We start from the raw sequence: 115,343 nt of genomic DNA, 5'->3' as shown, positions 1-115,343 counted from the left end.
AAATGGATGCAACGAACATTTGCGGTGTCGACGGCTCTTGCGCGGCAGGGCTGGTCATTGGCGTAGCGATTCGTCCGATAATCAGCGGAATATTCAGCGCTAGCCAATAAATTGATTTGTTGCGGTCATGCCAACGCTTGGTGGTGATCGCCAAATCAGGGATTAACAAAATCACCAAGAAAATAGGGAGAAGTAAATAGGAGAAAGTAGGAAATAGCTTACTGATTCCAGCACCAAAACCTAGAATAGAGACATAGTAAATGACGTTCCAAATCCAGTAGGTTTTACGGTTTATACGTCCTTGAAAAGAAAACAGTAACTCTTTAGTCGACATCAAATTTTACCCCAAAATAGAAAGGTTATAGATTAGCCGAGTCGATATGGTTTGGAAAGTACACCTGCAGTGTAAGCGCCAACAACGCCGTTATAACAAGCAGAACGAGCAACGATAAACGCTCGATAAGGCCTATTAGCTTTCAGTACCCTTGCATCTAACGATGCTTAACCCTGCTCACTGCTCTCAAGAAACTCGGTTCAACCTAATTCACTACCTTCTGGAAGCTTTCTACGTCCATGTCTCGGATGTTGACCGTTAAGCTGTGCACGTGACTGGCTTGCTCTTGAAGTGTCGCCATCAAGGCTCGTGACAGTTCTCGCTTCTGCTCTTGGGAACGGCCAGATAGCAAATCAAAGTTGATATGGATAAAGTCGAGGCTATCGCCCTCTTCCCCAATTAACCAATTGTGGCACCTGAGCGTTCTAGATTTCACTGACGCGAGTTCAAAAAGGCCACTCTCTAACGCCGTTTTATGTAAATCCTCCAGCAACCCCTGAACATTGACGCGTTCTTCCACCGAGTTTGAATACTCTAAAACGAGATTTGGCATTTTGATTCCTTTCTACAACAATTAACTCCAGCGCGTAGTAATACCAATCTCAGCAGCAATTTCCGAGGAATGAACTATCATTCTGTCTACGTGATCACCAATCGATTGCTTTTGACAAAAATAACAGGATCGATGCTTGGTCGAATCAGTAAAGAAAGCCGGACAAGACATGACGCCAATCATGATCTGTTCACATTATTCTGTTATATTCCTACGTAGATTTTTTACATTAATTGACTATTTACATTAAAGATAAGGGAGATATTCCTATGCGTCGTCCTGTAGTGATGGGTAACTGGAAACTAAACGGCAGCAAAGCAATGGTAACTGAGCTGCTAACTGGTCTTAACGCTGAGCTTGAAGGCGTTGAAGGTGTTGACGTAGCAGTCGCTCCACCAGCACTTTACATCGACCTAGCAGAGCGCGTAATCGCTGAAGGCGGTAACAAGATCATCCTAGGTGCTCAAAACACTGACCTAAACAACAGCGGTGCGTTCACTGGCGATATGTCTCCAGAAATGCTGAAAGATTTCGGTGCTACTCACATCATCATCGGTCACTCAGAGCGTCGTGAATACCACAACGAATCTGACGAGTTTATCGCTAAGAAATTCAACTTCCTAAAAGAAAACGGCCTAACACCTGTTTTCTGTATCGGTGAATCTGAAGCGCAAAACGAAGCTGGCGAAACTGAAGCTGTATGTGCACGTCAAATCAACGCAGTTATCGACACTTACGGTGTTGAAGCTCTAAACGGCGCAATCATCGCTTACGAACCAATCTGGGCTATCGGTACTGGTAAAGCAGCAACCGCTGAAGATGCACAACGCATCCACGCTTCTATCCGCGCACTTATCGCTGCGAAAGACGAAGCAGTTGCAGCACAAGTAATCATCCAATACGGTGGTTCTGTTAAGCCAGAAAACGCTGAAGCTTACTTCTCACAACCAGACATCGACGGTGCTCTAGTTGGCGGCGCTTCTCTAGACGCGAAAAGCTTCGCGGCAATCGCTAAAGCAGCGGCAAAAGCAAAAGCTTAATCTCGTTTTTACTCAGAGTCGAAATAACAAAGGGATGCATCATGCATCCCTTTTTGTTTGCGTGTTATCCACTCGGAGTACACCGATAGGAAGTTCTGAATTATGCTGGCTCGGCAATTTTCACGGTTGGTTTTTTCGCGAGCTCCGCACTGGAATCCTTCTTATAAAGGTTCTCGTAGCAGTAATTTGTTGCTTCAATATAGCCTTCTACACTACCGCAATCAAAGCGCTGACCTTTAAATTTGTATGCCAAAACACAACCAGATTGAGCTTGTTGCATCAGCGCATCGGTGATTTGAATCTCGCCACCTTTGCCCGGCTCTGTATTTTCAATCAGTTCAAAGATATCAGGTGCCAGAATGTAGCGACCAATAATCGCTAGATTGCTAGGTGCAGTGCCTGGCTCTGGCTTTTCAACCATGTTATCAATGCGGAAGATATCATCTTTGATCATCTCGCCAGCAATCACACCGTATTTATGCGTTTCTGATTCCGGCACTTCTTGCACCGCAACGATTGAACAGCGGAACTGTTTGTACAGCTCAACCATTTGCGCTAGAACGCCTTTGTCTTCATTCACACAAAGGTCATCCGCGAGCACTACAGCAAACGGTTCATCACCGACCAGTTCACGTCCCGTAAGAATAGCGTGACCTAAGCCTTTCATTTCACGCTGACGGATGTAAGTGTAACTCGCAGAATCAATCAAAGAACGAATATCATCAAGCAGCGCTTCTTTACTTGTACCGCTAATTTGATGCTCTAGCTCGTAGTTTTTATCAAAGTGATCCATTAACGAGTGCTTACCACGACCAGTGACGATGCACATACCGTCCATACCGGCTTCAATCGCTTCTTCAACACCGTATTCAATCAATGGCTTGTTCACCACTGGCATCATTTCTTTCGGCATCGACTTAGTTGCAGGAAGGAAACGTGTACCGTAACCCGCAGCAGGGAATAAACATTTTTTAATCATAACCATTACCAACTAAAAGAAAGGCTCCCTTAAGGGAGCCTATTATATTATTTGAATATAAAGACTAATTAATCACTACCGAACAGGTCGCGGGTGTAAACTTTATTAGCCACATCAGCTAGTTCTTCCACCATGCGGTTAGAAACAATGACATCAGACATTTGTTTGAATTCTTCAATATCGCGGATAACAGCAGAGTGGAAGAACTCATCTTCCTTAAGTACTGGCTCATACACCACGACTTCGATGCCTTTTGCCTTAATGCGCTTCATAATGCCTTGAATAGACGAAGCGCGGAAGTTATCTGAACCAGCTTTCATAATTAAGCGGTAAATACCCACGACTTTTGGTTCTCGCTTGAGAATAGACTCTGCGACAAAATCTTTACGAGTGCGGTTCGCATCAACGATTGCACCAATAATGTTATTAGGAACTTCTTGGTAGTTTGCTAACAATTGCTTTGTATCTTTTGGTAAGCAGTAACCACCATAACCGAATGACGGATTGTTGTAGTGATTGCCAATACGAGGGTCTAAGCCAACACCTTCAATAATTTGGCGAGCATCAAGATTGTGTGCTTCAGCATACGAATCTAGCTCATTAAAATAGGCTACGCGCATCGCAAGATATGTGTTTGAGAACAACTTAACCGCTTCTGCTTCTGTAGAGTCAGTAAACAGAACCGAGATGTCTTCTTTTACCGCGCCTTCAACTAAAAGGTTAGCGAACTTCTCTGCACGTTCGCTGCGCTCACCAACGATGATGCGAGACGGGTGGAGGTTATCGTAAAGTGCTTTGCCTTCACGAAGAAACTCTGGAGAGAACATAACATTCTGACAACCGAGCTCCTCTTTAATACGCGCAGTATAACCCACAGGTACAGTCGACTTAATCACCATAACCGCATCTGGATTAATTGCCATCACATCTTTAATCACTGCTTCAACTGAAGAAGTATTAAAGTAGTTCGTTTGAGGGTCATAATCCGTTGGTGTGGCAATAACAACAAACTCTGCGCCTTTGTAAGCCAGCTCTTTATCTAGCGTCGCGACAAAGTTGAGCTCTTTGTTTGCAAGAAAATGTTCGATTTCCGCATCAACAATTGGAGACTTCTTGTCGTTCAACAAGTCCACTTTTTCTTGGATAATATCAACCGCCACTACCTCATGGTTTTGTGACAATAACATGGCATTGGACAAACCGACGTAGCCCGTGCCTGCTACAGCAATTTTCATTTTTATTTCCTATCATTTAACTGACGCTAGCATATCAAAACACCTACACTCTCGGTAGAGTACAGTGATTAACTCAAAGCCTAACTAGCAGCACAACTTAATTCAATTGAGTACCCAAGTAGCGCAAATAAGCGTTGCGGATGCGCTGCCTGTTCTGCTCAAAGTACTCTTGACCATAACGGCCTCGGTTAAAGTAGCGACGAAGCATGCTATTATCCATCACAAGTTCATCCCCTTGGCCTGCCACTAAGTAATTATAATCATTGCCAACTCGTGTCGTAACGTTGAAATCATAAGCCTCGTTACCACGAACTTGTATCACACTCGGCGACATATCACGCCATGGCGTTAATGGCAGCTTTACCGACACAGTGACAAACTGCTCTTCGTCTGTATCGTTAAACTTCGTCACCTGATAACTTGCGGATACTTCTATATCTTCAAACCAATGTGATGTCGTGAATTTTGCGCCAACATCCCCTTTCCAAAACTCGCCAGCAGTTGCGTTAAACTGCCAATCCCACTCTGGCATAGAGAATGTGTAACGAGTTAAAAAGGTTTGGCGATCTGGGTTCGCATAACCATTTTTGTCTTTTTCGTCTTGATGTTGGAAATAGCTCATCTCTAATCCCAACCAATGGTTGCCCGATTGAGAGAACCAAGCTGATTCACTACGCGCACCGATATAGTCCGATTTAACCAAGCCTAGAGATACTTGGTTGGCTATATCGACATATGGCAAACGGAAGAACTGATGTACCATTGCACGCTCAATCTCGTTCTCGTATACGCTGTCTTCGAAATACCCACCCTCTTCAAAATCATCACTTTCTGCTAAAGGTAAAATATGACGAACATCTATTGCCGCGCCAGACCATAGGTAGGTGTATAAGTTGCTGGACATGGCAAAAGAGTAATCATACACACCGTACTCGGTTGCTACGCCATGCCTTACCATAGGGGAAAATACGATCTGCGAATCTAAAGTGCCTGAATTGACTCGTTCCGTTTTCCAATCAACCATGTCTAATCTTTCCGACAAGTCGCGCGTGATAAACTGAATGTCATCACAAGATGCGCTACCATTGACAAAACTTTGATAACAGTTTGAGTTAGACAAAACGCTGACCACTGGTTTTTGGTTGGCAAGCATCACAAGTTCAAATTGATCCGATGCTGCGCCAATATCTTGCGCTGCATTTTGACCTAAATGGCTCGAAATAATACCCAGAGCTACACCTAGCCCGTCAACTTGATTATGGTTGTATCGACGGTTTTCAAGCGAGACTACAACCGACCTATTTAATGTACCAACTTGAATATTAACAAAGCCTTCATTACGCAACGCAGTTATCAAAGCAGAAATTGATGCGTTGTTGGCTTTACCCTGCTCTAGAGCTAGCCTTTCCATCAGTGACCCATTGCCACGCGCATAATCTCGAGAGCGGGTGTAATTCGTAATAAGTGGAACAGATAAAGCGGCATTCCAAATGGCCTGTTCATGCGTATCATGATCAGAATAGACTTGATAGCTCAACGAGGCGGTCATATCGTATGGAAGAAGAGACTCTGGCGTAAAGAATTTAACCGACGAGTTAAACTCGGCAGAATCGTACTCACCCGTAAATTGAACAAAATCAAAGGGCTGGTATTCAATACTACCGAATGACCCGTCTAATACCCCTAATACATTATCGGATTTACCATAGCCTATAGATAAACGTAAAGGAATATCCTCTAAAGTATAATCAGCCACTCCATAGTACGCGTCAAAGTAACTCAACTCACCGCCGAAATCTTCCACACCAACCGCAATATTAAAGTTATCAATAGACCAGTAGTTGGGAATTTGATATTTAAAAGACATTGAAAGATCGCGTATTCCACAACCATCTACAAAGCAATTAGCACTATAGTTTGTTGTGATGATTCGTCCATGAGCCTCCAATCCTTCAAGTAAGCCCAAAGAAAAATTAAGAGAGTCAGAAGTCTGAACTACACCTTCGGCGGGCAGTCCTTGTGCAAAAGTAAACCTAAATAGCCCATACTCCAATGTCTGTGCATTAGGTGTGTAAATAACACCAGTAAAACTTTGATTTGAAGGTAAATCTTGCAGATTAGATACATCAGCAAAGGCAATTGCAGAAAGAGGCAGCGAACATGCTACCGTCCCTAGTATTTTTATTTTTTTGTCCATTTTTATTAAGCTTGATCGTAATAGTTGGAAGAAGGTCGTCAGTCAAAAACACCTTTTTGATTGGTCGTCATCAATTTATCAAACATCAATTATAGACTCGAGCTATACGGCCAATAGATGTCATTCTGTAATTTTTAGAATATGCCGGTATAAACGCCGACTCCCCTTTTTTTAGTCGTAGTAACTCTCCAGAGGGATGCATGATGTGAACCTCCGCATCAATAGCAAAAATAATTTCAGCGCTCTTAACCTCAAATATATCATTCTCAGCTAACTCAATACATTCAAAGCAAAAGTCTGGAGTAGGCACATTATAAATATTTTTTTTCTCAACTTTCCTAGGCTTAAAAATTAGCTCTTCTTGAGATTTAGGCTCAAATAGTGTGCACTTGGAGAGTTCTTTCACATTCACATTTTTTGAAGTCAATCCAGCGCGAAGTACATTATCAGAGCTAGCCATAACCTCCAACCCTGTACCTTTTATATATGCATGAGGAGTTCTCGCCTCCAAAAACATTGCCTCTCCAGGCTTTAGTGTTATTACATTTAAAAAAAAAGGAGCAAAAAGACCAACATCATTAGGGTAGGATTCAGCAAGTTCCAAAATCAAAGAAAATAAATCATCTTCATTTTCTTGCTTTCTTTGTGTCGAAAATGTTAATAAAACATCTAGGGCTTTGTTTTTATCCTCACCCGATAGAGAGAGTAATTCAATAAAAAAATACTTAAGACCGTCAGTGTTTCTATTGTTTTTAAAAAACAAAATTAACTCTAAAAGCTTTGACTCCCTCATACCGCTCGATAACTCTAAGAATAAAGCTACTATTTCTTTTAAATCTCTGAAGCCATTCATCGCTTTATAAGGTGTCAACGCATAAACTAGCTCCGGCTTATGATTAGTATCCTTAAAGTTCCGATTAGGGTCTTCTAAATCAATACCGAGTTCGTTCTCTTTCAAAAAGCCTCTTACAGCCTCCTCTTTGCTGGGATGAACTTGAACTGAAAGTGCGGTATCTGCTGCTAACACTTTAAATAAGTAAGGTAAATCACCAAAATGCTCAACTGTATATTTAGATAAATAACCCACTTTATTTGTATTGATCAGATCAGATAACAACACAGTTTTATTATCCACCCAAGCTTTTGAGCACCCGTTAGGATGTGCTCCCATCCACATTTCTGCTTGTGGCTCTTTGTTTATATTGCTGATTCCAAATAAATTATAAAATGATGTTTTACTACCCCAAGCATAATTATGAATCACGTTGTCTAGTTTAAATAAGAATTTTGCCATAATTAAAACCTAAAAAGCTTGACTTAACGTCAAGCTTTATTTTTGCCAAAAATCTCTACGCGAGATACTGTACTCTTTCTAAAACTTGGTCGACTATCATTTTCGCTTTTTGGATTGAATCAGCTTCAGCATAACATCTAAGTTCTGGAGCATTACCTGATGGGCGAAGATGACAAATGTCTGCCCCACTTAACGTCAGCCTTAAACCATCAGTCTGATCTATATGTTCAATAAATGAATTAAAACCGAGGTTTGATATGAGCTCCTCTGGGTTTTGCACTCCTTTTTCTAGAATTGCGCGGCTTTTTTCAACAGCGAAGCTTTGTATACGATCACTATGAGTAAAACGCTTTGGTAAGCCTCCAACAAGCTGAGAAATCGATGACCGCTTAGAGGTAGCAAGTAACATAAGAGCGGGCAAAACAGCGTCTCTTGTTGGTAATGCTTTAATTCTTCTTCCATTAACAAAGACATCAGAACCTAGCAAAAAGCCTCCATTTGCTTCAAATCCTGCAACCGTGGAATAACGTTTATTCAGTGAAGCGAATTCAGCAATAACGTAAGGAGAGCCAATCTTGGTCTTGACTATCTCTTTAAAGCCTCGATAAGAAGAAATAATTGTGTTACAGCTTACAGGTATAGCTAGTGCTTCAATGTTCATTTCTCTAGCACAAAGCAAACCTAAAATATCACCACGAAGCCAATCACCATTTTCATCAGCGACTAGAGGCCTATCCCCATCTCCATCTGTTGAGAAGATAAAGTCTAGAGAATATTCTTTAGACCAACATTGCGCTTTCAACTTATCTGACTCGGCAACGGCTTCTGTATCAATAGGTACAAAGTTATCACTCCTCTCTAAGGAAACAACAATAGCACCTAATCTTTCAAATAGAGGTCGATATAAGTCACGCCCAGCACTTGAATGCTCGTATACTCCGATTCTCTTCCCAGAAAGAAAATCATTTGGAAACAACCCTGTGTATCTTTCCACATATTGTTCTGATGCTTCCGGATCTACAACTAACTCAGGCAATGTCTTTGGCAAAGCAAAATGACACTCTTTGGTTAATATGGATTGCTCATCTTCCTTTGTAATCTCGCCATCTGGGCTATAAAACTTAATCCCGTTTCTATCAAAAGGAATATGACTTCCTGTAACCATAATACTAGGAATCGTATTAGACATCGCAGAATAAGCAAGAGCAGGAGTTGGTATCACACCATAAAAACTAACTTGTAAATTCATGCTCTCCAAAGCAGCAGCAATTGCGCGAGCCATGGTCGAACTGCTTGGGCGATTATCTATAGCAATAGCTACTCGTTTAAACTGAAAGTTCGGTTTTAAACATTCGATAAAGGACACCGCAAACGCAGCACACACTTCCGGAGTAAAATCTTCAACGAGCCCTCTTGCCCCACTCGTACCAAACTGAACGCCAGACATTTCTATAACATGTTTCGAGCTAAGCATTATTTTTCCCCATCAACTTCGCACGGTAGAGGTCAAACAAAAAAATGGGAGCAGAAACAAAGGTCCTCTTCCATAAACGCTTGGGCTCCCCCAAAAGCCGAACAAACCACTCAAGGTGCATGTCCAACCAAATCTGCTTTGGTCTATTTACGCTGCCCGCATAAAAGTCGAACACTGCACCTATTCCTGAAACCATTTGACCTTGTATCTTGGCTGATATGTCATGAATTAATTTTTCTTGCTTCGGTGCGGTTAATCCAACAAATATCACATCTGAAGATGAACGGTTTATAGAGTCAATAAAGCTCTGTTTGTCTTCGTCAGAAAACTCTGGCTTGTACGGCGGAGAAAGCACCTCTACAGCCACATTAGGAAACTCAATTGCAGCTCGATTCTTTATTTTTTCTAGTACTTCATCAGTACTTCCTAAAAAGAATACTTTTCCCGATTTTGAATTCAACGAGGTCATAGTTTCAAAAAACAAGTCTGCTCCTGCAACCTTTCTTAGATTAACTCCATGCAGTTTTTTGGCAGCTAAGACTATACCGCTTCCATCAGGAATAATTACGTCAGAGCGTTTTAATGCTGTTCTGAAAATTTTATCTTTTTTTGCTTCTACATATGAGTGAGGGTTAATTGTATTAACTATAGATAATTTACTACCTGTAAGCGCTTCAGATACAATTGACTCTATACTTTTACTTGAAACGTTATAACCAAGAATATTTATATTTTCAGACATTTAATACCCCACTCCATATTCTTCTAAACGCACAATATCATCTTCTTCAAGATAACTACCCGATCGAACTTCAATTAAATGTAAATCGACCTTACCAGGATTCTCAATACGGTGGGCCGCACCTAAAGGGATATAAGTTGATTCGTTCTCAGTCAATAAATAACTTCTATCTCCATTTGTAACTTTGGCAGTTCCTTCAACTACAATCCAATGTTCTGCACGGTGATAATGCAGTTGTAATGCAGTTTCTTCTCCTGGCTTTACTCGCAAATGTTTAACGTGGTACCGGTTACCTTGAGCAATTTCATCGTGAGAACCCCACGGACGAAATACTTCACGATGCTGTAGTGCCTCACCTCTTTTCTGATTTTTGAGCGCATTAACAATGTTCTTAACATCTTGCACTTTATCTTTATCTGCAACCAAAACTGCATCTTTGGTCTCTATAACGACTAAATTGCTAACACCAACAGTCGAAACTAGTTTACTCTGCGAATAAATATAACTGCCATATGTTTGCTCCGTTAAGACATCACCTGTGGTGACATTACCTTGCTCGTCTTTTTCTGATACTTCCCATAACGCACTAAATGAACCGACATCACTCCATCCTGCATCCAGAGGAACGACAAGTGCACTATTCGTTGTTTCCATAACTGCATAGTCGATTGACTCATCGGGACAAGATAAAAAAGCATTTTCATCAAGCCGGATAAAGTCAAGATCATTCCGAGCACCTAAAAATGCTTTGTCGCATGCTTCAAAAATATCAGGACGATGTGTCTTAAGCTCCTCTAGATATCGAGAAGCTTTAAACAAAAACATTCCACTATTCCAGTAATACTCACCACTCTCAAAATACCCTTGAGCTCGAGCTATATCTGGTTTTTCAACAAACTGTTCTACTTGATATACACCACTAAAAGACTGACCTTTCTTGATATAGCCATAGCCTGTTTCAGGCTTATTCGGAACAATACCAAAGGTTAAGAGATATCCTTCATTAGCAGGGGGAACCGCTTGCTTTACTGAATCTATGAATGCGCAAGGATCACTTATTACATGATCTGCCGCCAATACCAAAAGTAATGGGTCATGTCCATCTTGAATAGCTTTCATTGCAGCAAGAGCAATTGCTGGGGCGGTATTCCGCCCAGTGGGCTCCAAGATTATTCCATCACACTTTAGCGATTGTTGACGAATCTGTTCAGCAACAAGGAAGCGATGCTCCTCATTGCAAATTACGATTGGCTCTGAGTGTTCAATGCTTTTGAGACGCATCATCGTCTCTTGAAGCATTGTTAAATCACTGGCCAAGCTAATAAATTGTTTTGGGAACAAACTGCGTGAAAGTGGCCACAAACGACTACCTGTGCCACCAGCCATAATTACGGGAAGTATCATTTTTTACCTTTTGGGGTATTAGCCATGTGCCAATATTAGGCACTTTTCTGACGCGAAAAAGTTATAAAATAAGAAGTTTAGGAACGAGAGGAGTTCAAATATAAGCTCGTCCCTCGCTCCTTAAGAGCGCTTAGGCTTAAGAATTATTGGAAAAATATGCCTTCGAATTGCAATGAACATCTTTAGAAGTCAAAAGCTCATTTACATCCCACCACTGATACCGACTGTGCTGTTCGAGCGGTAGGTCAGACAACTCTCCTTTCCAAATCAATTCGTAACCGAGAACAATGTAATGTGTAGAAAAAGGCTCCCCACTAAAGTTATCCTCATACAAATGCTCATATACACCAATAAAGTCTGCCTTGGATAATGCAAAAGCCTCGCCTAGCTCAGAACGAGTTAGGCGTTGAAATGCAACGTCAAGCTTTTCGTCTTTGAGAATACGGCCACCAGGTACGAACCAAAACCCTTTTGCTGGACGGTTTTTTCTACTTCCAAGTAGAACTTTCCCTTCGCTACTCTTAACAACTAAATCTATAGAAATAAGCGGAGTTGATGCAACCACCGTTTTAAATATGTTGATATCTAGCATCGTTATTTTCGGAAGTTATCTTGGTTAGCAAGAAACCATTGATATGTGCTTCTTAATCCATCTTTCAGCTCTATCGAGTAAGTCCACCCCAACTCTCTTAAACGAGAGACATTCATCAATTTGCGAGGAGCGCCATCAGGTTTACTTGTATCGAATATGATCGAACCTTGGTAGTCGACCACTTCTGCAACCGTTTCAACCAATTCTCTAATAGTACAATCAATGCCGGTACCTACATTAATATGACTAAGCATCGATTCAGTATTAGCTTTATATACCGTTTCATTCAGGTTCATCACAAATATGGAAGCAGCTGCCATATCATCGACATGTAAGAACTCCCGCATTGGATTCCCGCTACCCCATGCAACAACTTCTTTATCTCCATTGATTTTGGCTTCGTGGAAACGACGTAATAATGCTGGGATAACGTGAGAGTTCTCTGGGTGAAAATTATCGTTCTCACCATATAAATTCGTAGGCATCACACTGCGATAGTTTCGACCATACTGGCGGTTATAACTTTCACACATCTTGATACCAGCGATTTTTGCGATCGCATAAGGTTCATTTGTTGGCTCTAGCGTACCAGTCAACAGTGCGTTTTCACTCATTGGCTGTTCCGCAAACTTAGGATAAATGCATGATGACCCCAAAAATAACAAGTCTTGAACTCCTGCAAGATGAGCACCATGGATTACATTGTTTTGTATCATCAAATTTTGATAAATAAAGTCAGCAGGGTACGTATTATTACCAACAATCCCACCTACTTTAGCTGCAGCAAGGTAAACTTGATCAATATGTTGTTCCTGAAAAAAACGAATTACTTCTGATTGTTCAAGCAAGTCAAGCTCAGAGCGGTTTCGGGTAATAACGTTATAGTTTTTGGACTTTTCTAGCAATCTAACAATTGCACTACCGACCATACCATTGTGGCCAGCAACGAATACATTAGTAATCACGCTTACACCCTAGTTTTCAAGAGAAAGTGAAACATCAAACCCATGCTCTTTTAACAGTACATGCTGTTTTGCTTTACTGATATCGGCTTGAACCATTTCGGCACACATCGCTTCAACAGTAATTTCAGGAACCCACCCTAACTTCTCTTTCGCTTTGGTCGGGTCACCTAATAGAGTTTCAACTTCAGCAGGGCGATAGAACTTAGGGTTCACACGAACGATAACATCACCAACCGTTACGCCAGGTGCTTTTTCAGAATCTGCTTGTATAACTGTCGCAATTTCATTTACACCTTCGCCAGAAAACTCAATATCGATCCCTGCCTCTTTAGCTGACATACGAACGAACTCACGAACAGAAATTTGCTTGCCCGTGGCGATTACAAAGTCGTCAGCAACATCTTGCTGGAGCATCATCCACTGCATGCGCACGTAGTCTTTTGCGTGTCCCCAATCTCTCAGCGCATCCATATTGCCAAGCTCGAGTACGCTCTCTAATCCTTGAGAGATATTTGCTATTGCACGGGTAATCTTACGAGTAACAAACGTTTCACCTCGGCGAGGGGATTCATGATTAAACAGAATTCCGTTACATGCATACATCCCGTAAGACTCGCGATAGTTTACCGTAATCCAATAAGCGTACATTTTAGCGACTGCATAAGGAGAACGAGGATGGAATGGCGTAGTTTCTCGTTGAGGGATTTCTTGTACTTCACCATATAACTCAGACGTTGATGCTTGATAAAAGCGAGTCTTGTTTTCTAAACCATTAATACGAATAGCTTCTAATAAGCGGATGGTTCCCATCGCATCAACATCCGCAGCATATTCAGGAGACTCGAATGAAACTGCAACATGAGACATTGCTCCGAGGTTATAAACTTCATCCGGTTGAATTTCTTTAATTAGACGAATGAGATTAGATGAATCTGTCAAATCACCATAATGGAGTTGAATATTCGAATTTGAGTTGCAAAGTTCATCAACACGCTCTGTGTTATATGAAGAAGCACGACGGATCAAACCGTGAACCTCATATCCTTTCTCTATCAGAAGTTCTGCTAAGTAAGAGCCATCTTGACCAGTAACACCAGTAATAAACGCTATTTTTTTTGACATTTTTAATTCGCCTTGAAAATATTTAAACATTCAGAGATAAATTTCGACTCACTAAAACAACGACTGTATTTATCCAAACAACGTTGTTCGAAGCTTCCTTTTCCTAAGCCTAAGACTTCAATTATCGCAGATTCAAAATTGTCAAACTCTACACATCTCCCGGTCGAGTTATCCAACATGTCTACGACACCTCCGGTACGAGTCGCTACTACAGGTAACCCACATGAAAAAGCTTCAATAATGGTTAGGGGTTGGGCTTCTGAGAAACTAGGAAGAGCGAGTAAGTCTGCAGAATTGAACAACCTGACCTTTTGTTCACCGGAAACTGGACCATGATAGTAAACAAGCCCTTCAGGAAGGTGTTCAATCAGATTAAAAAACTTTTCTTTATCATCTGCCCCACCAAATTCCCCGGCAAAATGAAAAGTAATATTCTTAGAGGAAAATTTTTGAGCCAAAGCTAACAACCTAATAGCGCCCTTAGACTCCATGATGTGACCGATATATAAAATTGACTGTCGATCTTTCAGCGATTCATTCTTATCATGTTTGACTTGTGAGGTATTTGATAAAAGATGCAACTTTTTAGGATTAAATTTTTTCGAAAAATCATAGCGCAAGCTTTTAGATAGAAGAATAACCTCAAATCTTCTTGACAAAAAACACCACGCTGTCATAAATACCGAATTCCCCATAAGAAATAGTGGTCTCATATGGACATGGCAAATAATTCGAGATTTTGAAAAAAATAAATAAATATAGAACAATACAAGTAAAGGTAAATCCCTTAAAAAAGCAAAACCACTTAAACTTGGTGTAAAATAAATAATTTTTGGGCGCTTCAATGTAAGATAAAAAAATGTTTTAAGATAAAGTGTTAGAATAAAAATCAAATTACTTAAAGATCCTCCCTTTCCCATGCTGCTAATCGATTTTGAGTTGCTCAATCGTAACAACTGACAGTCATAAATTTTAGATAAGATTGACAATACCCGCTCACCAACAATTGCTGCTCCGTGGTTAGGAGGGGGAACGTGACCGATAAATAAAAGTTTTTCTTCTACTTTAAGCTTCATTTATTCAAACCCAACTTGAAGCGCAATTTATATAAATTACTATGATAATAGTTGACCATAGATATACTTTTCACGTCATATTCTATATCACTTAAAAATAAAAAATCCTTATTTCCACTTTTGTCAAGATTAGTAGGAAAAGGGTTTCTTCCCTTACAGTGGGTAGCATCATCTCCAAAACCAACATTCTTAACTTTTGATTTATAAGGGTATATCACTGATAAGTTATTCCTAAGATGATGAATAGTCCAACGGATAGCCCAGCTATTTATTTTTCCAGTTAATTGGTGTTGATACATACGATATACATCTTGACCTGCCTTCCTCGAAATTTTTCTCAATTTCAGTCTATCTATATAATTTTTAGGACTATATTCCCAGTCACATGACTTCCAACGATCTTTCCAAGTTCCCCATCCCCAAGAACAAGGCCTAGGGTGACAATAGACATCTACATTGCTTTTTTTATCTATTGGAGTTGAAAAGCCAGAGATTGAACCAACTTTTGGTTCACTCTGATAAAATGCAAGCGAAGAATTCATATAAACAAGAAAGTTATCCGTAAAAATCAAATCATCTTCAAGAACAATTACTCGATCATACTTATCAAACAACGTTGATATCCCTGAAATTAATGAACTAGCTAGTCCAGCATTTACATCTTTTGAGTAAATAGATAACTTTCTAAATTTACACTCAAAATTTTCAGCTATTTTTTTTACTTTGATACATTTTTCCTTGTCATTCTGATTCCTTGGACCATCAATAAACAAATAGACATTTGAGTCTTTAGAAAGCACACACTTTGATAGGCTATCCAGCATACGACTTATATTATCTGTTCGATTAAATGCAAATACAGCAATTGGAGCTAACATTGAAACCTACTTTCTATTTAACAAATTAACACTGGAGAAATATATCAAAAATATAGGAATAAAGAAGAATGAATAGATATAAGCATTATCTGTAAACATTACTATATAAAAAGAGCACAATAGTGAGATAACCAAAACAAATTCATCTTTAAGATCATCAACTCTAAGAACATTCAGGATACATCGAAAAGTTATAAACAAAAGAATAAAAGAAAACATACATAACCCAATAAGCCCTAAGTCATGCAATATTCTTATATAATCATTATGAGGTTGTATACCAACTCCAACAGCTTTATTCTGCAATATTGAAATTGAACTCCCGGCTCCCATTCCAAAATAGTAGTTATCGATATTTTCAAAAATAACATCCCAAATAAACCTTCTTCCATTAAAGTTTATAGAATCTATCGAGTAAACCAAGGCGCCATCAAAAAACAACCTCGATAGAATTTTTTCCCAAATTAAATATAGGACAACAGGAATAATCGATATTGCATAAAAATATTTATATTTGTTTTCACTCATAAAAATCATGACTAATGATGATATTACACACGATAACAAACTTATCCTAGTTCCTGCTAAAAAAACACAAACAATAGAAAAAAACACTAAAATATAATATACTCTTATTTTTTTAAGATAAGCCAAATAAAAAGATAACACATAGACTAGTGTATTTAATATTGAAGATGCAGATACCCCTAATGAGCCACTAAGCCGATTGATCCCCAAATCATTGAACCATATACTTTGTCCTAAGATAAAGAAACCAAAAATAGAAAAAACTAGCCAAGAAGAAAAGAGAGTAATTGCAACCTTAGAAACAAAATCTTCAATACTTCTATTTATCATTACAGGATAATAGCTAGAAGACAGCGCTATAAAAAACAAGGCTATTGGAAACTGAATAGAAACAAGAAAGGTTATTATATCATAATCACCCCAAACAAATGATAATAAATTATATATTAAAAATAGAACGGATAGGATCAACTCATATTTGATACATTTTTTAACCCTTAGGCTCTCTTTATTTAAAACAACCCAAGAAAGACCAAAAAGAAACATTACTGTGATAATTTTATTAAAAATAGGAATATTAAAAAATTGCACCGTACTGGTAGATAAAATTATCAGGAACAAATATATCATTTACATTAATTTCCATATGACATTAACGTTAACTTTTATCAATTGTTTTTTTTAGGCATTCAAAAGACATCTCAGCCCTATTTTTAAGAAGGTTGTTTTTCGCTTTAATCTCTTCATTAAAGAAGTTATTACTAGTCAATTCATTAACTGCATCTAGTACACTTTCTGATAAAGTACCTCCATAATTTAAATTCAAGTGCTTACAATTGTAGAGATCCATAAACTCTTGATATTTATGGCTCCAACCAATAGATATTGAAGGTGTATTACAACTGAATGAACCGACGACAACATGGTATCTTGACGTTAATGAAAATAGCGAACCATTTAATATTTGCTTAAGTTGAGCAGGGCTAAGTTCTTCATTTTTCAATATCCCTTTAACCCCCTTATTTTCACATAATTTAAATAGTTTAGACGTAACTTCTTTGTCGGATGTTTCACCATTACTAGTAAAATTATGAACAAGAAAGACAGGAACAATACTTTTAGCGTTAATATCTACTATCGAATCAGCAAGTTTACTTAGATATTCATAGCCATACTCATTGTACATAATTGCACTTGGTGAAACGACAAAGTAATCTTCTTCTATAATTCTTGAATTTTCTTCAGGTTTCATCAAAAGAGTACAATCAGGATATGGGCCATAGATATGATTACTTCTAATGGTTTGTGTTAATAACTCTCTAGATTTCTTACTTCTCATGAAGATAGCTTCAGCTTTCCTATATATCAGTTTTGCGAAGATTTTTGTTGTAAGCTTCTCGCAAGGACCAAAATCTTGAGTGAAAAATATCAGCCTGGCTCGGTTTCTGATAAAGAATGAATGTCTAATATAGTTTCTTAAGTTAGCCTTTATTGACTTATCGTGATAATTGATACCACCGATATCTATTGCAATATCAACATCACTTACTGTCACTTCATAAGGACTAAGAAAGTTTTTTGGAGAAAACCTTATAAATTCTATATCAAAATTTGTTCTATTTTTAAAAGCTTCATATGCTGGAGAATCATTTAATGATTCAACAAGAATTTTATAATTCTGAAAATTTTCAGTTAAAAAATGCAAAACGGTCTCTAGCATCGCTTCTGCACCTTTATTTCCACCTGGCTGTGCGTTAAGAACAAAGATTTTTTTAGTTACGTTAGACATAGGTTAATAACTCAGATACTTTTTTACGTTTAGAATATGGTACATATTGGTCTTCAGATGCATAACCAATAGAAATAGATAAGATAACTTTTTCATTTTCTGTTAGCTGTAATTTAGAAGACATTAACTTTTCTTTCCTAGGTTCGTCAGCCCAGTTGATAATGCAAGAAGAGAGGCCTTGTGATTCTAAACTCAAAACAAATGGCATTACAGATAGTGTCGCGTCAACATAAATAGAATGTCTGTTTGCGGTATTTGAGAATGCACTTTGATCGGCAACAAGAACTGCTATACAAGGAACATTATGAGACCAACCTACAGTACCAGCAGGAATTGCTGCGATATCAGGAGCTCGAGTTGGATCATCGACAATGACATATCGAAACGGTTGCCTATTACAGCTAGAAGGAGACTTGCTAGCCATCAAAAGAGCATGTTCAATCTTATCTTTAGGAACCCTCTGAGGCTTATACCATCTAACTGACTTTCTTTGTTTTATTATTTTCTCATAACCATCACGCAACGTGCCATCTATTATATTTTCATACAAAACAGGAATTTCTTCTCTGTTCACATGCTCGGCGTTAATCAACTTAAGAAAAATCTCTTTAGATTTTGTATATCTTTTATCTATTGAGTTGGTCACATTGAAATATTCGAAGAGTACTTCAAGACACCACGTATATTCACTTGACTCTACAAAAGTCTTGCTAACGCAGGCTGCTTCGAAGGCTACTACAGTTTCTTGAATAAAACGAAGAGCAAAAACATCTTTCCTTGGTTTCATTATTAAGCCCTTTTCTAATCGATGCACATTTCTTCTCAAAAAGTATTTATTCTCTTTATTTGATTTTAAACTCTTTTCATATTTATAAGCGCCCTGCAAAAAGCTATAATGTTCATTCAAATACCTTCGATCAAAGATCATTGATACAAATGCGGTTAACTTGTTTCGACGTTCAATACTTAACTTAAAATATTTAGCCTTATCCCTAACATTAATAAGATTTAAAAAAAATCTTTCAGATACTATACTTTTTATTAGATTCTTCATTGCTTTTTCTCATAAAACTGTAAAAAAACCTACCTTTAGATGATACAACAGAAAAAATGATCACAGCAAATAAATAACCTATAAAAGAGGCCATGGCTGCTCCTGATATACCATATTTAGGAATTAATATAATATTAAGTGTAACATTAACACTTAATCCTAAGACGTGCCTCTTTAGAGATAGTATTATATTATCCGTTGTAATAATCCAACGACTAAAAAGATCTCCCAAATAAACAATGGGTATGGATAAACAATACCACTTTAATACATTTATAGATTCTTTATATTCATCACCATAAATAAAAACTATTATAAAGTCAGAAAAAAACCATATGAACAACGCAATTAAAGAACCGAACAGAAGAAACAAACAAATAAACTTACCAATAAAATTATCAAATTTATTTATATTATTTTTGTACAAAGAAACCATATTAGGGAATATTGATGGAACAATTATAGCTGAAATAATAAAAACTCCTTCACATAATCTTACAGCTGCAGAATAGTATCCAGCACTTTCTTTACCCAACATATTAACAATAAACACCTGGTCTATCTTCATATATAATATTGCAGCAACACTAGAAAAGGTAAGAGGGATACCTTTTTTAATAAGTTCAAATGCATATTTCTTATCTAGATTATCGATAGAAAACCAAGGTTTGTATTTTAGTTCCTTACTTATCTCAACGAGAGAAAAAATTAAGATGATAACCAATTCAATAAGGTGGGCTATGATTAGCAACAGTATGGAATCGGAATAGTAAACACTTGTACACTTCAAAAAAAACCCAATTAAATAACCAAATATCTTATATTTGGCAACTGTATGGCTTTTTAATCTAGATTCGAAAAACAAGTCTACTATTTGAGTGGCGCACAATAATATAATCAATGAAGACAGTATCGCAACCTTTATGTTGACACCTACAAGAAATATAATTACAGGTATAGAGACACTAAAAAAAAATAAGGATGATATGATTCTTATCGCAAGAGAATTTGCTAATGACTTCTCACTTTCCTCTATCGAATTTATAAACTCTTTTGCCAAAAGAGAATTCAAGCCTAGGGCTGATATTGCTGTTAGTATCACAGTAACAGAAAGAATACTTGTGTATGTACCAAATAAAATTGCACCACCTAGTCTAGCTATTAAAATACTCGAAAGAAAATATGTAAATATTTTCATTAATTTTTCTAATAGAATAAAAGATGAATTTAGTGATACTTTTTTTTTTGAATGTAATTGAATCAATGTTATTCCACTCTTAAAATTATAATCTCATAGACTATAATTGAAAATTATTGTTTCTCTTGTAGTAGGAATTTCTTATTAAGAAGTCGATTAAAAAACGTCGAAATTTTCCAGATATAGCTGACTATAAGAAAATAGATAGTAAATAATATTAGGAATATTAAGAACATCACCGACTCATCACTACCGTTTAAATCTGCCCATACGCCCAAAAATGCACATATAGCGGACATCGAACAAATAACGATTAGGGTTGAATAAGACGATAGACCCAGTCGCTGACAAATATGATGCAAGTGCTCTCTGTCTGGTTGGAATGGTGACTGACCTTTACGAATACGACGGATCATAATGGTTGCCATGTCCATCAATGGTAAAGCAATTATCCACAGTGCAGTGACTGGCTTGAAGGCAACAGCTCCTGGCTCTTGCGTGCCACGAATCAGCATCCAGACCACGGTAAAGCCGATAAACATACTGCCTGCATCACCCATAAAGATCTTAAAGCGACGACCTAGTGGGAAACCTAAGTTCAGGAAGATGTAAGGAAGCATCGCAGTCACGATCAATAAACAGATTGTGGCTAAATATTCGTTTCCGTTGTAGGCAAAGACCATACCCAGTGCAGTGAAGGTAACCGAGGCTAATCCGCCCAGCAAGCCGTCTATACCATCAACCATATTAAATGCGTTAATGGCGCCTATTACCGCAATAACGGTGATCACTGTGCCAGCAACTTCATTTAGGGCAATGGTTTCGCTTCCCATTAAGTAGCCTAAATCGTGTAAGCTGTGGCCTCCGATGTAAATCATCGCAAGGGATATTCCTGCTTGAATAATAAGGCGAATTTTGAAACTTACATCGTAATAGTCATCTAATGCACCGAGCACGATGAGTACGGCCGAACAAGATAAGTAGAGTGATAGGTTGTCATTCATTGGTAAGAACAGAAGGAACCCCACCAGTATAGTAGAGAAAATGGAGATCCCTCCTACAAGTGGCACCACACCTTGGTGAAGCTTTCTTGCATTGGGTTTATCTACTAGACCTACGCGCTTAGCGACCTTGCGCATAACAAAAAGTAGAACGAACGACAAAATAAATACAAATAAATATGCATTATTCATGATAGCCAACTGTGTTATTAAATAAGTTTGAAATAAATCTATAACGCATCCGACTGATTCCCTTTACGGATTCCATTGCATCACAGGTCCGATACTGCTGATTCTTTTTCGCTCATATCTGAATAAGCCGAACCTAAGAAAAAGCAGGTGATTTTTTGGCGTGACAAAACCACATTAGACAACATGGGTTGTAACGCACAGCAAACGCTAATTTTTAATATTGAATATGTAAGTAACTGAATCACCCCGATACTCGCTCATGACGGTCACGGGTTCACAGCTTTTTATAGGCAGGCCAAATACAAAGCTTGTATATGCTAACTGACGATTTGAGTCGATAGTTAACTACTTCTACACGCTTAGTGCTTGGTTTTGATAGGTATGAGAAATGGAGATTAAAATTGTAACCTATGCCTAACCAACATTCGCTCGCCACTTTGTTAGCTTTGAGCATCCCTCTGACAAAAGGGAATTACATAAATTTGTAATAGTTCTCGTTTTTTATAAATCAATCTTGCCAGAAATGCACTTAGGTGCTTATTATTATTGCAAATTCTTTAGTTTGACCTCTTTCTTTTATTAGGAAGGAGGCTTCACCGATGATTTGGGCACGCTACCGCCCCTAGGTCTGGCTCCTAGAAGCAAGTTTTTGCACGTAATGTTAACGGTTGCATTTCCAAACAGGAGACGAATTGTATAGTAAACACGTTGCAACTAAAAGTAGAACGTGTAAAAAGCTTACAAAAAAATGTCTTTTTTCTGACACTTATGCCGTCATAAATGTGGCGTGTTTTATAAAATTATAATTATCAGACACCCATTTACGCAGCGAGCACTAAACAGCCAGTGACGCTGATTCCAAAAGCTTAAATGAAAATAGTTGCAATAATATGAATTGCATCACAAGCGGTTGCAATGAAACGTAGTCAAATTTATGACGAATATCTAAGTCTCTCTAAACTTTCAGTTTTGCCATTTTCTTTCTCCTATTTTGCTTGCCTACAATACGCTCACTTATTCACTATCTGCCCGCTTACCCTAGCTACTGAGCGATTTACCGAATCGCTGCCAAATAGTGAGGTTTGGCTATGTGTAAAATAGATACTCACAAGTGTAAGCTAGCAAAGGTAAAAGCGTCGTTTTGTTATGAAAGTACTGCACCACGGTGGGAAAAATACGGTTACTGGCTCTTGCCACGAGCTCGTGTTACAAAATGGAAGTGTGCTGATCGACTGTGGTTTGCTACAAGGCCAAGACAATACTCAGCAGCAGAGTTTGGGTATCGACTTTTCTATCGCTCATCTCAAAGCGGTAGTGCTAACTCATTCTCATATCGATCATATTGGTAGGCTGCCTTGGCTATTAGCAGCTGGCTATAAGGGCCCTATCTACTGTACGGAAGCCACCGCAGAGCTCGTGCCGCTTATGTTAGAAGATGGTTTAAAGCTCCAATTGGGTATGCGACGTCATCAAAGAGAGAAAGTGCTCGATTTTATTCGAGCGCTTATTCGTCCTTGTCCTTACTCAGTGTGGGTAGAAATAGAAGAGAGTACTTCTCTTCGCTTTCAACCTGCTGGGCACATTTTAGGCTCAGCATATGTTGAATTTAATTTATCAAACCAAGAGGTTGTTGTTTTCTCCGGGGATTTGGGACCTCGCAACACACCTCTCCTACCGGATCCCTTATCACCGGAAAAAGCTGACTACCTGTTTATCGAGTCGACTTACGGCAATAAAACTCACGAGGATGTAGAGTCTCGCAGCAGGCGATTACTTTCTATTATTGAGCACGCACTTAGGGATGGTGGCGTAATTGTGATACCAGCTTTTAGTGTCGGGAGAACCCAAGAGTTACTCTTTGATATAGAGCAGCTTATACATGAGCACGCTTTGCAAGATTCACTGCCTATTATTCTCGACTCTCCTTTGGCTAAAAAGGTAACCAATACCTATCGCCAATTTAAAAAACTTTGGGGATCTGAAGCGAAAGAGCGACTCGATCATCATCGACACCCTCTCGCGTTTGACCAATGTATTACAATCGAAAGCCACGCAGACCATTTACAGCTCGTTAACCGTCTCGCAAGTACATCAGAAGCCGCTATCGTGGTTGCAGCCTCCGGAATGTGTGAAGGTGGCCGTGTCGTCAATTATTTGGAAGCTTTACTGCCTGATGAAAGAAATGATGTTCTATTTGCTGGCTATCAAGCGGAAGGGACTTTAGGTCGGCGTATCCAGGATGGAGAAGAAAGTGTATTGATTGAAGGTAAGCGCGTGAAAGTGAAAGCTCAAGTTCATACGATGTCAGGCTACTCTGCGCATGCCGATATGAACGACTTAATACAATTTGTAACTGCCATTCCTACTCCTCCTAAAGAGGTTCACCTTATACATGGTGAGGGAGATTCGAAAAAAGCGCTTTATCAAAAACTAATCAACCTCGGATATAACTGCGTAATATAGTGAATTAGATAATCATTTAATTTCGAGGCAACATAATATATCGCAAACATAGTTTGTCGAATTCATTGATATAGTTACGTCAAGATTCAAAAACAAGCCATAAGTAAGGACTCAGGTTCAAGAAAATTAACAAAGTTACAAGCATGTTCTGGATTAAAGGATATAATTTCTATACGAATTAAATTATAATCGCCGACTTGTAAGCAATTGGCTAGTCGAAAACAACTTATTCCATTCCTATGACAGACAGTATGAGCGACACGCTTCAAGAACGAGAAGCTTCTGAATTAACTAAAAATAATTCTATCAGCATAACATCAGCATTGGACGAGTTATCCGCAAGCGAAACAGACGCTTGCCTTTATATCTACTGTCCGAAAGAAGACGAAGCAAAGATTGCTCAAGTACTTAAGAGACATCCTGAGATTAACGCACAAGTTAATAACTATGCCCTTAGGGATTTCAAGAGTAAAACGCTTTGCCACTTCAAAAGCTCACATCTAAACCCTGAGCAGCAAGCGTTTCTTGTAGCTGCGACAGAACTAGGTGCTTGGGTTGAGCCTTTAGTGAGTTACTTTGATCGTTCACTTGGCTACACTGAAACTGAGCTCTTGCATAGCGGCTACTTCTTACACCAAAAAGCTTTTTCTATCCTCTCTAATCGTAAGAACAGCTGGCAAAAGCGCTTCATCGATCTCTTGTTTGTTTTTATGCTGTCGTGGGTTGCTATCCCAGTAGGGCTTATTACGGCACTGCTCATTAAGCTTGAGTCACCAGGCCCGGTATTCTTTAAGCAGCGTCGTACTGGCCAATATAATGAAGAGTTTGAAGTGATCAAGTTTCGCTCGATGCGAAACGATGCGGAAAAGAACGGTGCCCAATGGGCAACCAAGAACGACGCTCGCGTAACGAAAGTCGGCTGTTTTATTCGTAAAACTCGCATAGATGAACTCCCTCAGTTAATCAATGTACTAAAGGGAGAGATGTCGATGGTTGGTCCTCGTCCAGAACGCGAGGTGTTCATCTCTGAATTGGAAAAAGCCATTCCTTACTACCGCTTTCGTCACGCAGTGAAACCTGGGGTAACTGGCCTAGCCCAAGTAAAATACCCTTATGGTGCATCAGTAGAAGATGCCATTTGGAAGCATAAATACGATATTTACTACATCAAACATCAAAACTGGATGATGGAAGTGAAGATTCTTTTCCTTACGGTTAAAACGGTGTTGTTTGGGATGGGCAGGTAAATTGTCACATTCTAAAGAAGAGGGGGATTACAATAGCGCGATTTAGCACTATTGTAATTATCACTAGTTCTTACACAAAAACTGTACTATATCTACTAATGCTGTTTAACTCCTTAAAAATCAAAAGAAGATTCTGCTGACAAAAACTAGCGAAGGAGAATCACCTACTAAAATAGGTGGTTGAGACTGAAAATAAAAAGCCACCTTAACTAATATGGCTTTTTATTTATATTGACCAGTTCTAAAAAATTGACAATTTTCAACTATAGAGTTGGTGAGTATTACGAAGTCAATGAGTAAAGAAAACTTAATAGCAAACCTTTAAGAGGCAACCATAATATGTTTGACTAACACTAAGTTTACAAATCTATAGAGAGTCTTTATAACATCACCTAAGTACTAACACTTTTACACTTAAAAACTAATGTTCTCGAGATTAGCTTTTTAAAAACCACTGTAGTGAGCATAGCCATATCTATTTAGAGAGTGTTGATGATTTAAGATGCCGTTTGAAACCCTCTCAAGCCCACCACCACCCACAAAACAGAGGGACTTGCGCAGCAACTATGCTATAGAGAAAATAGTGAACAGATATGTACATTGAGTTCTTATCAACAAAACCGAGAGGTTACGTATAAACAAGAGTGGTGGTTATAGATCTCTTGTATATAGGCTTGTAATCAAGAGTCCCGACATGCGTATTTAATAGTCAATATACCTAATGTGGTACATCGAGCGCTGTAAGTAAAACGACTACCCCACTCTTGGAAGGATCATTTTTTTAGAATACCGACAAGCATTCCCTCATCTTCAACTAACAATGACGTAATTCTCTTATGCTCCATCATTTCTAGGGCAAGTTGAATGTTTGCATTCGCGGACACTACAGCTGGGCTCTTAGAAGATATATCAGAAGCAGTTAGATCAAAAACATCTTTACGTTTTGATTCCATGGCTCGCCTTACATCTCCATCAGTAATAATTTCCCAAGCACTACCAGTCTGTATTAATGCTAAACCTAAAGCCCCTTCAGTGATAGCAGAAACAACATCAGTGAAACTTGCATCAGTAGAAACTATAGGTAATTTACAGTGCATTTCATCTCGAACTTTAGACAGCAAGCGACGACCGAGACTTCCTCCAGGATGAAACTTGGCAAAACTTTCGGGAGAGAAACCTGAAGCTGCCATCAAAGAAACTGTCAAGGCGTCTCCCATCACTAATGTAGCCGTTGTTGATGCAGTCGGTGCCAATTGATGAGGGCAAGCCTCCTTCGGTACTGCAATATCCAAATGACAATGAGCATTTTTAGCTAACGTTGACTCTCTTTTTCCTGTAATTGCAATAATGTAGTTCTGGTTGTCTTTGAGGAATGGGAGGAGTTTAAGAACTTCATCTGTCTCGCCGGAGTTTGAGATAGCAACAAAGATATCTTCTGGCTTTACCATACCCAAATCACCATGGAACGCCTCTCCCGGATGCATGAAGAAACTCGGAGTTCCTGTACTAGCAAAAGAAGCTGCTATTTTTTTACCAATAATTCCAGATTTCCCCATACCACATATGATCACTCGACCCGTTGTCTCTTGGATTTTACTAACAGCGAGCTCAAATTCGTTTCCAATTCTGTCCTTCATATAAAGAAGACCATTAACTTCGATATCAATGACTTCTTGTGCAACGTTGACGGCATTCATTGTATTTTTCCATTTTAGGTACTTAGGTGAATTATTTTCTATTTCAGGTCATCTTTTATATGATGACAACTATACGTTATCAGTCATAGTAAATATTACATACTAGATGTTAGATAGCCTTAGGATTTTATTTGCTGTATACTCTAAATCTTCACCCGTATAGTTGAAGATCGAGCCAGGTACTTGATAGTTATCAAGCACAAAGTATTTGTAATTCTTTGCACAACGCTGTTCGAAGTTGGAATCAATGGCATTCATATGCTTATCGACATAGCCAACAAAGCCGTGTTCTGTATAAAATGACCTTCCCAGACAGAGAACTCTCTTTTTAAATAAAGCTTCAAAACCAACCGTTGAATTTATCGTTATACAGAATTCGCAATGCTCAATAAGCTGTTCAGTAGGCAAACTGCTCACAAGAACATCATTAGGGAAATCATAGAGAGAAGTATCTAAAGGGTGTTGCTTAAAGACAAGCTCAGCCTCACCATATAATTTTGAAGCGCGAAAGTCCTTTATAATTTTATTGATAAACTCTTGCGTACTAGAAAAATCAGAATTTATTAATGTTTGGGTATCGTTTGAAAGTTGCAGTGGAACAAATACATAGGTTATGTCTGATAAATCAAGTATTAGATCATTTTTATTTTTAGATTTCGCCTTACTGCTAGAGAGTTGTAACTTAATATAATCTTTTAAAGTTTTTCGGTAACGACTTTTAGCGACTGCCTTCACACTTTTTGGTTGTAGCGCTGCTGCAAACTTTGACGCAATAAAATATTTTGCGAAGTCAAGCTTGACAGTTCTCTCAACCCTATTTTTGAAAAATACGCCATCCAAAATTTCAGACTTTTCTGAGCAAACCTCTGTCACACGAGTATTTCTCAACTTTGAATTCGCGTTTACACCTATTGCATCCATTGTCGTAGAATATGGCCTAAAAACACCTCTTTCAAAAACGAAAAATGTACAGTTATTTCTCTTCAAAATATCTATAGCAAAAGCGTGATTCCAGCGTAAATCATTGTAAATAAGATAAATCGCGCTGAGGTTATTTTTTATGTATTTCTCAATCGAAATATATACTTCGATATGCTTGCGAGCGAGTTCATTACAAGTAACTTCACCATTAACATTACTCAAGCTTGGAATCTTTGTAACAAAATCATAGAGATAAAGATCCTTATCACTAGCTTTACCAAGTTTTGGTTTAAACAGTGAAAAGTTAGGCAAGTATAATTTATTTGCACTATTGAATGTGACACATTCTTTTTCTAAACGCTGTTCCAAGCACTTTTCAATGGACAATGTTAAGTCGTTAAAATACTGACTATAAGGAGGGTCAAAACAAACTATCTTTCGCATCTTTAATCTCAATTAAAACTAATTAGATTGGCTTAACCAATTTGTTTGCACTAATGATCGTGTTTTCAGGCAAAGTTACACTTCCGACAATCACTGCACCTTTATATATGATTGAATTACTGCCAATAATAGGCATGCAGCTGTCATCAACGTTAAGTTGTCCTATGCTTACATCATTATAAATAATTACATCGTTGCCAATCACCGCATTTTTTCCAATCACTATACCAAAATGGTGTCTAATACTAAGTCCTTTTCCAATTTTCGATGCAGGATGGATATCTGAAGAATACACAATACGAACAATCATATAGAGTAAATATGATAAAGGTCGTGTAACTCTCGTATTATAAAGCCAAGAATATAAACGATAAAAGAATACTAATTGCTCTGAGGGATTAATTACTTTGTAGATTAATTTTATCACTTTCTTTTCCCCCTTTGGCAAAATGTTTTAAACAGTCTTTTAGATACTAACAACACGATAAGTGCGAAAAATTTCTTTTTATGAAACTTATACATTAGGCTCAGACTAGAAATGGTTAATACGTTAAAGTTAATTCTGTCGAAGAGGTTTGAGATGTCTTTTTTGTAATTTTTTGAATAAATGGCAATCTGATGACTACCTGCTACAATCACATTTAAAATATAACACACATTGAGATAATCTAAGTTATCCTTAAGTAAATTTCTCTTCTCTAATTCAGAAACTATTGAATCGTGAACAACAAACCTATCTATGACGCTCTTTTCAGAAAGACCTTTCATAATAGATCCTTCTCGCTGCAGGTAATAAAACAAGGGCTTGTTAATCAAGCATACTTTAGAAGAGTCCAGAAACATCTTATATGTTGTCGCGCGATCTTCATAATATAGACCTAGCGGATATGGATAGTTAATGATATGCTCGCGTTTGTATATTTTGTTTTGTGCACCAGACGCAATTGTATGCATTAAAAGATTGTTACGGAACGCCTCGAAACCCGTGATGACTTCATTTTCTCTTGGGCCTCTAACCTCCAGTTCGTCATAACACTCATCAACTAGTGACATTGCGCATACAGAAATATCAGCGTCATTATCCATTAATGTATTAATCATTACTTCTAGGAACGTTTCGTCGAAGTAATCGTCACTATCTAAAAATGAAATATACTCACCCTTTGAATGTTTAACTCCAAAGTTTCTGGCACAACTTAAACCACCATTGATCTTACTTACAAATATAAATCTAGAATCTTCGGAGAATGCTGCTTTTGCAATTTTAATCGAATCATCGGGACTTTCATCATCTACAACTATGACTTCAAAGTTACTATACGTTTGATTTACAAGAGAGTTTAAACATTTAATAATATATTTTTCTACATTATAAACAGGGACGATAACCGAGATTAAAGGCTCTTTTGAATTCATGTTATTTCCATAGATTTTCTGATATTACGATCGGACATACTGAATCCGAAAAAATACAATAATTTAGTGTGTAATGGCTATATGATATATCACTTGAAGAACGATATATATATATAGCTGAAGAAAAGGTCAGAAGCATAAAGAAGAACGCACTTAATGCCATTCTTTTGTATATATACTTATTAAATAACTCCAAAACTAATATTGAAAACATAACGAAAACAAATGGTTTAAAATAATTCGCTATCCTATTTATTTGTTCGAAGTCAAAAGCCATCAATCTAAAAATAATATAAAGAACAATCGCATTCTTAAAAACAGTTTCCATTCTTTTGTTAGGTATATTAAGAAAACTCAACATTGTAACAATAACGATAGAACTAATATAGGTGCTCAATCTTCCAACCATTGAGGTTTCATTAGCAAACTCAACATATGCCAAATATCCATAATATGGTAACTTCAAGTCAATATATATTGATTTAACTAGATTGATAGGTTCAATAAAAGCTATAGAAACCAGCAAAACAATTAGTGCTTTATGACTCATTTTTATTGTCATAAATGGTAGCAACCCAAGTAAAAGTAAGGCGCTAACATGAAATGAAGAAGCGAAGAGAATGAGAATAACCGATAAGAAAATCTTCTTATTTACAAAGCAGAGTAAGGCAAAAAGTGACACAGCGATTGCAGCAAATTGCCTAATTTGGTTCATCGATTGGAAATAATAAAATGCTATAAAGAAGAGCAACATAAGATACTTATATTCGTACCTTGAATTTACCTCAAAAAAACAAGAGCTTCGTGAAATGAAAAGATAAAAAAATGTAGATATAGTTATCGAGAATATAATAAATACAGTTTGAGCATTACCACCGATAAAGTCACTGAACATCACTATAAAGTAATAGCCAACCTCTTTTGCGGTTGTACCACCACTTGTCAATGTTGAATAAATATATTCATACTGGATAAAATCTGGACCTACATGATATCTAAGTGCAGAAAATAGAGTCAAAATAACCCAAGATATAACTAAGAGATAGTTTTCTCTTCTTAAGATTGGTATAAACGTCGTAAATAATATTAATACAAGCCAAAAAAGCATAGTTATTTAGAATTCCAAAGCAGCAAGTATTCTTGCGCTATCTTCTCCGGTTCATGATTTTGAATTATAAACTCAACTGCATTAATTTTTATATTTCTTAATTTCCCTGGGTTTAGTATTAGTTCATTTATCGATGTATATAATTCTGACTCATCAGGAACTGCGTTAATTCCTATTGGCTTATCGAAGTTTTTTTCGTTTTCAAATCCAGAGACGACCACTTTTCCGTTAGCCATACCCAATATAGCATTTACACCACGATCATAGCTATATACTTGATCAAGAAATATATCAGCTTTATCAAAACAACGCACATATTCATTGTATGGTACATTTTGAATTACATTGTATTCGATTTCTCGAACATGATCTTCTTTAATTTTTTTAACGACTCTATCAAGAACATCATTTCCCTTTCTTAAATCCTTTCCCATTTGCCATCCATGAAAGACATTTATCATTTCTTTATCTTTATTGGAGCTGTTCTCTAATTCCTTTTTAACATCATATGCGTTTAAATGTTGTTCTTTAGATATTGGTATCCTAATAATATTAGATACTTTTTTACAATCTGAGTAAGCGTTATAATAATCTAATAGTCCAGGAATGATCGCTTCTGACTTTTCAATCACATACTGATCCAATTTCTTATATCCAATCGCATATAAGTATTTGAGAGAAAATAGATAACTCTTAATATTATTTATTTTTAGCCTGTCAAAGTAGCTATATTTGTTCTTTTTTCTAAGGCAATAACGAACCCAAGCACGATCGTCTCCTAACGCACACAGAAATACTTTCGCTTTTGGATTTGAAGAGATAATCGTTTTTAGTACGAGATAATTAGCTAGTGATGAATAACTACAAATTGAAGCTGTATTTATACATTGAATAACATCAATATCATTTAATTTAGATAGTACTTTTCTACGTTTGAAAAAATGTGCAGTTCCTTTAAGCCCTAGCCAATCTAAGATAATTGAGATGCCTAATTTTTTATACCAAGGTGAAAATGAAAGGTCTACATCGCGTGGAAATGACTTGAAGCCATCACCATCAGAAACGGTTATAACATCATGCCCTAGCTCTTTAAGAACCATTGCTAAGTTTGTATGAACACCTGAGTATTCACCCAATAAAAGAACTCTCATTCTAACAATCCAAATTTCCTGTAAATTGTATTAAAAACAAAAAAAGGGCTTACGGAATTTCCGCATGCCCCATCTTTAGTTTTACACCTCAAAGCTGTTGACTGCTTTGATAACTGCTGAAATTTCTTCTTCTGTCATAACAGGGCTTATTGGTAGACTTAGTACCTGTTCATGCAACTCTTCAGTTAGAGGTAAGCTCAACATCTCCATGCTCTTATATGCCATTTGTTTATGAGGTGGGATTGGATAATGAACAAGTGTCATCACACCTTCACTTTCTAGGTGCTTCTGGAATTTTTCTCGGTAAGCAGTTTTAATTACAAATAAGTGCCAAACATGAGACTGGTCACGTTCTACTTTCGGCAATGAAATAAATACATTCGATATTTCTGTAAGATAACGTTTCGCAACTGCTCTTCTCTGGGTTGTTTCTTCTTTCAAGTGACGAAGTTTCACTCGCAACATAGCTGCTTGAATTTCATCAAGACGACTATTGACTCCTTGGTACTTATTTTCGTACTTTTTGTGTGAGCCATAATTTCTTAAAGCACTAACAGCTTCAAATAACTCATCATCATCTGTTAGAATTGCACCGGCATCTCCCATAGCACCTAAGTTTTTTCCTGGATAAAAGCTAAATGCAGAAGCATGTCCCCAAATACCAGCTTTTTTACCATTAAGTTCTGCATCATGTGATTGAGCACAGTCTTCAAGTACTAGTAGATTGTGAGATTGTGCTATCTCATTGATTTCATCCATTGGCGAGATTTGACCATATAAATGGACAGGCAAAATTGCTTTCGTTTTTAATGTGAGAGCACTTTCAATCGCTTTAGCCGTCAAATTAAAAGTATCAGCATCAGGCTCGACCATGACTGGAACTAGGTCGTTTTCTGTGATTGCCAATATTGAAGCAATGTAAGTGTTTGCAGGTACAATAACTTCGTCGCCCGCACTCAATTTGCCTATCTCTTTCCATGCTCTCAACACCAGAGTCAACGCATCCAAGCCGTTTGCGACACCGATACAATGCTTTGCACCACAATGTTCAGCAAACTCTTCTTCAAATTGCTTAAGCTCTTGACCCATGATGTACCACCCTGAATCAATAACTTTCGCGCAAGCTTCAACAAGCTCATCTCTATAGTTTGAGTTGATTTTTTTCAGATCTAGAAAAGGAATCATATTAACTTACTCTTTAGCCTATTTTTCATTTGCTCGACGGCTTGTTTTTGAATTATATATTGGAAGCTATCATCAGACTCTCCAACTTTTACCGCTCCCATTTTCTCATGAAATGAAACTACTTTTCTGTTTTCTTTCATTACGTCAAAATGAGATTGGTCGAACCCTAGAACGGAAAAGCCAAAGTCATATACAAGGAATGCACTTTCTAACGCAGCATATTTTGTTTTGCTTTCATTCAGAATCCAACTACCCCAACAGAAAGAGTCTGGCTTTATGTCGTACACACGAACGGTACCACATGGGGTCCCATCAATTCTTTCAATAATGAAATAGTACTCTTTTCCTTCCTTTTCCAGACGCTTATAAGATTCAATCCATGCTTTTTGTTGCTCTACATCACTTTCAACTTTAGAAAGATACTTATTGTATTTGTCGTCCGTTCTCAACGATAGAATAAACTCGGCATCTGAGACCTCAACAAAACGAATTCTGATAGTTTTAGATTCAAGATTAATTGTTGACATTCTGAATCTCCTTTAAGAATTCATCATAATTGCGAATATAGTCACTTTCTTTATACACTTCGTTTGCCATTACCATTAATATGCAGTTTTCTGAAAAGTTATACATTTCGTGCCATTGCATCACATCAATGAGGAGACCTTGAGAAGGAGAGTTTAACGTGATTATTTCCTTGGTTATTCCATCATCCATCAAAATCTCACAACTTCCGTTCAAACAAACCGCCACTTGCACAGTATCTTTATGTGCATGGAAACCTCGAGGAACGCTGCTCTGCATACCATACAGATAGTAAACTCTCTTGATATCAAAAGGGATATCGTTGTTCTGCTCTAAAGCTACTAGGCTACCTCGAGCATCGCCAATAACATTAAAGTTTATTAACTTTATCAAACTCATCTTATTCATCCAAAAGTTCTGATAAGTATCTACCATAGTCATTCTTAGACAGTTGTTGACTTGCTTCTTTTAGTTTTTCTTTCGACAACCAACCATTACGAAAAGCGATTTCTTCAAGGCAAGCGACTTTTAAGCCTTGAACATTCTCAATAGTTTCTACAAACGAAGAAGCTTCGTGAAGACTTGCGTGGGTGCCAGTATCCAACCATGCAAACCCCCTTCCGAGCAATTCAACATTTAACTTACCTTGGTCTAAATACATTTGGTTCAAACTAGAAATCTCTAGCTCGCCTCGCTCAGAGGGTTCCACTTTCTTCGCTAATTCAACAACATCATTGTCGTAAAAATACAATCCAGTAACTGCAAAATTTGACTTTGGTTTTAGCGGCTTTTCTTCAATTGAGACAGCTTTCATATTTTCATCAAATTCAACAACACCAAATCGCTCAGGATCTTTTACTTGATAACCAAAAACGGTAGCTCCAACATCTCTATTTGCTGCTTGTCTCAATATTGGCGTAAATCCTTGACCATAAAAAATGTTGTCGCCAAGAACTAAACACACAGATTCGTCACCAATAAAGTGCTCACCGATAATAAAAGCTTGAGCAAGACCATCAGGGTTAGGTTGTACCTCGAACTCTAATGAAAGCCCAAAATCAGCTCCGTTCCCCAATAAGCGTTTAAAGCCATCTTGATCTTCTGGCGTTGTTATGATGAGAATTTCACGAATTCCCGCTAACATCAGCACTGAAAGTGGATAATAAATCATGGGCTTGTCATATACCGGCAATAACTGCTTAGACACACCTCGAGTTATTGGATAAAGGCGAGTCCCTGACCCACCAGCTAGAATAATTCCTTTCATTATTTTCTCTATTATGTAATTAAAATTCAATTATTGGAGATGCTAGAACCTTTAATGAAAATATATTTATTCATTATAAAAACCATAGCAATTAGATAACAACAATAGTTTGTAGCAAATGCGTAACTCATTCCAATCAAACCATGAGAGTTAACAAAATAAATGCTAAACAAAATGAATGTTATTGCAAAAAATATTTCCGTTAACACATAGACTTTAGTCATAGCTTTTGCCAACATTAAATATGCTAACAACCATGAACTAATTTTCAAAAAATCCCCCACTAATTGCCATTTAAATAGCGAAAGCATTGGATAAAAGTCTTCGGAGAATAACAACCAAACTATGAAATCTTTAAGAAGATATATGGATACACAAAGAATAGCTAAGATGGGAAGAATAACTTTATAACCATTTAGGAGTTCCTTCCTTAGTTCAAATCTATCTTTTATTTCTGAAAGACGAGGAAGGTAATAAGTTCCTAATGCTGTTGTAATTACCATTAAGTACATTGTTGATATGTAGTACATACCTTGCCAATAACCAGCTTCATCCCATGATAAGTTTTCGCCCAAGTAGTTCCTAATATACATCATTGACAAAGGAACGGCTGCAGTTGATACTAATGTCATTAGAGTGTATTTACTGAGTTTTATACAAACCTCTGAACTAATCGGTAAGATGAAATTCTTAAAACAAATCTCTTTATGGCCTCTCAGCATCCACAATAGTATAAGAAATATTACCGACTGGTTGGTTACCATGGCAATTAACGCCCCATCCAACTGGAAGAAAACAATCAAAACAGTGGTAAAAATAAGGCTATATATGCTTTGAATTACATTTATAGATATGAATCTTCTAATTTCTTTCAAACCATTAATAATTGATAACAACAATTGATTTATTGAATACATGATCATTGTAATAGAAAATACAACGAACACATACTGATAATCATAACTGTCAAATATCAAATGAGACCAATAACTAGAAAAGAACAATAATAGCAAGCTAACTATAAAACTAAAAAATACAGTTATCTTTAACGATGAACTCCATAGTTCATGTTTTTTTTCTCCATATTCATGAAGTTCAGCTGTATATTTAGTAACGCCCGAGTTAATACCTCCTTGAGCTAAAGTTCGTACAATACCTTGAGCATTTTGAAACTGGCCAATAACTGCTAACCCAGACGGACCTATAAAAATTGATACTGCTTTATTTATTATTAGTCCGGAAAGTAATTTAACTGCTGTCGCCATAAAGCTCAATAAAGAAGTCTTAATCAAATTCATAATATATAGCCATAAACTAATAATTATCTTGATTTATTTCACTGCTTTCAGAACGATTCTTTACAACAGCATAGCGGATAAGAACTAACGCTAAGCCAAACATAAAGCCCATAAATGTCCCAACAATAACTATTAATGAACGCTTCGGTTTACTTTTAAGCTCAGGAACTACTGCAGGATCGACCACTTTGAACACAAACTCTTCTTGAGCCTCAGCAAGCATCAAGCTTTTCGTCTGTTCTTCTATAAGCTTATAAAATGTACTCTGCATTTCGGTAATTGGTGTTTTAACTAACTGATCACTCAGGTACTTCAAATTCTTAGTCGTTTCTTCAATTGTTCGGTTTCGCATCACTTCATTGATATCGGCCACCAACCAATCAACCCACTCTTTAGCTACATAAGGGGAGTAGTAATTTACAGTGATACGATAAAGTCCACTATCTTTGTCTTGAGCCACTTGAAAAATATCTTTAATAAAGATTTCATAAGCTTCAAGAGTACTAGGCTTCGCTGCTCTCAGTCCTTTCGAGTCTCGCAACCATTCTTTAGTATCTTCATTATAAATGTCAGCGTCTATATTAAGAGAACCACTACCTATATGCCAATTATTCACTGCCATTATTGGGATTAACAAATCATGCTTACTAATAAAAGACTCGATAAATTTCCTCGATTGCATTACCTGTACTGCAAGCTCAGTTTGAGAAGATTCGCCTGCATTTAAGTTGACCCCAGCAAGAGCGGCGATACCGCCAAATTGACCAGCCATCTGGGATAAACCACTGCTACTCGAGTTTTCAGCTGGAGATAGGAGAGCATCTGCTTGATATATATCTGGGCGACTCAACGCAAAAAAAACAGACAGTATACAAAAAGCTATCGTCACAAACGTAATATATAGTTTGCCACTGTAAATAGCTTTTAATATTTCTCTAATATCAACTGATTGATTTAGATCATCACTTAGATCAAACCGCGAGCTTGGTGAAGCTACTTGAGGATGTTTATCTTGATTCATGTTCATTTCTAATTCTGGATTAATAATTTCACCGATACGAAATCGTGTTACTCACCCTGAGATTGGCGAAAAGGCTCTAATACAATGTACTAGAGCCTTGTTCAGGTTATTTCAATGCATTTATTGCTACACCCGTTTGATACAGTATTTGCGTAGCTGCTGTCCACGTACTCAAAGCGTCACGATAATCCGTATCAATAGGTACAACTATCGTATCACCTGCTTTTAGTTCTTCTTTATTATTTCCAAACCAGTAGCCAGATGAAGGCTTATAAACAGAACCATCTGCACGTACTACAAAAATACGGTCTTCGTCCGCTTGCTTTTTAGCACCACCAGCTTTATTCAGATAATCATCAACATCGAGTTTGTTATCCAACAAGTAGGTAATTGGAACCTGAACTTCTCCCATGATTGAGACTGTGTTGCGGAAGGTCGGCACAAAGAGGAAGTCTCCATCTTCTAGCATAAAATCTGCTGAACGCTCACCCTTTAAGATACGGTTTAACTGTACCACCATACGGCCAAGTGCTTTGCTGCGACTTGCCTCCTCAACAAATGCTAACGTTTTTTCTGGGTCTGAAATTACAGAGCCTATATTACTATCTGCTCGAAACGTTTTCTTCGCGGTTTCTTTACGCATATCCGCTGCATATTGATTTAAGAGCTTCTGCTCTTGTAAGCGTAATGCTTCACGCGTAAATATTGCTCCTTGAGGGTGAGCAAACTCGGTTAGACCACCCGCTCGCTCCAATAACTCATTCAGAGTTTCACCTTGACGCACGGTATAGGTTCCAGGGAAACGAACTTCACCCTGTAAAGTGACTGTACTTTGTAGCTTCACATTTGGCTTTTCTAGGATGTTCAAACGATCTCGGCCTACGATAATTGCATCGTCCGAAGCACTGCCTTGGATTGCTTTACGCAAATCAATACGTTCAACATCAATATACGCACGCTCATCCGCACTATTAATCGCGGTTCGCGCTAGTTCTGCATTAATTGTGAATGCGTTGTAAGTCAAACCACCAGCAGCTTCAATAAGCGTTGATACCGTCATTCTTGGAGTGATCGGGTAGCGCCCTGGGTGCTTCACTTCACCAAAGACTTCAGCAATTTGAGGGGCTAGCCCCAAACGAGACTGTTGCTGAAGTTGTAACAACACTGGGGCAAGTAAAGTGCGACGAGTATTTTGCTTCAGCTTTTCAAAGTCTTCCTCTGTAATCTCTTTACCACGGAAAATGATTTTAGCTGGTTTCGCCTGCTCTGTGGCGTTCTGGTTGTTCAGCATACCGTTTTCTGAATGCGAAACGGCAACAGAAGAGCTCATCACTTCTTGCTCTTTCTGTTGTTCCAGCTCAGCTTGCTCTTGCGCTTGCTCCAATGTTTTTGCTTTTGAAACAGCCTCTTGTGTTGCCAATGTATCCAAATCTTCGTTATTAAAGCGGTTGAAAACCAATATACGATCTCGTGATTGTAACTGGAGGTTGTCTCGGCTACCTGGTGATAGAATTGCGTTAGCTAAACTTAGTTGGAACACTTCAATATCACGCTGTGGATTAATCTCTCTTACCACAACGGCATAGTTAACATCAGCTGTAGAATTAAAAGCGGAGTCAACAGATTTGAAAAGATCGGCAACACGAAGGCCATTGCGCCATTCCACATAGCCAGGATGACGAACATCCCCCTCTATCTGCACGTAACGAGTAAGCTCTTCGCTTTTTTTCAAGATCTTGATGGCGTCGCCATTTTTAACTTTACTCTGTCGATCTTGCGTTTTATTGAAATCAAGCGTCAAAGCCTCACGAGCGCCATGTGAAGCGTAGCGTTTTATCTCCAACTGCTCGACATGAGCATTCGCAGTAAAACCACCTGCCATCTGAATAAGTTGTTGGTAAGTTTCACCGGCCTTGACTTCATAAATTGCCGGACGGTTGATCTCGCCCTCTATAGACACTGTATCGTTAACAGAACCAATTAAAACAACATCATCCGGTAGTAAGCGCACATCATTACTTGCATCACCTTTTAGTAAAAGGTCATACATATCCAACTTACGAATGATTTTACCATCACGCTTTAGCTGGATATCTCTCAGCGCCCCACTCTCACCAAAACCGCCGCTGTAATAAATAGCTTGTGAAATTGTCGTTAATGCGCTAACCGTGTAGGCACCAGGCTTATATGCATCCCCCATTACAAACACTTGCATGGTGCGTAATTCACCCAATGAGATATCGCTGCGCACACCAATCATTTGCTCTTTTACACGTTGCGTCAGAGAGTCTCGAACATCAGAAAAGTGCATGCCAGCAACATTTACCGGCCCAAGTGAGGGGAAGTTGATTGTGCCCGCACGATTTACGCGTAAACGATGCGTTTCATTCTCCTTACCAAACAACTGCACAATGATTTCATCACCTGCACCCACGGTGTAATTTGCTGGCACAGGAACATCACTGATCGGAGCAAAAGTGCTTGGAGAACCAGCAAAAAGATCTAAACCAAAACGTTTAAGCTCTTCCTGCTCACCTTTTTTGAGCCATTGTTCTTCGATATTGGAAGATACAGCGCCACTAGATTCAGCTCTAGGTTTGATTACTTGCGGGTTTTCGTAAGGAGACTTGTTTGAAGATGAACTAGAAGGAATGGAGAAACCATATTTACTCGCCAAGGCCTGTTGTTGGTCGGCGGGTAGATTTTGAAACATTTTCATTTGTTCTGGAGTGGGTGTTTGTGCCATTGAATAAGACGCAAACGTACTTGCCAATATAAAAGCGGCAATAGAGAAATATCCTTTAAACATGGTATGTCACTATAATAATTGAATAAAAGCCCCTAGCCCCAAGTTTGAGCTCTAGGTATTTAAATTAGAAACGGTGCTGAAAGCCCAATGTAATCGAGTTAAGGCGAACTTGGTCTTCAGAGACGTTATCAACGAACTCAAATATCACCGCGCTTTGGTTATTTAAAGCGTAGTGCATACCTAACCCAAAACTAAATCCTTGTTCTTTGTGAGAACCTACATTTTGTAGATCAAGCTGAACGCTTGAATACCCAGCTAAACCATAAAGTGCAACTCGCTCTGAAACCGGCATATTCAACTTAACAAAGCCGCTCAAAGCGCTATCAACGGCAAGACCACTATCACGTTGAACTGATGTCCCATAACGTCCTTCGAGACCAATGTAGTCATTAAAGAAGTACCCTGCTTGCGCACTAAGAAGGAAAGGACTCCCCTCTTTTACGGACTCAGAAGACGAGCTTTTCAATTCTGCATTTGAGTAGCTCACTAACGCACCAGCATAGAAATCGGCTGACGCTGAAAAAGAACTCAGGCTTAAGCCCAGTGCACTAAGTATTCCTAAACAATGCTGCTTTCTTATCACGTAAAAGTCCCTAGTACTGGTAATAATATGGGCTGCCAAAGCAAAGTTAAGCGTGCTATGCAGGCCATTAAATACTGAAGAGTTGGCACGCTACCGCCCTGAGGCGTTGAGCGTAAGCCACTGTATCGCTTTCTATATGGTGTAAGTAAAAACGACCTATTGACTCCAAGCCTCTAGTGCTGGAGGAAATAGGCCGACAAATTATGCACTCTTGGTAGTTTATCAGCAAGCAAGGGAGCAAGATAACCGCACAATGTCACGCTGGTGTTAGAAATGAGATCGTAAGCCATAGCAAAATAAGAAACTATTTACATGCTAAGGCTTTTTTATCTAGAATATAATTTGGAGCATTTTTTATGCTACCAAACATCGATGTTTTTATACCGGATATACAAGGATTAATAATGAAGAATACAGCTCTAGCTATTCTTATGGCTCTAAGCGCATCAACTGCATTTGCAGCAGAAGAAGCAGGTTCAGCAGGCGTAGCTTCTGCATCTGCAACAGGCACAACAGCTGTTGCAGTAGGTGCGGCGGCAGCAGTAACTGTAGTAGCAGTTGCAGCGTCAGATAGCGACTCAACATCTACTTCAACATCTACATCTACTTCTACTTCTACTTCTACAAACTAATTTCGTTTTGTAGATAGAAGATAATCGCCCTGAATGACTCAGGGCGATTTTATTTGTAAGAGGGAATAATGAATATCTTCCGAACGTCTAAATGGATACGCCCACTTCTCACTCTTCCGATATTCGCCTTACTCTTTGGTTGTACACAAAAGTTCAATGATGTATCAGCTACAGTCCAAGAAGCATACGGTAACTACATCGATGTAGAGATGACCCCAGAAGAAATAAATGCCGTTCCTTATGCCAGTGCCTATTTAAAACTTGGGAGTCAAAAACAGGTCTTTGTTGTTTTAGCTTTTGCAGAACGAAACCCTCTCAATGGAAAAATACAACTGAAATGGGTAAGTGCTGACAAAGCTATGATCGTTACGGAGAATGGGCATATCGTCAAAACGATAGGTCTACAAAATGGCGACTTAGCGGGTGTTTATGGTGACGTGCCAGATTTTTCTTCAGATTCAGCCTCCATGAGCTATACACTCTCATACGATTGGGCAAAACAATATCGTTATGGCTTTCCAGCAAATGTGAACCGTTTTTATGCAGGTAAAGAAACGTTGACGACATCAATTTCTAGCGCGATGACCAGTATATATAAAGAAGTCGTTGAGTTTAGCAGCCTTTCTCAGACGGTCGAAAACTACTATTGGGTAGATGAACAAGGTCAGGTTGTCAAAACCTTACAACATCTAGGGCCAAATATGATTCCGGTTGAGTTAACCATTTTAAAGGGGTATAGCAAATCATGAGCAAGCGACTACTCACATTATTCGGTTTGGTCATGCTGCTTTTGAGCATACATAGCTTCGCTCAAACAGAAACCTCTACTACACAGCCATTAAATGTTGAGTTGCTGGAGGTAGGCACACAGCTACAATTTCAAGGACCAGCTCGTTTAGAAAGTGTGTTAGCACTTGCTAAGGAGCAAAGCGCCTCTCTGCAATACTCTCTTGGTACGACTTTGTTTGATAAGTCGGAACGCGCCGAGAAAACCTCTACCGCTTTAAAGAACTCGGTGCTCAATCAAATGATTCAACACAATTTGGTTGCACACCCATTCTACAAATTCATTCAGAAGCAAAGCTTTGCACCACGCTTACTGTCTGCGATCGATGTTGATAAAATTCGACTAAATAAATTCGACAACCCACTGTTGCAAGGAAATTACCTGCTCGCAAGCCCTCTACGCGAAGAAAAAGTGTACTTCCTGGGAAACCTCAATAGCGTGTATTCAATTAAGGAGCAAAGTGGCATCCCTTTGCAGAGACAAATAGAGAATTTGAAAAGTAACATTGGTGCGTTATCAACACCGCCAGTGTTGATCTACCCAGATGGTCACGTAGTTGAGCCGCATCACGGAGCTTGGTTAACAACACAATATTACTTACCACCTCTGACATTGGTATACATTCCGTTTGGTGATCTTGAATATTCCGAAATGGACCAAGATATTGTCCGCCTACTCACTCAATTGATACCAAATTCAACAAAGAGACCATAATGATGCCAATTAGAAAAAGCTTAACCCTTTCTTTAATGGGCCCAGCATTGGTTTGGGCTCAAGACATGCCCTTTGAGACTCCTGCTTTACAGCCGTCTCAATCAGACTTTGGTGGTGTTGGTTTAATGCAAATGCCAACAGGACGTATGGCTCAAGAAGGTGAATTCAATTTTTCTGTCACTAGTAGTGATGAATACCTTTTTTACAATGTGACTCTTCAAGTGCTGCCGTGGTTAGAAACGACACTCCGCTACACTCGAGTTCCCAATATTCCATACTCGTCAACACTACCTGACGTAACTAATGATTTCACCGACAAAGGCATTGACTTTAAAATCCGACTTTTAGAAGAATCCTCACATGTACCTGAGCTATCTATAGGAGTCCGAGACTTTTCAGGCACAGGGCTATTTGACTCAGAATACATCGCCGCAACAAAAAGATTTTCAAACTCAAACGTTGGCTCTTTAGACTTAACTTTAGGTATTGGTTGGGGGTCATTGGGAATGCGCAATAACATCTCAAACCCAGCGTGTAAATTGTCTTCTGCTTATTGTAATAGACAATCTGATTATAATGGAAACGGAGGAAGTGTTGACTTTGAACGATGGTTTAAAGGTCCTACAGCTCTTTTTGGAGGTATTGAATACCAAACGTTGCATAAGCCACTAAGATTGAAATTAGAGTACGACAGTAACGATTATAGTCAAGAGTTACCTTATGTCCGTGGCGGAATTAATATGACCCCTCACACGCCATGGAACTTTGGTGTGCTCTACCGTCTAGGAATGGCCGACTTTCGTTTAAGTTATGAACGCGGCGACACGTTGGTCGCGGGCTTAACGCTAAACACTAATTTCAATGACATGCCATCATTCTGGCGAGACACACCAATACCAGAAATCGAAGATAACCAGCCTGAAGAATTGTCTGATGTTGATTGGGAACGTGTAACAGAAGATTTAGACAAAATTGCTGGTTATCAAAACACGCGTATTTATGTTGATGATAATACAGTAACTGTCGTTGGTGAGCAGAAGAAATATCGTGACCGTACAGAGGCACACGAAAAAGCGGCGGCTGTACTTCACAATGAAATGCCTGACGATATTGATACCTATGCGCTCAATGAACGCAGCCGAGGCTTAGTCGGCGAACAAACGATTATTTCCAAAGAGAAATATCGCGACTTTGCCCAAGTTAATTACATCAATCCGAAAATAGAAGATGCAACCTCAAGGGCTACTACCAAGCCAACGGGAGAATCTGTCTATGATGGTTTTGAACGTTTTGATTGGGGCTTTGCACCTAAACTTGTTCAAACTCTTGGAAACGCTGAAGATTTCTATCTCTTTAGTGTAGGGCTAAGCGGTAATGCCTCATACTGGCTAACGGACAACCTTGAAATTGGCGGTTCGTTATACTGGGATTGGTATAACAACTACGATAAGTTTATCTATGTCACTCCACCTGATGGCACTACCGTTCCTCGTGTTCGCACCATGTTCCGCGCTTACCAAAATGAACATGCTGTAACCATGTCAAACCTACAATTGACTTGGTTCCAAGAGTATTCCAATACCATGGATCAGCAATTCTACGCGGGTTATCTGGAGAGCATGTTTGCTGGAGTCGGTACCGAGTTTCTTTACCGCCCACAAGGAGCTAACTGGGCGATTGGCGCTGACGTCAACTTAATTTCTCAACGTGATCCACAAAGTTACTTCGGTGTTTACGATGAGAAATGGCAAAACGTGCCAGAATATGGACGTCCGTTCCAAGTTATTGATAAAGGCTTCACCGGTTTTATATCTGGTTACTACTACCCTCAATGGGATTTCCTACAAGATTTGATGATCCAAGTCGATGTTGGTCAGTTCCTAGCTGGTGATGTTGGTACACAAATCAATGTTTCTAAGCAGTTCAAGAGTGGCGTAATTGCTGGCGCCTTTGCCTCATTTACAGACTTGTCTGCGGATGAATTTGGTGAAGGTAGCTTTACCAAAGGCTTCTACCTGTCGATTCCGTTTGACATCATGACTGTTAAGCCAAGTAACAATCGTGCGAACTTTAGTTGGCAGCCTCTTACTCGTGACGGAGGACAGAAGCTCGGCCGCAAATACAGCTTAATTGAGTTAACCGACGAACGAAATCCTTGGTACCAAAGACCTAACCGTTCGGATGTGGAATAATAAAGTAATCAGGGAGCTGCGGCTCCCTTTTCATATCCAGATACTGAGTCATAGAAGACTAAAACCTATCTTCCTGCTTCCAATAGCGCTACTTTTCGTTTCTTGCTAGAATTCCTGAGAAAATTTTAATCTATGGTGGAAGTTCTATGATCATCGTAACTGGTGGCGCTGGCATGATCGGCAGCAACATTGTTAAAGCACTAAACGAAGCTGGTATTAACGACATCCTGGTTGTCGACAACCTAAAAAATGGTAAAAAGTTTAAGAACTTAGTTGATCTGGACATCACAGATTACATGGATCGTGACGACTTTCTGACCCAAATCATGGCGGGCGATGATTTTGGTCCGATTGAGGCAATTTTCCACGAAGGTGCTTGTTCTGCAACGACCGAGTGGGATGGTAAGTACATGATGCTAAACAACTACGAGTACTCTAAAGAGCTGCTTCATTACTGTTTAGATCGCGAGATTCCATTCCTATACGCTTCTTCAGCAGCCACTTACGGCGATACAGATACTTTCGTTGAAGAACGCGAATACGAAGGCGCACTGAATGTATACGGTTACTCGAAACAGCAGTTTGATAACTACGTTCGTCGCCTATGGCAAGACGCTGAAGAACATGGTGAGACCCTTTCTCAAATCACCGGCTTCCGCTACTTCAACGTATATGGCCCACGAGAAGACCACAAAGGTAGCATGGCATCAGTTGCGTTCCACCTAAACAACCAACTTAACGCAGGTGAAAATCCTAAACTGTTCGCGGGCAGCGAATCATTCAAACGCGACTTCGTTTACGTTGGTGATGTCTGTAAAGTAAACCTGTGGTTCTTAGAAAACGGCGTATCAGGCATTTTTAACTGTGGTACTGGCCGTGCTGAATCTTTTGAAGAGGTAGCAAAAGCAGTTATCAAGCATCATGGCAAAGGCCAAATTGAAACCATCCCATTCCCTGAGCACCTAAAAGGCGCTTACCAAGAATTCACACAAGCGGATCTGACCAAACTGCGCACCGCAGGCTGTGATGTTGTATTCAAGACAGTTGCAGAAGGCGTTGCCGAATACTTGACTATCCAAAACAGTTAAGCACCACAAGGTGGCAGAACCATAACCTGCCACCTTTACTCAAGTGCAATAGCCTGTATCATTCCTAACTATCTTTTTTCTCATTTAAACCACTTCGCCCGTACACGAATAGGTAACTAGACACGCCATGACCATAAAACGTGATGACTTCGACCCTAAAGCATATAACCCTGAGTTTAAGCGCCACTTTCTGTCGCCTAAGTACTGGGGCACGTGGTTAGGTGTTCTCTTATTTTTACCTTTATCATTAATGCCACTGGGTTTACAAAAGTGGTTGGCGAAAACCATAGCCCAAAAACTGTCGAAATCCAACAAAGGGCCAGCTCACCGAGCGAGGGTTAACTTTGAGCTGTGTTTTCCAGAAAAGTCGTTCCAAGAACGTGAAGCTTTAATAGAAAAAACACTCTACACAGCAGCCATGTTCTTTTTTCGCTTCGGGTTACTAAGTTTACGCTCACCAAAGTGGCTTCAGAACCGTTGCCAAATTCGTGGCCTAGACATTTTACGACAGCACATTGATAACAACGAAAATGTGATTTTAATGGTTCCCCACTCTTGGGCTATTGATGTGCCTGCTATCTTGCTCGCTTCAATGGGAATGCCAGTTTCTGCAATGGCGAAAAAGCAAAAGAATGATGTTGCCGACTGGCTGATGCACAAGCAAAGAGTTCAATACGGTGGCCGTGTTTATGAACGCTCAGGTGGCATTAAGCCTTTTCTGAAATCCATTCGAGATGGCTATGTAGGGTATTATCTACCCGATCAAGATCACGGCCCAGAGCATAGTGTGTTCGTAGATTTCTTTGCTACACGTAAAGCAACGCTACCTGGTTTAGGCAAAATAGCGAAACTATCACGCTCAAAAGTACTGCCTCTATTTGCGTCGATGAACACTGAAGATGGTACGTTCGATATTGAGATTTTACCGGCGTTTGAGCTGGATAAAGGCGAAGAGCAAGACGCTCGTACCTGTAATGAAGCCATTGAATATTTTGTCGGTGATAAGCCCGAACAATATATGTGGGTACTGCAGTTGCTGCACTCTCAAGAAGACGGCAATAACTATTACAATATCTTTAAGCCTAGATATGATACTGATTGGCAAGTAAATAAATGAAAAAGATTTTAATTATTGGCCCTGCGTGGGTCGGCGATATGGTAATGTCGCAATCGTTATATATCGTATTAAAGCAACTCCATCCAGATAGCCAAATTGACGTTATCGCTCCAGGATGGTGTAAACCGATTCTTGAGCGTATGCCAGAAATCCACCAAGCTATTGAAATGCCTATCGGTCATGGTGAATTTAACCTATTAGGCCGCAGGGAAATTGGTAAATCATTACGTGAAAAGCAATATGACCACGCCTATATCTTGCCTAAGTCAGCGAAATCAGCACTGATCCCATGGTTTGCCAACATTCCTCTTCGTACTGGCTGGAAGGGAGAAATGCGCTATGGTTTATTGAATGACTTACGCCCCAACATGAAGTCTTTTCAATACATGGTAGAACGCTATGTAGCATTAGCTTATCCAAAAGCAGAGATGGTGGACTCCAACTCCCTTGGCGGGCTTGAAACCTTGCCCCGCCCACGCCTTGCAATCAACGCGGCTGAGCAACAAGCCACGCTCAAAAAGTTCAACTTAACGCAAGACCAACCAATCATTGGACTGTGCCCAGGAGCAGAGTTTGGTCCTGCCAAAAAATGGCCTGAAACACACTACGCTGAAGTTGCGACGCAAATGGCTCGATCTGGGCATCAAATCTGGTTGTTTGGTTCTCAAAAAGACTTAGAGACTTGTAACAATATCCGCGCACTTGTCCCGACGCAATTCCATGAGAACATTCATGTTCTAGCAGGCCAAACCAGCTTAATTGAAGCGGTCGATCTACTTGCTGCATGCAAGGCTGTTGTCGCGAATGACTCAGGCTTAATGCATGTGGCTGCTGCGGTTGGTTGTAATGTTGTTGCCGTGTATGGCTCAACTTCACCGAAGTACACCCCCCCACTCGCAGAAAAAGTGGAGATTGTTCATACCGATATTGATTGTCGCCCTTGTTTCCAGCGTGAATGTCAATACAAACACCTTAAGTGCTTGACAGAACTTTCGCCTAAGCAAGTGCTAGATAGTATCCAAAAACTTGACGCCATTACGATAAGCTCATGTTAGTTCGTATTGTTTATACCTTACTACTCGCTCTAGCATCACCGCTGCTTTTATTTGGTTTGTACAAGAGCAAACCGAATAAGCCTAAGTTCGGCTCTCGCTGGAGAGAGCACTTTGGCATAACTCCCAAGCTAAAAAGCAACGACAAACCTATTTGGATACATGCCGTATCTGTTGGTGAAAGCATAGCAGCAACACCTTTAATCAAAGCCCTTAAGGAACAAAACCCCGAACAATCTATTCTAGTTACTACAACAACAAGTACCGGAGCTGAACAGATTGCTAAGTTGGGTGATTTAGTTGAACACCGCTATATGCCAATTGACTTTGGGTTCGCTATCAAAGGTTTTCTTAAAGCAGTGCAACCAAAACAGATGTTGATCATTGAGACTGAGCTGTGGCCAAACACGCTTCACAATGTTCACAAAGCGGGTATCCCTATAACTGTCGTGAATGCGCGCCTATCTGAAAAATCGTGTAAGAACTACGCCAAAATACAGCGGCTTTTTAACCAACTTCATCCATGCCTAACTCAAGTACTCTGCCAAACAGCTTCAGATGCCGAGCGCTTTGAACGCTTAGGCGTCGAGAAAAAGAAACTATCCGTTACCGGTTCTATTAAGTTCGATATTCAAATATCAGAGCAAGTGAAACAGCAAGGACAGCAGCTTCGAGCCCAGCTTGGAGACGATCGTCCGATTTGGATTGCCGCTAGCACCCACAAAGGCGAGGACGAACAGGTATTAGATGCACATAGACAAGTTTTAAAATCTCATCCAAATGCTTTACTCGTTTTGGTTCCTCGCCATCCAGAACGATTTGATGATGTATTCACGCTTTGCCAACAGCAAGGCTTTAACACTGTGCGTCGTACTTCAACGCATGCAGTAGAGACAAATACTCAAGTATATCTCGGCGATACTATGGGTGAGATGCTAACTTTGATGGGTGCAGCAGACATCTGCTTTATGGGTGGCAGTCTAATCGGAGATAAAGTCGGTGGGCACAATGTTTTAGAGCCTGCCGCTTTAGGCATACCTGTTGTTAGCGGTTCAACTTACTATAACTTCACAGAAATCGTGAAAGCAATGGACCACCAAGAAGCAATCATGCTCATCGAGAACAGCCAGCAGCTTTCTTTGTTCATCACCTCGCTACTCCGTGACGATAACCACCGTTTTGCTCTAAGTAAAAAAACAACCGCGTTTGTTGCCGGTAACGCGGGAGCTTTGAACAGGACTCTAAAAGGGATAGAAGAGCACTAATAACCATGACCATGAAAACATACGTAATAAATCTCAAAGAATCCGTTGAGCGTCGGGAACATATGACCCAAGTGCTGTCATCTATTAACTTTGAGTTTTTTGATGCCGAAAACGTCAAGAAAGATCCGAACCACTTTATATACACCCTTTACGATGCGCAAAAAACGCGCAAGTACAAAGGCTATCAGCTAACCGTTCCTGAGTTAGGTTGCTGGGCAAGCCATATTTCTCTTTGGCGACATTGTGTAAAAGTACAAGAACCGATTTTAATTCTTGAAGATAATATTGAACTACTTGGTCACCTGCATGAGCAGCTGGAAAACATAGAAAAACTTACAGAGCAATATGGCCTGGTGAAGCTTGGTAATATTTTTGAGAGAAAACAAGTAGATATAGTCAAGATAGATGAAAAATACAAACTAATAGCAAATCTTAAAGGTGCTTGTGGGACGTCAGCTTACGCTATAACGCCCACAACTGCAGAAAGATATCTCAAACAGATCGATGGTTTTTTCGAACCGGTTGATGACTTCATGGATAATGAATGGCGAACAAATCAAACCATTTACAGTTACTTTCCTCCTTTAGTATCACGCAGCAATACGGCTTCGACTATAGGTAAGAGAAAAGTTAAATCAAATATAAGCTGGATAAATAAAATATATATTGAGTGGTACAGAGTTTTCAAACAATGGAAACAGAAAGAATATAATCAACGAGCCAAATAATTTCAACATATACGTTTTTCACTTTAATATTTTATTCGTTATGGAACGGTTATGAGAAAAAAAACCATCATATCTATCATGCCACACTTAAAAGGCGGTGGTGTTGAAAAAGTGGTGTGCCAATTAAGCGATGGCTTGAGTCAATATGATGATTGTGATGTACATATCATTACAATCAAACCATACGAAAGCCTTATACCAATTTCAAGCAGTGTTAAGGTACACCATGTAAACACAACAATTAGAAACTCTTTAAACCTTCGAATTAGCGAAAAGTCAAAATCAAAACTGATTGTTGATTATATTAAAAACAACATAACCACGTCTGAGCCAGAACTGATACTATGTCATCAAGATACAGTATCAAAGATCATGAGGCACAGTGAGTTTAGTAATACTTTTCATGTCATTCACAGCACTCTATCCCACGATAAGCTTAGCAACTCAACGGGATTAAAGCGTTTACTTAGAAGAAATAAACTGCACTCTCTGTACAAAAATTTAAATGTTATCTGTGTATCAAAAGGGGTTGAAGAAGACTTAAAAACAAACTTTAAGCTAACCAACACAAGTGTGATCTATAATGCGGTATACCAACATAAGCTTGAGCGTTCCGCACAGGAACCCACTCAATTGCCAAGTAAAAAATACTTCATCAATGTGGGCAACTTTAGTCGTGCAAAACGACAAGATCGTTTAGTACGCGCATACTTGGAAGCAAACATCACTGACGTAGATTTGGTTCTACTCGGTGAGTATTCGCACCGGACCAATGAAATACACGAACTGATGGCGCAGATGGAAAATGCCGATAAGCGAATCCACATGCCCGGATTTGTGAGCAACCCTTATCCATGGATAGCAAACTCGAGTGGTTTTATCCTATCATCAGATTATGAGGGGCTACCGACAGTATTATTAGAATCCATCGCCTTAGGAACGCCGGTGATTTCAACCGATTGTAATAGCGGCCCCAGAGAGATCTTCGGAGAAAATTTTAAACACTGCCTCAGTGAAGTAAGCACATCAAGTCTGAGAGATAAAATCATTGAGCTTTATAACTCTCCCAAGGATTTTACCATCCCGCTACGAGAAGAATTTTCTCTTAATTTTATGAGCCGCCAATACTATAAACTAATTAAACAACACCGCTAATCAATATTAAGAGTTTCTATTATGGGGGCATTTGCCCTCACTATTTTGTTCTTTTCAACATTCTATGATATCAAACAACCAGCGCCAATAACACTGTTATCTCCGATCTCAACGCCTTGCAGAATAGTCACATTTGCACCAATGAAAACATTTCGACCGATTATGATTGGCTTACATGTGTAATCTGATGTCTTTCTTTTATCAGGAGAAAGTGGATGAAAATTACTCCCCAAACACATAAAACCGGGACCAATTAATGTTTCATCACCTATATGTATAGAGGATTTATCGGCAATAACGGCACTACCATTGTTAATCATCACATTTCGACCGATTTCAATAGTACTTTCTTCGCCTCGGGCTTCTATATATACTTCTGAGTGTCGCAGTTGTGGAGACGTGTCATAACCCAAACAGACACCATCACCAATACTAACCCTTCCTTTACCCAAAATCTTGACAGGCTGACTAATAGAAATATCCCCCAGAATGTCTGTCTGACCTTCCCTAAATAACGTATAAAATAAAAACTTTCTCCGGTATATACATAAAGCTAACTTTCTGTATTTAGCTATTATTTTTTATAATTAGATATCTCATACCAACATTACCACCTAAAGCTCAATAACAGAAGTAACTAGCAATCCCGTTCAACAACTAGAATTTCTGAAATACTTCTTTACTCTTCTATTAAATTTAAACAACCTACTTAACTTAACACCTCGGGAAAAGTAAGCCTTCCATGCTTGAGCTTTACTATCAAATTCTCCACTAAAGAGATCTCTTAATATTTTCACAAACAGATATTTTTCATCTAGAGCTTTCACTACCTCTGTATTTCCTACAGCCTTGGCATCTTTTATATTCATCCGTAAATCAATTAGCTCTCTTTCATACATCACTTTCCATTTATTGATGAATTCTTCTTTTGTTCTTTGTTTTAAGGCACTAATTCCAACATCATATCGATAGTCAATTAATGACTCCATTAACTTAATGCTTTTTCCTTTTAATCGACTTCTTAAGATAAAAACGCGATCCTCGTTGATAACTTTTTTATCAATTTCAGGAAAATCATTAAACAATGATGAGTCAATCGCTGCGGTACAGCCTGCAGGTAAAACTTGACGCTCGATAATTGATTGATAAGAGCCATCAAACACTTCACCTTCATCTCTGCCAGAAACAAAATTGCCATGTTCATCAATCTTGTCAAACTGCGACAAAATAAGCTTAACATCTCTCTGCTCTTTCCACGCCTGATATTGTTTTGCAAGTCGTTGTGGCTTAGACATATCATCACCAGCCTGAACAACTATCAGCGTGTCATTAAACATTCCCTTCAATTTATTAAATTGAGAGACGAGGCCGACATTAAATTCATTTTTAATAAACTCGATATTAAGCCCTTCTGGCTTTTCCAAGAGTGTTTTTTCGATCACTACCTCAGTATCATCGGGTGAACAATCATCAAAAATATACAGTTTTTTAGGCCAAACCGTCTGATTAAATATAGATTTAATAGCGCCTTCAATATATGCAGATTGCTTATAGCAAAATATTGCGACAATCATATCGTCAATAATTTTATTCATTGTAATTTCTCTAGTACAAATTTACTCTTAGATACACATAAAAATTTTAAATTCCATTCACCTAAAAACAACAACTTTTATATAGATAATCAGCTATCACCTTCGATATAGTAATAGCTGATAAACATGAAGAAGTGATATTTTAAACTCCCAATCGCTCAAAACTGTAAGAACCATCTAATACGCGTTGCCACCATTGAGAGTTATTTAGGTACCATTCCACGGTTTTGCGAATGCCGCTTTCAAACGTTTCTTCTGGTGCCCAGTTAAGCTCTTGAGCAATCTTGGTGGCATCAATTGCGTATCGCACATCATGACCAGGGCGATCTTTGACATAAGTGATTAAAGACTCATAAGACTCAACGCCTACTGGTTTTTCTGGTCGCAACTCTTCAAGTAGTGCACAAATGGTTTTCACTACCTCAATGTTTGCTTTTTCGTTATGACCACCGATGTTGTAGGTCTCACCGACTTCACCTTCGTTGACCACTTTGTACAGCGCGCGAGCATGGTCTTCCACAAACAACCAGTCTCGGATTTGCATGCCATTGCCATACACAGGCAACGGCTTGCCATCGAGGGCATTCAAAATCATCAGAGGGATCAACTTCTCTGGGAAGTGGTACGGGCCATAGTTGTTGGAGCAATTGGTGATAAGTGTTGGTAAACCATAAGTACGTTGCCAAGCACGAACCAAGTGATCGCTCGAAGCTTTAGATGCTGAATATGGGCTGCTCGGCGCGTATGAGGTGGTTTCGGTGAACAAATCATCCGTCCCCTCTAAATCGCCATACACTTCATCCGTAGAGATATGATGGAAACGGAACGCCGATTTTCTCGCGTCCTCTAGGCCAGACCAATATTGACGCGCCGCTTCAAGCAGATGGTAAGTACCCATGACGTTGGTCTCAATAAAAGCAGCAGGACCATCAATAGAGCGATCGACATGAGATTCGGCGGCCAAATGCATCACCATATCGGGTTGATGCTCTGAAAACACGCGATCTAGTTCAGCTCGGTCACAGATATCTACTTGTTCAAAGTAGTAACGTTCACTCTCTGAGACATCAACTAATGATTCTAAATTCCCTGCGTAGGTCAGTTTATCTAAATTGATAACGGTATCTTGAGTGCCACGTATAATGTGTCGTACAACAGCAGAGCCAATGAACCCCGCTCCACCAGTTACTATAATTTTCATTACGTATATCGCCTTTGTTGATTTGTAAATCCACAATATATTATTGGGCTGTGTATATGGACGCGGTCTTGGAGTTTCGCATGGATAATCCTATTAAAGAAAAACTACGTCAAAGATATATAACTTTTATTTACATGACTAAAATCTGACTCTCGCCAAAGAATTTTTCGCACAAGCAATTCTTTTTTGAATGAGCGAAGAAGCCTTTCTAAGTTTTGCTTTTTCCATTCGCCGTGCTCTTGTTTGCGGCATTTATCAAAATCAAGAATCCACACTTTATCTTTGTCATCGATCAAGATGTTGTGGATATTCAGGTCAGTGTGATTAACGCCAGCGTTGTGCATCTTGGCAATTTCTTGCCCTATTTTCTGATATATTTCTGCGGATAAGGATTGTTCTTGCAAGATACTGACCAGATCTCTGGCGTTTGGGATTCGCTCACTTAATAAATCAGCTTGATAGAAGAGCCCTGACTTTACGGCTCTTGCTGCAATTGGACGAGGAACGTGCACCTCAGCCTCGATTAGCGCCAACAAAAGCTGAAACTCTTGCGCACAACGGGTGTTATCCCAGCCAGAGAACCAATAATGATCGTTAACCAACTTCCCAAACAAACCGCCACGACGGTAATGACGCAGTGCTGCTTGCATGTTCTCTAGTTGAATAAACCATGTCGTGCCTCGCCCCGTCGCACTGCCAACCACCTTGTCTAAGGACTGCCAGTATTCCGCATCAAATATCGGTTGGCTAGGGTCTGTAACGATCTCGTCATCAAACCAGATCATTTGGTTGTTGTTTTGATACTGTTGAGTCACGCGCTTACCCTCTAGCCGAAATATCGGCTGGCTAATATATACAACCAAGTAAATCCGGAGAACGCCAATGCAACCATAACGGCAGCAGAGCCTATGTCTTTAGCTCGACCACTGAGTTCATGCCGCTCAATACCGATACGATCCACTACCGCCTCAATCGCTGAGTTTACAAGCTCTACAATCAAGACTAACACCACGACCCCGATCATTAAGATACGCTCAATCATGCCGACATCCACTAGCCAAGCCAAAATCACAGCGATACTCAACAGAGCCAACTCTTGTCGAATGGCAGCTTCATGCTTAAAAGCCGCTTTTAATCCTTGGATCGAATAACCCGTCGCTTTAACGATGCGCTTTAGCCCGGTATTACCCGGTTTGCCAGATTCTTGCGATTGATGCGGTGTTGTCTTTGACATTGCAGAACACTTATCAGTACTTAGCTATATTCGAGCCGTGTATTTTACATTTATTGGGGATGTCTGCATAATTTACCTGCCTCTATTCATCGAATCAGACAATAATTATGTTCACTTCTGCCCCATCGTCACTATGCGTCTTGCGTTTGTCCGCTATTGGAGACGTTTGCAATACTATCGCCACCATTCAAGCTATTCAGAAACACTGGCCTTCGACCCAGATTACTTGGATAACGGGTAAACTTGAAGCCCAGTTATTAGCCGCCATCGATGGTGTAGAAGTGATTGTTTTTGATAAAAAAGCGGGACTTGATGGCTACAAATCGCTTTGGCGACAGCTGAAAGGCAGAGAGTTTGATGCGCTATTGCATATGCAGTACGCGATTCGAGCGAGTGTCGCGACGTTGGGCATTAAAGCAAAATACAAACTTGGTTTCTCTTCTGATAGAAGCCAAGATTTTCAGACGCTATTTACCAATGTCAAAGTGCCTTCCCCGCAATCTCTGCATGTCGCAGATGGCTTAATGGCCTTTGCCCATCAAATTGGGGTACCAAAGGCAGAACTAGACTGGGTACTTTCTTATTCAGACCACGACCAAGCTTGGGCAGAGTCTCATATTTCTCGTAGTAAACCTAACCTGCTGATTGTGCCTGGTGCGAGCAAAGCTTATAAAAACTGGAACGCGGAAGGTTATGTGGATGTGATTCATCACGCCAGAGCAAAAGGCTGGAACGTGATTCTGGCAGGCAGCCCTGCTCAGGTAGAATTGGACCTGGCAGAGGCCATTCAATCTCGCTTGGAAGAACCGTGTCTAAATTTAGTTGGACAAAGTTCAATTCTGCAAATGCTTGCGTTAATAGATAAGGTTGAAATGGTCATCGCCCCCGATACCGGACCAGCACACATGGCAAATGCCATGAAAACGCCAATCATCGGGCTCTATGCACACCATAATCCGCTTCGAGTGGGACCTTACCGCTACCTAAAATACGTTGTCTCGGTTTATGAAGAAACGATCTTTGCGGAAACAGGCAAAAACAGTCACGAGTTAAGCTGGCGAACTCGCGCTAAAGATGAAACGGCAATGAACCGCATTACTAACACTCAAGTAATGAGCATGTTCGATCAAGTCTTAGAAGATTTGTATCCTCAATACCAGTAAACTTACTGTCTTGATTTGTTAAGAAGGAAATGACCTTGTCCAAACCAACCTTAGCCGTTGCCTTAATCGTAAAAAATGAAGAGAAGCACTTAAAAGCTTGTCTAGACACTGTGAGAGATTGGGTCGATGAGATTGTCATCCTAGATTCTGGCAGTACGGATAATACTGAATCCATCGCAAGGCAATACACAGATAAGTTTTACTCTAACTTAGACTGGCAGGGGTTTGGCAAACAGCGCCAACTTGCTCAAACTTATATCGAGTCCGATTTCGTTCTTTGGCTAGATGCTGATGAGCGCGTAACTGACGAACTGCGTCAAGACATACTGAATGCTATCAGTCAGCACAAAGACAAAAACGTCTACCAAATTAATCGTCTAACCACTGCCTTTGCCAAAGAAATTCGTCACTCTGGCTGGTCTCCTGACTGGGTAGTCCGTTTGTATAAAACTTCACAAACTCAATACAACGATGCATTGGTGCACGAAAGCGTGGTCATTCCAAATGGATTTAACATCGTGTCATTGAACGGGCGTCTCAAGCACTTTACCTACGAAAGGCTAGGTGAATATACCCGCAAGACTCAATTGTATATGCAGTCTTGGGCTGACCAAAGAGAAGGAAAAAAAACCGCTTCTCTACTTAGTGCATTTACGCACGGTTTTTTTCGATTCTTTAAAATGTATATCATCAAGCGTGGCTTCTTAGATGGACGACACGGATTTTTGCTAGCCGTGTTAAGCGCAAACACCACTTTTACCCGTTATGCCGATCTGTGGCTGCGTGACTACGTGAAAAAACACAATAAAGAGCAATAATATGAATATTTGCCATGTGAATTTGGCTTCTGGCTACCATGGAGGAGAAAACCAAACCCTTCAACTCATCCAGCAACAAGTCAAATTGGGTTATAACCTTACGGTAGTCGCTAACCCTAAAAGCCCTTTTGCCGATGCCATCCGTAAACTGAACGTTAAGCTAGTACTGGCGACTCACTTTACCAAGGCACACTCTAAAGCTGTAACTCAAAATTGTTCAATCATTCATGTTCATGAAGGACGCGCAATTTATTGGGCTCTCATTCAGCACATGCTTTATGGTAAGCCTTATATCGTCACGCGCCGTATAGATAACCCTCTAAAGAAAAAGTGGCTGGCAAATTTAGCCTACACGAAAGCGAGTGCTGTAGTTGGCTTAAGCACAGCCATTGTTCAGAGAGTCAAAGACGCTTACCCAACGTCTGCCACTTACAAAATACCAAGCTCCCCAGTGGTATACTCTATAGATAAACAAGCAGTTAAAGCCCTAAGAGAGCGCTTTACGGGTAAGTTTTTGGTGATTCATGCCGCAAACATGCTCAAACATAAAGGCTTCAATGTCACTATCGAAGCGGCAAGGCTACTAAAAGACATTGCGCCCTCTGTTCACATCTGTTTATTGGGCGATGGTCCAGAGCGACAAACGCTTGAAGCACAAGCAGAAAGTCTGACTAACATTAGCTTTGAAGGTAAACAGAACAACATGGGTGATTGGTTTGCAGCGGCAGACTTACAAGTACACCCATCGTATACCGAAGGGCTTGGTTCTGTCATTTTGGAAGGTATGGGCTCTGGTTTACCTGTTATTGGTACCAACGCAGGAGGCATTCCTGACATCATCGACCACAACTCAAATGGATTACTGGTTGAGCCAGGTAATTCACAAGAACTGGCAGATGCAATAGTAAAGGTTTCCCAAGATGATGAATTGAAGCAACACTTCATCGCTCAGGGGCAAGAGAAATTGAAATTGTTTGATATCAACTACACTGCTAATCAATACGTAGACATTTACGAGACAGTTTTACGATGAAAAAAGTCATATACCCAGGTACTTTCGATCCAATCACAAATGGTCACCTTGATATCATCACTCGTGCCGCAGACATGTTTGATCAAATTGTTATTGGTGTCGCGGCAAGCCCTTCTAAAAATACGCTTTTTAGCCTAGAAGAACGCGTAAAACTGGTTGAAGAATCAACAGCACATTTAAGTAATGTATCGACAGCCGGTTTTAGTGGTCTACTTGTTGATTTTGCCAGAGAGCAAGAAGCAAACGTATTGGTACGCGGCCTGAGAACAACGGTAGACTTTGAATACGAGTTCGGCCTTACCAGCATGTATCGCAAACTGTTGCCAGGAATGGAAAGCGTGTTCCTTACTCCAGCCGACGAATACGCCTTCCTTTCTTCCACTATTGTTCGTGAAGTTGCCATTCATGGTGGAGATGTGAAGCAATTTGTACCTGAATGTGTTTATATCGCTATCAATACAAAGGTAGCACAATGAGTTTCAGGAAATTTAAGTATTACGCTTCAAATGGTCTGCAAGTCTTAGTACCTAACTCCATTAGAAGTAAATCAGCTCGTCGTCTTATCGATAAATACCCGATGGATTCCTATATCCAAGAGCGAGTAGACTACTACAACAAGGTTAACGAGTCATTTGAACTTCCTGAAAACGAGTCGACACGTGTTGGCGGCTACAAAAAGACAGGCGGTACAACATACTACTTCGACCTACACAAAGTAGTTAAGTCCTTCCCAGCTCAATACTTTTTCCAGTTTTTGAACGGTGATATTCGTTATGTACCAGAATACCCATGCTTTCTTAAAAGTCGACCGATTGGGGAAGACAATCAAAACTCCGTCTTACTAAAGTTAAATGAGATTCGTCACTTCCAGTTTGTTACTGATAAACAGTCATTTAGAAGCAAGAAAAACATGGCGGCTTGGCGTGGTGTTGGATACCAGCCACACCGTAAAAAAGTGATTGAGCAGTTCTATAACCACCCTCAATGTAACATTGGTCAGACACAGCCAGTCAACGGCGATCCTTGGGAAAAAGGATTTATGTCGATTGAAGAACAGCTTAATTACAAGTTTTTGCTCGCCATCGAAGGCAATGATGTTGCGACTAACCTCAAGTGGGCGATGTCTTCAAACTCACTGGTAATAATGTCCAAGCCTAGGTATGAGACTTGGTTTATGGAAGGCCGCTTGCAAGCAGGTGTTCACTATGTAGAGGTGAAAGCCGATTACTCTGATTTGATAGAGAAAATGGAATACTATATCGCTCATCCTGAAGAGGCAGAAGCCATCATCCATAATGCGCACGAATGGGTAGAACAGTTTAAAAACCCTCAGCGAGAAAAATTAATCTCTCTATTAGTGGCAAAGAAGTACTTTGAAAAATCAGGGCAAATGTAATTTGCCCTAATCCATATTTCACTTCTGACACTCACTACAAAAGAAGGTATTACGCTGCCCTATTTTTAGCTCTTGAAGTCGTTCGCCGCACTCTGGGCATGGCTCTCCGGCTTTTCCGTAAACTAATAACTCTTGTGCAAAGTAACCCGGCTTTCCATCGGCTTGCGCAAAGTCTTTCAGCGTAGTCCCACCTTGCGTAATGGCAATCTCAAGTGTCATTTTGATATTTTCAACAAGTAACCCCCACTCTTGAGAAGTTAGCTTACCTGCAGGCCTTGAAGGGTGAATTCGAGATTTAAACAACGACTCATTCGCGTAGATGTTCCCGACACCAACCACGACTTTGTTGTCCATGATGAACTGCTTGACGGCGACACGCTTATTTTTAGCTTTCTCCGCTACATATTCCGCATTGAACTCTTCAGTTAAAGGCTCAGGCCCCATGTTTGCTAGTACAGCATGTGACTCGCCAGGAGCACACCACAGCCATGCCCCAAAACGACGCGGATCGTTATAACGCAGTATTTTTCCACTGCTTAGTTTGAGATCTACATGATCGTGCTTTGCTGGCGGAAAGTCGGCATCTAGGACACGTAAAGACCCAGACATGCCCAAGTGAACAATGGCTGTACCTGTGTTTGTCTCGATCAGTAAGTATTTCGCACGACGGCTAATCGTACGGATCACCTGCCCTTCCAATTTTTTAAGCTCTATAGGAATATCCCAGCGCAATTTAGGCGTTCGAAAAGTAAACGACTGGATCGTTTGTCCAACCATGTGGGGGCTAATTCCCATACGACTGACTTCAACTTCTGGCAACTCAGGCATTAGATTCTCCAATTCACCGGCTAATAGTTCTCGCTGCTAGCATAATCGAAAAGAAAAACGATAAATAGGGAAGCTTATTAGGGGTATAGACGCAAAAAGGCTTTACTCTGGCATAAGGTAGTTTTCATCGACGGAGATAGCGACCCATTTGTCTTGCCAGGTTTTAAATAGCCAAAAAGCAGGTAAACGAAAGAAAGTTACCCGCTGCGGCTCTTCGAGATCCTGATACCAAACTTCTACCGTTTCAGGTATCGTCAGGTTAGGTTTTAAATGATCGAACTGTTCCGAGGTAAGCTCGGTCCCTTCCAATGATTGCCAGCGTGATACAAGTTCACTGATCGGTGCATCGACTTTGACGTTAGATTGCCACCGTCCATCATGCAGTTCGAACTCCCAGCCACTATAGTACAAAGACTCCACCGTATAATCGGAGCGAAGTACATTTGGGTAGGGGTCTGCTTGGTCTGTTAATAGGTAAGTTTTGATCCACATCGGCGCATTTAAGATCACTATAAACGCGATAATGCCCAGAATAAGAATATTGTTCCATCGGCGGCGACGAGCCGGACTCACACGCATAACCATCTCTACTCTCTTATAGTTATGAGTAAACTACCAAAGAGTATTGAGCTTGACTAGAACAACGGTGTGCAAGTGTGTAGGGAAGTGGTAACTAAGCGGCAGAGAGCGATCAATCAAAAAATTCGAGTATAGAGTCGGACCAGTAAAATAACTTCAGCAGTACTTTATAATCCGATGACGTACTGAACCTTTTCTTCAGCACTTTTATTCAGGTAATAAAAAACCCAACTCGAAAGTTGGGTTTTTCAATTCATCAAAGAGACTGAAACCAATTATTTGATTTTTGCTTCTTTGTACATAACGTGCTGGCGAACTACTGGATCAAACTTTTTGATCTCAAATTTGCCTGGCATGTTACGCTTGTTCTTATCAGTTGTGTAGAAGTGGCCTGTACCTGCTGAAGATACTAGACGGATTTTCTCACGAACGCCTTTCTTTGCCATTGCTTATTTCCTCTTAAACGTTTTCGCCACGTGCACGCATGTCTGCAAGAACAGTATCAATACCTTTCTTGTCGATGATGCGCATACCTTTAGCAGATAGACGTAGTTTAACAAAACGTTTTTCGCTCTCTACCCAGAAACGATGAGTTTGTAGGTTCGGCAGAAAACGACGCTTAGTAGCATTTCGTGCGTGTGAACGGTTGTTACCCGTTACTGGACGCTTACCAGTTACTTGGCATACTCGTGACATGAATGTCTTCTCCAAAATCGTTTCAGCTCGATATCAACCTTGGTGGCCGAACCTCTCTATCTCTCGAAAAGAAGTTAGAGGTTAAGAACCGCTATGGAAAATCCATACAAGGCTATCAAAGGTCGCGCATTATACTAACTTGATATGCATTGCTCAAGACCCGAACAGATCCTTTTTACAGGTTTTCGTGATCTTTTTTTAGACAGCAGATTTTTTTAGCAGTCCAAGCTGAATTCAGTTAAAAATTTAGTGGCGTGGATGATAGCAGATTTTTAGCAACTAACAACCTAAAAAACGCACAGTTATATCCAGCCTCTTTCAGCAAAAGAGACACTTTCCCCATCTCCGATGACGAAATGGTCCAAAATACGAATATCCACCAATGCTAATGCGTCGGTGAGACGCCTTGTAATCCTTCTGTCAGCTTGGCTCGGCTCAGCGACGCCTGAAGGATGATTGTGCGCTAGCAAGAATTAATTTTCGTTTTTATGAATCATGAGAGAATGCAGTAGTAGCAATGGATTTACAACTTTCTCAACAAAAAGCACTTTCTCTAAGTAACACTTGAGAAAATCATCCAAAAATTCTCAGCTATCTCATTCAAACAAAGTACCAACATTTTACTGATAGTCGGTACTTTACTATACGGAAAGTTGCTAATGGAGGATTGGCAAAGGCGCAATTGGATCTTTGCATGATGTATATACATGGCCATGGCGTTAATATAAATCGTAAAGAGGCTTTCCAATGGTGACTTAAATCGGCAATGCAGGGGAATGCGCTGGCTATGGTGCAAGTTGGAGTAATGTATTTAGCAGGTAAGGATATAGAGCAAAGCGATGAAAAGGCATTTACTTGGTTGATGAATGCGGCTAACAAAGGTGTTGCACAAGCTCAATACAATATTGGGAACTACTACCTTGAAGGTATTTACCTAGAGCAAGATTACGAAAAAGCATTTTCGTGGTTTAGAAAAGCAGCTTTACAAGGCGACCCCTACGCTCAGTATAATCTCGGGCTAATGTATATTGAAGGGTTGTATGCTAAACAAAATCTTCCTGAAGGGTATGCGTGGTGGGCAATCTCATCTGATGCTCTCGACTTGGCTAAAACAAACTCGCAAGATTTATGGGGTAAATTATCCATAATGAACAGATTGAAAGCCATGTGGCGCATTAGGAAATTAAAAGAGCAACTTGCTAAGTCCCAACTTCCTTAAACACATAACAGGTATAAGGAAATGTAAGTCACAGACCTACTTTGATAAAGTGCCGACCAAACTAGCTAGAACACATTTCGGGGCAGCTTCGAGTTGCGCTGCCCGCTTAGTGCTTGTGAACTATGAATGTGCGTACTGTGAAGGCTCTGGACAAAGCGTGTTTGATGATTTGCTAAGTTAGCATTTGAAACATTAACCGTGTCTATATAATTGCAAAATAGCATTCAGCGTAACTAGATTAGAACAATTGGGATGCATCACGTTCCGAATTGGCATTTATTGATCGCCTCTCCAATACAGACTTGATTGCGACCATTTTCTTTTGCTGTATACAAAGCCTTGTCAGCCAGTTTGAAAACCTCATCAGCACTATTAGCTTGAGATAAACTTGAACAGCCAATTGATACCGAAATGTGTGTGTGTGAAGTCACTTCCAAGATAGGGCTTAAATTTTTTTCACACACTTTTTTTCTAAGCTTCTCCGCTATCTGGGCTGCTTTATGTAGTTCGCATTGTAATAACACTACGACAAATTCCTCACCACCGTAACGATATACAGCATCTGTAGTACGTATATTAGCCTTTAAGGTCTGAGCAACCGTTTTAAGCACGTTATCACCAACCAAATGACCATATGTGTCATTAAATGTCTTAAAATGATCGACATCTATCAATAAAACTGAAATTTCTTTTTTTTGCTCTGGACGGTTGTTTACAAGAAGGCTCATATCTTTATCTAAGGCCATTCTATTATTTACATTCGTTAGCCTGTCCGTAATGGCGCTGACAGAAAGCTCTTCTTCTAATGTTCTCCGTTGCTTGTCATACCGCTCGTATGACACCGCACTTACTAACATAATGAGAATGAAACAAAAACATACTGAAACAACATATAGAGCAATCGCCTTTTCTTGTTCTTGTATATGAGTGATGGTGTACCCACCAACTAAGAATATCCCCCCACCTACAATCAATTGCCAACGAACAATACGGGCACCAAAAGTAGGAGCAAGCAATGCGTGTACAATGCCTTTGTTAGACTCTAAGCATATGGTTGAAATACTCAGCACCATTCCTAATACAGTCGTTGTAGGTGACATTTGGCCATGAAAATTATCAACGTTATAGAGGTATCCGACCACCGATAGTAGTGGTAAAAAAATGGAGAAAATCGCTATTACTTGTGTGAGGTAGCAAAACCGTTGCCTTAACATGAAAACCAATGCAATGAAGATGGAGCTAAGCATATATGTGGTGTTACTACCCATTTTCATGGGTGAAGACATGCTTAGTAAGTGGGAAAAAGTAGCATTCAGGCTAAGGACTTCATCGATAATGTTGTTTCCCGTCAATTCTTGCTGAAGACGTGTAACCAAACAAATACCAACAAAGACTAATAAAAATCCAGCCCATTTAGTCAAAGTTCTTATTAAAACACCAGTTAGTGACAACACTAGGAGCATTATAGTGGTCAAGGGATGAGTCGCGGGTCCATTGGCGACGGGACGATAAATCCATTCCACCCCAAAAAAGTAAGAAAGGATAAGTAAAGAACAAACCAGCAATACACAACCGTACCCAATAATACTGAGCTTCAACGCTTTGCTAATGAGATTCTGTTTTTTGGACTGCATGTTTAGTCGCTCGTTGAGTGAAAGCTGCATTTTAAGTAGCTTAGTTTAATAATCAGCCCGAAGTATGCAACTAGAAGGTTCATATCAATGTCATGTTTCGCTCATTCTGAAATGAATTTATGAGTCTCATTTACAACTCAATAAAGATGATTATGGCATTAGGAAAAGTAAGTCCGAAGAACGACTGGCGGAATTATTTAAGGAACAAGCTCTGACAAACTATGGGGCAGAAACGAGTTACGAGCCAACCTACCCCAATTGCACTTTAAGCATAAGGGGGGGTTATTTGATTGGCGTCACTACCGAATTTTCATCTAATAGCTCTTGTTGAAGGTCAAACACCCTGAAACGGAGCCTAGCATTTTCAGCTTCTAACTGCTTTCTTGCCTCAATTGCATTGTTTCGTTGAACCCTGTACTTGTTTTTCAAATCATTGGCTTTTTTCAAATCGTGTTTTAGCCTATCAAGCACAGATAAAGGGGCATCTAGCTCAATATCTAAACCTGTTGTCATTGCTTTGTCACGGTTGAGGTTGTATTCCTCGATAACAGGTTTAGCATAGTCCACAAACTCTTTAAACTTATGGACATAACTATTGCCAAGCTGGGCTTCATTATTAATGCGGTTCAACGTGAGTTTACCCGTGGCTTTAACATGAAGCGGCTTGCCATCTAACAAGCGCTGGAATGCATTGACTAGCACTCCCTCGGTCTTGTTGGTCGCCTTATACTCTACTTTCATGACCATACCGCCTTAATATCATCTTTGAAGCTATCAAATGGGATGCTGTGTTTAACCAATGTTGGCTCAATAGACACAATTTTCTTCTTTCTGGCATCCAGAATCAATTCATTGGCATAATCACCCATGTCATTTATTGCTCGGAATGAAGCAATGAGGTTATCCCGTTCCCTCGATAAACTTTTCGCCGCTTTATCAGTGATTACCTTATGATCACAAGGGGCTTCAACAATATCCATCAGGGAACAAAGACGTTCACAATTACGGTTGGTGCAGTAGCCACCTGTAGGCAGCAATACAATGGATTTTTCACCCGCCCTTACCAAAGAGAGCAATTCACCTCGGGACATAATTATTTCTTCACCCTGTGCCAGTCGCTCTGCTTTATTTTTAGCTATGCGTTCACCTTCTGCACCGCTTAAGGTAACGGATACATTGTAAATCTCATCCCATGCATCCACAGTAGATGCTTCAATAGCTGCATCAAACTCACTCATTAACCGAGTATCCATCAACAGTTGATTGGTACGCGCTAGTTCGGAGTAATTCGCATACCAGTTAGACATATTAGTATTGCGGTGTTTAAGCTGGTACTTTACTGTAAGTGCGTTCCCCAGACGTTTTTTCACCATAAAGACCACAAAACTTCGTCGTAAATCATGTGGACTAAGCCTTGGTAAACCGCCTCCGATTTTTAAGCTTCCTGCGCGTTCTGGATTCAAAAGGTCAAATTCTTCAACGTCTTCTTCGGTAGCATTAATGTTGAACGCTTTCAAATTTAATCCACACCCACCCCCACTATGAAAGCAGGCTTTTAGCGACACTTTATTAATGAGTGCTTCGCAGCCATAAGGGATCGAAGAAGAAACGAAGGCACTCTCTAAGTCTTGTTGCATTGCATTATATTTTTCTTTGGTTAACAGACCATTTTGGTAACCGTCATCCAGTCGCTCTAACCAATATTTTCTCGCGGCTTGCATGGAATCAAAAGCTAGCTCCAGTGCCAGCTTTGCAATAGGGGCAGTATTCCAAGTCGTATAAACTCTTTCACCCTTGTTTCCTTTTGTAGAAAACCCTGAGACCTTAGGTACAGCAGCCAGTGAGTTGTCATAACTCTCTTTGTTCATGGAGAGTAACTCTTCCTTTCGGGCAGCTGAGAATAACCCCACACAGATAAAGCACATCTTGAGCAATGTATTCAACCATGAGCCTCCCCTGTCAAATGAGAAATTAGGAATGGTTTTTCGTTCAGGCCATTGGCGTGTTATGCGAGACATCCTGTCAGTGAGTGCATTCATTTGTATACAGCTTAGGGCACTCACACGTAGCTTTTTAAGCTTAGCGTTGTGCATTTCATCTTGATAAGTGTAGAGCTTCTCCATGGCCGCGGAAATTTGATGGCGATAAGGGTGGTAGGTTTCTACAAACTCAACCACAGTTTTTAAAATACTGACATGAATAGCTTCAGGAAATGCGATTGCTTGACCGTTACCGGCATCAGGTTTAGCCCACTGAATATAGTCTCGCTTATAGACATAACGAGATACAAGACCCGCTTTATGCATTGCATTAATCACAGAGGCAAGATGACTACACGTTGTTTTACGCCCAACCCCATGTAATGTTTGTGTGAATTTTTTCCATTCTCGTTCGCTTGAAAGTAAGCTGAATTCACTTTTTCCCCAGCGTGTTGCGAGGGTGTTCAAACGAGCCCTAATATTTATTAACGAACCAACCGTTGCATGTGAATCAGAGCTTGATTCCCTCTTCTGCCACTGCATCAGTGCATAAAGGTAAGACTGAATATCTTGGCGGTACTTCTCATCAATATTGCCAAAAGAGATTATTTTTTTGTTCTGTTTTAGTGCGTAAAAGTCCCACTCTAGATCAAAGACACGTGACACTCCGTTCCCGTAAGAGTCAAACGTTACATACGGATTTTCGGCTAATTCGGGGCGGAGCTGTATAGGCTGTTCAGACATAAAATTATCCCTTAAAAAATTGGCTTGCGCTGGCTCTGTCTTGGTAAAGCGGGTGGTAATCGCCATCATCCACTTTTTGTTTTGCTTGAGCGTAGTTTTTAGGTGCTTTTTGTTTCAGCCTAAGAAGAACTTTTTTCAACATACCTTCTACAACGAAATACTCACCCTTAGGTACGGAATTACTCGCCACTATCTCTTTGAGGTCTTCAATTTGCTCCAAAAAAGACAACATCAACCAGATATCATTTTCTGAGGCCACCAATTGATGGCTGGCACAATCAAAGCAAGCAAGAAAATCCGAGCAACGGCCCGTATCTTTGGAAAAATCAATGCCCAACTGCTTCATGCGCCTCGCCTCAGCAACAAGCTTCTCTGGTGTTGCCCCCGCGCATTTGATACCACTGGGCGTTGTCATTAATGGCTGCTCTTTGCTTTCGCGGGTACGCAATTTCTTATAATCATAATCTGATAAAATATCGCTGCGCATCGCCTTGGCATCCTCAATGGCTTTACCAATCTCCTCTCCTTTGGCAACAGCGCTTAACGCACTAAACGTGGCATTGAGGTTATTATCATGGTCTGCTTGGACACCACTAGAGTACCGTTTAGCGACAACATTCACGGTATTATTCAGCCCCTGTGACACAAGGAAGATATCTTCAGTGACTCGCATCAGTACATCAGATTTTGTTGCCCTGAATCGACGTGCTGTAACCGTTAACCCCGTTATTTTCTCAAGTTGTGTATTGATATAGCTAAGATTTGTACCATGTGTGCCGAATGTCCAAATCTCACCACTAGCACTAAAGAAAGGGCAAAGCGGCAGTTCACTTGCAATCGGGATCCCCAGTGTTTGGAACATCAATTTAGACGTTTCTAGCCATCGGGTGAGCAGTTCTTTGGTTCTCTGGCTAAAGCCAGCGCTATTATCCAAATCCTTATAGCCAGCCCTGAATTTTTCACCGTCAAAAACAAACCGTCCACTACCAATACTTTTGAATGAAACATCCTTATGCTGCACGTTGGCGAGCACTGATTTGTTCATGCCTGTCAACATTGAGAGCACGAAAAACCAATTGCGTGATGCCTGGTTATAAAAAACCTGTCGATGAAGTCGCTCAAGTGAAAGTGAGCTGTCCTTTATTGTTCCAGGCACGGGGATCATGCACTTCTTGAAACCATATTTCTTATTTGCAGTTAGCGGTGGTGTCCATCCTTGGAGCTTCGCTTGCTCAGAAAAAAGCTCTTCATCAAAAAACGGATGAATATCTAGCAGACCATTTTTCTCAATTGCTTCCTGAAAGGCCAGCGCTCCCCTAACCAATATCTTGGATAATGGTTTCAGTTCTGTTTCTATATGGAACGCTTTATTCGTAGCAGAAGATCTATTTGCAACGTTCGGTAGCATCTTAACGTCGGCTTCTCGGTTCCACAGTTTTAATAACACTGACAAGCCGTCTTTAATCCGCATTGCTTCCGATATCTGCAAACCTTTTTCGCGTAATTTATTGAAGTGTTTAATGCTATCAGTCATGACTGCATTACTGAAAAGGTCACCGTTATAACCAATTCCGTCAAGATAACGGAAGTAACTAACAAGCCCAGAAAAGTAGTGCTGCTTCGTTATTTTGTGTGGTAATAAGCTTAGCCTTTGGTAAATTTCCCTGACAATATCATCCCGATTTGCTAACACCTCATTCCCTGATCTAATTTGCTTTACTGTCGGGACGTTACGATAGCGCAGGCGATAAATGTGAGATTTTATGCCATTACCAGTGTCTAAAACCATATCTTCAAAGTGAAGTGGGATAATTGGTGATCGGGTCTTCTCTATCGCAATTTTGGTACGCTTTCGTCCTTGAATCATAATGACCCCTCTAGATCATCAAAAGCGCCAATATAGTCCAGTACGTCCTCGTAGATTTCATCGGCGGAAGGTATATCTTGTGCTATTTTCAGGTATTCTATCGTCGTCGACCTATCTTCGTGACCAAGTAAGGTTGAAACCCTATCCAATGCCTCATCGGGTGTGATTAACGGGTTGCCATAGTCATCTTTTTTATTTAAAAGGTGACGGAAGATATTCACGGCAAACGTTGAGCGTAAATTATGTAGGGAGCCGACAATAGGATGGTCAAGACCTCGGGTTAGGTTTGCGGTGTTACGTATCTCCACCCAGCGCCCGGTAAAGTCTTGTAGCCGCGTAAACATCGGTTTCCCTGATTGAGTAATAAACAGGTATTCCAGTTTGGGGTTAATCGCATCATCTCCCTCAAAGAAATGCGTATTTCCTTCTTCTTTCTGCTCCTTGCACCATGCTTTGAATTTCTCCAGGCGCTTTTGATACCTGTCAGACTGAGAGTAATCGTAAAGCATCTTCATCAATATGGCGGGGATAATGGTAACCCGGCTTTTATTCTTCTCTGCGAAGCCCTCAGCCGTCTTTGTGAGTGATTGATACTTATCACCAACACCCAAATCCATCACAGGCTTTTTAAACACCTCTTTGCCGTCCTGAATTATAGTTTCGGGGTTAACTATCTGTCCTAAGTGAAGGCTTGCTGCTTCTTCTCTCCGCAATCCAGTATTACGGCAAATCATGGGGTGCAGACAGAACTCAATCGGCAATGAATGCAGTTTATTGTTGTCACCATGACGAACCACCCTGCGGGATTTCATTAATATGGTTTGCAGGATGTGCCATTCATTATTGGTAAACGGTTTTAAGTCACGGCGTAGATTACTGAGGTTTGTGCCGCCACTGCGAGATGATTTAGTAAACTTAATCCGCATATCCGTCGTGTGCACCTGCTTACGTTGGTATGCTTTCATACTGGATGCAGACGCCTCGAAATGAATATTCACTGTCTCAAACTGGAAAGGAGGGTTATTAAAGCGGATGCCCTGACGAAGGCAGTGTTTATAGAAACCAACGACACTGCTCATGTATTGCCTAGCCGTTGTTTTAGCCAATACTCCCTCAATAGCGAGTTGCTTGATTCCATCTCGATATTGGTAGGTTAATCGTTCCTGTTTATTGCGAGGAAAAGTATTCCACTCTGGGCGGGGGGCATCATAGAGAGGGTCAAAGTCCTCTTCGTTGTATTTAGCATCCCACTCTGCCTGTTTGTCTAATACAAAACTGAAGTAATGGGCAAGCCCCTGTGCATCTGTACCAAGCTCAAGGACGTCATCATCGATTGCTTTTGACAATAAGAACTCATTAACCATGTCTAATGGTTGGTAGCTTATTAGTTTGTCTTTATCGCCATACCCAGCGATGTGGAGTAAAGGGAGTTTCTTGACGGGGATCTTATTGCCATTGGCACGGTATATAACTTGGGGCTCTCCATTCTCATCAATGGATACCAGTGGTTTCTCGTAAACGAAGTTAAAGATAGTTGAAATTTCTATCTCTTTTCGTATGAGCTTCTTTTGATTTTTATCGTTACTAGACATACTAAATCCAATACTGTACATACGAAAAGAACATACAGAAATCTCAACTTTAAAAGTTAATTATGAAGATTTAGTTTATCAGGTAATTTTTGCGCTAGAATCAAAGCCGCCGCGTTATGATGCAGAGCACGCTTGACGACTTCTCTCGGATACACCGACGCGGCATCCAACGTTCCTTCAAATAAAATTTCATCTTTTATCACTCGGTGCTGGTTATCGAGAAAAAGAATATAAAAAGCCTCTCTTTGCCGATCCCTTAAAATAGAAGAAAGATATAACTTAGTTTGGTCGGGGCTGGTTAAGGCGTCACCACGCTTTAGCGTTTCCGCTAGATAGCGCTGCGTCATTTCTAGTACCGCTTGCAACTGAACATACTTGGCTTGTCCCAACCCTTTATGACGACAAAACTCTTGCTCTGATGCTGAAAATAGTTGTCTTAGCGAACCAAAGTCTTGAATAAGGAAGTCTGCAAGTTCAATTACGTTCATTCCGTGGGTGCCCGTGCGCAAGAAAATAGCCAGTAGCTCAGCATCGGTTAATGCTTGCGGTCCTCGTTGCAGCAGCTTCTCCCTGGGCATGGACTCAGTTGGCATAGCTTTCAGTATCATCTGATGTCTCTTTATATGGAAAGTGCCCCTATTCCACAAAACAAAAAGCGAAAGTCGAGTGTGACTTTCGCTTTCTTCGTACCATCAGTGCTTTCAATGCAACTTAACAGTTCATCAGAGTTTAAAGTTGCCAACCAAGCCGTGAATTTCTGTTCCAGACTGTGATAGCTGCGTGCTGATTGACTCGGCATGCTGCAACGTCTCATTAATGTTGTTCACGATCTGTTGAATAGCCACTAAGTTTTGGTTGATGTCTTCTGCAACCGCACTTTGCTCTTCGGCGGCAGACGCGGTTTGAATACCCATATCTCGAATTGTTCCGATAGAATGATGAACACCAGAAAGAGATTGCTGAATGAGCGCCGATTCTTCCGCCGTTTTTACACCTCGTTTTTGGCTCACCGACATCGTACTGACCGCTCTTGATACACCATTTTGTAGCTGCTTGAGCATGTCGCCAATTTCATGAGTACTATTTTGTGTACGACTGGCTAACGAGCGAACTTCATCCGCAACGACGGCAAACCCTCGACCTTGCTCACCGGCTCTAGCCGCTTCAATCGCCGCATTTAGGGCCAACAAATTCGTTTGCTCGGCTATCTCACCAATCACATCCAGTACTTTGGTTATTTTCTCGGTTTGTAAACTCAACTCAGAAATTGCATCTGACGTACTGTCTATCTCCATTACTAGCTCGGTAATGCCTTCAATTGCTTGTTCCACTTCACGCTGAGCTTCGGTAACTTGACTGTTGGCATCCTCAATCGCCTGCGCGGTCGCATTGGTATTGCTGGCTACTTCTTTGGCTGTCATACTCATTTGTGTCACTGCCGTCACGACTTTGTCCGTCTCTAAACAGTGATCCTGCATTTGACCGCTCGCTTGGCTGGTCTGAGTGTTCAGGCTTTGAGAAACGGTCTGTACTGTCGTCGCAGAGCGGTGGATATCCTGCATCAGTGGGTGCAGCTTATCCATAAACTCATTAAACGCGGCCGCCACTTCACCGACTTCATCCTGACTTTCGACTTTTAAACGAGCCGTTAAGTCACCGCCGCCTGCGGCTACATCTTTCAATGACGCCGCGACATGTTGTAATGGCTGAATGCCTTTCGACACCACGATACTGGTGAGAATACTGGTGATGATCAACCCAACAACGGAAATCAACACGGCAGATAACGTATGCTCTTTTAGCTCTTGAGTCTTTAACTCTCTGTGCATCGCAACTTGCTGGTCGATGTCATCAATATAAACACCAGTGCCTAAAACCCAGTCCCATTTCGATAGATATTCTGCATAGCCTAGCTTAGGCGCTTGTGCGTCAATGGTCGGTTTGTGCCACGAGAAATAGAGGAACCCATCTCCTTTTTGAGAAGCATCAATCAAGCCCGCAATAACTGCGACCCCATTTTCATCTTTTAAGTCGTAAAGGTTTTTACCCTCTAAAGAAGGTTTGATGGCATGTAACGTATTCACACCTTGAGAGTCGTAGGCAAAAAAGTAACCATCGCTTTCAAAGCGCATGGCTTTCAGAATTTCTTTTGCTGCCTCTTTATTACTTCCATTTACATCCGTGTCGTATAACGGTTTTATCGCAGTCACACCCATCATCATGTAGGCTTGTAACTCTTTCTTTTTCGTTTCGATGAGCTCTTGCCTGTCTCTTGCCAGCTCCGCTTCCAAACTTTTACTGCTGTTGATGTAATACACCACTGAGATCAAAGTGGTGATCAACAACAACGGAATTAGGGTTATCAACAGCAATTTGTTTCGACTTTTCAACACCATGGTTTCCAGTACCTCTTTTTCTTTTCAGACTTGCAAACTCCGCGCAACTTGTCTGTGAGGTAGGCGCGAATTTTCCCTTCCTCGGTCAGATTAATACTCTGGAGTTTGATGTGAATTATCTTCTCGTTATATATGCTCGGGCGGTCAGACTTTGAATTGTGTTAAAATCCGGTCATCAAATTGGAGATCTCACATGCAAACACTAGCAGGAAAGAAAATTCTACTCGGCATCAGTGGCGGTATTGCCGCGTATAAATGTGCGGAGCTAACCCGTCGCCTCATAGAGAGAGGAGCGCAAGTTCAAGTTGTAATGACGAAAGCAGCAAAAGAGTTCATTACCCCTTTAACCATGCAAGCCGTTTCGGGCCGTCCTGTCTCAGACAGTTTATTAGACCCAGCAGCGGAAGCCTCTATGGGCCATATTGAATTGGCCAAATGGGCAGATTTAGTACTACTAGCGCCAGCGACCGCGGACTTAATCGCGCGCATGTCTGCAGGTATGGGGAACGATTTGCTTACCACGCTTGTGCTCGCTACGGATTCCCCTGTTGCTGTATCTCCTGCGATGAATCAACAGATGTATCGCAATCTCGCAACCCAAGAGAACATCTCAACGTTAGCGCGTCGCGGTATGCACATCTGGGGTCCTGCGGCAGGAGAGCAAGCCTGTGGTGATGTGGGACCAGGTCGAATGCTGGAACCAATGCAGCTAGTGCATCTATGTGAACAGTTCTTTCAACCAAAATTGCTAGAAGGTAAGTCGATACTCATCACCGCAGGCCCAACTCGCGAAGCGATTGACCCAGTGCGTTACATTACGAATCATAGCTCCGGTAAAATGGGCTATGCATTGGCGAGCGCCGCAGCGCAGATGGGAGCCAAAGTCACCCTCGTGAGCGGTCCTGTCAGTTTAAATACGCCCGTAGGTGTTGAGCGCATTAATGTTTCCAGTGCACAAGAGATGCACGAAGCCGTTATGACACATGCAAACCAGCATGATGCCTTTATTAGCTGCGCTGCTGTTGCCGACTACCGCCCACAAACGATCGCGTCTCAAAAGTTGAAAAAGACAGAAGACAACGACGAAATGGTCATTAATATGGTCAAAAATCCTGATATTGTTGCATCTGTGGCAGCAATGACGGAGAAGCGTCCGTTTACCGTCGGCTTTGCGGCTGAAACCAATGACGTAGAGACCTATGCTCGAGGCAAGTTAACAAAGAAAAACCTCGATATGATCTGTGCGAATGACGTTTCGGTTGCAGGGCAAGGATTTAACAGCAACGACAACGCGATTACCCTGTACTGGCCTGAGGGTGAACTTGCGCTCGATTTAGAATCAAAAGAAGCATTGAGCTTTAAAATTCTCGAAAAAATGCATCAATTGATGTAACTAACGTTTGAAAATCCTGCCAACTTTTCACAAAAGCTGGCATAAATTTGGTACAAACATGACAACTAAGGGTGTTAAATCTCCCATTCCACCCTTAGTGGTCTAGTTTGAGGCGAAATAGCGTCTTATAATCCCCTCCGCTCAACTTTGTATTTTGAAAGGAAGTAACTAATGGCCGGCAGTAAAAAATCCAACCGTCGTGAAGAGATCTTACAAGCATTAGCAGAAATGCTTGAATCAACAGAAGGCGCTTCACGCATTACTACGGCAAAACTGGCCAAGCAAGTCGGCGTTTCAGAAGCCGCGCTGTATCGTCATTTCCCAAGTAAAGCGCGCATGTTCGAAGGGTTGATTGAGTTCATTGAAGAAGCCTTGATGACACGTATCAACCGTATTCTAGACGACGAAAAAGATACTCTAGAGCGTATTCGTATGGTGATGCACCTGATTTTGGCGTTCTCTGAACGTAACCCTGGTCTGACACGCATTTTGTCGGGCCATGCTCTAATGTTTGAAAATGAACGCCTACGTGAACGCATCAATCAACTCTTTGAGCGCATAGAAACACAATTGCGCCAGATCCTGCGTGAACGTAAGATTCGTGAAGGGAAGTCTTTCCCTGTCGAAGAGCGCATCCTAGCCGCGCAAATTCTGGGACAAGTTGAGGGGAGCCTAAACCGCTTTGTGCGTAGCGACTTTAAATACCAGCCGACTGCAAACTTTGACGAGTACTGGGCGCTTTTGAGTGCACAAATAAAGTAAAAGACTATGAGTAAAGACAAATACACGCAGCCCGAGTTTTCTCTTTCACTTCTTCACCCTCGTAACTGGGGCGTATGGCTTGGGTTTGGTCTGTTGGCCATCCTCGTCAATATTCTTCCTTATCGGCTGCTGCTTTCATTAGGTCGTTCACTCGGCAAACTTGGCATGCGCTACGGTAAAAAGCGTGTCCACGTTGCTCAGCGTAACTTAGAATTGGCCTTTCCAGACAAAACACCTGAAGAGATTCAACATATTGTTGAAGAGAACTTCAAAAATACTGGTATGGCACTGATAGAAACCGGAATCACTTGGTTCTGGCCGACTTGGCGCTTTAAAAACCTGATCGTCGAGAAAGATCTCGGCGCACTGCGTGAAAAAGCCAAAGAAGGTAAAGGCGTCCTACTTTGTTGTGTCCATGCTCTAAATCTAGAGATCACTGCGCGTGCTTTCGCCGTGTTAGGCGTGGCCGGGTACGGCGCGTTTCGTCCGCATAATAATCCTGCTTATAACTTTATCCAGTATTGGGGACGGACACATAACGGCAATAAACTGATTGACCGTAAAGATGTAAAAAAGATGATTCGTGTTTTACGCAGCGGTGAGCGTCTGTTCTATTTACCGGATCACGATTACGGTCGCAAAAAATCAGTATTTGTGCCCTTCTTTGCCGTAGACGATGCGTGTACGACAACAGGCACGAGCATTCTGGCGTATACCTCAAAATGTGCGATCATCCCAGGCTCAGGGTTTCGCAATGACGAAGGAAAATACGACATCATCGCCGATAAGTGCATTGAAGCCGATTATCCACAAAAAGACGAAGTCGCCGCTGCCGCTTATATGAACAAGTATGTGGAAGAAGTCATTCTACGCGCTCCAGAGCAATGGATGTGGCTCCATAAACGCTATAAAACCATGCAAGATGAGCATGTCGAGAAAGGCATTCGCTATAAGTAAGTGGTCAAGGCGATGAATCCAAAAACAAAAAAGGGCAGATGAATATCCATCTGCCCTTTTTACTTTTTCAGAAAAAGTAACCAATTAAATGCCGTATTCTGCGCGGTACGCTTTGACTGCTTCTAGATGCTCTTTGTCTGTGCCTTTCTCTTCAAGGAAAGTCACAAGGTCAGTCAGGCTAACGATTGAGATGATTGCACAACCAAAGTCACGCTCCACTTCTTGGATCGCAGACAACTCACCTTTGCCTTTTTCTTGGCGGTCAATCGCAACCAACACACCAGCAAGGTCTGCGCCATTTGCTTGAATGATTTCCATCGATTCACGAATCGCAGTACCTGCTGTGATTACGTCATCTACTAGCATGATACGGCCTTCAAGCGCAGAGCCTACAAGGTTACCGCCTTCGCCGTGATCTTTCGCTTCTTTACGGTTGAAGCAGTAAGGCGTGTCGACGTCATGATGATCCGCCAGCGCGACTGCTGTTGTCGTCGCGATTGGAATCCCTTTGTACGCCGGGCCAAAAAGCACATCAAACTCAATGCCTGAATCAGCGAGCGCGGCTGCGTAAAAACGACCAAGACGCGCTAGGTCACGACCAGTATTGAAAAGACCAGCGTTAAAGAAGTACGGGCTTTTACGGCCAGATTTCAAAGTAAACTCACCAAACTTAAGAACTTCTTTCTCAAGTGCAAACTCAATAAATTCACGCTGGTATGCTTTCATTATTTTCTCTCTATGTCCTTGGTTTCTTGTGTCTCTTCTCGACAATCATTCATTTCTCTATTGTCGAGATAAAAAAATAGCCCCCATAATGGGAGCTATCTAAATCAATTGGCTAACGCCGCCTTCTGCGCTGCGACAATTTCCGTAATGCCGACTTTCGCCGACTCGAGCAATGCCATCAGCTGTTCGTGACTGAACGGTTCACCTTCTGCGGTGCCCTGAATTTCAATCATCTTGCCTTCTTCGGTCATTACTACGTTCATGTCTGTGTCTGCCGCTGAATCTTCAACGTATTCAAGATCACACAATACTTCGTCGCCTAGTAAGCCGACAGAAACTGCCGCTACGTGGCCTTTCATTGGGTTTGCTTTTAGCTTGCCGCTATCTACTAGGTGTTGGAACGCATCGGCCATTGCAACACTTGCGCCGCTGATGGATGCAGTACGCGTACCACCGTCAGCTTGGATAACGTCACAGTCAACGGTGATCATGAACTCACCCATAGCTTTTAGATCGACAACTGCACGTAGGCTTCGCGCGATAAGACGCTGAATTTCCATCGTACGGCCGCCTTGCTTTCCACTTGCTGCTTCACGACGAGTACGAGAATGTGTTGCTCGAGGTAGCATGCCGTATTCAGCTGTAACCCAGCCTTTACCTTGACCTTTTAGCCAACGTGGCACAGATTCTTCGACGGTCGCATTACACAACACTTTGGTGTTACCGAACTCAACTAGCACTGACCCTTCAGCGTAAGCTGTGTAGTTACGAGTAATTTTGATAGGGCGAACTTGATCCGCCTTGCGATCGTTTGGACGCATGGGCATCTACCTTAAATATGAGGAGAAGACGATTTGGTTGGGCGAAGATTATAACGGAATCGATTCCGGATTCATAGGTTACGCCGCAGGCACAACATAAACAATCCATACATCCCGCGCACCTATCGACGCAGCGTGATACACTCTTGAAGTAATTTTCAAAAAATGAAGACAGGAAAATTCGATGATTTACAGTATGACAGCGTATGCACGCAAAGAAGTAAAAGGCGACTGGGGTTCTGCGGTATGGGAAATCCGCAGCGTGAACCAACGTTATTTAGAAACATACTTCCGCATGCCAGAACAATTTCGTGGATTAGAGCCCGTTTTACGCGAGCGTTTTCGTAAGCGCTTAGCGCGAGGCAAAGTGGAATGTAATCTGCGTTTTGAAGCAAACCCTGCTGCAAAAGGTGAGCTTAGAATCAACGAAGCGCTTGCTAGCCAGGTAATTAAGGCCGCTGAACAAGTCATGCACATGACTGGTGAACTGAGCCGAATCAATCCATTTCAAGTCATGCAATGGCCGGGGGTAATGGAAACGCCAGAGCAAGACATGGATGCGGTAAATAAAGTGCTACTAGAAGCGTTTGATGGCGCAATGGATGAGTTTATTGAAGCGCGTGCTCGTGAAGGCGAGAACATGAAAGCGCTGATTGAACAGCGTTTGAACGCCATTTCTGCAGAAGTCGTAAAAGTGCGTGCGCGCATGCCAGAAATTTTAGAATGGCAACGTGAGCGACTATTCTCGAAGTTCGAAGACGCTAAAGTGGAACTGGATCCGTCTCGTATCGAGCAAGAGTTGATTTTGCTAGCGCAAAAATCGGATGTTGCTGAAGAGCTCGATCGCTTGGACTCTCACGTAAAAGAAACCACAAACATTCTGAAAAAAGGTGGCGCAGTGGGTCGTCGTCTGGACTTCATGATGCAAGAGTTCAACCGTGAATCGAACACGCTAGCGTCGAAATCCATCAGCACCGACATCACCGCATCGGGCGTTGAACTGAAAGTACTGATTGAACAGATGCGTGAGCAGATCCAAAATATTGAATGATCTAAAAGTCATCGAGTATTGAAACAAAAAAGCCCCGCTAGTGCGGGGCTTTCTTTTATTCATCTTTTTCCAAGGTTCTGTTATCAACGTAGGGCCAATAATGATGCCCGACTCTGATGAGCAAGGTTGCCGCAGCTAAGATAAACGCTGCCAGAGATAACCACACAACCAAAACCGCATCCAGTTCTTTCATTCCTAGTGTGATATAGCGGGCGATCGCCATCATCGCGATATAGATAGGATAGCGTACCGGAATTTTACCGTTCATCACGAACTGCTGCACCATGGCGAGCACTTCCAGATAGATAAACATCAAAAGAATATCCGTGAGTAAGACACGCTTCTCGACAAATACGTGTACAAACTCTTGCATCATGGCGTACAACGTCGCCAAGGTAATAGAGACTAGTAATACCGCCTCCAAAATATGGAAGATTTTCAGGAACGGTCGACTAAAGGATTTCGGTAAATTCGACGGCATGGTCCATTATCCAGACAAAGAAGATAGGCCTTGAGTTTAGCATGCAACGATCTTCAATCAATCATAATACTCAAGCGCCAATCAACACCAAGACCTAACATAGGCCTATAAAAACGCTCCGCTTATTTGGCGGAGCGTTTTTGTGTTATAGGACCTGTGGCATCACTTACGCCACTTGCTGCTTTTTTTCAGCCAGGCGCTTTTTCTTCCGATATTTAGGGTGGGTGATCGGAATCGCAGATAGGAGTTTCTTAGTGTACTCATTTTGCGGGTTTGCATAAATTTCTTTCGCGCTGCCTGCTTCTACCACTTTACCAAAATACATCACGGCAACTTTGTCTGAAACGTGTTTCACCACAGAGAGATCGTGAGAGATAAAGATGATCGCCAAGTTCATCTCTTGTTGCAGTTGTAGTAATAGGTTCAAGATTTGTGCCTGTACCGATACATCTAGCGCAGATACCGATTCGTCACAAATCAGTAATTTAGGCTTCAATGCAATCGCACGAGCAATACCGATACGCTGACGTTGGCCGCCTGAAAACTCATGTGGATAGCGGTTGACTGCCGTTTCTGGCAAGCCCACTTTGATTAAAAGCTCTTTTACCCACTGTTTGCGCTCGGCTGGCGTACCGATTTTATGAATAACAAACGGCTCTTCTAGAATCATACCGATGGTATGACGCTGATTGAGTGATTCCATTGGGTCTTGAAAGACGATTTGCATGTCTTTACGCAGCGATCGCATCTCTTTGACAGACAGTTTAGTGATGTCTTTACCTTCAAAGAAAATCTTACCTTCCGTTGGCTCGTATAACTTTAAGATCGTGCGACCAAGGGTGCTTTTACCACAACCTGACTCACCAACTAGCCCCAGTGTTTCACCTTCAGAAACAGACAGTGAAACCCCGTCTACCGCTTTGATGGTGTAGCCTTTCTTGAACAGCCCTTTACCAGAAACAAAGTGCTGCTTAAGATTTTCAATTCTTAATACTTCTTTTGCCATAACATCCTCTTTTATGACTCGTTCACTTTGCCCAGTTAACTGGCAAACATACTTGCATCAATAGGCTTGATATCGATCATCTGCTTCGGCTCATTATCTAAGCTCGGCATCAACCCCATCAAACGCTCCGTATATGGGTGCTGTGGGTTATCAAACAACTCAAAAATTTCTGCTTTTTCGACAATACGCCCACCATACATCACGGCAACATCATCACACACTTCAGCCACAACCCCGAGGTCGTGAGTAATGAAGATCATCGCCATGCCTGTTTCTTCCTGAAGCTCATTCATCAGTTCAAGGATAGACGCCTGAACCGTAACATCCAACGCTGTAGTCGGTTCATCACAAATCAGAATGTCCGGCTTACAGGCCAACGCCATCGCGATCATGACACGCTGGCGCATACCGCCAGATAGGTTATGGGGATACTCATTCAATCGCTTCTCTGGCATTGGGATTTTGACTTTTGCCAGCATCTCAATCGAGAAAGCCTCCCGCTCCTTTTTGTCGAGCTCTGGTCGATGGAGTTCAAGCACTTCACATATTTGACGACCAATAGTGTGTACTGGATTGAGCGCCGTCATCGGATCTTGGAAGATGATCGAAATGCGATCGCCACGCATGGCGTACATCTCTTCCGCAGGCAAATCAACTAGGTTGGTGCCGCGATAATTCACTTCACCTTTGATGATGTTGCCATATGGCTTAGGTAAAAGCCCCATGATCGACATTGAGGTTACGCTCTTACCACTGCCTGACTCTCCCACCAGACCGAGTGTACGTCCAGCTCTCACATCAAAGTTCACACCATGCAGCACCTTCACTGGTCCATCATCGGTGGTGAATTCAACTTCGAGATCTTTAACACTTAGGATTACATCGTTTTCCATAACCAATCCTTACAGCTTATAAGTGTCATCTACGACGACGACAGGTTCAAAAGCTTTGCCTGATTTCATCGCTTGTTTGGTTTCTTTCTTGATATCGCTATCAATCCAGTAAGTGCCATCCCCTATGATGCCACCACTAAACAACGCCTCTGTCATGCGATTCATTGGCTTATCAGGAAACTTTAGCCAGCGCCAGTGACCGTAGCGGACATAAGGAATCATGTAGCCTGTTACGATAACATGCGCATCAATGATGTCACGCTGAATCTCATGACCTAGCTGGATCTTTTTATCCATATCCATGCTAAAACGATACTCGATGATCTTTTCATCCAGCTCTGGCGTGCTGTAGTTTGTGAAAGAGTTAGTTTGCGGCTTGTTCGCATTGACTGAATGGAAGTACTCCCAATACGTTGGGATCTCGGACGTACCCATATCTAAGAAAGCCAAATCGTGCTTTTTCTCACGTACGTATTTGAACATGGATGAGCCATCAACCAACTTGAGCTCAATATCCAGCCCTGCTAGCTTGGCTTGCTCACGCAAAAAGGCAATACGAGGAGTATGAACAGGTGTTCCGTAGGTCAGCTCGAAGCTTAAGCGCTCACCTTTATCATTGACACGAATACCATCGGAACCAATTTTGTTAAAGCCTGCGGCTTCGAATGCCTCGGCCGCTTTTGCGGGGTCAAATTTCGGTGCTTTCGCGTCTGGTAGGGTGTATTTACCATGGCCATAACCCGTCGGGTTTGGCTTACGGGAGTAGTCACCACGCATGATGTTCTCAATCATGCCATCAAAATCAATTGCGTAAGTAATGCCCTTGCGAACGTTTAAATCATCCAGTAAAGGCATCGCGGTGTTCATCCATACGCCGCCCGCACCGACTGGAAATTGGTTGTAACCCCAGAACTTTTGAATGTAGCCTTTTTGGTACGGTTCTGTGTTCGATTTATCGTGCCATAGACTTGGCAGAACCAGACCAAATGCATCCAACTTACCCTTTTCAAAATGCTTCATCGCAATATCGCTATCGCGGATCACCGTGATGCGAATCTTGTCGACATTGTAGCGATTTTGGTAGTACTTATTGCTGTAACCCCACCAATCTTCGCCAACATGTTTGAAAGTCACACTTCTACCTTTTTTGATATCATCTAGGTAGTACGCACTGGTCGTTGGTTCACTCTTAAAGTTGTAGTAACGGACAAAGTTGTCGTGAATACCATCACCATTTTCATCCTTTGAAGGGTTGGCATAAAAGTGTGCGGGACGTGGGCGTAAAGCCCCCATTCTTAGCAACAATTCTTCCGGATTGAACTCTTTCGCGGCCTTAACAGCAAACGTATAAGCGTCGTACTTAATAACATCCGCAATGGTTTTGTTGTAATAATCGTTGTACCAAGGTTCTAGGATATCCTTAGAACGATAAAACTTAAGCATGAATACAAAATCGTCGGCAGTCACAGGCTTGCCGTCCGACCATTTAGCTTCTGGGTTGAGTTTGAAATAAACGGTTTTATTGTCGCCAGCTAACGCCCACTCATTAGCAAGTTCAGGGATGAACTCTAAAGTGTCTGGGTGGCGAACCACCAATCCAGGGGTTTCATCCAAGATAAAGGAACGCAACCCCGCATTGGCGTCTGGGCCAACACTACGTAACGTCTGTGGAAAACTTGACATGAAGGTGCGATAGGTCCCTCCACGTTTCGCTTCAGGCGAACCATATTGAGGCTCATCCCAGTTTGTTTGCCAGTTTAAGTCAGTCGGAAGCGTTGCTGACATTGCACCAAAACTCAGGGCGCTCAGCGTGGACGCTAAAAATAATTTCTTCATAAAACTTCCCTTTTTTATGTTTTGCTCACAATGCTCGCTTAAACATAGCGTGTGAATTTTTTCGGGTCGAAGGCCGCTCGAATGGCTTCACCAATAAAGGTCACCATTACCAACACGAGTACAATTGACGTCACCACTGAGGCAACAATCCATGGCGAGTCTAGGTTAGATTTACCTTGTTGTAGCAGTTCCCCCCAACTTGGCGTTGGTGGCATCAGACCTAAACCTAGATAATCCAAAGCGGTCAGCGCAGTGATGTTTGCTGCAATAGTGAACGGCGCCAATGTCACGATCATCACCATCGTATTCGGTAGGATGTGATTAAACAAAATACGTCCCGTCGATGCCCCTAAAGCACGTGCCGCCATTACGTATTCTCGTGCCGCTTCTTTATAAGTCATGGTCCGCATGTACCATGTCATACCCATCCAGGTGAAAAGCACGTTAATAGCGACAAAGAGAGCGAACGTCGGTTGAACGATTGAGACAAGAATCATAATGACGTACAAAAACGGCACCATTGACCAGATTTCGATAAGTCGCTGTACAAACAAGTCAAATTTACCGCCCCAAAAACCCATAGCACAACCAACTGCGGTACCGATCGCGTAGGAAATTGCCATGGTGAGCAACGCAAATCCCATTGCCGTTCTGAATCCGTAAACAAGTCGTGCCAAAATATCGCGACCTATCACATCTGTACCTAAATAATGCTTGTTTTCGGCACTAGGCGCTGTTGGCGGGAAATCACCACTAAAATCCTGTTCATATGGGTTCCATGGCACAAGCGGCAAAATAACAAAGTTGTCGCTCCCTTCGGCCTCAAACGCTTTTTGCAGTACGCGATAATCCGCTTCGCTGGATGACTCTTGGCCGAATTCACTGCCTAAACGGACATCACTGACAACAGGAAAATAGTAGCTACCATCGTACTTGACGACTAGCGCTTTACTATTAATCAGAAGTTCAGCAAAGAGCGACAGGATCAACATGATTGAGAGAATGACAAACGACCAATAACCTCGTTTGATCTCTTTAAAGTGGCGAATTTTCTTTTGAGTTAATGGACTAACTTTAATCATGTTACGCTCCAAACTTCACACGTGGGTCGACTAAAGCAACACAAATATCTGAAATAATGTTACCAATGAGCAGCAACAGCGCATTAATGGCGACAATACCCATAACAACAGGGTAATCACGCTCCATGATTGATTCGTAACCCAATAAACCAATGCCATCAATATTGAAGATAACTTCAATCAGGAAGGCACCGGTCATGAAGAACAACAAAGAGTTACCAAAGTGACTCGCGATTGGAATTAAGCTGTTACGCAACGCGTGCTTACGAACCGCCTTTTTGAAAGGTAAGCCCTTCGCGATAGCTGTACGGATATAGTCTGAAGAAAGGTTTTCCATCAGGTTGTTTTTCATCGTCATTGTCAGTGTTGCAAAGTCGCCAATGAGGTAACAGATTAAAGGCAACACCGCGTGCCACATGATGTCCTTGGCGCGTTCAAAGAAAGTTTCGTAATCGTCGAAGTCATCGCCGACAAAGCCTCCCATCGGAAACCATTCCAAGTGATAACTAAATAGCGTGATGAGCAATACACCCACCACATAGCCAGGCAAGGCATAGCCCACAAAGATGAGTATTGAAGAAGCGGAATCAAACACAGAGCCGTGCTTGAGCGCCTTGTAATAACCAAGAGGGATCGAGATAAAATAACTGATAAAAAAGGTCATGCCGCCATAAAATAACGACACAGGTAAACGCTCTGCAATCATGTCAGAGACAGGTTCGTAGTAACGTGTTGACTCACCAAGGTCTAGCACGATCAAGCGACTTAGCCACTCCACATACGCTTCTGTCACTGGCTTATCTAGACCGTAAAACGCATTTAGCTCAGCGATTTGATCATCAGAAAGGGCGGTATTGCCACCAGCAGACGTCATTGATGCGGCACCATCCCCTTGAGACTGCATTTGTGACAACATGCGTTCAACAGGTCCGCCCGGCACGAAACGAGTGATAGCAAAGATAAGAATAGTTATCCCGAGAAACGTTGGTATCACCAACGCCAAACGGCGTAAAAAGTACGACAGCATATACAACTTGCTCCTTGTCTACTGTCCAATTCAGGCGGAGTGAAAGAGGAAGTTCCCCGCCCAAAGTGGTGCATATTTATCTCGTAGTAACTAAAACTGTTGAAACACACTCCCTGCGTTTCAAGAACCAGACTTTTCTACTACTGCAATAATTTCAGCGTCATATTTATCTTGAATCCACATCAGCTTCAAGTGTTTGAAACCAAAACATGACAAACTTCCTCCGAAGTCGAAAAACAGAAATGTTTTTGTAAAAAATTATAAAAAACCACAAAAATAATTCACACAGAATATCAATCTAGGCTGTTTAGAGCCAAAACCCTACATAAAAATGCAAATACATGGAATAAATAGACATATCCACCACATGTATATTTGACCTAAAAATACGAGTGAGCCCTTTTACAGCAATGGGTATCATATTTTGATACCACCCTATAAGTTCGAGTCACCAAAGTATGGATTCGATATAAAACTCATCTCAGAACAATTCACTGGAAAAATATCTTTTTTCAGATTCAATTACCCACTAAAAAACCATAGGCAAGATAAGTCATTAAAGTTTATAAGAAACACAAAATACGGTGTTTTATTGAAATTTGATGTCGCCTTGGTAAGGCTATTTAGTTTTTTATTCCGCGTTTTAAACCAACCCTGGTTATTTACATCTTTTTTACATTTAAGCATCCCCGTTTACCACTGGTTTGACTTCCTTTTTTCATCTCGGTTATACATTGGCCGAACGTTAACGAAATATTAACGTCTCAATTGGCCGCTATGCGGCCAGACATAGGAAATAATAATAATCGGAGCAACAAGGATGTATAAAAACACAACCGCTTTATCTGTTGCGATAAGCCTTGCGTTGGGGACAGCAGCAGTCGTAGCCCCAGCAACAGCACTGGCAGAAGAGCAACAAGTTGAAAAACTTCAAAAGATGAAAGTTACTGGTTCGCGTATCTCCACGACGGATATGGAAGGTCCTTCACCAGTTACTGTTATTAATAGTAAAGATATTGAATCTAAAGGTTTTAACAGCGCGCAAGACGTGTTGAACAGTTTGACTCAAAACACCGGTGGTGTAATGGCTCAAACGAACTCTTTCTCATTCACACCTGCAGCACAGTCAGTCAACTTACGTGGTCTTGGCGCTTCACGCACATTGATTCTTATCGATGGTCGTCGCCTTCCTCAATACCCACTGGCTCAAGATGGCACATCTAACTTCCAAGACATTGGTCAAATCCCTGTTGCCGCTATCGAGCGTGTTGAAGTAATGACTGATTCAGGTTCCGCTATCTACGGCTCCGACGCGATCGGCGGTGTCGTAAACTTCATTTTAAAGAAAGACTTTGATGGCGTATCTGTAAAAGTACGTGCGGGTGACGCAACAGATGGTGGCTACCAAAATGGCCGTTTAGACGTTGTTGCCGGTAAAGATTTTGACGATAAACGTATTCTCTTCGTTGGCCAATTTGCGGGCAACGAAATGCTTAAGCAATCTGACCGAGATGATTGGGCTGGCGATGACGGTTCAAGCCGTTCTCAGCTAAGTGGTTACTCTAGCTACGGTGCAAACTTTGAAGGCGCAAACGGAACACTTCTAACACCAGCTGATGCTGGTTCTTCATGTAAAGAAGTCGTTGGTGATGCCGCTATTGAACGAGCGGATGGCAAGTGTGGTGTTAACCGCTCTGCATACCGAACGTTGAAACCAGAAAATAAACAAGTAGACCTGCTTTTACGTGGTGAAATGGACATTAACGACAATGTCACTGCCATGGCAGAAGCCCGTTTTGGCTACAAGTCTACAGAATCTGAATTCGAACCTAACCCTTACAGCGTAGAAGTTGATGCCACTCACTTCCGCGGCGAAGGTGAATACACTCGCCGTATGGTCGAATTTGGCCCACGCGAAAGTAACACTGAAGCCGATTCTTTTGGCTTAACCTTAGGCTTGAACGGCCTGCTTGCTGATACGTATGATTGGGACCTATCAGCTGGTTACTCTGAGCAAAGCGTTGAAACAAGCAACCCAGCAATCTTCCTAACTCTTGATCAAGCCGTACAAAATGGCGATGTCGATCTTCTAGGGCCTATCTCTCAAGACGTTGTAAACAAATACAGCGGCACATCAAGCAAAGAAGCCTACTCAAAGCTTTACTCTGTTAACGGCTCACTGGCTGGTGATTTGGTTGAACTGCCTGCTGGTATGTCAGGCTTTGCTGTTTATGGTGAATGGAACCGTACTGACTACAATGAAACGATTGATGCGACAACAGCAGCTGGTGGTTTCTCTGGTCTAGGCGGAACATCAGGTGGCGGTGACCGTGATCAGATTGGTCTTGGTGTCGAAGCCCTAATTCCTATCATTGAAGATTTGGAAATGACTGTCGCTGGTCGTTATGACCACTACTTCGACGACTCGGCAACAGGCGGAGCCTTCACTCCTAAAGTCGCACTAGCATACCGTCCTACTGACACTCTATTGCTTCGTGGTAGCTACGGTCTAGGTTTCCGAGCTCCTGACTTGAAACGACTATTTGGCGATCAAACTCGAGGCTTTGGTTCTGGTTTTGACCCTGTGCTTTGTGCCAACGCTGGTGGTAGCGGCCCACAAGATAAAGATAAGTACCCAGAGTGTGATACTCAATACTTCGATACGCTTAACGGCCCTAACTCTGAGCTGAAAGAAGAAACAAGTACAAACATTAACTTGGGTCTAGCTTGGGAACCTGTGGATGACCTTGGCGTAACCGTTGACTGGTACCACATCAAGATGGAAGACGTCGTAACAGCACCAACTTACCAAGACGTAATTAACGATCCAGGTAAATACCCAGGCACAGAAGTAGTTCGTAATACAGACGGTACAATCAAGTCCGTATCTTACGGCCCAGTCAACCAGTCATATGAAGAGCGTTCTGGTGTTGACCTTGCTGTGAAATATGCTTACGACACTAATGAGTTCGGTTCATTCAATACGCGCGTAGCTGTAACTAAGATCTTGATTGCTGAATATCAAGAAAACGACAGTGAGCCAGTAACGGATGAAAGAGATTTCATGCCTGAATACACCGCAACGTTAAACCTTGGCTGGGCATACGAAGATGTCGCTATCAACCTATTTGGTAAATACCGTGACCGTATGTGTTCAAGCTATGCGAACCGTTACTACTTTGATGACTGTGACTCTGCTAAGAAAGCTGGTTACAAAGCAGAAATCGCGAGCATGACAACATGGAACCTAACGGCTTCTTACCAATTCAACGAGAGTGGTCGTGTAACTCTTGGTGCTATCAACATGTTTGACAAGGTACCGCCTGCCGATCCTCTAAATGATACCTCTCCATTCTATGCAACTGGATATGACGATCCAATCGGCCGTCAGCTTTACATCGAGGCATCATACGACTTCTAAAAAATATTTGGCGCGGGTTTTCCGCGCCCTTTTCGACTGACTAAAACACTGACAAGGATGCAACCATGAAATTCAAGGAATTTGGTCTCAGTGCCATAGCTGCAGCATTGCTTACTATCAGTAGTAGCTCTGTAGCGGCCAACTCTGGTGCTGTCGTTTCCACACAAGCAAAAGCAAATCAATCTTCAGAAGCTTCGCAACAAAAAATCGACAACTATGCCGAAAGCACTGAAGGCATGTTGGCAGAATACAAAGGCTTACTTCGTCAAATCGACAGTATGAAAGTCTACAACGAGCAAATTAACCGTATGGTTCAATCGCAGCAAGGCGAGTTGGACTCATTAAATAACCAAATTGCTCAAATCGATCAAACGGCAACAGAAGTGGTGCCACTTACATTAAAAATGATCGATGCACTCGACGAATTTGTGACTCTCGATCTGCCTTTCCAGAAAAAAGAGCGTAATAAGCGAGTTCAAGAACTGCGTCGTCTCATGGATCGCGCCGACGTAACAACTTCAGAGAAATTCCGTAAAGTGATGGAAGCGTACCAAATTGAAGAAGGCTTCTCTCGCTCAATCGAATCTTACAAAGCTAGCCTAGACCGAAATGGTGAAACCGTGACTTACGATTTCCTACGTATTGGTCGCACAGCACTTCTATTCCAATCTCCAGACGGTGGTGAGACAGGTATGTGGAACCAACAAACACGTCAATGGGAAACATTACCAGAAAGCTACCGCATCGCGGTACAGCAAGGCCTTCGTATCGCGAAGAAGCAAGCGCCACCAGCGCTAATCAAACTGCCTGTATTTGCTGGGGAGGAATAAGAGATGAAAGGATTCAAAACGCTAGCCGCTGGCCTACTAGCGAGCTTATTTATGGTTTCTGGCGTACAAGCAGAAGCGCCTAAAAACTTATCTGAACTACTTAAAAACGTAAAATCAGAAAGCATCGTTGAGTCGAAAGAGAACAAAGCCCGTGAAGCTGAGTTCAAGAACAATCGCGATAAGCAAGCGGCATTATTGCAACAAGCTCGCGAAGAGTTAGCTGCGCAGCAAGCACTGGGCGATCAACTTAAAGCAACATTTGATGAAAACGATAAGCAGCTAACTGAACTAACAGAAACCCTACGTGTTCGCTCTGGTACTTTGGGCGAAATGTTTGGTGTGGTCCGCCAGTATGCGGGAGAGTTTAAGGGCTTATTTGCAGCCTCTCAAAACGCTGTTCAGTTCCCAGAGCGTGACGCTCTACTAACGAAACTGGCTGAAAGTAAAGAACTGCCGTCAACACAAGAGCTAGAAGCTTTCTGGCATACCATTCTCCAACAAGTGGTTGCTTCTGGCGAAACTGCAACAACCCAAGCAACGGTTGTTTATGGCGAAGGTAAAGAAGCGGTTCGCGATGTCACTCTTGTCGGTGAATTTAACGCGATTGCCGATGGTAAGTACGTTACTTATGTACCTCAAACAGGTAAGTTCGAAGAACTCTCTCGACAGCCTCGCACCAATATTACACGTCATGTTGCAGGATTTGAGTCAGCGTCAAACAGCTATGAGCCACTGTTTATTGACCCATCCCGTGGTGTCATTTTGTCTCTACTTGTACAAAGCCCAACCGTTCAAGAACGAATTGATCAAGGTGGCATTGTAGGTTACGTCATCCTTGGTATGGGTGCAGTTGGCGCAATCATTGCTCTAATTTGCTTCCTACGCCTTCAAGTGATTGGCGGCAAAATGCGTAAGCAAGCGAAATCAGAAACCGTGATTCCTGGCAACCCATTGGGTGAAGTTATCCAAGCTTACCAAGAGCACAAAGGTGACAACCTTGAAGATCTGGAAGCGAAGCTGGACGAAATCATTCTACGTAATGCTCCAAGCATTGAGCGCTTCATCAGCTCAATCAAGCTTTTTGCTTCTGTAGCTCCTCTACTTGGTCTACTGGGTACAGTAATGGGTATGATCGGCACATTCCAAGCCATTACTCTGTTCGGTACCGGCGACCCTAAACTGATGGCTGGCGGTATTTCTGAAGCTCTTGTTACCACTATGCTAGGTCTGGTTGTCGCAATTCCATTGCTGTTCCTTTACACCATCGTACACAGCAAAGGTCGTCGTTTGGTTCAAACTCTTGAAGAACAGAGTGCAGGCTTCATCGCTCGCTATCAGGAAAAACTGCATAAAGCCGAAAGCTAAGGAGGCGTTATGTGGTGGTTAGTTGGAGAACTTGAATCAATTAGGCGCTTCTTGGGAATGGGTGGCGATGTACTCGTCGCCATCTTCATCCTCAGCTTTATGCTGTGGGCAGTATTGTTAGAACGTTGGTTCTATTTTGCTGCCGTCGCTCCAAAAGCCATGAAAAAAGCCGTTGGCTCATGGCAAGGGCGCTCAGAGCATCAAAGTTGGAACGCTAAGATGATCCGACAAGAAATCGTTTCTCGTCAGGATATTGAGAATAAAAAGGGACTACCAATCGTGAAAGTATTGATTGCACTTTGTCCCCTACTGGGTCTACTCGGCACCGTTGTCGGCATGATCCAAGTATTCGACATCTTAGCGGTAACAGGAACAGGAAGCCCTCGAGCAATGGCCTCGGGGATCTCAAAGGCAACAATCCCAACTTTAGCCGGGATGGTGGCTTCTCTATCAGGACTGTTCTTTAGTTCACGTCTTGATCATTTAGCCAAAGTCACAACGCAAAAGCTGGAAGACAAGCTAAAGCATATTGCCTGAGTAAATGGAATTAGAGGTATAGGTCATGAAAAGACGCTATAGCAGTGATAGCAGTGATGAAACCGCTATCGATATGACACCGATGCTCGACATCGTATTTATCATGTTGATCTTCTTTATCGTAACAACATCGTTCGTAAAAGAAGCAGGTCTGGAAGTAAACCGTCCGACGGCAAGCTCAGCGCAAACCGTTAAGAAAGGTAACATCATGGTCGCAGTTGGTGCGGCGGGTGATGTTTGGGTTGATAAACGCCGCATCGAAGTGGACGCGGTTCGCGCGAATATTGAACGTCTTCGTGCAGAAAGTCCTGATGGCGCAGTTGTTATCCAAGCCGACACTGAAGCAAATGCTGGCGTAGTCGTGAAGGTTATGGACCAGATCAAAATGGCAGGTGTAGAAAGCATCTCCATTGCCGCAACCAATAAGGATTAAGCTTATGCGGTATCTGGCCTCAATTGCACTGGCGCTCATTGTCTCCCTCGGGTTGTTCTGGGGGATGGACAAGCTAGTAAACAAAGAGCGCCACGAGTTAGTGTCGAATGATGACCTACGTATGGTCGAGTTTATTCGCATTAAACCAGAAGAAAAAATACAGGAGAAAAAACGCGAACTTCCAAAACCACCACCACCTAAGCGTCCGCCGCCGCCACCAGAAATGAAAGTGACAGCGACAGTAAAACCGGTGATGGAGCAGACCCCAATGGATATGCCAAAACTTGACCTACCCGTAAATGTTACAGGTGGCTCGGTGCTTGGACATTATAGCCAGGGTGGAGGTGCACAATTAGCGGGTAGCGGAGGTCCGACCCCTCTTGCAACATTCCAACCTCAAATGCCTAGAAAGGCTGCGAAAGCAGGAATTGAAAAAGGGGTTGTCTTACTAGAGTTTACTGTAAACGCACGTGGTGCCGTAGAGGACATCAAAGTTCTTAAAGAGCAACCACGACGCTTAGGCCTCGGTCGAGCGGCAAGAAAAACAGTCTCTAAATGGACATTTAAACCAAAATTGGTTGACGGGAAACCTGTTAGCTCACGCCTATCGCAAGAAATAGAGTTCTCAACCAATTAAGGAGTCACGATGAAAAGTTTATGGAAAAGCAAAGTGGCTTCTTTAATTCTCTTCGCAGGAGTGGCAATGGCCGCTCCTACGATGGCAAAAGAAGCTCCTCAGTTATCAGATCGGACATTTCGAACCGTCAACAAAGTGCAAGAGTTGATCGCAACTGAAAAATATTCAGCAGCGAAAGAAAAATTAGCAAGCGCTTTAGAAAGCACAAGTTCGAAAAAATACGACCGAGCAGTTTTACTTCAGCAAACGGGCTTTTTGTATTCGCTACAAGACAATTATGTGCAAGCCGCGAAATACTTTGCCGAAGCATTAAAGCTCGATGCGCTTCCCGTTCCAGTCGCTCAACAAGTTCGATACAGCTTGGCTCAGCTTTACCTAGCTGAAGAGAAGTACACGTTGTCTGTGAAAACGATGAAAGAATGGTTCAAAGTTGCAGAAACAACCAAAGAGAAGCCTCAAGCTCATGCTTATATCACGTTAGCAAGCGCTTATGTCCAGTTGGAAGATTACAGAAATGCAATCCCACCAACCAAAAAAGCAATTGCGATGAGCAAGAGCCCAAGTGAGTCTTGGTACTTAATTCTCGTTGCCTCTCACTACGAGTTAGGCCAGCTGAAAAGCGTTGCCAGTGTGCTTAAAACCCTTACTTCAAAGTACCCTCAGAAAAAGCGTTACTGGATGCAACTTTCTGGCGTTTATATGGAGTTGGGTCAAGAGCAAAACTCTTTAGCAACCTTAGAAATGGTTTACAAAATGGGGAAACTGGAAGGAGAGAAAGAGTACTTACGTTTTGTAAACTTCTTAGCTTACCAAGGTATTCCATATAAAGCGGCCAAAACTCTTGAGAAGGAGATGGCATCTGGAAACATTGAAAAGACGAAGGAAAACTATGATCGCTTGGCCAGCTTCTGGCAGCAAGCTAAAGAGCTAGATAAATCGATTCTCGCTTATAAAAAGTCATATAACATCGCTCCTTCTGCTAAAACGCAAATTCAGATTGCTCGCTTAATGGTACAAGACAAGCAGTATTCTGAAGCGACTCGCTTTGTAGAAAACGCAGCATCGAATGCCTCTAAAGAGCAAAAGGCAGAACTTGAATACATTCGCGGAATGGCCTATTTCGAGCTTAAGCAGCCACAAAAGGCCTTACAGGCAATGAAAGGCGCGGCTCAATCGCCAAAATTTAGGTCTACCGTTAGCCCTTGGATAAATTTCCTAGAATCCCAAGGATAATTTGAAGATTAAGTGTGAGTCAGTCGCACGCCTGGGGAAGTGAAAGCTTCCCCTTTTTTCGTTTGTTTGTGCGCACGCGAGCTCTTTTCAACATTTAAGTAAGACGAAAAGATCAACTGGTAACAAAATAGAGATCATGATACTCTTCGCCTCCATTTTTCTGGCGGGATTATCACCAATATCCATCCCTTTGGTGGTTGATTTATCATTGCCAGTGCTATCGTTAAAAGAATGTCGGACTTTCCTTCGGCACTCAATCAATCCAATCAAAAGTGGAACAGTACAATGGGCAAAGGTACTCTCTATATCGTATCTGCACCTAGCGGCGCAGGTAAATCTAGCTTGATCTCAGCGATGTTGGAACGCAATCCAACCTACGCAATGAAAGTGTCTGTGTCTCATACCACGCGTAACATGCGACCTGGTGAAGAAAATGGTGTCCACTACCATTTTGTAGCGAAAGATGAGTTTGAAGCCCTGATCGCTAAAGGTGATTTCCTAGAATACGCTGAAGTGTTTGGTAATTATTACGGCACCTCTCGTGTGTGGATTGAAGAAACGCTAAATAAAGGTATCGACGTTTTTCTAGATATCGACTGGCAAGGCGCACGCCAAATCCGTGAGCAAATGCCAGAAGCCAAAAGCATCTTCATTCTGCCACCATCAAACGGTGAACTAGAGCGTCGCTTGAACACTCGTGGTCAAGATAGCGATGAAGTGATCGCAAAACGTATGGCTGAAGCCAAGTCAGAAATCTCTCATTACAGCGAATACGACTACGTGATCGTAAACGACGATTTTGATACCGCTTTGATGGACTTTAAAGCCATCTTGCGTGCAGAGAGATTGAAGGAAGAAAAGCAAGCTGCTAAATATAAAGGTATGCTTGACGCGTTGTTAGCAGAGTAACTTCAAAAAAGTCACGCTGTAAAACATAAAGAATTTCTCGTTTTTTGCTCAGTGCGAAAAACACAATAAACTACCTGAGAAAGTCCACAAACGGTGGCTTGTCTAATTGCTAGTAAATAAAGTAGTTAGGTTGTATACTTTCTCGTCATTCTAAAATTTTAGTTAACTATTTGGAGTCCTCATGGCACGCGTAACTGTTCAAGACGCTGTTGAAAAAGTTGGCAACCGTTTCGACCTAGTACTGATTGCGGCTCGCCGCGCTCGTCAAATGCAAACTGGCGGTAAAGATGCACTAGTGCCAGAAGAGAACGATAAGCCAACGGTTATCGCTCTACGCGAAATCGAAGAAGGTTTAATTACTAAAGAAGTTCTAGACGCTCGTGAACGTCAAGAACAGCAAGAGCAAGAAGCGGCAGAGCTAGCGGCAGTAAGCAGCATCGCTCACAACCGTTAATTCTGACTTTAGAATTCAACAACCTCCCGGGCCTATAATTTGTATCTATTCGATAGCCTCAAAGACGTTGCCCAAGAATACCTAACAGAGCCTCAGATTGAGGCTCTGCGTCAATCTTATGTGGTAGCGAGAGATGCCCATGAAGGGCAAACCCGCTCTAGCGGTGAACCATACATCATCCACCCTGTCGCTGTGGCTCGTATCTTGGCCGAAATGCGCCTTGATATCGAAACCCTCCAAGCTGCTTTGCTACATGACGTCATTGAAGACTGTGATGTAACTAAAGAAGATCTCGAAGAGAAATTCGGCAACACTGTCGCAGAATTGGTTGATGGTGTATCTAAACTGGACAAACTCAAATTCCGCGATAGGAAAGAGGCTCAGGCCGAGAACTTTCGTAAGATGGTTCTGGCCATGGTGCAAGATATCCGCGTCATTCTGATCAAACTGGCTGACCGCACGCACAACATGCGTACGCTTGGCGCGCTTCGACCAGATAAAAAACGTCGTATTGCTCGTGAAACGTTAGAGATTTACGCGCCACTCGCTCATCGTCTTGGTATTCACAATATCAAAACCGAACTCGAAGAGCTGGGCTTTGAAGCGCTATATCCCAACCGCTACCGCGTACTAAAAGAAGTGGTAAAAGCGGCACGCGGCAATCGTAAAGAGATGATCCAACGTATTCACAGCGAAATAGAAGGCCGTCTGCAAGATTTCGGCTTGAATGCTCGTGTGGTTGGTCGTGAGAAAAACCTGTTCTCTATCTATAACAAGATGAAAACCAAAGAACAGCGCTTTCACACCATCATGGATATCTATGCGTTCCGAGTCGTTGTTGATACCGCTGATACTTGTTATCGCGTTTTAGGCCAAGTACACAGCTTGTATAAGCCACGTCCTGGTCGCATGAAAGATTACATCGCGGTACCAAAGGCGAACGGCTACCAATCGCTACACACTTCCATGGTTGGCCCACATGGCGTACCTGTTGAAGTTCAGATCCGTACTGAAGATATGGATCAAATGGCGGACAAAGGTGTCGCGGCACACTGGTCTTACAAAGACAAAGGCGACAAGTCTGGCACCACTGCGCAAGTGAAAGCTCAGCGTTGGATGCAAAGCCTGTTAGAGCTACAACAAAGCGCGGGTAACTCATTCGAATTCATTGAAAACGTAAAATCCGATCTTTTCCCAGATGAGATTTACGTCTTCACACCAAAAGGTCGTATCGTTGAATTGCCTTTAGGCGCAACGGCTGTCGACTTTGCCTATGCCGTACATACCGATGTAGGCAACTCTTGTGTTGGTGCTCGTGTTGATCGTAACCCTTACCCATTGAGTAAGGCATTGAAAAACGGTCAGACGGTGGAAATTATCAGTGCCCCTGGTGCGCGTCCGAATGCGGCATGGCTAAACTATGTCGTGACTTCTCGTGCCCGCACTAAGATCCGACAAGTACTGAAAACGATGCGTCGTGAAGAGTCGATTACTTTAGGTCGTCGCCTACTTAATCACGCACTTGGCCGCCACTCGATTGATTCAATTTATCCAGAAAATATCCAAGAAGTCTTGAATGATCTTCGCCTAGAAAGCATCGATGATTTATTGGCAGCTATTGGATTGGGTGAGTTGATGAGTATTGTGATTGCACGTCGTCTCCTTGGTGATACCGAAGAGCTCACGACAACAAGCTCAATCCCAACGGACTCGAAGAAGAAGCTTCCGATTCGTGGCGCAGAAGGCTTATTGCTGACGTTTGCAAATTGTTGTCATCCTATCCCAGATGATCACATTATTGCTCACGTATCGCCTGGTCGTGGTTTGGTTGTTCACCGAGAAACATGTCCGAACGTTCGTGGTTATCAGAAAGAGCCAGACCGTTATATGGCTGTCGCTTGGTCTGACGACTACGACAAAGAGTTTATTGCTGAACTTAAAGTCGACATGCTGAACAACCAAGGTGCTCTTGCAGAACTGACCAACGTGATCTCGAAAACAGGGTCAAACATTCATGGTCTTTCAACGGAAGAACGTGATGGTCGTTTGTACACTGTGACTGTGCTGTTGACGACGAAAGATCGCGTCCACCTTGCTGGTATCATGCGTAAGATTAAGGCAATGCCTCAAGCAACCCGAGTCAGACGCAGAAAGAACTAACCTCTATCGCCACCTACCCTGTTAGGTGGCGATTTTTTATACCTCAATAAATATGAACCTAGAACGTTACAACCGCATTCACCAAGTCCTAAAAACTCGCCAAACTGATCTGACACTTTGTCTCGAAGAAGTACATAAGCCAAACAACGTCTCTGCCGTGATCCGTACCGCTGACGCGACAGGTTTACACAAAGTTCATGCCATTTGGCCTGACAAAATGCGTACGCTGAGCCATACCTCAGCTGGCGCGCGTAACTGGGTTGAAGTTGATACTCACGATTCAATTGAAACTGCGATTACCGAGCTCAAAGCGCAAGGTATGCAGGTTTTGGTGACCAATCTTTCAGACACCGCCGTCGATTTTCGCGAAATCGACTACACCAAACCAACTGCCATCATTTTAGGCAGTGAAAAAGTTGGCGCTTCAGATCAAGCCAAACAACTTGCCGATCAAGACATAATTATCCCGATGATAGGCATGGTGCAGTCACTAAACGTATCGGTTGCCAGTGCTGTAATTTTGTATGAAGCGCAACGTCAACGTGAAGCCGCAGGCATGTACGACCGAGAAGAAAGCGCTCTGCCTAAAGAGACAATCAACCGTATTCTCTTTGAACGTGGTCACCCAGTGCTGGCAAAGGTCGCGAAACGAAAAGGGCTCGTTTACCCACCACTCGATGAAGAAGGTCAAATCATCGCCGATGACGCGTGGTGGCAAGAGATGCAAAGCAAGTAACAGACTTTCGTCATCCTGAACAGCGGCGAAGGGGCGTGATTCAAGATCTAATTCTGGAGTATACAGATGCTGGTAGTGTTAACTTCAGCGACATACTTGTTGGAAATAGAATCCTGATGTCGCTAAAGCTCCTCGGAATGATAGGTTATCAGTCAAATCATGACACTAACTAAAGCATGACTATTTTTTCCTGTACAAAAACACAGCTCCATGGTTAACATACTGCTATGTTAACCATTTTCTTGAGCCCTCTATGTCCGCCCAAATGTTATCTGCCGTCCCATTAACCTCCCTTTCTGGAGTTGGCGCGAAAGTCGCAGAAAAACTCGCCAAAGTTGGCTTACATAGCGTTCAAGATTTGCTGTTTCATCTTCCACTGCGCTACGAAGATCGTACCCGTATTTATCCTATTGCTAAACTGCATGCTGGCCTTTGGGCGGCCGTGCAAGGCAAGGTCATGGCAGTCGATACCATCTTCGGTAAGCGCAAAATGTTAACGGTAAAAATCAGCGACGGTAATGGCACTATCACGCTGCGCTTTTTCAACTTTACCGCGGCCATGAAGAACAATTTCACACAAGGTAAGTTAGTACATGCTTACGGTGAAATTAAGCGCGGTGGCATGGGCTTGGAAATTGTTCATCCTGACTACAAGTTTTACGTCAGCGATCAAAAGCCCGATGTAGAACAGAGCTTAACCCCTGTTTATCCCACTACAGATGGTTTACGCCAAATCACATTGCGCAACCTTACCGAACAAGCTTTAGCGCTGCTTGATAAAACCGCAGTGCAGGAATTACTTCCAGCCGGGCTGTATAACCATCAAATCACGATGTCGCAAGCGCTGCACACCATTCATCGCCCACCACCAACCATTAATTTAGATGAGTTTGACGAAGGCAAACATCCTGCTCAAATCCGCTTGATCATGGAAGAGTTGCTCGCACAAAACTTATCGATGTTGGCGGTGCGTAGCAAAGGCCAGAAGGATTCAGCGTTACCTCTCGGTCCTTGCAATAAACTAAAAACGCAGCTTTTAGCCCAACTGCCTTTCTCTCCTACGAACGCTCAAACCCGAGTAGTACAAGAGATTGAAACCGATTTAGAAAAACCCCACCCAATGATGCGCCTAGTGCAAGGTGATGTGGGATCGGGGAAGACGTTGGTTGCCGCTCTGGCCGCCGTTCGTGCCATTGAGCACGGCTATCAGGTGGCACTCATGGCACCAACCGAACTATTGGCTGAGCAACACGCGATCAACTTCGCCAACTGGTTTGAAACAATGGACATTCAAGTCGGTTGGTTAGCGGGCAAACTCAAAGGTAAGGCAAAGGAAGCCGAGCTGGCTCGCATTGCCAGTGGTGAAGCACAAATGGTAGTGGGTACTCACGCGCTATTCCAAGAGCACGTTGAATTTCATCACCTTGCTTTGGTCATCATTGATGAACAGCACCGCTTCGGTGTCCATCAGCGATTAGAGTTACGTGAAAAAGGCGCAAAACAAGGCGCCTACCCACATCAGTTGATCATGACGGCAACGCCTATTCCTCGCACGTTAGCGATGACCGCATACGCTGACCTGGAAACTTCCGTGATTGACGAACTGCCTCCGGGTCGAACGCCGATTCAAACCGTTGCCATTCCTGACACAAAACGTGACGACATCGTCGAGCGTGTCCGAAATGCCTGCTTAAACGAAGGCAAGCAGGCATATTGGGTGTGTACTCTGATTGATGAGTCGGAAGTATTAGAAGCGCAAGCCGCGGCAGATACCGCTGAAGAGCTTCAACGTAAGCTACCGGACGTAAAAATTGGTCTAGTACACGGCCGAATGAAGCCGGCAGAGAAACAAGCGGTGATGCAAGACTTCAAAGACAACAAGCTTCACCTACTTGTAGCGACAACCGTGATAGAGGTGGGCGTAGACGTGCCAAACTCTAGCTTGATGATCATCGAAAACCCCGAACGTCTTGGTTTAGCACAATTACACCAGTTAAGAGGTCGTGTGGGCCGAGGCTCCGTTGCTAGCCATTGTGTGCTGCTGTACCACTCTCCACTGTCGAAAACCGCGCAAAAACGTCTGGGAGTACTACGTGAAAGTAACGATGGCTTCGTCATCGCACAGAAAGACTTAGAGATTCGTGGTCCAGGCGAACTCTTGGGTACAAAACAGACTGGTCTTGCTGATTTCAAAATCGCAGACTTAGTTCGAGATCAATGCCTGATTCCCGAAGTTCAGCGCATTGCGCGTCACATTCATGACAATTACCCGACTAACGCAACAGCAATTATTGATCGCTGGTTGGGTGAGCGGGATATTTACTCCAAAGCATAGTGATTAAAAGCGAGCCAAATGGCTCGTTTTTTAATACGCTAAAAACCAAAGCAATCGTTTGCTTTTTAGGTGAATCTCTCTATAATCGCGCACAAATTTTTTAAGTGTGTTGAATCACACTCCACCAACCTGAGTTGACTCTGATTAACAGCAATCACAGGTAACGACGTCAACTCCACCCTGCTCTCCCATTCAGCGAGATCTGGGAATATATTGCGACTAGCGAGACAAACAATGACAACTTCAAACCGATCTTCGGAACTGGTTTATCAACTCAATGATCGACCACCTTTGCCTCAAACCATTTTTGCCGCACTTCAGCACTTATTGGCGATGTTCGTCGCGGTTATCACTCCGTCACTGATCATCTGTCAATCTTTGGGTGTACCAGCAGACCAAACGAATACCATCATCAGCATGTCTTTATTTGCGTCAGGCGTGTCTTCGTTTATTCAAATTCGCACCTTTGGCCCAATTGGCTCTGGTTTACTCTCTGTTCAAGGCACCAGCTTTAACTTTTTAGGTCCTATTATTGGTGCAGGCCTATCGCTGAAAGCAGGTGGAGCAGACATCAGCACCATGATGGCAGCCATTTTTGGTACGATTTTAGTGGCATCATTTGCAGAGATTTTCCTATCTCGCGTATTAGAGCATGCCCGTCGCATTATCACTCCGCTCGTTTCAGGCATTGTCGTCACTCTTATCGGTCTCACACTGATTCAAGTCGGCTTGGTATCAATGGGGGGTGGCTACGCGGCATTAAATGAAGGAACATTCGGCAGCTTAGACAAACTGGCGCTCGCTGGAACGGTACTTGGCTTGATTGTGATATTAAACCGCTCGAAAAACCCATACATCCGTGTGGCTTCGATTGTGATTGCGATGCTGGTAGGCTACATCATGGCGTATTTTATGGGAATGGTAGATACTTCTCAGCTAGGCACAACCGAGCTTGTAGCACTACCGGTACCAATGCAATATGGCTTATCGTTTGACTGGTCTCTGTTCATTCCGCTGGTACTGATTTTCTTTATTACCGCACTAGAAGCCATCGGCGATATTACCGCCACATCCGAAGTGTCTGGCGAGCCAGTCAAAGGCCCTGTGTACATGAAACGCATTAAGGGGGGTGTACTAGCAGACGGCTTAAACTCTGCAATCGCAGCCGTGTTTAACAGTTTCCCGAACTCCACCTTTAGCCAGAATAACGGCATCATCATGCTAACAGGGGTTGCGAGCCGTTACGTGGGTTACTTTATTTCTGGCATGTTAGTGATTCTTGGCTTGTTTCCTGGTGTCGCTAGCTTTGTTCAGCTGATTCCTGAGCCAGTACTTGGCGGCGCAACGATTGTCATGTTTGGTACCATTGCTGCCGCTGGTGTGCGTATTATCTCTCGTGTTGAGCTCGATCGCCGCGCAATTCTGATCATGGCCTTATCCTTCTCAATGGGGCTTGGTATCGCGCAAAAACCAGAGATTCTGCAATTCATGCCAGAATTTATTAAGAGTATTTTCTCCACTGGCGTTGCTGCAGGTGGTATCACAGCGATCATTTTAAACCTACTTCTGCCAGAGAAACTGGAAGACGAAGATGAACTTCCTCAAGAAGTGAAAGAGTCTTAATAAGATTGTAGAGAAAAGCAAAGCCCAACCTGTTTAGGTTAGGCTTTTTGTTTTAAATGGTACAGTCACCGACTTACTTGGTAGGAAAGCTGATTTGAGCGATTAAACCGCCTTCACTGCGATTGCGCATCACCACAGAGCCTGAGTGCTGGCTGATTATGCGCTTCACTATCGCCAGCCCAAGCCCTGTACCTTCACTGCCGCGAGCTGTATCACCACGCGTAAAGGGTTCAAATAATTTTGCGATTTGAGAATGCTCGATACCCGGTCCGTTGTCTTCTACCGATATCCACACTAGCTGCTTATCTGCCGTCACACCGGTACTGATTTTGACCCAGCCATTGCCGTAACGCAGTGCATTGACAACTAAATTACTGATCGCCCGTTTAATCGCAATGGCGCTTCCTTTGGCTGGTGGCAGGTTAGGATTAAGATCCGTTTCAATTTCAGCCTCATAGCCACCTTCTGAACTGGCGACATCATTAGCAATCGTACTGATATCCACAGGTTCAAACGATTCTTTGTTCACCGGTTTGAGGTAGTCCATAAACTGACTAATTATCTCATTACATTCTTCCGTATCGCTAATGATCCCTTCTGCAAGGTAGCTGTCCTCGGGAGACATCATTTCTGTCGCTAAGCGAATGCGCGTCAGCGGTGTTCGCAAGTCATGGCTAATCCCCGCCATTAATAGGGCGCGATCTTCTTCGAGCTCCTGAATGCCTTTGGACATTTGATTAAACGCTCGGGTTACAGAGCGAATCTCCGATGCGCCTTTTTCTGCCAACGGTGGCGGGATTTCACCTCGACCGACATCTTTCGCGGCTCTCTCTAAAGCCAAAAGAGGGCGGTTTTGTAAACGAATAAACAACCAACCACCAGCAATGATCAGCAGCGCCATAATCAAGCTGTTACGAAACAGCGGTGCAAAATCTTCTTCTTGCAGCTCAGATAAAGGAATACGAATGATGGAGTTCGGCAACTTTTCGATGCACATCCACAAGATGTAACTTTCATCGCCAAGCAATAAGCGCACTTCGGTGGGCGAACCTAGCTCTTGGCTCATTTCTTCAGACATCAAATCAATCGACATCGCGTGATGAAATTCAACCGCTTTATCGCTGTCGAGGCTGTGAACCGTCACCCCCAGCCTTTCTAATAATTGACGTCTCAGCGGTGCATCAGATTTTAATGGCCCTTCATCATCAAGCACCAAATTAAGCTCATGGGCGAGAATTTTATTGAACTGCTGCAAACTCGGCATCAACGCGTAGTTAAAAACGGCGTAGTAAGAGAAAACTTGGCTAGCGAGAAGCAAAGAGATGAACAGCAGAATAGATTGTGTCAGTGAACTTCGGATGCGCATGGAACGTTCCTGGTGGTCCTAATCGCGAAATTTCAGCCTTCGAAGGGAAGGACTTGAAGGCTGAAGTTGCTATAGCCAAGTGCTGGCTATTGAGTGAGGAGATTACACCTCTTTGCCGTCTGGGACGAAAACGTAACCTAACCCCCACACGGTTTGAATGTAGCGTGGCTTGCTTGGATCGTCTTCTAACATGCGACGCAAACGTGAGATTTGCACGTCAATAGAACGTTCCATCGCAGAATATTCACGGCCACGTGCCATGTTCATCAATTTGTCTCGTGACATCGGCTCTCGCGCATTCGTCACGAGCGCTTTCAGGACAGCAAACTCTCCTGAGGTCAGTGGCATTGCCTCGTCACCGCGGAACATCTCGCGAGTGCCTAGATTGAGTCGGAACTCGCCAAACTCCACTACTTTTTCTTCGGTGCTTGGCGCACCCGGCAACTCTACGGTTTGACGGCGTAGTACGGCTTTAATGCGAGCGAGTAATTCACGTGGGTTAAATGGTTTTGGCAAATAATCATCCGCCCCCACTTCCAGACCCACAATGCGGTCCACTTCATCACCTTTCGCGGTGAGCATTAAGATTGGCAGCATGTTGTTCGCGTGGCGTAAACGACGACAAATCGACAAACCGTCTTCACCTGGCAACATTAGGTCTAGCACCATTAAGTGAAAGTTTTCGCGCGTTAGTAGGCGATCCATCTGTTCGCCATTGGCGACACTTCGGACCTGAAAACCTTGCTCAGAAAGGTAACGCTCCAATAGAGCACGTAAACGAGCATCGTCATCAACCACTAAAATTTTATGATTTTCTTGCATTGAAACATCCTTTCAGAAGCATCTATTGTCGAAAATGTATCACTGTTTTTCCTAACGTGCTCAAGCAAATTGTTACTCTTTTTATCTTAAGCGCTTTATTCTCTCTCTAGCAGGTATTTTCAGCACCTACTATTGGCCATAATTCCATTCCAGTTCACGTTTGGCCTCAAGCAACTCTTGTTGTGCTTCTGCCAATTTGTGACGTTTTTTCTCGATTTTGTCTGCTTTCCCTGAACGCTGCGCTTCCGCTAGTTCTTGCTCACGCACCTCAACGTCTCGCGCCTTTTCGTCCACTTCCGCTTGCAGTTCTTGACGCAGTTCACCTTCCGAACATTCATTCTGGATAGCGGTAAGTGCCTGTTCTAAGCCTTTAATTCGATGTTCATTACCTTGTGCTTTCGCATACTCAAGCTGCTGTTCTACCGCTAACTCTTTGGCGTCACAGCCTTTCACTTCATCTTGAGCAAAAACTGAGAGTGAGAATCCTATTGTTAGTGCAGCACCACACATGACTGCTTTGTTCATTTTACTTCTCCGATAAAGGCACCATGCCTTTGTATCCAATAAGCTGACGTTGAGACTCAAGTCACTTCCAGTGAACTTCAAGAGACTTGAATCGGTGATAAAGCCTCAGTCTTCCAAGGCTGGTTTGTTGTATTCAATCGAGTTAATGAACCACTCTTTTTCACCTTCTGGGGTTCGCACCGTGAACTCTTCATCCACTTGTTTTTTCAACATCGCTCGCGCCATAGGTGAATCGATAGAGATGTAGTCTTTCGCATCTCCATAAATCTCTTCAGGCCCAACTATGCGGAACTTCTTCACCTCTCCTGCCTCATTTTCTATTTCAACCCAAGCACCAAAAAAGACTTTGCCTTCTTGCTGTGGAGAATAGTCAACGATCGTGACTTCAGGCAGAAACTTGCGAAGAAATCGAACACGACGATCGATCTGACGAAGCAGACGTTTGTTGAAGGTGTAATCCGCATTTTCTGAGCGATCGCCCAGGCTCGCCGCCCAGGTGACGATTTTGGTGATTTCAGGACGCTTTTCATTCCAAAGGTAATCATGCTCTTGTTTGAGTTTGTTATAACCTTCACGGGTAATCAGCTTAGTTTTCAAGTTAACTCCTATCTCAACTAAAAAATGCCGCTCTTGAGCAGCATTAAGGAGATGATATACCCAAAGCACTGGCTTCGTTCGGGCTTTGGGTATCAAGATAATAAGGCGGCCAGAGTGCTACTTTTCGTAATCTGGTTTTTGCGTCACGATGTAATTCGTATCACTCGAAACAACCGCGCCATGTTTTAGGAAGTTTTTACCTAAAATCATGCTGTAATGGAAGCGACCTCGGTCTTGCAAATTGACTCGGATCTTCTTCTCGAACTCGCCAAGTTTAACGTGCATTTCTACTACCGGCCGTTCGTTGGCCTTTTCTCCTTTTTTGGCCGTTATACGCATGACATCCACCACCTCACGGGTAAACGCCTTGGTCATGCCTAGATCGTTTTCATAAGTAAAGCTCACCATATCTTTACCGTCTTTTTGAAAGCGCTTGATGTCCTTGGCATTAATCGAGCTCACGTCAGCACCAGTGTCCAATTTAACAGGGAAAGACATCCCTTCCACTTCAGCCACTTCGATATGACCGGCTTTGAAAAGCGGTCTTGCATCTAGTAAATGGTCGGCGCGAGTGTTCAGCAGCACACCGCCTTTGGCGATGTCATGACCAAAAACGAAAAATGGTTGCGTCTCGTCTTCATCTAGCACATCGAGTGCAAATTCCATTGATGTCTCTTTGCTACCGAAAAGGAAATCGCCATCAACAACGGGACGCACAGTGCTACCCACTTTGAGCTTTTTCACCACAGGCTTGGTAATTTTTTCTTCTTTACCCTCATCGTTCATTAAATAAAACGTGACGGATTCATCCTTACCTTTTTCTGTTACTTCAAAGCCATTTACACGCAGTAATGGCGTTTTCACCGTAAACGTGGGGTAAGCAGGAACGGTATAACCATCAATGGTGACTTGTTCTTCCGGCGAAATCACGAGGGGCTTTGACTTGAGTGCGCTCTTGAACGTTTTTTCAACACCGCCCAATAGGTTTTCTCTGTCGGTATCAATCACAAAGTGTTGGCTCGCGACATCCTGACCCAAGCGAATTTGTGAACTGAACTTACTGCGGTCACGCAAATAGACTAACCAACGTTGAGTTTCGTTTTCGTCGATTTTCACTGGTAAGTAGACCAACGGACGCTCGCTCTTAGTGGTTTTCAGCATGCGTACCAAAGGTAACGTCATTGGATGGCGCTTGCCGTTTTCACCTTCTAGCGTGAAAGAAACTGCATTGTTCTTTTTATCAACCTTGATATCCAGTGCGTGAACGTTGGTGTAGCGGCTGGTGGTTGATATGCTGATCTTGTATGGCACGCCCTCAACTTCAACCGTCTCTTTTTTGCCGATCATTTTTGCGCTTGGTTGCTCTTGAAGATAGTCGTAGCCAGCAAATACCCACGCATTGTTATCGAGATAGGTTTTACCAATCAAGATAGGAGAAGAGAATTGCGTGCGCTTGGTCAGGTTCACTTCTGTATCAACGGTGTGGCCTGCAATCGTCATCGGCATTTTTATCGTCGGGCGTAAAATAGGCTTTTTGCTTGTTCGACTACGAATGGCGCTCACTCGCTCCAGATCATCGGTAATCTGTATTTCTTTTCCTGTGTAAGGATGAGGAACCGTAAAGCTCACCTTCACTTGATATGGTTTAAAAGTATCGGCATCCCACTTCGCCTTCGTCCCACCTAAATCATCGACAATCGCCCACAACAACTCGTTGTCTTTCAAGTTCTGGTAGTCAGGATGAGAGCTACTGACATGGATGTTCTCTGCATGCATAGACGTGGTGTCAGCACCAGTATCAATCTTGCCAATAAATGGTACCGCTTTTAGCTCTGGAATATCACTGTAGTAAACGCTCTCCACTCGTCCAAGCACCAACTTGTCATCAAGCTGATATACAGGGTCTTGTGTGGTTGCTGATATGGATTGTGCCCAACTAAGCGGGGCGACAAGTAAGGCACTCGTAAGCGCTAACGCCAAAGACATTTTTTTCATCATGATTATCCGTATAAGCCGAGGTACATTTAGTTATATCAATAACCGTGGATATAGGTTAGTCGATAGTTGCGGATATAAGTTCTCAATTTAATTACAGTTTTGACACAAATCTGACTGATGTCCACCAGCGCCCGGTAAATTTTTGTCTCGTTAATTTAAAACATTGCAAATTCTTCGAACGACCCCAATGTTCTATACAACCCAAACCGAATTGAAAGAGAAAACACGGATGAGCCAAGCTATCTGTCGTATGATTGCTCAAGAACTGAATGTTCGCCCAGAGCAAGTCAACGCCGCTGTCACCCTAATTGATGACGGTAACACCGTCCCTTTTATTGCACGTTACCGCAAAGAGGTGACGGGTGGCCTTGATGATACCCAACTGCGTACTCTGGACAGCCGTCTGTCTTACCTTCGTGAAATGGATGACCGCCGTCAAACCATTCTCAAATCGATCCAAGAGCAAGGCAAACTGACGCCTGAGCTTGAGCAAGAAATTATTCAAGCCGATAGCAAGACTCGTCTTGAAGACCTTTACTTACCTTACAAACCTAAACGCCGCACTAAAGGCCAAATCGCCATTGAAGCCGGCCTAGAACCGCTAGCTGACATGCTGTGGAATCATCCGCAAACCGATCCAGAACGCGAAGCAAGTAAATATCTTGATGCCGACAAAGGCATCACAGATACCAAAGCCGCCCTAGACGGTGCCCGTGCGATCATCATGGAACGCATTGCTGAAGACGCAAACTTACTGGAAAAAGTCCGTAACCACTTAAATCGTAATGCGGAACTTGTCTCACGAGTCGTTGAAGGAAAAGAGCAAGAAGGTGAGAAGTTCAAAGATTACTTCAATCACAACGAACCGCTGAGCAAAGTCCCTTCTCACCGTGCACTTGCGATGTTGCGCGGCCGCAATGAAGGCTTCCTGACTTTAGCCATGAACGCTGACCCAGAGCAGGAAGAAGGTGCTCGCCAATCTTACTGTGAAACCATCATTGCCGACCATTATGGTGTGACGTTAAGTAGCGCACCAGCAGATGCATGGCGCAAACAAGTGATCAGCTGGGCATGGCGCATCAAAGTATCGATGCACATGGAAACCGAGCTAATGGGCACAATGAAAGAACGTGCTGAAATTGAAGCGATTGAAGTATTTGCGACCAACCTAAAAGATTTGTTGATGGCGGCGCCGGCAGGCCCTCGTGCAACACTTGGTCTCGATCCTGGTCTGCGTACCGGTTCAAAAATCGCGGTTGTCGATTCAACGGGTAAAGTTCTGGCTACAGAAACCATCTACCCTCACCCTCCGCAAAAACAATACGACAAATCAGCGCAAATCGTTGACCAGTTAGTGCGTAAGTACAACGTGGATTTAATTGCGATTGGTAACGGCACGGCTTCTCGTGAAACCGATAGCTTTGTCGCAGACGTAATCAAACGCGGCAACCTAAAAGTTCAGAAAATCATCGTCAGCGAAGCAGGCGCATCGGTGTACTCGGCCTCTGAACTCGCAGCGAAAGAGTTCCCGAATATGGACGTATCACTGCGTGGTGCAGTGTCGATTGCGCGTCGTTTGCAAGATCCATTGGCTGAGCTCGTGAAAATCGATCCGAAATCGATCGGTGTGGGTCAATACCAGCACGATGTAAGCCAATCTATGTTGGCAAAACGCCTAGATGCGATTGTGGAAGACTGTGTAAACGCGGTTGGCGTTGATGTGAACACGGCTTCTGCCGCACTATTAACGCGCGTAGCAGGCTTATCAAGCACCATCGCGCAGAACATTGTCGACTTCCGCGACGAAAATGGCCGCTTCGAAGCACGTACGACGTTGAAGAAAGTACCTCGCTTGGGTCCTAAAGCGTTCGAACAGTGTGCGGGCTTCCTACGTATTATGGACGGCAAGAACCCACTTGATGCTTCAGCAGTCCACCCGGAAGCATACCCAGTAGTCAAAGCAATTGCTGAGAAAAACCGCAAAGACATCAAGGCACTGATTGGTGACTCAGCATTCCTCAAAGGCTTACACGCTGTGGACTATACCGATGAACACTTTGGTGTCCCAACGGTTACCGATATCATCAAAGAGCTGGATAAACCGGGTCGTGACCCACGTCCTGAATTCAAGACCGCTACGTTTGCAGAAGGCGTAAACTCAGTTTCTGATCTAGAACCGGGCATGATCCTAGAAGGCGTGGTCTCGAACGTAGCCAACTTTGGTGCCTTCGTCGATATCGGTGTTCACCAAGATGGTCTGGTCCACATTTCTGCGCTGACTGACCGCTATGTTTCTGATCCACGTGAAGTCGTGAAAGCAGGTGACATCGTCAAAGTAAAAGTGATGGAAGTGGACGTACAGCGTAAGCGTATTGGTCTATCGATGCGTATGAAAGACGAACCGGGTCAAGATAACCGAAGCCAACGCTCTTCAGCCGCACCGCGTCGTAATGACCAAGCACAACGTCGTCAGCCTCGCCGCGATGAGTCTTCATCGAACAGTGCAATGGGCGGTGCTTTTGCGGCAGCGTTTGCTAAAGCGAAAAAGTAATCTCGCCTAGGCTCACCGCTAACGAGCTTTCATAGCTAAAAAGAAAACGCTCCAATCAGTTCAATCTGCTTGGAGCGTTTTTGTTTGAGTAGGATATTGAGTCGTCATAATACTGCTATCACTTCTGACGGGGTATGGGGAGCGACTGCATGACCATAATGAAACTTGATCACCTTCCTGCGCTTTTCCATTAATCCTTCATTGATCGCAGCATCCAAAATGCGCTTTGGTAAGCGAAAACGAATTGCGTAGCCCTTACCTTGGTCTTCACTGTACGACTTGAGCGCAAGCAAACTAAAAAGCCGTTCTAGTGTATCTTCCGGCTCTTCTTGATAACGCGTGTCGACTTCTGTTTCCATGTCATAATCAGGATGCTCTGAAGGATCCCAAGAAGACTGACGTCGGCGCTTGTCATCGCCTTTTACTTTTCGCTCTGCATTGGTTTTGGCCAATGCGACCGTTGGCGTCACAGGCTCTCGGACTTTATTGTCGCGAGCTGCTTGTTCCGTCTGCACATTCACGGATGGGGCGATAAGTGGCACACTTACGTTGGTCGGTGACACAATCATTGCGAACCCTCCTCAGAGTCGCCCAACTCGTCAATATGGCTTAGCTTTATTGGCTAATAAAACCTCACCAACCTTTATATCGACCACTTTTTAAACAGCTTGAGCTTTTTCCGCTCGTATTTGATTAATCGTGAGCAAACTCTCGAATCTGGGCACAGAACTCGTCATGTTCGGTCATAAAGGGCGCATGAGAGGACTGATTGAAAACAAACTGCTGAGTATGAGGTAACTGTTCACTTAAATCATTCGCCACTTTAATCGGCACCAATCCATCCAAACGACCATAAAGACGCAGCATTGGTACAGAAAGAGACGTCAATGCATCGCGCAGATCCACATCAGCAAGGATGTTTAGCCCAACCAACAGCGACTCAGGGTTTGGCTGAGGGCGCGACAGTACCGCTTGCTTGAGTTGTTTCACATCTTTGCGTGCAGATGGACTGCCCATCGCTTGCAACGCCATAAAGCGCTCAATGGTCAGTGAAAAATCTTCTAGCAACTGAGAGGTGAACGCGCTCAGTACACTCGGTTGAATGCCGCGCCACGGTTTTTCTGCGGCAAATTTTGGTGAGCTGGCAACCGTGATCAACTTAGTCACACGCTCGGGCATGTTTAATGCGACATGCGTCGCCACTAAGCCTCCGAGGGACCAGCCAAGCCAAATCGCTTTCTTTGGCGCACTTTGCACCACCAAGTTAGCAATATGGTCTAAATCTTCACCATGATGCTCGGCACTGTGTCCATAACCCGGAAGGTCAACAACATGAACACGGAAATCAGTTTGAAGTGATTCGACGGTTTGCTGCCAAACCGCGCCATTCATACCCCAACCATGTAGCAACACCAGATCAGGTCCTTCACCAAACGACTGCCAATGTAATTTCGTGCTCATGCTCTCAATCTCTCCCACTAATTTTATTCCCTACGCCATCAGCCAAGCGTTAGGCTGAGTAAAATATCACCATGAATAAGCGCTATGTTATCTCATCACTGGCAAAACATCATGCATCGCGTGTTGAGCAGTCAATGCGGTCTGTGTCGGTTCCCTATTCAAACACCAAACCACACGCATGCTCTGCGTTGGTGTGAGCACTGTTTACAGCACCTAACTCCAATCAAGCGATGCCAACGTTGCGGTTTAACGTTACAGAAAGAGGAGATGAGTACGGATAGTATTTGTGGTGAATGCCTTTCAGAACCACCGCCATGGCAAAGGCTATATACGTTAGGCGATTACGACTTTCCCCTTTCACGGGAAGTACAACGCTTTAAAGATCACGGAGAGTCTTGGCATGTAAAAGCACTAACCCAGCAACTGGCGCAGCACATTACAACACCAGCTCCAATCATTACCAGTGTACCATTGCACTGGCAGCGCTACCTACGCCGGGGATTTAATCAAAGTGATGTTTTAGCCCGACACCTCGCCCAGCAATTGCAAACCAATTTCGACGCGAAGGTCTTTCGCCGGGTCAGACTCGCCCAATCACAGCGCGGCAATACTAAAGCGAGCCGTGAACAAAACCTAAAAGGCGCATTTGTTCTCAATAAGCGACCGCCATCTTCCCACGTTGCCATCGTCGATGATGTGGTCACCACAGGCAGTACCGTCCGACAATTATGTCATTTACTACTTGAAGTTGGTGTAGAAAGCATCGATATTTACTGCATCTGCAGAACACCTGCTCCTCGTTCTCTCTAGATCGCTTCGCCATGCCTTAGCATCAAAAAGACTAGACCCATACGTCAACAAGAGTAGAATAGCAGCAGTAACCTACAAATTTACTCGGGTATTCGTCGTGTCAAATATTACTATTACAGAAACTGCGCAAACGCATTTCGCTAACCTTTTAGGTCAACAGCCTGAAGGGACTAACATTCGTATTTTCGTTGTGAACCCAGGTACACAAAACGCTGAGTGTGGCGTGTCTTACTGCCCACCAGAAGCAGTAGAAGCGACCGACACTGAAATCCCTTACAGCGGTTTTTCAGCTTACGTGGATGAGCTAAGTCTGCCATTCCTTGAAGACGCTGAAATCGATTTTGTTACCGATAAAATGGGCTCTCAGCTAACGCTAAAAGCTCCGAACGCTAAAATGCGTAAAGTTGCGGACGACGCGCCACTGGTTGAGCGCGTTGAATACGTTATCCAAACTCAAGTCAACCCACAGCTTGCTGGCCACGGTGGTCACGTAAACTTGGTTGAGATCACTGAAGACGGCATTGCTATTGTTGCATTTGGTGGCGGCTGTAATGGCTGTTCTATGGTTGACGTAACACTAAAAGAAGGCATCGAGAAAGAACTGCTAAACCAATTCGTTGGTGAACTAACCGCAGTTCGTGATGCTACAGAACATGACCGTGGTGATCACTCTTACTACTAAGAGTAAATACGGTCAGAAAATGGGAGGCTTCGGTCTCCCATTTTTGTATCGATACTGAGGTAACCTTGAGATGCTTAGTTCTGCCCGTAAAATCCGCTAGAAACTCAGGCGGAGTTCTCATATATTAAGAATCTTACGCATCTCGTAAACGCCAACGACACCAAGGAGCCAGCGCCATGTCGAAACGGACCCCACCAGAGATACTCTCATGCCAAACGGTCGCAAAATCCAAACTGTTTGCCGTGGAAGCGCTCGACCTTCGTTTTTCCAATGGTGAACACCGTACTTATGAACGCATGAAGCCAAGTGGGCGCGATGCGGTGATGGTGGTTCCTGTGACTGAGCAAGGCGATTTATTACTGGTACGTGAATACGCCGCTGGGACTGAACGCTACGAGTTGGGCTTCCCGAAGGGGTTGATTGACCCAGGTGAAACCCCACACCAAGCTGCGGATCGAGAGTTAAAAGAAGAAATCGGCTTTGGCTGCAATCAGCTGACTCCGTTGAAACAAGTTATCCTCGCGCCGTCTTACTTTTCGAGCAAAATGACTCTATTTTTAGGACAGGCGCTTTATCCAGAGAAGCAAGAAGGCGATGAGCCTGAGCCACTGGAAATTGTGCGTTGGCCACTTGCGCAAGCCGAAGAGTTATTAACTCACATGGATTTCTGTGAAGCACGAAGCATCACCGCGCTAATGTTGGCACTGAAACACTTACCAAACACCACTCACAAACATAACCAATAACGGTCATGAGAACCGAATAATACTGTGAGTAAGGACTATCACTTATGCCAATGACAAAAGATCTATCTCACCTGCTTCCTCAAGTCATCGAAATTGCCCGTAGTGCCGGGCAAATGATCCTCGAAATATATGAAAAAAAACAGTACGAGGCCTACACAAAAAGTGACGAGACTCCGGTAACGAGCGCAGATATCGCGGCTCACAAGCTCATCACAGAACGCTTGAGTGAACTCACACCCGACATTCCCGTATTGTCAGAAGAAGACGCAGACATCAGCCTCGAGCAACGAGCTCAGTGGGAACGGTATTGGTTAGTCGACCCTCTCGATGGTACTCAAGAATTCATCGCTCGCAGCGGCGACTTTGCGACTATTATTGCACTGGTCGACAACAACAAACCAACCATGGGGGTCGTTTATGGCCCTGTCTCTGGCGTGACTTATTACGCTTATAGTGGCAAAGGTGCTTGGAAAATTCCCGATATGTCGGACAGCGTAAAAATCCATACGCACAAACACGAGCAGCCAGGGCAAAGCATCGCGATTGCCATTAGCCGCCGTCAAGATATCAATCGCATCACTAGCCGCATGAGCAGTGCTTGGAATTACGATTTAATTCCGCTCGGCTCTGCGGCATTAAAAGCGTGTCTTGTTGCAGAAGGCGCTGTGGATTGCTATCTCAGACTAGGCCCAACAGGTGAGTGGGACACCGCCGCAACACAGTGCATTGTTGAAGAAGCGGGCGGACGCATTCTCAGCACGCAATTGGAGCCGCTGTCATATAACGAGCGTGAAACGCTAGAAAACCCAAACTTTATTGTGCTTGGTGACGCGGATTTACCTTGGAATGAGATTTTACAACGCAAAGATTAAGCGCTCTATCCGTAAATTTTAGCGCCTAAATGCTAGCAATTGAAAGGCCACGAATATGTTCGTGGCCTTTCTTTTTGACCTGTTTGTACAGCGTTAGGAGCATTTGGCCTACTATGTTCCAATCGCTTAAAGTGCTGAACACAAGAAAACAGATCCCTTAAAAATCAGAACCTTAGAATTGCATTCTATTATCACCACGATCTTTGTACAGCGAATAGAGGGTTTCGCCTACTATGATCCAAAAGCAAAAAGAGCTGCACAATCGCAGCTCTTTTAGAATTTTGTTTTTTGTCACGATAGGTTAGAAGCGACCTTGGTAATTAAACTCGTATTGACCTTGAGGGTTCGGCTTGCCCAACCATTTCAATTGCTCACTCATGCTGGATGGGAACTCAGCTCCTGGCTTAAACCAGGCTTTGGTTGAGTATCGCTGATTAGGCATCAGCTCTGCCGAGAACGCCGCTGAGACTTGTTTACTGCTTTGCTCACCAGTCGCTGTCAACACACTGTCCTGACAGTTTAGATCGGCAATCACAGGACCGAGTTCAAGGCTACCAACAGGGCTTTGAATACCAATGGCATTCCATACCAAAGTGCCTTCACCATTCTTACACCAAGGCGCGGCATAAGTCGCATGACGAATATTTAACTCAAGTTGCCCATCAACGCCGACGGGCACAGGGAGACGTGCTTGCTCCACAACTTTTACTGCCGGGATC

105 protein-coding genes and 2 pseudogenes (2 of these 107 running past the window's edge) are annotated in these 115,343 nt (G+C 42.3%); 41 read left to right on the top strand and 66 right to left on the bottom strand.

All coding sequences use genetic code 11. The annotated features are described in order from the left end of the window. Both NL644_RS17110 and NL644_RS17105 read right to left on the bottom strand, forming a co-directional pair. Window positions 1-334: the 5' portion of a DUF805 domain-containing protein gene (locus NL644_RS17110; protein ID WP_145533362.1), read on the bottom strand. It extends 89 nt beyond the left edge of the window; 334 of the gene's 423 nt are visible here — the first part of the coding sequence; the start codon lies at window positions 332-334; the stop codon falls past the left edge of the window. 205 nt (window positions 335-539) lie between these two features. Continuing rightward, window positions 540-887, bottom strand: a complete 348-nt coding sequence (locus NL644_RS17105) for a 5-carboxymethyl-2-hydroxymuconate Delta-isomerase (protein ID WP_114323085.1) — start codon at window positions 885-887, stop codon at window positions 540-542. Window positions 888-1,156: 269 nt separating this feature from the next. Here NL644_RS17105 and tpiA point away from each other — a divergent pair, with 269 nt between their 5' ends. Then, on the top strand, window positions 1,157-1,927 hold the full coding sequence (gene tpiA, locus NL644_RS17100; RefSeq protein WP_005384863.1) for a triose-phosphate isomerase: 771 nt from the start codon (window positions 1,157-1,159) through the stop codon (window positions 1,925-1,927). Window positions 1,928-2,027: 100 nt separating this feature from the next. Here the strand turns inward: tpiA and galU are convergent, their stop codons facing one another. The 17 genes from galU to wecA form a co-directional block, all read right to left on the bottom strand. Then, a complete protein-coding gene (gene galU, locus NL644_RS17095) occupies window positions 2,028-2,906 on the bottom strand; it encodes a UTP--glucose-1-phosphate uridylyltransferase GalU (RefSeq protein WP_253658666.1) in 879 nt (292 codons plus the stop codon). A gap of 68 nt (window positions 2,907-2,974) precedes the next feature. Further along, complete coding sequence (locus tag NL644_RS17090) at window positions 2,975-4,141, bottom strand: nucleotide sugar dehydrogenase (protein WP_053807569.1); 1,167 nt, start codon at window positions 4,139-4,141, stop codon at window positions 2,975-2,977. Window positions 4,142-4,238: 97 nt separating this feature from the next. Further along, window positions 4,239-6,338, bottom strand: coding sequence for a YjbH domain-containing protein (locus NL644_RS17085; protein ID WP_253658665.1), 2,100 nt, complete (start codon window positions 6,336-6,338; stop codon window positions 4,239-4,241). An 85-nt stretch (window positions 6,339-6,423) separates the two neighbouring features. Next, window positions 6,424-7,632: a mannose-6-phosphate isomerase, class I gene (manA, locus tag NL644_RS17080; RefSeq protein ID WP_253658664.1), complete on the bottom strand. Its 1,209-nt coding sequence runs from the start codon at window positions 7,630-7,632 to the stop codon at window positions 6,424-6,426. A 55-nt stretch (window positions 7,633-7,687) separates the two neighbouring features. Next, a complete protein-coding gene (locus tag NL644_RS17075; protein WP_253658663.1) occupies window positions 7,688-9,106 on the bottom strand; it encodes a phosphomannomutase in 1,419 nt (472 codons plus the stop codon). Further along, window positions 9,099-9,848, bottom strand: a complete 750-nt coding sequence (locus NL644_RS17070; protein ID WP_074191972.1) for a WecB/TagA/CpsF family glycosyltransferase — start codon at window positions 9,846-9,848, stop codon at window positions 9,099-9,101. The genes NL644_RS17075 and NL644_RS17070 overlap by 8 nt, the downstream gene beginning before the upstream one ends. After that, window positions 9,849-11,252 (bottom strand): mannose-1-phosphate guanylyltransferase/mannose-6-phosphate isomerase, encoded by a 1,404-nt coding sequence (locus tag NL644_RS17065; protein WP_074191971.1) that lies wholly within the window; start codon window positions 11,250-11,252, stop codon window positions 9,849-9,851. A gap of 136 nt (window positions 11,253-11,388) precedes the next feature. Beyond that, complete coding sequence (locus tag NL644_RS17060; protein ID WP_253658662.1) at window positions 11,389-11,844, bottom strand: GDP-mannose mannosyl hydrolase; 456 nt, start codon at window positions 11,842-11,844, stop codon at window positions 11,389-11,391. A gap of 2 nt (window positions 11,845-11,846) precedes the next feature. Further along, window positions 11,847-12,806: a GDP-L-fucose synthase family protein gene (locus NL644_RS17055; protein WP_367618276.1), complete on the bottom strand. Its 960-nt coding sequence runs from the start codon at window positions 12,804-12,806 to the stop codon at window positions 11,847-11,849. A gap of 12 nt (window positions 12,807-12,818) precedes the next feature. Further along, entirely contained in the window at window positions 12,819-13,931 is a 1,113-nt protein-coding gene (gmd, locus tag NL644_RS17050) for a GDP-mannose 4,6-dehydratase (RefSeq protein WP_253658661.1), read from the bottom strand. 2 nt (window positions 13,932-13,933) lie between these two features. After that, window positions 13,934-15,007 carry a glycosyltransferase family 4 protein gene (locus NL644_RS17045; protein WP_253658660.1) on the bottom strand — a complete coding sequence of 358 codons (1,074 nt, stop codon included), beginning with the start codon at window positions 15,005-15,007 and terminating at the stop codon, window positions 13,934-13,936. Further along, on the bottom strand, window positions 15,004-15,885 hold the full coding sequence (locus NL644_RS17040) for a hypothetical protein (RefSeq protein WP_253658659.1): 882 nt from the start codon (window positions 15,883-15,885) through the stop codon (window positions 15,004-15,006). The genes NL644_RS17045 and NL644_RS17040 overlap by 4 nt, the downstream gene beginning before the upstream one ends. A 6-nt stretch (window positions 15,886-15,891) precedes the next feature. Next, window positions 15,892-17,043 carry an O-antigen ligase gene (locus tag NL644_RS17035; RefSeq protein ID WP_253658658.1) on the bottom strand — a complete coding sequence of 384 codons (1,152 nt, stop codon included), beginning with the start codon at window positions 17,041-17,043 and terminating at the stop codon, window positions 15,892-15,894. Window positions 17,044-17,071: 28 nt separating this feature from the next. Then, complete coding sequence (locus NL644_RS17030) at window positions 17,072-18,202, bottom strand: polysaccharide pyruvyl transferase family protein (protein ID WP_253658657.1); 1,131 nt, start codon at window positions 18,200-18,202, stop codon at window positions 17,072-17,074. Beyond that, window positions 18,195-19,256 (bottom strand): nitroreductase family protein, encoded by a 1,062-nt coding sequence (locus NL644_RS17025; RefSeq protein ID WP_253658656.1) that lies wholly within the window; start codon window positions 19,254-19,256, stop codon window positions 18,195-18,197. Before NL644_RS17025 ends, NL644_RS17030 begins: the two co-directional genes overlap by 8 nt. Next, window positions 19,225-20,520 (bottom strand): flippase, encoded by a 1,296-nt coding sequence (locus tag NL644_RS17020; protein ID WP_301338984.1) that lies wholly within the window; start codon window positions 20,518-20,520, stop codon window positions 19,225-19,227. The genes NL644_RS17025 and NL644_RS17020 overlap by 32 nt, the downstream gene beginning before the upstream one ends. Window positions 20,521-20,567: 47 nt before the next feature. Further along, complete coding sequence (gene wecA / locus NL644_RS17015; RefSeq protein WP_253658654.1) at window positions 20,568-21,647, bottom strand: UDP-N-acetylglucosamine--undecaprenyl-phosphate N-acetylglucosaminephosphotransferase; 1,080 nt, start codon at window positions 21,645-21,647, stop codon at window positions 20,568-20,570. Between the two features lie 1,146 nt (window positions 21,648-22,793). On the opposite strand from wecA, the gene NL644_RS17010 reads away from it, so the two are divergent. Together NL644_RS17010 and NL644_RS23060 are read left to right on the top strand one after the other, a co-directional pair. After that, window positions 22,794-24,110 carry an MBL fold metallo-hydrolase RNA specificity domain-containing protein gene (locus tag NL644_RS17010; RefSeq protein ID WP_253658653.1) on the top strand — a complete coding sequence of 439 codons (1,317 nt, stop codon included), beginning with the start codon at window positions 22,794-22,796 and terminating at the stop codon, window positions 24,108-24,110. Window positions 24,111-24,349: 239 nt separating this feature from the next. Further along, entirely contained in the window at window positions 24,350-25,357 is a 1,008-nt protein-coding gene (locus NL644_RS23060) for a sugar transferase (protein WP_048626565.1), read from the top strand. 773 nt (window positions 25,358-26,130) lie between these two features. Here the strand turns inward: NL644_RS23060 and NL644_RS17000 are convergent. The 14 genes from NL644_RS17000 to NL644_RS16935 all read right to left on the bottom strand — a co-directional run bounded on the left by NL644_RS17000 (window position 26,131) and on the right by NL644_RS16935 (window position 40,782). Beyond that, window positions 26,131-27,054 (bottom strand): SIS domain-containing protein, encoded by a 924-nt coding sequence (locus NL644_RS17000; protein ID WP_114323078.1) that lies wholly within the window; start codon window positions 27,052-27,054, stop codon window positions 26,131-26,133. 102 nt (window positions 27,055-27,156) lie between these two features. After that, entirely contained in the window at window positions 27,157-28,419 is a 1,263-nt protein-coding gene (locus NL644_RS16995) for a hypothetical protein (protein WP_114323077.1), read from the bottom strand. Window positions 28,420-28,441: 22 nt separating this feature from the next. Beyond that, window positions 28,442-28,846 carry a serine O-acetyltransferase gene (locus tag NL644_RS16990; protein ID WP_147269924.1) on the bottom strand — a complete coding sequence of 135 codons (405 nt, stop codon included), beginning with the start codon at window positions 28,844-28,846 and terminating at the stop codon, window positions 28,442-28,444. Continuing rightward, on the bottom strand, window positions 28,843-29,835 hold the full coding sequence (locus NL644_RS16985) for a glycosyltransferase family 2 protein (protein ID WP_114323075.1): 993 nt from the start codon (window positions 29,833-29,835) through the stop codon (window positions 28,843-28,845). The genes NL644_RS16990 and NL644_RS16985 overlap by 4 nt, the downstream gene beginning before the upstream one ends. 1 nt (window position 29,836) lies before the next feature. Next, window positions 29,837-30,943: an EpsG family protein gene (locus tag NL644_RS16980; RefSeq protein ID WP_114323074.1), complete on the bottom strand. Its 1,107-nt coding sequence runs from the start codon at window positions 30,941-30,943 to the stop codon at window positions 29,837-29,839. A 2-nt stretch (window positions 30,944-30,945) separates the two neighbouring features. Beyond that, window positions 30,946-32,094 carry a hypothetical protein gene (locus NL644_RS16975; RefSeq protein ID WP_253658652.1) on the bottom strand — a complete coding sequence of 383 codons (1,149 nt, stop codon included), beginning with the start codon at window positions 32,092-32,094 and terminating at the stop codon, window positions 30,946-30,948. An 81-nt stretch (window positions 32,095-32,175) separates the two neighbouring features. After that, entirely contained in the window at window positions 32,176-33,279 is a 1,104-nt protein-coding gene (locus NL644_RS16970; RefSeq protein WP_253658651.1) for a DegT/DnrJ/EryC1/StrS aminotransferase family protein, read from the bottom strand. Continuing rightward, window positions 33,276-33,806 carry a GNAT family N-acetyltransferase gene (locus NL644_RS16965; protein ID WP_114323071.1) on the bottom strand — a complete coding sequence of 177 codons (531 nt, stop codon included), beginning with the start codon at window positions 33,804-33,806 and terminating at the stop codon, window positions 33,276-33,278. Before NL644_RS16965 ends, NL644_RS16970 begins: the two co-directional genes overlap by 4 nt. Continuing rightward, window positions 33,793-34,203 (bottom strand): FdtA/QdtA family cupin domain-containing protein, encoded by a 411-nt coding sequence (locus tag NL644_RS16960; protein WP_181869498.1) that lies wholly within the window; start codon window positions 34,201-34,203, stop codon window positions 33,793-33,795. The genes NL644_RS16965 and NL644_RS16960 overlap by 14 nt, the downstream gene beginning before the upstream one ends. 1 nt (window position 34,204) lies before the next feature. Next, window positions 34,205-35,071 (bottom strand): glucose-1-phosphate thymidylyltransferase RfbA, encoded by an 867-nt coding sequence (gene rfbA / locus NL644_RS16955; protein ID WP_114323070.1) that lies wholly within the window; start codon window positions 35,069-35,071, stop codon window positions 34,205-34,207. Between the two features lie 26 nt (window positions 35,072-35,097). Continuing rightward, the gene (locus tag NL644_RS16950; RefSeq protein ID WP_253658650.1) at window positions 35,098-36,336 is read right to left on the bottom strand and encodes an O-antigen translocase; all 1,239 of its coding nucleotides are present in this window, start codon (window positions 36,334-36,336) and stop codon (window positions 35,098-35,100) included. Between the two features lie 49 nt (window positions 36,337-36,385). Then, window positions 36,386-37,396, bottom strand: coding sequence for a Wzz/FepE/Etk N-terminal domain-containing protein (locus NL644_RS16945; protein ID WP_114323068.1), 1,011 nt, complete (start codon window positions 37,394-37,396; stop codon window positions 36,386-36,388). Between the two features lie 100 nt (window positions 37,397-37,496). Next, window positions 37,497-40,199 carry an SLBB domain-containing protein gene (locus NL644_RS16940; protein WP_047009445.1) on the bottom strand — a complete coding sequence of 901 codons (2,703 nt, stop codon included), beginning with the start codon at window positions 40,197-40,199 and terminating at the stop codon, window positions 37,497-37,499. 64 nt (window positions 40,200-40,263) lie between these two features. Next, entirely contained in the window at window positions 40,264-40,782 is a 519-nt protein-coding gene (locus NL644_RS16935; RefSeq protein ID WP_025795463.1) for an outer membrane beta-barrel protein, read from the bottom strand. Between the two features lie 404 nt (window positions 40,783-41,186). Between NL644_RS16935 and NL644_RS16930 the strand changes: the two genes are divergently transcribed. The 10 genes from NL644_RS16930 to NL644_RS16885 all read left to right on the top strand — a co-directional run bounded on the left by NL644_RS16930 (window position 41,187) and on the right by NL644_RS16885 (window position 51,512). Continuing rightward, a complete protein-coding gene (locus NL644_RS16930) occupies window positions 41,187-41,414 on the top strand; it encodes a hypothetical protein (protein WP_114323067.1) in 228 nt (75 codons plus the stop codon). A 68-nt stretch (window positions 41,415-41,482) separates the two neighbouring features. Further along, entirely contained in the window at window positions 41,483-42,163 is a 681-nt protein-coding gene (locus NL644_RS16925) for a YjbF family lipoprotein (RefSeq protein WP_114323066.1), read from the top strand. After that, entirely contained in the window at window positions 42,160-42,915 is a 756-nt protein-coding gene (locus tag NL644_RS16920; protein WP_114323065.1) for a capsule biosynthesis GfcC family protein, read from the top strand. Before NL644_RS16925 ends, NL644_RS16920 begins: the two co-directional genes overlap by 4 nt. Beyond that, window positions 42,915-45,107, top strand: coding sequence for a YjbH domain-containing protein (locus NL644_RS16915; RefSeq protein ID WP_114323064.1), 2,193 nt, complete (start codon window positions 42,915-42,917; stop codon window positions 45,105-45,107). Before NL644_RS16920 ends, NL644_RS16915 begins: the two co-directional genes overlap by 1 nt. A gap of 146 nt (window positions 45,108-45,253) precedes the next feature. Beyond that, window positions 45,254-46,195, top strand: a complete 942-nt coding sequence (rfaD, locus tag NL644_RS16910; RefSeq protein WP_253658649.1) for an ADP-glyceromanno-heptose 6-epimerase — start codon at window positions 45,254-45,256, stop codon at window positions 46,193-46,195. Between the two features lie 127 nt (window positions 46,196-46,322). Further along, window positions 46,323-47,312: a lauroyl-Kdo(2)-lipid IV(A) myristoyltransferase gene (lpxM, locus tag NL644_RS16905; RefSeq protein ID WP_114323062.1), complete on the top strand. Its 990-nt coding sequence runs from the start codon at window positions 46,323-46,325 to the stop codon at window positions 47,310-47,312. Beyond that, window positions 47,309-48,367 (top strand): lipopolysaccharide heptosyltransferase II, encoded by a 1,059-nt coding sequence (waaF, locus tag NL644_RS16900; RefSeq protein ID WP_114323061.1) that lies wholly within the window; start codon window positions 47,309-47,311, stop codon window positions 48,365-48,367. The genes lpxM and waaF overlap by 4 nt, the downstream gene beginning before the upstream one ends. Then, a complete protein-coding gene (gene waaA / locus NL644_RS16895) occupies window positions 48,361-49,629 on the top strand; it encodes a lipid IV(A) 3-deoxy-D-manno-octulosonic acid transferase (RefSeq protein WP_114323060.1) in 1,269 nt (422 codons plus the stop codon). Before waaF ends, waaA begins: the two co-directional genes overlap by 7 nt. 5 nt (window positions 49,630-49,634) lie before the next feature. After that, window positions 49,635-50,357 carry a glycosyltransferase family 25 protein gene (locus NL644_RS16890; RefSeq protein WP_253658648.1) on the top strand — a complete coding sequence of 241 codons (723 nt, stop codon included), beginning with the start codon at window positions 49,635-49,637 and terminating at the stop codon, window positions 50,355-50,357. Between the two features lie 51 nt (window positions 50,358-50,408). Continuing rightward, window positions 50,409-51,512 (top strand): glycosyltransferase, encoded by a 1,104-nt coding sequence (locus tag NL644_RS16885; RefSeq protein WP_114323059.1) that lies wholly within the window; start codon window positions 50,409-50,411, stop codon window positions 51,510-51,512. Window positions 51,513-51,574: 62 nt separating this feature from the next. On the opposite strand, the gene NL644_RS16880 is transcribed toward NL644_RS16885, so the two are convergent. From NL644_RS16880 to NL644_RS16860, 5 genes are all read right to left on the bottom strand, one after another. Further along, window positions 51,575-51,925, bottom strand: a complete 351-nt coding sequence (locus NL644_RS16880) for a DapH/DapD/GlmU-related protein (protein ID WP_253658647.1) — start codon at window positions 51,923-51,925, stop codon at window positions 51,575-51,577. Window positions 51,926-52,162: 237 nt separating this feature from the next. Continuing rightward, window positions 52,163-53,107 (bottom strand): glycosyltransferase, encoded by a 945-nt coding sequence (locus NL644_RS16875; protein ID WP_114323057.1) that lies wholly within the window; start codon window positions 53,105-53,107, stop codon window positions 52,163-52,165. 142 nt (window positions 53,108-53,249) lie between these two features. Further along, entirely contained in the window at window positions 53,250-54,308 is a 1,059-nt protein-coding gene (rfbB, locus tag NL644_RS16870; RefSeq protein ID WP_114323056.1) for a dTDP-glucose 4,6-dehydratase, read from the bottom strand. Between the two features lie 104 nt (window positions 54,309-54,412). Further along, window positions 54,413-55,123 (bottom strand): 3-deoxy-D-manno-octulosonic acid kinase, encoded by a 711-nt coding sequence (locus NL644_RS16865; RefSeq protein ID WP_114323055.1) that lies wholly within the window; start codon window positions 55,121-55,123, stop codon window positions 54,413-54,415. Window positions 55,124-55,134: 11 nt separating this feature from the next. Continuing rightward, window positions 55,135-55,542, bottom strand: a complete 408-nt coding sequence (locus NL644_RS16860; RefSeq protein ID WP_114323054.1) for a diacylglycerol kinase — start codon at window positions 55,540-55,542, stop codon at window positions 55,135-55,137. A gap of 107 nt (window positions 55,543-55,649) precedes the next feature. Between NL644_RS16860 and NL644_RS16855 the strand changes: the two genes are divergently transcribed. From NL644_RS16855 to NL644_RS16835, 5 genes are read left to right on the top strand one after another with little or no spacing between them, the layout of a single operon-like run. After that, window positions 55,650-56,705 (top strand): glycosyltransferase family 9 protein, encoded by a 1,056-nt coding sequence (locus tag NL644_RS16855; protein ID WP_048624640.1) that lies wholly within the window; start codon window positions 55,650-55,652, stop codon window positions 56,703-56,705. 35 nt (window positions 56,706-56,740) lie between these two features. After that, window positions 56,741-57,523: a glycosyltransferase family 2 protein gene (locus NL644_RS16850; RefSeq protein WP_114323181.1), complete on the top strand. Its 783-nt coding sequence runs from the start codon at window positions 56,741-56,743 to the stop codon at window positions 57,521-57,523. Between the two features lies 1 nt (window position 57,524). Beyond that, a complete protein-coding gene (locus tag NL644_RS16845) occupies window positions 57,525-58,556 on the top strand; it encodes a glycosyltransferase family 4 protein (RefSeq protein WP_114323053.1) in 1,032 nt (343 codons plus the stop codon). Further along, on the top strand, window positions 58,553-59,032 hold the full coding sequence (coaD, locus tag NL644_RS16840; protein WP_074191918.1) for a pantetheine-phosphate adenylyltransferase: 480 nt from the start codon (window positions 58,553-58,555) through the stop codon (window positions 59,030-59,032). The genes NL644_RS16845 and coaD overlap by 4 nt, the downstream gene beginning before the upstream one ends. Continuing rightward, the gene (locus tag NL644_RS16835) at window positions 59,029-59,952 is read left to right on the top strand and encodes a glycosyl transferase family 90 (protein ID WP_114323052.1); all 924 of its coding nucleotides are present in this window, start codon (window positions 59,029-59,031) and stop codon (window positions 59,950-59,952) included. The genes coaD and NL644_RS16835 overlap by 4 nt, the downstream gene beginning before the upstream one ends. A gap of 18 nt (window positions 59,953-59,970) precedes the next feature. Here the strand turns inward: NL644_RS16835 and mutM are convergent, their stop codons facing one another. The 5 genes and pseudogenes from mutM to NL644_RS16810 all read right to left on the bottom strand — a co-directional run. Continuing rightward, window positions 59,971-60,780 carry a bifunctional DNA-formamidopyrimidine glycosylase/DNA-(apurinic or apyrimidinic site) lyase gene (gene mutM, locus NL644_RS16830; RefSeq protein WP_114323051.1) on the bottom strand — a complete coding sequence of 270 codons (810 nt, stop codon included), beginning with the start codon at window positions 60,778-60,780 and terminating at the stop codon, window positions 59,971-59,973. Between the two features lie 102 nt (window positions 60,781-60,882). Beyond that, complete coding sequence (locus tag NL644_RS16825) at window positions 60,883-61,359, bottom strand: hypothetical protein (RefSeq protein WP_181869497.1); 477 nt, start codon at window positions 61,357-61,359, stop codon at window positions 60,883-60,885. A gap of 275 nt (window positions 61,360-61,634) precedes the next feature. Beyond that, window positions 61,635-61,805 carry a 50S ribosomal protein L33 gene (gene rpmG / locus NL644_RS16820; protein WP_004410866.1) on the bottom strand — a complete coding sequence of 57 codons (171 nt, stop codon included), beginning with the start codon at window positions 61,803-61,805 and terminating at the stop codon, window positions 61,635-61,637. A gap of 13 nt (window positions 61,806-61,818) precedes the next feature. Then, on the bottom strand, window positions 61,819-62,055 hold the full coding sequence (gene rpmB / locus NL644_RS16815; RefSeq protein WP_005384783.1) for a 50S ribosomal protein L28: 237 nt from the start codon (window positions 62,053-62,055) through the stop codon (window positions 61,819-61,821). Between the two features lie 302 nt (window positions 62,056-62,357). Continuing rightward, window positions 62,358-62,639, bottom strand: a pseudogene (locus tag NL644_RS16810) (JAB domain-containing protein); the annotation flags it as partial. A gap of 182 nt (window positions 62,640-62,821) precedes the next feature. On the opposite strand from NL644_RS16810, the gene NL644_RS16805 reads away from it, so the two are divergent. After that, window positions 62,822-63,274, top strand: coding sequence for a tetratricopeptide repeat protein (locus NL644_RS16805; protein ID WP_253658646.1), 453 nt, complete (start codon window positions 62,822-62,824; stop codon window positions 63,272-63,274). 257 nt (window positions 63,275-63,531) lie between these two features. Here NL644_RS16805 and NL644_RS16800 read toward each other — a convergent pair whose 3' ends face one another. From NL644_RS16800 to NL644_RS16770, 7 genes and pseudogenes are all read right to left on the bottom strand, one after another. Continuing rightward, window positions 63,532-64,908 (bottom strand): GGDEF domain-containing protein, encoded by a 1,377-nt coding sequence (locus NL644_RS16800; RefSeq protein WP_253658645.1) that lies wholly within the window; start codon window positions 64,906-64,908, stop codon window positions 63,532-63,534. A gap of 282 nt (window positions 64,909-65,190) precedes the next feature. Continuing rightward, a complete protein-coding gene (locus tag NL644_RS16795; protein ID WP_031815842.1) occupies window positions 65,191-65,649 on the bottom strand; it encodes a hypothetical protein in 459 nt (152 codons plus the stop codon). After that, window positions 65,646-67,631: a hypothetical protein gene (locus tag NL644_RS16790; RefSeq protein WP_031815841.1), complete on the bottom strand. Its 1,986-nt coding sequence runs from the start codon at window positions 67,629-67,631 to the stop codon at window positions 65,646-65,648. Before NL644_RS16790 ends, NL644_RS16795 begins: the two co-directional genes overlap by 4 nt. Before the next feature lie 4 nt (window positions 67,632-67,635). Beyond that, the gene (locus tag NL644_RS16785) at window positions 67,636-69,498 is read right to left on the bottom strand and encodes a hypothetical protein (RefSeq protein WP_031815840.1); all 1,863 of its coding nucleotides are present in this window, start codon (window positions 69,496-69,498) and stop codon (window positions 67,636-67,638) included. Beyond that, complete coding sequence (locus NL644_RS16780; RefSeq protein WP_253658643.1) at window positions 69,495-71,090, bottom strand: site-specific integrase; 1,596 nt, start codon at window positions 71,088-71,090, stop codon at window positions 69,495-69,497. The genes NL644_RS16785 and NL644_RS16780 overlap by 4 nt, the downstream gene beginning before the upstream one ends. 92 nt (window positions 71,091-71,182) lie before the next feature. Then, window positions 71,183-71,698: pseudogene (gene radC / locus NL644_RS16775) on the bottom strand (DNA repair protein RadC); the annotation flags it as partial. 114 nt (window positions 71,699-71,812) lie between these two features. Next, entirely contained in the window at window positions 71,813-73,486 is a 1,674-nt protein-coding gene (locus NL644_RS16770; RefSeq protein WP_114323049.1) for a methyl-accepting chemotaxis protein, read from the bottom strand. Between the two features lie 193 nt (window positions 73,487-73,679). Between NL644_RS16770 and coaBC the strand changes: the two genes are divergently transcribed. The 3 genes from coaBC to NL644_RS16755 all read left to right on the top strand — a co-directional run bounded on the left by coaBC (window position 73,680) and on the right by NL644_RS16755 (window position 76,598). After that, a complete protein-coding gene (gene coaBC / locus NL644_RS16765; protein ID WP_114323048.1) occupies window positions 73,680-74,879 on the top strand; it encodes a bifunctional phosphopantothenoylcysteine decarboxylase/phosphopantothenate--cysteine ligase CoaBC in 1,200 nt (399 codons plus the stop codon). A 171-nt stretch (window positions 74,880-75,050) separates the two neighbouring features. Continuing rightward, complete coding sequence (gene slmA / locus NL644_RS16760; RefSeq protein WP_005395778.1) at window positions 75,051-75,641, top strand: nucleoid occlusion factor SlmA; 591 nt, start codon at window positions 75,051-75,053, stop codon at window positions 75,639-75,641. A gap of 6 nt (window positions 75,642-75,647) precedes the next feature. Continuing rightward, entirely contained in the window at window positions 75,648-76,598 is a 951-nt protein-coding gene (locus tag NL644_RS16755; RefSeq protein ID WP_033905948.1) for a Kdo(2)-lipid IV(A) acyltransferase, read from the top strand. Between the two features lie 84 nt (window positions 76,599-76,682). Here NL644_RS16755 and pyrE read toward each other — a convergent pair whose 3' ends face one another. Both pyrE and rph read right to left on the bottom strand, forming a co-directional pair. Continuing rightward, window positions 76,683-77,324 carry an orotate phosphoribosyltransferase gene (gene pyrE, locus NL644_RS16750; protein ID WP_026000307.1) on the bottom strand — a complete coding sequence of 214 codons (642 nt, stop codon included), beginning with the start codon at window positions 77,322-77,324 and terminating at the stop codon, window positions 76,683-76,685. 104 nt (window positions 77,325-77,428) lie between these two features. Next, complete coding sequence (gene rph, locus NL644_RS16745) at window positions 77,429-78,145, bottom strand: ribonuclease PH (protein ID WP_031780917.1); 717 nt, start codon at window positions 78,143-78,145, stop codon at window positions 77,429-77,431. A gap of 184 nt (window positions 78,146-78,329) precedes the next feature. Here rph and NL644_RS16740 point away from each other — a divergent pair, with 184 nt between their 5' ends. Further along, window positions 78,330-79,196, top strand: a complete 867-nt coding sequence (locus NL644_RS16740) for a YicC/YloC family endoribonuclease (RefSeq protein WP_253658642.1) — start codon at window positions 78,330-78,332, stop codon at window positions 79,194-79,196. Between the two features lie 55 nt (window positions 79,197-79,251). On the opposite strand, the gene NL644_RS16735 is transcribed toward NL644_RS16740, so the two are convergent. The 6 genes from NL644_RS16735 to NL644_RS16710 form a co-directional block, all read right to left on the bottom strand. Next, a complete protein-coding gene (locus tag NL644_RS16735; RefSeq protein ID WP_012841209.1) occupies window positions 79,252-79,677 on the bottom strand; it encodes a phosphate-starvation-inducible protein PsiE in 426 nt (141 codons plus the stop codon). Between the two features lie 166 nt (window positions 79,678-79,843). Further along, complete coding sequence (locus NL644_RS16730; protein ID WP_005394930.1) at window positions 79,844-80,683, bottom strand: ABC transporter ATP-binding protein; 840 nt, start codon at window positions 80,681-80,683, stop codon at window positions 79,844-79,846. Between the two features lie 35 nt (window positions 80,684-80,718). Then, window positions 80,719-81,576: an ABC transporter ATP-binding protein gene (locus NL644_RS16725; RefSeq protein WP_005394932.1), complete on the bottom strand. Its 858-nt coding sequence runs from the start codon at window positions 81,574-81,576 to the stop codon at window positions 80,719-80,721. Between the two features lie 9 nt (window positions 81,577-81,585). Next, window positions 81,586-83,412: an extracellular solute-binding protein gene (locus tag NL644_RS16720; protein ID WP_114323047.1), complete on the bottom strand. Its 1,827-nt coding sequence runs from the start codon at window positions 83,410-83,412 to the stop codon at window positions 81,586-81,588. Window positions 83,413-83,450: 38 nt separating this feature from the next. Beyond that, complete coding sequence (locus tag NL644_RS16715) at window positions 83,451-84,494, bottom strand: ABC transporter permease (RefSeq protein WP_005394934.1); 1,044 nt, start codon at window positions 84,492-84,494, stop codon at window positions 83,451-83,453. 1 nt (window position 84,495) lies between these two features. Further along, the gene (locus tag NL644_RS16710) at window positions 84,496-85,521 is read right to left on the bottom strand and encodes an ABC transporter permease subunit (protein ID WP_065646536.1); all 1,026 of its coding nucleotides are present in this window, start codon (window positions 85,519-85,521) and stop codon (window positions 84,496-84,498) included. Window positions 85,522-86,341: 820 nt separating this feature from the next. Between NL644_RS16710 and NL644_RS16705 the strand changes: the two genes are divergently transcribed. From NL644_RS16705 to NL644_RS16645, 13 genes are all read left to right on the top strand, one after another. Then, complete coding sequence (locus NL644_RS16705) at window positions 86,342-88,942, top strand: TonB-dependent siderophore receptor (RefSeq protein ID WP_047009405.1); 2,601 nt, start codon at window positions 86,342-86,344, stop codon at window positions 88,940-88,942. A gap of 65 nt (window positions 88,943-89,007) precedes the next feature. Next, window positions 89,008-89,772, top strand: a complete 765-nt coding sequence (locus NL644_RS16700) for a DUF3450 domain-containing protein (RefSeq protein ID WP_104971145.1) — start codon at window positions 89,008-89,010, stop codon at window positions 89,770-89,772. Between the two features lie 3 nt (window positions 89,773-89,775). Further along, the gene (locus NL644_RS16695; RefSeq protein ID WP_005394940.1) at window positions 89,776-91,137 is read left to right on the top strand and encodes a MotA/TolQ/ExbB proton channel family protein; all 1,362 of its coding nucleotides are present in this window, start codon (window positions 89,776-89,778) and stop codon (window positions 91,135-91,137) included. Between the two features lie 9 nt (window positions 91,138-91,146). Next, a complete protein-coding gene (locus tag NL644_RS16690) occupies window positions 91,147-91,674 on the top strand; it encodes a MotA/TolQ/ExbB proton channel family protein (RefSeq protein ID WP_005379363.1) in 528 nt (175 codons plus the stop codon). 25 nt (window positions 91,675-91,699) lie between these two features. Further along, complete coding sequence (locus NL644_RS16685) at window positions 91,700-92,107, top strand: biopolymer transporter ExbD (protein ID WP_005379359.1); 408 nt, start codon at window positions 91,700-91,702, stop codon at window positions 92,105-92,107. Between the two features lie 4 nt (window positions 92,108-92,111). Next, a complete protein-coding gene (locus NL644_RS16680) occupies window positions 92,112-92,744 on the top strand; it encodes an energy transducer TonB (protein WP_006741809.1) in 633 nt (210 codons plus the stop codon). 9 nt (window positions 92,745-92,753) lie between these two features. Then, the gene (locus NL644_RS16675; RefSeq protein WP_114323045.1) at window positions 92,754-93,977 is read left to right on the top strand and encodes a lipopolysaccharide assembly protein LapB; all 1,224 of its coding nucleotides are present in this window, start codon (window positions 92,754-92,756) and stop codon (window positions 93,975-93,977) included. A 285-nt stretch (window positions 93,978-94,262) separates the two neighbouring features. Beyond that, window positions 94,263-94,886 (top strand): guanylate kinase, encoded by a 624-nt coding sequence (gene gmk, locus NL644_RS16670; RefSeq protein ID WP_005394946.1) that lies wholly within the window; start codon window positions 94,263-94,265, stop codon window positions 94,884-94,886. Between the two features lie 181 nt (window positions 94,887-95,067). Further along, window positions 95,068-95,340, top strand: coding sequence for a DNA-directed RNA polymerase subunit omega (rpoZ, locus tag NL644_RS16665; protein WP_005379346.1), 273 nt, complete (start codon window positions 95,068-95,070; stop codon window positions 95,338-95,340). Window positions 95,341-95,379: 39 nt separating this feature from the next. After that, window positions 95,380-97,500, top strand: coding sequence for a bifunctional GTP diphosphokinase/guanosine-3',5'-bis pyrophosphate 3'-pyrophosphohydrolase (spoT, locus tag NL644_RS16660; protein WP_005394948.1), 2,121 nt, complete (start codon window positions 95,380-95,382; stop codon window positions 97,498-97,500). 52 nt (window positions 97,501-97,552) lie between these two features. Further along, on the top strand, window positions 97,553-98,236 hold the full coding sequence (gene trmH / locus NL644_RS16655) for a tRNA (guanosine(18)-2'-O)-methyltransferase TrmH (RefSeq protein WP_012841211.1): 684 nt from the start codon (window positions 97,553-97,555) through the stop codon (window positions 98,234-98,236). A gap of 253 nt (window positions 98,237-98,489) precedes the next feature. Continuing rightward, window positions 98,490-100,571, top strand: a complete 2,082-nt coding sequence (recG, locus tag NL644_RS16650; protein ID WP_114323044.1) for an ATP-dependent DNA helicase RecG — start codon at window positions 98,490-98,492, stop codon at window positions 100,569-100,571. A gap of 234 nt (window positions 100,572-100,805) precedes the next feature. Further along, a complete protein-coding gene (locus NL644_RS16645) occupies window positions 100,806-102,194 on the top strand; it encodes a uracil-xanthine permease family protein (protein ID WP_047009401.1) in 1,389 nt (462 codons plus the stop codon). 73 nt (window positions 102,195-102,267) lie between these two features. On the opposite strand, the gene envZ is transcribed toward NL644_RS16645, so the two are convergent. The 5 genes from envZ to NL644_RS16620 all read right to left on the bottom strand — a co-directional run bounded on the left by envZ (window position 102,268) and on the right by NL644_RS16620 (window position 107,502). Beyond that, window positions 102,268-103,560: a two-component system sensor histidine kinase EnvZ gene (gene envZ, locus NL644_RS16640; protein ID WP_253658641.1), complete on the bottom strand. Its 1,293-nt coding sequence runs from the start codon at window positions 103,558-103,560 to the stop codon at window positions 102,268-102,270. Window positions 103,561-103,662: 102 nt separating this feature from the next. Next, window positions 103,663-104,382 carry a two-component system response regulator OmpR gene (ompR, locus tag NL644_RS16635; protein ID WP_005394960.1) on the bottom strand — a complete coding sequence of 240 codons (720 nt, stop codon included), beginning with the start codon at window positions 104,380-104,382 and terminating at the stop codon, window positions 103,663-103,665. A 129-nt stretch (window positions 104,383-104,511) separates the two neighbouring features. Then, window positions 104,512-104,907, bottom strand: coding sequence for a DUF1090 domain-containing protein (locus NL644_RS16630; protein WP_052708167.1), 396 nt, complete (start codon window positions 104,905-104,907; stop codon window positions 104,512-104,514). A gap of 105 nt (window positions 104,908-105,012) precedes the next feature. Then, window positions 105,013-105,504, bottom strand: a complete 492-nt coding sequence (greB, locus tag NL644_RS16625; protein WP_005394962.1) for a transcription elongation factor GreB — start codon at window positions 105,502-105,504, stop codon at window positions 105,013-105,015. A gap of 117 nt (window positions 105,505-105,621) precedes the next feature. Next, window positions 105,622-107,502 carry a RimK/LysX family protein gene (locus NL644_RS16620; protein ID WP_114323042.1) on the bottom strand — a complete coding sequence of 627 codons (1,881 nt, stop codon included), beginning with the start codon at window positions 107,500-107,502 and terminating at the stop codon, window positions 105,622-105,624. Window positions 107,503-107,731: 229 nt separating this feature from the next. On the opposite strand from NL644_RS16620, the gene NL644_RS16615 reads away from it, so the two are divergent. After that, on the top strand, window positions 107,732-110,053 hold the full coding sequence (locus NL644_RS16615) for a Tex family protein (protein ID WP_114323041.1): 2,322 nt from the start codon (window positions 107,732-107,734) through the stop codon (window positions 110,051-110,053). 104 nt (window positions 110,054-110,157) lie between these two features. On the opposite strand, the gene NL644_RS16610 is transcribed toward NL644_RS16615, so the two are convergent. Together NL644_RS16610 and bioH are read right to left on the bottom strand one after the other, a co-directional pair. Beyond that, window positions 110,158-110,622, bottom strand: a complete 465-nt coding sequence (locus NL644_RS16610; protein ID WP_005379316.1) for a hypothetical protein — start codon at window positions 110,620-110,622, stop codon at window positions 110,158-110,160. Window positions 110,623-110,746: 124 nt separating this feature from the next. Continuing rightward, a complete protein-coding gene (gene bioH, locus NL644_RS16605) occupies window positions 110,747-111,514 on the bottom strand; it encodes a pimeloyl-ACP methyl ester esterase BioH (protein ID WP_181869496.1) in 768 nt (255 codons plus the stop codon). A gap of 84 nt (window positions 111,515-111,598) precedes the next feature. On the opposite strand from bioH, the gene NL644_RS16600 reads away from it, so the two are divergent. The 4 genes from NL644_RS16600 to cysQ all read left to right on the top strand — a co-directional run bounded on the left by NL644_RS16600 (window position 111,599) and on the right by cysQ (window position 114,624). Next, the gene (locus NL644_RS16600; protein WP_114323039.1) at window positions 111,599-112,324 is read left to right on the top strand and encodes a ComF family protein; all 726 of its coding nucleotides are present in this window, start codon (window positions 111,599-111,601) and stop codon (window positions 112,322-112,324) included. A gap of 97 nt (window positions 112,325-112,421) precedes the next feature. After that, window positions 112,422-113,006, top strand: a complete 585-nt coding sequence (nfuA, locus tag NL644_RS16595) for a Fe-S biogenesis protein NfuA (RefSeq protein WP_005394968.1) — start codon at window positions 112,422-112,424, stop codon at window positions 113,004-113,006. Between the two features lie 176 nt (window positions 113,007-113,182). Then, complete coding sequence (nudE, locus tag NL644_RS16590) at window positions 113,183-113,752, top strand: ADP compounds hydrolase NudE (protein WP_005394971.1); 570 nt, start codon at window positions 113,183-113,185, stop codon at window positions 113,750-113,752. 44 nt (window positions 113,753-113,796) lie between these two features. Then, the gene (cysQ, locus tag NL644_RS16585; protein WP_005394972.1) at window positions 113,797-114,624 is read left to right on the top strand and encodes a 3'(2'),5'-bisphosphate nucleotidase CysQ; all 828 of its coding nucleotides are present in this window, start codon (window positions 113,797-113,799) and stop codon (window positions 114,622-114,624) included. A 301-nt stretch (window positions 114,625-114,925) separates the two neighbouring features. Here the strand turns inward: cysQ and NL644_RS16580 are convergent, their stop codons facing one another. Next, window positions 114,926-115,343, bottom strand: partial view of a type II secretion system protein N gene (locus NL644_RS16580; protein WP_114323038.1) — the 3' portion only. Its footprint extends 344 nt past the window's final position; the window shows 418 of its 762 coding nt (coding positions 345-762); its start codon lies beyond the right edge, outside the window; its stop codon occupies window positions 114,926-114,928.

The sequence above is a fragment of the Vibrio sp. Y10_XG_PY6 genome, assembly GCF_024181795.1.
In the GTDB taxonomy this organism is placed as follows: domain Bacteria; phylum Pseudomonadota; class Gammaproteobacteria; order Enterobacterales; family Vibrionaceae; genus Vibrio; species Vibrio diabolicus.
The sequence above is the reverse complement of the archived record's forward strand: the minus strand, read 5'-3'. Positions and strand labels throughout refer to the sequence as shown.

What these genes read in the sequence shown, in the direction of transcription:
- coaD (WP_074191918.1), top strand. Translation starts at nt 58,553, where the DNA reads ATGAAAAAAGTCATATACCCAGGTACTTTCGATCCAATCACAAATGGT.
- NL644_RS16915 (WP_114323064.1), top strand. Translation starts at nt 42,915, where the DNA reads ATGATGCCAATTAGAAAAAGCTTAACCCTTTCTTTAATGGGCCCAGCA.
- NL644_RS17060 (WP_253658662.1), bottom strand. Translation starts at nt 11,844, where the DNA reads ATGCTAGATATCAACATATTTAAAACGGTGGTTGCATCAACTCCGCTT.
- NL644_RS16720 (WP_114323047.1), bottom strand. Translation starts at nt 83,412, where the DNA reads ATGAAGAAATTATTTTTAGCGTCCACGCTGAGCGCCCTGAGTTTTGGT.
- nudE (WP_005394971.1), top strand. Translation starts at nt 113,183, where the DNA reads ATGTCGAAACGGACCCCACCAGAGATACTCTCATGCCAAACGGTCGCA.
- mutM (WP_114323051.1), bottom strand. Translation starts at nt 60,780, where the DNA reads ATGCCTGAGTTGCCAGAAGTTGAAGTCAGTCGTATGGGAATTAGCCCC.
- gmd (WP_253658661.1), bottom strand. Translation starts at nt 13,931, where the DNA reads ATGTCAAAAAAAATAGCGTTTATTACTGGTGTTACTGGTCAAGATGGC.
- NL644_RS16995 (WP_114323077.1), bottom strand. Translation starts at nt 28,419, where the DNA reads ATGCGAAAGATAGTTTGTTTTGACCCTCCTTATAGTCAGTATTTTAAC.
- NL644_RS16675 (WP_114323045.1), top strand. Translation starts at nt 92,754, where the DNA reads ATGAAAAGTTTATGGAAAAGCAAAGTGGCTTCTTTAATTCTCTTCGCA.
- NL644_RS16620 (WP_114323042.1), bottom strand. Translation starts at nt 107,502, where the DNA reads ATGATGAAAAAAATGTCTTTGGCGTTAGCGCTTACGAGTGCCTTACTT.
- NL644_RS16890 (WP_253658648.1), top strand. Translation starts at nt 49,635, where the DNA reads ATGACCATGAAAACATACGTAATAAATCTCAAAGAATCCGTTGAGCGT.
- NL644_RS17090 (WP_053807569.1), bottom strand. Translation starts at nt 4,141, where the DNA reads ATGAAAATTGCTGTAGCAGGCACGGGCTACGTCGGTTTGTCCAATGCC.
- NL644_RS16780 (WP_253658643.1), bottom strand. Translation starts at nt 71,090, where the DNA reads ATGTCTAGTAACGATAAAAATCAAAAGAAGCTCATACGAAAAGAGATA.
- NL644_RS17000 (WP_114323078.1), bottom strand. Translation starts at nt 27,054, where the DNA reads ATGAATGCCGTCAACGTTGCACAAGAAGTCATTGATATCGAAGTTAAT.
- NL644_RS16735 (WP_012841209.1), bottom strand. Translation starts at nt 79,677, where the DNA reads ATGCCGTCGAATTTACCGAAATCCTTTAGTCGACCGTTCCTGAAAATC.
- rpmB (WP_005384783.1), bottom strand. Translation starts at nt 62,055, where the DNA reads ATGTCACGAGTATGCCAAGTAACTGGTAAGCGTCCAGTAACGGGTAAC.
- NL644_RS16690 (WP_005379363.1), top strand. Translation starts at nt 91,147, where the DNA reads ATGTGGTGGTTAGTTGGAGAACTTGAATCAATTAGGCGCTTCTTGGGA.
- NL644_RS16785 (WP_031815840.1), bottom strand. Translation starts at nt 69,498, where the DNA reads ATGATTCAAGGACGAAAGCGTACCAAAATTGCGATAGAGAAGACCCGA.
- galU (WP_253658666.1), bottom strand. Translation starts at nt 2,906, where the DNA reads ATGATTAAAAAATGTTTATTCCCTGCTGCGGGTTACGGTACACGTTTC.
- NL644_RS16825 (WP_181869497.1), bottom strand. Translation starts at nt 61,359, where the DNA reads ATGCGTGTGAGTCCGGCTCGTCGCCGCCGATGGAACAATATTCTTATT.
- NL644_RS16710 (WP_065646536.1), bottom strand. Translation starts at nt 85,521, where the DNA reads ATGCTGTCGTACTTTTTACGCCGTTTGGCGTTGGTGATACCAACGTTT.
- NL644_RS16615 (WP_114323041.1), top strand. Translation starts at nt 107,732, where the DNA reads ATGAGCCAAGCTATCTGTCGTATGATTGCTCAAGAACTGAATGTTCGC.
- NL644_RS16770 (WP_114323049.1), bottom strand. Translation starts at nt 73,486, where the DNA reads ATGGTGTTGAAAAGTCGAAACAAATTGCTGTTGATAACCCTAATTCCG.
- NL644_RS16610 (WP_005379316.1), bottom strand. Translation starts at nt 110,622, where the DNA reads ATGATTGTGTCACCGACCAACGTAAGTGTGCCACTTATCGCCCCATCC.
- NL644_RS16695 (WP_005394940.1), top strand. Translation starts at nt 89,776, where the DNA reads ATGAAAGGATTCAAAACGCTAGCCGCTGGCCTACTAGCGAGCTTATTT.
- manA (WP_253658664.1), bottom strand. Translation starts at nt 7,632, where the DNA reads ATGGCAAAATTCTTATTTAAACTAGACAACGTGATTCATAATTATGCT.
- rph (WP_031780917.1), bottom strand. Translation starts at nt 78,145, where the DNA reads ATGCGTCCAAACGATCGCAAGGCGGATCAAGTTCGCCCTATCAAAATT.
- NL644_RS16630 (WP_052708167.1), bottom strand. Translation starts at nt 104,907, where the DNA reads ATGAACAAAGCAGTCATGTGTGGTGCTGCACTAACAATAGGATTCTCA.
- NL644_RS16885 (WP_114323059.1), top strand. Translation starts at nt 50,409, where the DNA reads ATGAGAAAAAAAACCATCATATCTATCATGCCACACTTAAAAGGCGGT.
- envZ (WP_253658641.1), bottom strand. Translation starts at nt 103,560, where the DNA reads ATGCGCATCCGAAGTTCACTGACACAATCTATTCTGCTGTTCATCTCT.
- trmH (WP_012841211.1), top strand. Translation starts at nt 97,553, where the DNA reads ATGAACCTAGAACGTTACAACCGCATTCACCAAGTCCTAAAAACTCGC.
- NL644_RS16945 (WP_114323068.1), bottom strand. Translation starts at nt 37,396, where the DNA reads ATGAACATGAATCAAGATAAACATCCTCAAGTAGCTTCACCAAGCTCG.
- NL644_RS16705 (WP_047009405.1), top strand. Translation starts at nt 86,342, where the DNA reads ATGTATAAAAACACAACCGCTTTATCTGTTGCGATAAGCCTTGCGTTG.
- cysQ (WP_005394972.1), top strand. Translation starts at nt 113,797, where the DNA reads ATGCCAATGACAAAAGATCTATCTCACCTGCTTCCTCAAGTCATCGAA.
- NL644_RS17025 (WP_253658656.1), bottom strand. Translation starts at nt 19,256, where the DNA reads ATGAAGAATCTAATAAAAAGTATAGTATCTGAAAGATTTTTTTTAAAT.
- NL644_RS16980 (WP_114323074.1), bottom strand. Translation starts at nt 30,943, where the DNA reads ATGCTTTTTTGGCTTGTATTAATATTATTTACGACGTTTATACCAATC.
- NL644_RS16685 (WP_005379359.1), top strand. Translation starts at nt 91,700, where the DNA reads ATGAAAAGACGCTATAGCAGTGATAGCAGTGATGAAACCGCTATCGAT.
- NL644_RS16700 (WP_104971145.1), top strand. Translation starts at nt 89,008, where the DNA reads ATGAAATTCAAGGAATTTGGTCTCAGTGCCATAGCTGCAGCATTGCTT.
- NL644_RS16970 (WP_253658651.1), bottom strand. Translation starts at nt 33,279, where the DNA reads ATGATTCCTTTTCTAGATCTGAAAAAAATCAACTCAAACTATAGAGAT.
- bioH (WP_181869496.1), bottom strand. Translation starts at nt 111,514, where the DNA reads ATGAGCACGAAATTACATTGGCAGTCGTTTGGTGAAGGACCTGATCTG.
- NL644_RS16940 (WP_047009445.1), bottom strand. Translation starts at nt 40,199, where the DNA reads ATGTTTAAAGGATATTTCTCTATTGCCGCTTTTATATTGGCAAGTACG.
- NL644_RS16975 (WP_253658652.1), bottom strand. Translation starts at nt 32,094, where the DNA reads ATGAGAGTTCTTTTATTGGGTGAATACTCAGGTGTTCATACAAACTTA.
- NL644_RS16925 (WP_114323066.1), top strand. Translation starts at nt 41,483, where the DNA reads ATGAATATCTTCCGAACGTCTAAATGGATACGCCCACTTCTCACTCTT.
- NL644_RS16790 (WP_031815841.1), bottom strand. Translation starts at nt 67,631, where the DNA reads ATGTCTGAACAGCCTATACAGCTCCGCCCCGAATTAGCCGAAAATCCG.
- wecA (WP_253658654.1), bottom strand. Translation starts at nt 21,647, where the DNA reads ATGAATAATGCATATTTATTTGTATTTATTTTGTCGTTCGTTCTACTT.
- rpoZ (WP_005379346.1), top strand. Translation starts at nt 95,068, where the DNA reads ATGGCACGCGTAACTGTTCAAGACGCTGTTGAAAAAGTTGGCAACCGT.
- waaF (WP_114323061.1), top strand. Translation starts at nt 47,309, where the DNA reads ATGAAAAAGATTTTAATTATTGGCCCTGCGTGGGTCGGCGATATGGTA.
- NL644_RS16950 (WP_253658650.1), bottom strand. Translation starts at nt 36,336, where the DNA reads ATGGCGACAGCAGTTAAATTACTTTCCGGACTAATAATAAATAAAGCA.
- NL644_RS17085 (WP_253658665.1), bottom strand. Translation starts at nt 6,338, where the DNA reads ATGGACAAAAAAATAAAAATACTAGGGACGGTAGCATGTTCGCTGCCT.
- NL644_RS16855 (WP_048624640.1), top strand. Translation starts at nt 55,650, where the DNA reads ATGTTCACTTCTGCCCCATCGTCACTATGCGTCTTGCGTTTGTCCGCT.
- NL644_RS16960 (WP_181869498.1), bottom strand. Translation starts at nt 34,203, where the DNA reads ATGAGTTTGATAAAGTTAATAAACTTTAATGTTATTGGCGATGCTCGA.
- coaBC (WP_114323048.1), top strand. Translation starts at nt 73,680, where the DNA reads ATGCAAACACTAGCAGGAAAGAAAATTCTACTCGGCATCAGTGGCGGT.
- NL644_RS16680 (WP_006741809.1), top strand. Translation starts at nt 92,112, where the DNA reads ATGCGGTATCTGGCCTCAATTGCACTGGCGCTCATTGTCTCCCTCGGG.
- NL644_RS23060 (WP_048626565.1), top strand. Translation starts at nt 24,350, where the DNA reads ATGACAGACAGTATGAGCGACACGCTTCAAGAACGAGAAGCTTCTGAA.
- NL644_RS17035 (WP_253658658.1), bottom strand. Translation starts at nt 17,043, where the DNA reads ATGATATATTTGTTCCTGATAATTTTATCTACCAGTACGGTGCAATTT.
- NL644_RS17065 (WP_074191971.1), bottom strand. Translation starts at nt 11,252, where the DNA reads ATGATACTTCCCGTAATTATGGCTGGTGGCACAGGTAGTCGTTTGTGG.
- recG (WP_114323044.1), top strand. Translation starts at nt 98,490, where the DNA reads ATGTCCGCCCAAATGTTATCTGCCGTCCCATTAACCTCCCTTTCTGGA.
- NL644_RS16845 (WP_114323053.1), top strand. Translation starts at nt 57,525, where the DNA reads ATGAATATTTGCCATGTGAATTTGGCTTCTGGCTACCATGGAGGAGAA.
- NL644_RS16835 (WP_114323052.1), top strand. Translation starts at nt 59,029, where the DNA reads ATGAGTTTCAGGAAATTTAAGTATTACGCTTCAAATGGTCTGCAAGTC.
- NL644_RS16800 (WP_253658645.1), bottom strand. Translation starts at nt 64,908, where the DNA reads ATGCAGTCCAAAAAACAGAATCTCATTAGCAAAGCGTTGAAGCTCAGT.
- ompR (WP_005394960.1), bottom strand. Translation starts at nt 104,382, where the DNA reads ATGCAAGAAAATCATAAAATTTTAGTGGTTGATGACGATGCTCGTTTA.
- NL644_RS16740 (WP_253658642.1), top strand. Translation starts at nt 78,330, where the DNA reads ATGATTTACAGTATGACAGCGTATGCACGCAAAGAAGTAAAAGGCGAC.
- NL644_RS16645 (WP_047009401.1), top strand. Translation starts at nt 100,806, where the DNA reads ATGACAACTTCAAACCGATCTTCGGAACTGGTTTATCAACTCAATGAT.
- NL644_RS17010 (WP_253658653.1), top strand. Translation starts at nt 22,794, where the DNA reads ATGAAAGTACTGCACCACGGTGGGAAAAATACGGTTACTGGCTCTTGC.
- lpxM (WP_114323062.1), top strand. Translation starts at nt 46,323, where the DNA reads ATGACCATAAAACGTGATGACTTCGACCCTAAAGCATATAACCCTGAG.
- pyrE (WP_026000307.1), bottom strand. Translation starts at nt 77,324, where the DNA reads ATGAAAGCATACCAGCGTGAATTTATTGAGTTTGCACTTGAGAAAGAA.
- NL644_RS16725 (WP_005394932.1), bottom strand. Translation starts at nt 81,576, where the DNA reads ATGGAAAACGATGTAATCCTAAGTGTTAAAGATCTCGAAGTTGAATTC.
- NL644_RS17030 (WP_253658657.1), bottom strand. Translation starts at nt 18,202, where the DNA reads ATGTCTAACGTAACTAAAAAAATCTTTGTTCTTAACGCACAGCCAGGT.
- NL644_RS17045 (WP_253658660.1), bottom strand. Translation starts at nt 15,007, where the DNA reads ATGAAGCTTAAAGTAGAAGAAAAACTTTTATTTATCGGTCACGTTCCC.
- NL644_RS17075 (WP_253658663.1), bottom strand. Translation starts at nt 9,106, where the DNA reads ATGCTTAGCTCGAAACATGTTATAGAAATGTCTGGCGTTCAGTTTGGT.
- NL644_RS16920 (WP_114323065.1), top strand. Translation starts at nt 42,160, where the DNA reads ATGAGCAAGCGACTACTCACATTATTCGGTTTGGTCATGCTGCTTTTG.
- rfbB (WP_114323056.1), bottom strand. Translation starts at nt 54,308, where the DNA reads ATGAAAATTATAGTAACTGGTGGAGCGGGGTTCATTGGCTCTGCTGTT.
- NL644_RS17105 (WP_114323085.1), bottom strand. Translation starts at nt 887, where the DNA reads ATGCCAAATCTCGTTTTAGAGTATTCAAACTCGGTGGAAGAACGCGTC.
- NL644_RS17070 (WP_074191972.1), bottom strand. Translation starts at nt 9,848, where the DNA reads ATGTCTGAAAATATAAATATTCTTGGTTATAACGTTTCAAGTAAAAGT.
- slmA (WP_005395778.1), top strand. Translation starts at nt 75,051, where the DNA reads ATGGCCGGCAGTAAAAAATCCAACCGTCGTGAAGAGATCTTACAAGCA.
- NL644_RS17040 (WP_253658659.1), bottom strand. Translation starts at nt 15,885, where the DNA reads ATGTTAGCTCCAATTGCTGTATTTGCATTTAATCGAACAGATAATATA.
- rpmG (WP_004410866.1), bottom strand. Translation starts at nt 61,805, where the DNA reads ATGGCAAAGAAAGGCGTTCGTGAGAAAATCCGTCTAGTATCTTCAGCA.
- NL644_RS16715 (WP_005394934.1), bottom strand. Translation starts at nt 84,494, where the DNA reads ATGATTAAAGTTAGTCCATTAACTCAAAAGAAAATTCGCCACTTTAAA.
- gmk (WP_005394946.1), top strand. Translation starts at nt 94,263, where the DNA reads ATGGGCAAAGGTACTCTCTATATCGTATCTGCACCTAGCGGCGCAGGT.
- rfbA (WP_114323070.1), bottom strand. Translation starts at nt 35,071, where the DNA reads ATGAAAGGAATTATTCTAGCTGGTGGGTCAGGGACTCGCCTTTATCCA.
- NL644_RS16755 (WP_033905948.1), top strand. Translation starts at nt 75,648, where the DNA reads ATGAGTAAAGACAAATACACGCAGCCCGAGTTTTCTCTTTCACTTCTT.
- waaA (WP_114323060.1), top strand. Translation starts at nt 48,361, where the DNA reads ATGTTAGTTCGTATTGTTTATACCTTACTACTCGCTCTAGCATCACCG.
- NL644_RS16805 (WP_253658646.1), top strand. Translation starts at nt 62,822, where the DNA reads ATGCAGGGGAATGCGCTGGCTATGGTGCAAGTTGGAGTAATGTATTTA.
- NL644_RS16600 (WP_114323039.1), top strand. Translation starts at nt 111,599, where the DNA reads ATGTTATCTCATCACTGGCAAAACATCATGCATCGCGTGTTGAGCAGT.
- NL644_RS16860 (WP_114323054.1), bottom strand. Translation starts at nt 55,542, where the DNA reads ATGTCAAAGACAACACCGCATCAATCGCAAGAATCTGGCAAACCGGGT.
- NL644_RS16795 (WP_031815842.1), bottom strand. Translation starts at nt 65,649, where the DNA reads ATGAAAGTAGAGTATAAGGCGACCAACAAGACCGAGGGAGTGCTAGTC.
- NL644_RS16930 (WP_114323067.1), top strand. Translation starts at nt 41,187, where the DNA reads ATGAAGAATACAGCTCTAGCTATTCTTATGGCTCTAAGCGCATCAACT.
- NL644_RS16985 (WP_114323075.1), bottom strand. Translation starts at nt 29,835, where the DNA reads ATGAATTCAAAAGAGCCTTTAATCTCGGTTATCGTCCCTGTTTATAAT.
- NL644_RS16875 (WP_114323057.1), bottom strand. Translation starts at nt 53,107, where the DNA reads ATGAATAAAATTATTGACGATATGATTGTCGCAATATTTTGCTATAAG.
- NL644_RS16965 (WP_114323071.1), bottom strand. Translation starts at nt 33,806, where the DNA reads ATGTCAACAATTAATCTTGAATCTAAAACTATCAGAATTCGTTTTGTT.
- tpiA (WP_005384863.1), top strand. Translation starts at nt 1,157, where the DNA reads ATGCGTCGTCCTGTAGTGATGGGTAACTGGAAACTAAACGGCAGCAAA.
- rfaD (WP_253658649.1), top strand. Translation starts at nt 45,254, where the DNA reads ATGATCATCGTAACTGGTGGCGCTGGCATGATCGGCAGCAACATTGTT.
- NL644_RS16730 (WP_005394930.1), bottom strand. Translation starts at nt 80,683, where the DNA reads ATGGCAAAAGAAGTATTAAGAATTGAAAATCTTAAGCAGCACTTTGTT.